Consider the following 86,571-nt stretch of genomic DNA (forward strand, 5'->3'; position numbering starts at 1 on the left):
CGTCGTCGACACCGCCATCGACGGCGGCCCCGACGGCGTCGGCCTCGTCGACCAGGAGCTCCTCGCCATCACCAACGACAGCGCCGGAGTCGCCGAGGAGGGCTCCTGGACCGCGAACGCGGCCCTGACCCTGAAGACCCCCACCACCGTCGACGCCGGCGACTACAGCTCCACCCTCACCCTCTCGCTCTTCGAGTGAGCCGACCGGTCGAGTAGCCGCCGTCGCCGGATCGCGCGCTGCTCGATCAGCATGAGACGGACGCTCCGCGCCCCATGCTGGTCGAGTAGCCGCCGCCGGCGGCGTATCGAGACCCACCCCGCCGAACACGCCGGATCTCGATACGCCCGCTCCGCGGCCTGCTCGATCAGCATGCAGCGGACCCGCTCCGCGGGCTGGTTCCGCGAGCGGTCGGCCCGCGCTGTCCATGCTGGTCGAGTAGCCGTCATGGGCGGCGTATCGAGACCCACCCCGTGAGAACCTGGACTCCCCATGACCTCCGTGCTCCGCGCCCTCCTCGCCGTCCTCGTCGGCGCGCTCGCGCTCTCCGCCGCTCCCCCGGCCCTCGCCGCGACCGACCAGATCACCTGGGCGGTCAGCCCCGCGACCGACGGCGCCGTCGACAAGCGCTCCTGGGTCGAGCTCGACCTCGACCCCGGCGCCACCGCCGACCAGCAGGCCGCGGTCCGCAACCTCAGCGACCAGACCGTCACCTTCCGCATCGACGCGGCCGACGGCTACTTCACCGACAAGGGCCGCTTCAACATGCTCCCCTCGGACCAGGAGTCCGTCGACGCCGGCACCTGGATCACCGCGCCCGAGACCGTCACCGTCGAGCCCGGCGGCACCGGCATCGTCCCCTTCACCGTCACCGTCCCCGACGACGCGGAGCCCGGCGACCACGCCGCCGGCCTCGCCGCCTCCCTCGTCTCCGTCGGCACCGACGTCGGCGGCTCCTCCGTCGGCGTCGAGAGCCGCATCGGCTTCCGCGTGATGACCCGCGTCACCGGCGACGTCGCCCCCGCCGTCGCCGTCGAGAACCTCGCCGGCGACTACCGCCTCTCCTGGAACCCCTTCCAGCCCGGCGCCCTCACCGTCACCGCCGACATCGTCAACACCGGCAACGTCCGCCTCCTCCTCGACGGCAGCGCCACCGCCCAGGGCGCCACCGCCCCGCTCGTCGCCGCCGACGCCGCCCAGCAGGAGCTGCTCCCCGGCGACCGCCGCGCCGTCACCCTCCCGCTCGACGACGTCTGGCCGCTCTTCGCCGTCGGCACCGACCTCACCGTCGCCCCGACCGTCGTCACCCCCGAGGGCCTCGACCCCGTCGACATCGCCCCGCTCACCGAGTCGACCACCACCGCCGCCGTCCCCCTGCCCCAGCTGGCCGTCCTGCTCGGCCTCGCCCTGATCCTCGCCGCGCTCCTCGCCGGCCGCACCCGCTCCCGCCGCCGCGTCGCCGCCCTCGTCGAGCAGGCCAAGGAGGAGGGCCGCCGCGAGGCCGCCCACCAGCCCTCCTGACGCCGGCCCCGTCCGCCCCCCTCCGCGAGATGCCACTTGTGCACGCTTTTCACGGCGTGTCGCGCTCATAAGTGGCATCTCGCGGAGCGGGGAGGGTGTTGCACTGGTCACCCGGAGGTCTACTGTCGGGCGTGCTGCCGCTCGATGACGCGCGCTTGACCGGATCCCCGCAGATGCAGCCTCTGACTCCGGGCGTGTTCTTCTCCGTTCCCCTCCGGGCCCCGCCCCCTGGGTTCTCCCCCTCAGCGCGCACCGTCCCCTGCGCGCAGGATCTGGAGCGACCATGTCGGCTCTGCGGGCGGCACTCGCCCTCGTCCTCGTCCCCCTGCTGACCGCGGGCGCCGTGCAGGCGGCGGATCCGCCCGCCGCGCCGCTGCCGTCCGCCTCGGCGATCCTCGCGAAGACGTCGCTCGCGGCCGACTACTACCGCCCGATCCTCCGCCTGGCGCCGGTGTCCACCCTCGCCGGCTGGTCGTGGGCGACCTTCGAGCAGGGCGAGAACGCGCTGTACTCCGCGTCCGGGAATCCCGCCTACCTCGCCGACGGCATGACCTGGGGCGGCCTCACCTCCTGGAAGGTCGCGTCCACCGGGCTGGACCCGGACGACCTCAAGGCCGGCCAGGTCTACCACGCGCTGAACGCGTCCGACCCGCGCGCCTCGCTGACCTCGATGGACGCCCGGATGGCCCAGGGGCTCGCGACCCTCCCGCTCGACCAGTACGACTGGTCGGACGCGCTCTTCATGGGGCTGCCGAACTGGGCGTCCTGGTCGAAGCGGAAGAACGACCCCGCCTACCTCGCCAAGATGGACGCCCTCTACGAGTGGTCCCGCGACCAGGGCGCGCAGAGCGACCGCTGCGCGGGCAGGGCGGTGCCGCAGTCCGGGCTCTTCGACGCCGCCGAGGGACTCTGGTATCGCGACTGCCGCTACGTCGGCGTGCCCGACGCCGGCGGGAACAAGGTCTTCTGGGGCCGCGGCAACGGCTGGGCGATGGCCGCGATGGCCGACGTGATCGACGCGCTCCCGGCGGGAGACGCGCGCGCCGTCCCGTACCAGGCCATGCTGCGGACGATGGCCGCCCGCGTCATCGGACTGCAGGGCTCCGACGGGCTCTGGCGATCGAGCCTCCTGAACAGCAGCGCCTTCCCCGCGCCCGAGACGAGCTCCACGGCGCTGTTCGCCTACGCGCTGGCCGCCGGGATCTCCTCCGGCACTCTCGACCGGGCGACCTACCTGCCCGCCGTCACCCGGGCGTGGCAGGGATTGACGACCGTCTCGCTGAAGCCGAGCGGCTTCGTGACCGGCTGCCAGTCGGTCGGCTTCCAGCCCGCCGGGAGCTACGCCGCGGCCGCACCGCGCACGGCCGCGACGGTCACCTCGGCCGGCACCCTGATCGCCGACTCGCCGCCCTTCTGCGTCGGCGCCCTCCTGCTCGCGGGCAGCGCCATCGCGGCGCTGGGCGGCGGATCGACGCCGACGCCGACCGTGACGCCGACAGCCACCGCGACACCGACCCCGACCCCGACCCCGGCTGCTACCGCGACTCCGACCCGCACGCCCACCCCCACTCCCACCCCGACGCCCGGCGTCTCCGGACCGGGTCGCTACCAGGAGACCTCGCCCGCCCTCACGCGCTCCGGAACCTGGACGACCCTCAAGGCCGCGTCCGACGACGGCGGCGGCTCGGCCTACAGCACGGGCGCCACCGCGACCACGACGATGACGTTCACCGGCACCGGCGTGCAGTGGATCAGCCGGCTCTCGCCGTCCGGCGGCATTAACGAGGTCTACCTCGACGGCGTCCGCGTCGCCCGGATCGACCGCTACAGCAGCACGACGCAGTACCGGCGGACCGTCTGGACCAGCGCCGTGCTCCCCGCCGGCGTGCACACCGTCTCCTTCCGCGCCACCGCCGACCGCAACCCCGCCGCGAAGGGCCGGACCCTCCTCCTCGACGCCGTCCTCATCACCGGCTGACCCCTCCCGCGAGATGCCACTTGTGCGCGCTTTCCACGGCGTGTCGCGCGCACAAGTGGCATCTCGCGACACTCTCCACCGGGTCGGACTGAGTGGTACCGTTTCTGGTACGACTCTGGAGGACATCATGGCCATCACGACCAGCGAGGCGCGTCGAGATCTATTCGGACTCATCGAGCGCGTCAACCTCGACCAGACGGAGGTCGAGATCACGTCCAAGCGCGGATCGGCGGTCCTGATGTCGAAGGACGAGTACGACTCGCTCGTCGAGACGAGCTATCTGCTCCGCTCCCCCGAGAACGCCCGCCGACTGCTCTCGGCGCTCGAGAGCGCGCGTTCCGGGGACACAATGGAGCGGGACCTGCTCGAGCCGTGACCCGCCTGCTCGCCTGGACGACCGAGGCCTGGGACGACTACCTGTTCTGGCAGACCCAGGACCGCAGGACGCTCAAGCGCGTGAATCTGCTGATCGCCGATGTCCTGCGCGACGATCCGTTCGAGGGGATCGGCAAACCGGAGCCGCTGAAGCACGCGCTCGCCGGAGCCTGGTCGCGCCGGATCGACGAGGCGAATCGCCTCGTGTACGTCGCGGACGCCGACCGCGTGACCGTCCTCCAGGCCCGCTACCACTACTGAGGGCAGCCATCCGGTCCGCCCGCGTCGCCGGCATCACATCGCGAGATGCCACTTGTGCACGCTTTTCACGGCGTGTCGCGTGCACAAGTGGCATCTCGCGGAGGGAGGGGCTACTGGTACGTGATCAGGTCGGGGAGGGGGGCGACCTCCGACATCGTCTGGGCGGGGGTCAGCATCGGGAGGTCCTCGTCGTAGAAGTTCTTCCAGCCCCAGGCGATGCCCTCGGGAGCGCCCTCGTGCAGGGCGTTCCAGGTGGCCTGCTTGTCGGGCTGGCCGCCCTGGCCGTCGACGTGGATCAGGAACTCGAGCTCGGGGCGGTCGCGGCGGATGCTGTCGCGGTCCTGCAGCATCGACAGCCGGAACTGGTGCAGCACGAACATCTTCGGCGGCAGGCCCTCGCGCTGCACGAGGTCCGCGAGCCAGCTCGAGACGCTGTCGACCTCGGCGGCCTGGACGCGGCCGATCTGCGCGAGCGGCACCTCGTCGGGAGCGAGCCGCCACTCCGGATCGAGCGCGAGGCCGACGTTCGGGAGGCGCAGCAGCTCCTCGTAGGCCTGCGCCTGGCTGAGGAAGTCGGAGCGGCCCGGTTGCAGGTCCAGCACGACGTACATGCCCGCCGCGGCGGCCGCGTCGATGTAGGGGCGGATGCCCGACGGCTCGAGCTCGTTGGAGTAGTCACCGTCACCGCCTGCGCTGCCCGCCGCGACGGTGGTGATGATCTCGAGGCTCGGCACCACCTGCAGATCGGTCAGCGAGCGGTACGGCTCGGCCACCGCCTCCGCCCGCGCGATCGTCGCATCGAGGCCCTGCTCGCCGAGCACGCCGAGGACGGGTGCGCCGGGCGTGCCGTAGATCGCGACGTAGAGGTGTCCGCCGAAGAGGCGCTGCCCGCCGCCGGGCAGCTGCCAGCCGCTCGCGGCGGCGCGCACCGACCACTCCGGCAGCGACTGCGCGGCGAGCACCGGGCCGAGCAGCAGGGTGCAGGAGGCGCCCGCGTCGGCGATCGCGGTGACGGCCGACCCCGAGGCGAGCAGGTCGGTGACGCCGTCGTCGACGAGGCTCACCGGCACGCCGACCGCGCGCGCGTTCGCGACGGCCGCGACGTCGGCGGCCTGGGCGAGGGCGGTCACCCCGGCGAGCGGTTCGGCCCGCGCCGGCAGCGCGCCGAAGGGCGGCTCCGCGGGGGCGCCGGGTGCGAGGGCGACGAGGGAGGCGAGGGAGGCGGCGTCGAGCGCGCCGACCGCGACTCCGGTCGCCTCCTCGATCGCGGCGGCCTCGGCGGCAGCGGTCACGGTGTCGACACCCGCGCGCTCCGCCACGGCGCCGACGGCGACGACACGGGTGGTGCCGAGCCGAGCGAGCTCGGCGTCGATCGAGGAGCCGGACGGCGAGGCCGAGGCCGTCGCGGTCGACGTGGATCCGGCACTCTCCACCAGCAGCGGCACGCCCCAGGCGATGCTCACCTGCGCGGCGAGCAGCACCGAGGCGGGCACGTCCTCCACCACGACGACGAGCGGCGCCGCGGTGAACAGCAGAGCGCTCGCACTCGCGGCGTCGGCGGCGAGCGCCACCGGACCGGCGGGCGCGGCGGCCTGCGTGCGCGGCGCCTCCTGCGGCTCGGAGTCCGAGGGGGACGTGGAGTCGAAGGTGCAGGCGCTCAGCAGCGGCAGGACGGCGAGTCCGCCGAGCACGACGCCGCGGCGGGTGAGGCCGTGTCGAGGCGGAAAACGATGGATCTCGGGGGGCATGCGCGGACCTCTCCTCTCGGAGCCGACGGGCTCACTGGTGCGCGGTGGGTCTCGCTCCAGTGTCGCAGGCGCTGCCCCCCGCCCGTGGGACCGGGGGCCGGAGCCGACCGGTCAGACCGTGCGCGGGGCCTTCGCGAGGTTGGCCTCGAGCTCCTCGCGGTTCTGCCGCACCACGTAGGCGGGGCGGTCGCGCTCGACGCGCCAGGACTCGCTCAGCGGCGTGATCGCGACGGTGTCGAAGCCGAGGCGGTCGTAGAGGTCGGTGACGAAGTGCACGGCCTCGGGGTAGTCGCTCGACGTGGCGAGGGCGCGGCGGTCCTCGCTGCCGGCGGGGGTGCCGTCGGTCGTGATGTCCGCGGCCATGATGTGGTTGAACGCCTTGACGACCTTCGACTCCGGGAGGTGCTTCTGCAGCATCTCGCTCGTGGTCGTCTCGCCCTTGTCGAGCGCCTCGATGCGGCCGTCGCGCTCGAAGTAGTAGTTGTTCGTGTCGAGGACGATCTTCCCGGCGAGCGGCGCGACCGGCACCTCGTCGAGGTTCTTCAGCGGCACGGTCACGACCGCGATCTCCGCGGCCTCGGCCGCCTCCTGCGCCGTGGCGGCGCGCGCCTTCGGGCCGAGCTCCGCGATGAGGTCGGCGAGGGTCTCGGGACCGCGCGAGTTGGCGATCACGACCTCGTCGCCCTGGGCGAGGACCGCGCGCGCGACCTGGCTGCCGATGTTGCCTGCTCCGATGATTCCGTAAGTGGTCATGGGGAAGGGAACGCCCGCGGAGGGGAGGAATTCCGTCGTGGGGCGCACTCCCACGCCGCGTCCAGGCACCGCGGACGCGCGTCGCCGCGATAGGTTCGAGCGTCCGCTGACGAACGACCCCGGAGACCGCGATGCCGCAGTTCGACCTCCCGCTCGAGCTCCTCGAGCAGTACCAGCCCGACCTGCCGGAGCCCGAGGGCTTCGCGGACTTCTGGCGCGAGACCATCGCCGAGGCCCGCGGCCTCGCGACCGAGCCCGTCTTCGAGCCCGTCGACGCCGGCTTCCCGCTCCTGGAGATGTTCGACGTCACCTTCTCCGGCTTCGGCGGCCACCCGATCCGCGGCTGGCTGATCCTCCCCCGCGGCGTCGAGGGCCCGCTCCCCGCGCTGGTCACCTACATCGGCTACGGCGGCGGCCGCGGCCTGGTCGACGAGTGGACCGCGATGAGCGCCGCCGGCTACGCGCACCTGGTGATGGACACCCGCGGCCAGGGCTCCGGCCACCGCGGCGGCGACACCCCCGACCCGGTCGGCAGCGGCCCGCACGTCAGCGGCTTCATGACCCAGGGCATCGAGTCGCCCGCGGACCACTTCTACCGCCGCGTCTTCACCGACGCGGTGCTCGCGCTCGACGTGCTGCGGGCGCACCCCGCCGTCGACCCGGCGCGCGTCGCGATCTCGGGCGGCAGCCAGGGCGGCGGCATCTGCCTCGCCGTCGCCGGCGTCCTGGGCCTGCTCGGCGAGTCGGAGTCGGCGCGCGCCGCGATCATCGACGTCCCGTTCCTCAGCCACATCGGCCACGCCGTGCGGATCGTGGAGTCCATGCCGTACGGCGAGGTCGTGCGCTACCTGCGCACCCACCGCGGCTCGGAGTCGTTCGTCTTCGACACGCTGTCCTACTTCGACGGCACCTCGTTCGCCCCGCACGCCGAGGTCCCGGCGATGTTCTCCGTCGCCCTGCTCGACGAGATCTGCCCGCCCTCCACCGTCTACGCCTCCTACAACCGCTACGCCGGCCCGCGCGAGATCCGGGTCTACCCGTTCAACGGCCACGAGGGCGGCGAGGTGTTCCAGATCCGCGAGCACGTGCGCTTCCTGGCCCGCGAGCTGGCGTAGCGGGCGAGCAGTTCGAACGGCTCAGCCCGACTGCGCGTCGAGCATCGCCGTGCCGATGCGGTCCTCCAGGTCGGCCAGCTCGTCGAGGACGTCGACGGCCACCCAGGCCTGGTCCCGCTTCCGGTCGGTCAGCGGAGTCAGCACCCCGACGGCGACGAGCTGCCCGATCGCCGCGCCGACGCTCGAGGGCGCCCGTCCGGTCAGGGCGATCGCGCGGGCGGTCGTGACGATCGGGTGGTCGAGCAGCCCGTCGAGGAGGAGCGCCGCCGCGCTCCCCGCGCGCGGCCGGACGGCGGCCCGCCAAGCGGCCGGGAGCGACTCGAGGACGGCGGCCGTCCGGGCCGATTCCGGAGCCGCGACCGCGCAGGCCCGCGCGAGCTCGTCGACGAAGGGCGCGAGCGCCCCGTCCCGGCAGTCGTTCACCAGCTCGAAGTAGCGCTCGCGATCCGCGACGAGCGCCGACGCCACCGGGACGACCGTGGTCCTCGTCAGCCCGCGACGGCGGAGGATCGCGGTGATCAGCGCGCGGCCGATGCGCCCGTTGCCGTCGGTGAAGGGGTGGATCGACTCGAACTGCGCGTGCGCGATCGCGGCCTGCACGATCGGGTCGAGGTCGCTCCGATTCGAGAACCGGATCAGGTCGGCCATCAGCGCGGGGACCGTCTCGGGCGGCGGGGGGACGTGCACCGCGCCCCGCGGGGAGTGGTCGCTGCCGCCGATCCAGTTCTGCATCGGCCGGTAGGCCCCGGCGGAGCGGGCGTCCACCGGGTCGTCGGCCATCAGGACCCGGTGCGCCGTGAGGATCGCGGCCTCGTCGATCAGGCCCGTCCGGCCGGCGGCGTCGACCATGCCCGTCATCGCGTCGGCCGCGGCCACCATCGACGTCGCGCTGGAGTTCGCGCGGATGCCGACGGTGGCGCGGGCGCAGTCCTCCAGACTCGCCTCCTCGTCTTCGATCTTGGAGGAGGAGACCGCCTCGGTGCGGAGCAGGAGCCGACCGAGCACGCGGAGCCGGCTCCCGTACTCGGCGTCCAGGGCGATGACCGCGTGTCGCGCGTCGTCGAGGGCCGGCCGGGAGGCGGGCGGCGGCTCCCAGGAGCACTCCGCGATCAGCGGCGGCAGGGCGACCACGACCTCGCTGAGCATCCGGTCCGCGCGCGTGCCGGCCCGGACGGTCTGTCGCCAGGGCCGCGTCTCGTGCTCGTGCGCCGGCCACTCGGACGTCATCGGGCTCCCCTCGACAACCCGAATCAGCGGGTGCGTTGTTTCGGGTTAAGGCTACAACCCGAATCGAGGGCGGCGCTGTTTCGGGTTGAGGGTGCAGTCCGACGGCCATCGCTTTGTGACGTCGTGCGACGACAGCGGTGCCGATTCCCGGCCACTCTGGGCACGATCGAGGGATGACTCGTCAGATCCGCTTCAACGCCTTCGACATGAACTGCGTCGCCCACCAGTCCTCGGGCATGTGGCGCCACCCTCAGGACCAGTCCTGGCGCTACAAGGACCTCTCCTACTGGACCGATCTGGCGAAGCTGCTCGAGCGGGGAACCTTCGACGGCATCTTCATCGCCGACGTCCTCGGCACCTACGACGTCTACGGCGGCTCGAACGAGGCCGCGATCCGGCACGGCGCGCAGGTCCCGGTGAACGACCCGATCCTGCTCGTCTCGGCGATGGCCGCCGCGACCGAGCACCTCGGCTTCGGCATCACGGCCGGCACCGCCTACGAGCACCCGTACCCGTTCGCGCGCCGCATGTCGACGCTCGACCACCTGACCAAGGGCCGCGTGGGCTGGAACGTCGTCACCGGCTACCTCCCCAGCGCCGCGCGCAACATGGGCCACGAGGACCAGCTCGAGCACGACGACCGCTACGACGTCGCCGACGAGTACCTCGAGGTCCTCTACAAGCTGTGGGAGGGGTCGTGGGAGGACGACGCCGTGATCCGCGACCGCGAGTCCGGCGTGTTCACCGACCCGGCGAAGGTGCACGAGATCGGCCACCGCGGCAAGAACTTCACCGTCCCCGGCATCCACCTCTCCGAGCCGTCGCTGCAGCGCACCCCCGTCATCTACCAGGCGGGCGCCTCGCCGCGCGGGATCCGCTTCGCGGCGGGCAACGCGGAGGCGATCTTCGTCGCGTCCTCGACCAAGGCGGGTCTGAAGGCCACCGTCTCGCGGATCCGCGACGCGCTCGAGGCGGCCGGCCGCGACCGCCACTCCGCGAAGATCTACACGCTGCTGACGATCATCACCGACGAGACCAGCGAGAAGGCGCACGCGAAGCACCGCGACTACCTCTCCTACGCGAGCGAGGAGGGCGCGCTGGTCTTCATGTCGGGCTGGATGGGCATCGACCTGTCGCAGTACGACCTCGACGAGCCGATCGGCAACGTCAAGAGCAACGCGATCCAGTCGACCGTCGCCAACTTCCAGGAGGCGAACGAGGACGGCAGCGAGTGGAAGGTCCGCGACATCGCCAAGCTCGGCGCGATCGGCGGGCTCGGCCCGTTCATCGTCGGCTCGCCCTCCGAGGTGGCCGACCACCTGCAGGAGTGGGTCGAGGACACCGACGTCGACGGCTTCAACCTCGCCTACGCGATCACCCCGGGCACCTTCGAGGACGTCGTCGAGTTCATCGTGCCGGAGCTCCGCCGCCGCGGCGCCTACCCCGACGAGTACGTCGAGGGCACCCTCCGCCAGAAGCTGCACGGCCGCGGCGACCGCCTGCCCGAGGAGCACCTCGGCGCCGGCTTCCGCTACCACGCGGACGCCTGACCTCGGGTCCCTCCCTGCTGATCGAGCAGCCCGCGCAGCGCCCTCCATGCTGATCGAGCAGCCCGCGGAGCGCCCTCCATGCTGATCGAGTAGCCCGCGCAGCGGGCGTATCGAGATCCACCAACGTCGGAACGCGAGTCTGCAGACCCGCCCTGCTGGTGTTGGCGGGTCTCGATACGCCCCTGCGGGGCTACTCGACCAACATGGGGCGCAGCGGGCGTATCGAGATCCCCCACCGCACGCACAGAAGCACCCCGCCGCAGTGCGCGACGGGGTGCTTGTGTGCGTGGGCGAGGAGCGTCAGCCCTCGAAGGTGGCGTCGAGGGTGATCTCGACTCCGGTGAGCGCCTTGCTGACGGGGCAGGTGTTCTTCGCGTCCTCGGCGGCCTTGAGGAAGGCGGCCTCGTCGATGCCGGAGACCTCGCCGCTGACGACGAGGGCGATCTTGGTCAGCTTGAAGCCGCCGGCCGAGTCCGGGCCGAGCGAGACGTCGGCGCGGACGTCGAGCGCCTCGACGGTGCCGCCGGCCTGGCCGAGGACGGCCGAGAACTGCATGGCGTAGCAGGCGGAGTGCGCGGCGCCGAGGAGCTCCTCGGGGCTGGTCGAGCCGTTGGCGTCGTCGGCCGCGCGCTTGGGGAACGAGACGTCGTAGGTGCCGAGCTTCGAGCTCGAGAGCTCGACCTGGCCCTCGCCGGTCTCGAGCGAGCCGTTCCAGGCGGTGCGTGCAGAACGAGTGGGCATGGTTCCTCCTTCGGGGCGGGGAGCACCTGCCGTACCGGCGCTCTCCCTGGAATTCCGAGCCTAGGGGAACGATCGTTCTCCTGCAACGCGCTGGCGCGGAACGTCGCCTGGGAAAGCACCGGCTCAGTGCAGCAGCTTCAGCCCGATCACGCAGCCGACGATCCCGAGGACCAGCAGCGTGCGGACGAGCGAGAAGCCCTCGCCGCCGAAGAACATGCCGTAGAGCACGGTCAGCGAGGCGCCGATCCCGACCCAGACCGCATAGGCCGTGCCGGTGGGCAGGTCGCGCATCGCGTAGGCCAGCCCGGACAGGCTGGCGACGACGCCGACCCCGAAGATCACGGACGGCCAGAGGCGGGTGAACCCCTCGGACTTGCCGAGGGCGGTGGCCCACACGGCCTCGAGGACACCGGAGACGATCAGGACGATCCAGGACACGACGACTCACTCCTTCGAGTCAGTCTTGTCGTGCTGCCGGGTACTGCTCCCTCGTCCGGTTCGCCGTCATCGGCTCCCGCCAGCCTGTCACCGCGCCCTGGGCAGGCCCTGGGCAGCGCCGGCGGGGGCGGGGCAGCGCCGCTAGGCGAGGACCCGGTGGCCGCCGCCGCGCTGGCGCGCCATCTCGGCGCCGAGGCGCTCGGCCTCCTCGCGGGAGTCGTGGCGGGTGAGCGGGACGGCGGCACCCGCGATGCGGTTGTGCCAGCCGGCGTCGTCGGCGTAGGTCTCGATCGCGGCGATGCGATCGCCGGTGGTCCTGCTGGTGTGCGCGCTCAAGGGCGCCTCCGTCTCTCCCCGCCTCTCGGAGAGACCGGGCCCACCAGACAACCCCGCGCGGCGGCGTCGGCCACAGGGGGTTGACGGCCCCGCGGGCCGGAGAGGAGGCTCAGCCCGCGACGGAGGCGGCGGGATCGAGGTGGTCGGCCAGCGCGTCGATCGCCTGGTCCCAGCCGTCGTAGAACGAGTCGTCGCCCTGCTCGCCGTCGACGCCGGCCAGCTCGAAGGTCAGCCGGGTCAGCTCGCCGGCCGAGCGGATCGACACGGTCACGACGGGCGCGTCCGCGTCGCCGGGCTCGCCCCAGGTGAAGACGAGCTTCTCGGGAGCCGTGATCTCGCGGTAGACGCCGCCGGTCGGGTAGGTCTCCTCGCTCGCGGTCGAGACCATCGTGTAGGCGTAGCGGCCGCCGACCTTCAGGTCCACCTCGACCGACTCGCGCGGAGTGGTCAGCCCGCGCGGGTGCCACCACTGCGCGATCTCGTCGGGATCGGTCCACGCGCTCCAGATCTCCTGGGGCGTCGCGTCGAACAGCCGGGTGAGGGTGAAGCCCTGAGCGTCGTCGGTCATGGTCGTGCTCCTTGCTGAGCGTCGGAAGGGATGCGCGCGAGCGTACTCCGGGGGCCTCCGAGGCTCCTCCACTCGGTCCCCCGCGCGCAACCCGGACCGTGCTGATGGAGGGAGAGGACGCGCGGCGCCCCTTCTCATGCTGGTCGAGCAGCCCCGCAGGGGCGTATCGAGCGGCGAAGCCGCTTCACGTCTCGGTGGTGAGGGAGAGTACGCGCGGCGCCCCCTTCATGCTGGTCGAGTAGCCCCGCAGGGGCGTATCGAGACCCGACGTCGTCAAGAGGGCTGGTCTGCAGACTCGTCCTTCAGACGGTGGGCGGATCTCGATACGCCCGCTGCGCGGGCTACTCGATCAACATGGGGAGACCGCTGCGCGGGCTACTCGATCAACATGGAGAGGGCCCGACCGGCGGGCTACTCGGTCAGCATGGGGAGCTCGATCCGCGGGATGCTCGATCAACTTGGAGAGGGCCCGACCGGCGGGCTGATCGATCAGCGTGGGGCGGGCGCGGGTCAGCTGCCGAGGCGGCCTGTCAGGCGGCGGTGGAAGCCGGTGCTGCGCTCGTCGAGGCCCTCGATGGTGACGGTGGCGCCGTGGTCGCGGTACTTCGTCTCGATGGAGTCGAGGGCGGCGACGGTGGAGGCGTCCCAGATCTGGGCGCGGCCGAGGTCGATGACGACGGCGGCGGGGTCGTCGGAGTAGGCGAAGCGGTCGACGAGGTCGTTGCTGCTGCCGAAGAAGAGCGGGCCGGTCACGGTGTAGCGGACGGACGCGCCGTCGTCGGCGAGGGCGCGCTCGACCGCGATGACGTGGGCGACGCGGCGGGCGAAGAGGATCATCGCCAGGATCACGCCGACCAGCACGCCCAGCGCGAGGTTGTCGGTCGCGACGACGACCGCGACGGTGACGACCATCACGAGCGTCTCGGGCACGGGCATCCGGCGCAGGGTCGAGGGACGGAGGCTGTGCCAGTCGACGGTGCTGATCGCGACGATCATCATCACCGCGGCGAGCGCCACCATCGGGATGCGGCCCATCACCGAGCTGAGCCCGGTGACCAGCGCGAGCAGGAAGACGCCGGCGACGATCGTCGACAGGCGGGTGCGCGCGCCGCCGGTCTTCACGTTGAGCACGGTCTGGCCGATCATCGCGCAGCCGGCGATGCCGCCGTAGAAGCCGGCGAGCAGGTTCGAGACGCCGAGCGCCCAGGACTCGCGGCCCTTGTGCGAGGGGGTGCCGGTCATCTCGTCGACGAGCTTGGCGGTGAGCAGCGTCTCCATCAGGCCGACGAAGGCGACACTGAGCGCGGTCGGCAGGATCAGCTGCAGCGTCGCGAGGTCGAGCGGCACCAGGAACGGCGTGATGCCGGGCAGCTGCCCGGTCAGCGGTCCCTCGTCGGCGACGTCCGGGACGGCGAGGTTCGCGAGGATGACGACGGCCGTCACGACGACGATCGCGACGAGCGGGGCCGGCACCGCGGTGGTGAAGCGGGGCAGCACGAAGATGATCAGCAGGGTCGCCGCGAAGAGCGCGTAGGCGATCCACGGGACGTCGATGACGTGCGGCACCTGCGCCAGGAAGATCAGGATCCCGAGCGCGTTGACGAAGCCGATCATCACGGAGCGCGGGATGAACCGCATCAGCCGGGCGAGACCGGCGAAGCCGAAGACGATCTGGATGACCGCGGCGAGGATCACCGTCGGCAGCACGTACTCGACGCCGTGCTCGGAGACGAGCGGCGCGATGACAAGCGCGACGGAGCCGGCCGCCGCGGTGATCACGCCGGGGCGCCCCCCGAGGATCGACATGGTCAGCGCGAGGACGATCGAGGCGACGAGGCTCACCATCGGGTCCACTCCCGCGACGACCGAGAAGGAGATCACCTCGGGCACCAGCGCGAGGGTCGTCACCATGCCGGCGAGCACCTCGCGGGAGAGCTGGCGCGGCGAGCGGAGGGCGTCGAGGACGGTGATCGCGCGGTTCGCGACGGCGGGGCGGGGCCCGGGCAGGCTGGTGGGGCTGGTGGGGACGGACACGACGGTCTCCAGGGGCGGACGGGCTCGGCGGGAGCGGCGGTCGGAAGGGGAGGAGCGCGGCGTCGCGCGAGCCGGGCCCGCGCACGGGGAGAATGGTGCGGGACCCTCGACGGCAAACCTACCGCAACGTGAGGGTTCACCGGGACGGAGAGACGATGGCGGACGACCGCACGACCGAGCTGACGGCCGAGGAGGTCGAGGCGACCATGCGCATCGGCGAGCTCGCCGACCGGTCGTCGCTGTCGCTGCGGACGATCCGGCACTACGACGAGGTCGGGCTGCTCCGGCCGAGTGGCCGCACCGAGGGCGGGTTCCGCCTCTACACCGAGCGCGACTTCGACCGCCTGCTGCTCATCCGCCGGATGAAGCCGCTCGGCTACACGCTCGACGCGATGACCGAGCTGCTCCGCGCCGTCGACAGCCTCGAGCAGGCGGAGTCCCCGGAGGAGACCGCCGCGATCCGCGCGCAACTGGCCGCGTTCGAGGAGGAGGCGTCGCTCCGCCGCGCGAAGCTGCAGGACCAGCTGGCGATGGCGGACGAGTTCCTCGCCCTGCTCCGCGCACGCTGAGGCGGCGAGCAGGGCGAGGCGATCGGCCGGGCCCGGCTACAGGATGAAGAGCATCTCCTGGTAGGTCGGCAGCGGCCACAGGTCGTCGGCGATGAGCCCCTCGATGGTGTCGGCCGCCTCGCGGACCGCCGCCATCGCCGGGATCAGCGCGGCGCGGGCGTGCTCCGCCTCATCGAGGGCCGTGTGGCCCGGCTCGACCGCGAGCGCGTCCTTCAGGGTGGCGAGCGCCGTGCGCAGGTCGGCGATCGGCGCGCTGACCTCGTGCAGCGGCGCGAGATCCGGCTCGACTCCGGCGGCCTTGAGCGCGCCGACGTTCAGCGCGACCTCGGTCTGGTGCCGCACGGCGGCCGGCAGGATCGAGGTCGTGCCCATCTCGAGCGTGAGCCGCGCCTCGACACCGACCGACAGCGCGTACTGCTCGAGGCCGATCTCGTAGCGGCTGTGCATCTCGCGGTGGTTGAAGACCCGGTACTTCTCGAAGAGCTCGAGGGCGGAGTCGGTGATCAGCTCGGGCAGGGCGTCGAGCGTCGTGCGCAGGTTGGCGAGCCCGCGCTTCTCGGCCTCGATCGGCCAGGCGTCCGCGTAGCCGTCGCCGTTGAAGACGACCGCGCCGTGCTCGGTGATGATCGCGGTCAGGAAATCCTGCACCGCGGTGTCGAAGTCGGTGCCGGCGGCGACCGCGGTCTCGAGCTCGGTCGCCGCGAAGTCGAGCGACTCCGCCATGATCGTGGCGATCGTCACCATCGGGCCGGCGACCGACTGCATCGAGCCCGGCGCGCGGAACTCGAAGCGGTTGCCGGTGAAGGCGAACGGGCTGGTGCGGTTGCGGTCGCCCGGGTCGGTCGGGAGGATCGGCAGGGTGTCGACGCCGATCTGCATCGCGCCGCGCCCCTTGGACGAGGTCGCCGGGCCCTTCGCGAGCTGCTCGAAGACGTCCGCGAGCTGGTCGCCGAGGAAGATCGAGATGATCGCGGGCGGGGCCTCGTTGGCGCCGAGGCGGTGGTCGTTCGAGGCGGAGGCGACGGAGGCGCGCAGCAGCCCGCCGTAGCGATGCACCGCGCGGATGACCGCGGCGCAGAAGACCAGGAACTGCGCGTTCTCGTGCGGGGTGTCGCCGGGGACGAGGAGCGAGCCGAGCTCGCTGTTGCCGAGCGAGAAGTTGACGTGCTTGCCCGAGCCGTTGACCCCGAGGAAGGGCTTCTCGTGGAAGAGGCACTCCATCCCGTGCTTCTTGGCGACCGACTTGAACGTGGTCATCAGGAGCTGCTGGTGGTCGGCCGCGATGTTGCCGCGCTCGAACATCGGGGCGATCTCGAACTGCCCCGGCGCGACCTCGTTGTGCCGGGTCTTCGCGGGGATGCCGAGCTTGAACAGCTCGCGCTCGGTGTCCATCATGAAGCCGAGCACGCGCTCCGGGATGGCGCCGAAGTAGTGGTCGTCGAACTCCTGGCCCTTGGGCGGCTTGGTGCCGAAGAGAGTGCGGCCGGCGTTCAGCAGATCGGGGCGGGCGAGGAAGAAGTGCCGGTCGATCAGGAAGTACTCCTGCTCCGGTCCGCAGAACGAGACGACGGGCTTCGGCGCGACGTGCCCGAAGAGCTTCAGGATGCGGACGGCGTGCTCGCCCATCGCCTGCTGCGAGCGCAGCAGCGGCGTCTTGTGGTCGAGGGCCTCGCCGGTCATCGAGACGAAGACCGTCGGGATGCAGAGCGTGTTGCCGTTGGGGTTCTCGAGCACGTAGGCCGGGCTGGTGACGTCCCAGCCGGTGTAGCCGCGGGCCTCGAAGGTGTTGCGGAGCCCGCCGTTGGGGAAGCTCGAGGCGTCGGGCTCGCCCTGGACCAGGGTCTTGCCGGCGAACTCGGCCAGCGCGGAGCCGTCGCCGACCGGCTCGAAGAAGCTGTCGTGCTTCTCGGCGGTGAGCCCGGTGAGCGGGTAGAAGACGTGCGCGTAGTGGGTGGCGCCCTTCTCGAGCGCCCAGTCCTTCATCGCCGAGGCGACGGCGTCGGCGACCAGCGGGTCGAGCACGGCCCCGTGCTCGATGGTGGCCATGACCGACTTGAAGACCGACTTCGGCAGGCGCTGCCGCATCACGATCGTGCTGAAGACGTTCGAGCCGAAGATCTCGCCCGGCGCCTCGGTCTGATCGAAGACGACCGCGGGCGGGACGTAGGCTTCGACGTCCTTGATCGCGTCGCGGCGGACCGTGTTCCCACTCATGTGTGCCCCGTTCAGCGGCGTCGTGCTCCGCGCCGACCGCGGAGACCGTGGCCAGGCTAGGGAGCGCAGATGCCGGGGCTGTTTCGGGGCGGTGACGTTCTTCTCCGGCCTGTCGCTCTCGCGCGTCTGCTTGCATGGGGGGATGAGCCTGCAGCGGACCGACGTGCTGGTCGTCGGCGGCGGACCGGTCGGCGTGCTGCTCGGCGCGCTGCTCGCCCGGCGCGGGGTCGAGGTGCAGGTGTGGGAGCGGCGGACCGCGGTGCCCGCGGGGTCGCGGGCGATCGGCATCCATCCGCCCTCGCTCGATGCGATGGCCGAGGTCGGTGCGACCGAGCGGATCCTCGCCGAGGGCGTCCGGGTCGCCGAGGGCGTCGCGGTGAGCCGGCGCCGGGTGCTCGGAGCGCTGTCGTTCGCGCGGGCCTCGCGCACGCATCCGTACGTGGTCACCCTCGATCAGCACCGGACCGAGTCGATCCTGCGCGAGCGGCTTCGCGAGGTGGCGCCGGATGCGCTGCGCTCGGGTGTCACGCTGACCGGGCTCGACCGCGGGCGCGACCACGTCGACGCGACCGGGGCGGACGAGCACGGCGCTCCGGTGACGGTGCGCGCCGCCTTCGTCGTCGGCGCGGACGGGGCGCGCAGCGCGGTGCGCGAGCTGCTCGGGATCCGCAGCAGGGGCCGCGACTACCCCGACTCCTACGTGATGGGCGACTTCGCCGACCCGGAGCCGGCCGCGCGGGCGTCGTCGGCGCTCGTCGACGTCGGGCCGGACGGCGTGATCGAGTCGTTCCCGCTGCCGGGCGGGCGGCGGCGCTACGTGGCGCTCGCGGGTGACGATCTGGTGGCGCCCGCGTGGCGGCCGGACGCGGCGCCCGATCCGGCCTCCGCCCTGGCGCTCAGCACCGTGGTGCGGGCGCGGACCGGCGCGGAGCCCGACCCGGCGACCTGCACGATGCTCAGCGGCTTCCAGGTGCGGCGGCGCGCGGCCGAGCGGATCGGCGTCGGGCGGGTGGTGCTGATCGGGGATGCGGCGCACGAGATCAGTCCGATCGGCGGGCAGGGGATGAACCTGGGCTGGCTGGACGCGGCCGAGCTCGCGCCGCTGCTCGCGGACGCGGTGCGCAGCGGTGCGGCGGGGCCGTTCCCCGCGTTCGCCCGGCGGCGGATGCGGGTGGCCCGGCGCGCGGCGCGGCAGGCCGAGCTGAACATGGCGGCGGGGCGGCCGACCGGCGGCGCGGGGCTGCTCGGGCGCGAGGGACTGCTGCGGGCGCTGCTGGCGCTGCCGACCTCGGACCTGCTGGCTCGGGTGTACTCGATGCGGTGGTCGTAGGGCCGGCGGTCGGGCTGCTGGGGCTGACGGGGCTGCTCAGGCGACGAGTCGCGCGCCCGCCAACCCGAGCTCGACGACGAGGACGAGCGACGAGGCGATCACCAGGCGGAACAGCGTGCGGGTCGGCGTGCCGGTGAGCACCAGGCGGATGCCGGCGGCCGCGAGGACGAGGACCGCGACGGTCGCGACGACGGCGAGGACGACTCCCGCGCCGCCGACCGGGTCGTCGCCGACGACCTGGCCGAGCAGCACGAGCACCGCGCCGAGCATCAGCGAGCCGAACGCGACGACGCCGGAGAGGCGCAGACCGAGGCGGTGCGGGAAGCCGCGGACGCCGGTCGCCGCGTCGTCGACGAGGTCGGGGAGCACGTTGGTGCAGTGGATCGCGACGCCGAAGACCGCGCCCGTGGCGACCGCCCACCAGGCCGGCAGCTGCCCGCCGCCCGCCGCGACGGAGACGACGGGGAGCAGCCCGAAGGCGACGAGGAACGGCACGACGGAGAACGCGGTGCGCTTGAGTCCGGCGTCGTAGGCCCAGCCCGCGGCGACGAGGACGAGGTGCGCGACGGCGGCGACCGGCCCGAGCAGGAGCGAGAGCACGACGGCGACCGCGGCGGTGCCGAGTGCGGCGGCGCGGACCTCGCCGACGCTGATCCGGCCGAGCGCGACGGGCTTGTCGGTGCGGCCGACGGCGCGGTCGCGGTCGGCGTCGATCCAGTCGTTCGCCAGCCCGATCGAGAGCTGCCCGGCGAGGACGGCGAGCGCCACGAGGACGACGATCCCCGGTGCGTGCCCGGACGCCGCGGCGAGCACGGTCGCCAGCACGGTGACGGTGACGGTCGGCCCGGGATGCGACGAGGCCAGCAGGAGGCGCACCCGGGACGTCATCCGGCCAGCCTACGGCGGGCGTGCGCGCGGCAGCGCGGGGCGACAGAGCGGGCAGAGGAAAACCCCGGGTCAGTAGCCTGATACCGGGGTTCCCGTGTCGTGGCCAGAGGGACTTGTCGCCGGAGCGGCATCGGTCATCAAAGGCTCTCGATGCGTCGAGTGTACGCCGGGAGGGCGGAAGATGCCGAGCAGCGCTGGACCGTGGGTCGTCGAATGGCTCACTGTCGAGCGCTTCGCGAAATACGTGCGCGCAGCAGGGGGCGATCACGCTCGCGCTCTCGCCTTCTACGAGTGGAACGCGCGCCTGTCGGCGGAGCTGCTCCACGACCTCGGTCACCTCGAGGTAGGACTGCGGAACGCGTACGACCGAGCGCTGCTCGCCCACCCTGCGATTCACGGCCGCGACTGGATCGAGCAAGCGACGTATGAGCAACTACTGCCCGTGCACCTGGCTCTCGACTCTCACGGTGTGCCTCAGGACAAGAACGCGACCCCGCGCTCCGCGATCAAGGCCGCCCGCAAGTACGCGAGGTACACCACTGGCGGACCGACGCCTCGCGGCAAGGTCATCGCGGAACTGATGTTCGGCTTCTGGACCTACCTCTCGGACGGGCTCCACGAGAAGACGCTCTGGGTGCCGGCATTGAATCGGGCATACCAGCCCGGGACCGATCGCGTGAAGATCCACGACGCCCTCACGGACCTGCGTGATATCCGGAATCGTCTGGCACACAACGAGTCCGTCTTCGACCGCCGTCCCGAGAACATCCGCCGCTCGCTCGTCTTCGTCGCCCGCTCGCTCTCGCCCGACCTCCGAGACCAGATCGTCAGCACGAGCCGAGCGTTCGAGACGATCTCCGCGCGTCCGTGACCGCGGCGCCTCCTGACTGGCCAACTGCACTGTGCACAGGGGAACCCCAGAAAGGTGCCAGGCGGCGCATCGGGTCGGAGCCGTAGGCTCGGAGCGTTCTGAAACCGCTCCCACACCCCGGGGGCGGCGACCCCCACGACGCCAAGGACGACGCCGATGAACCGCATGCCGAGCAACCGCACCACCGTGATCACCGCGCTGGCCTGCGGCCTGCTGCTCTCGACCGGAGTGGCCGCCCAGGGCGCCGCCGCCGACACGGCCGCCGCGTCGCTCGAGGACCACCTCGGGCCGGATAGCGCCGCGGGCGACACGCTGCTGGTGAACGGGCGCGCGTACCCGCTGCAGTAGCGGCCGGGGCTCGCCAGAGCAGTTCCCCGGCTGAGTAGTTCTCTCCAGACCGCCCCGAACGGGTGGTATCCGCTCCCTGTGAATCTCATCACACTGAGGAGCCTCCTCGACGAACGTGGTGCAGCCGCGCTCGGGACCCGCAGGCACAGCACTGCCACCCGCTCGCCGCTCGCCCTGGAGTCGTCATGCCCGAACACCGTCCCGCCCGCGCGCGGGTCCTCGCCCTCGCCACCGCCCTCGCGGTCGGCTTCGGGCTGCTGGTCGCTCCGGCGGCTGTGGCGGCGGAAGCCGCACCGTCGGCCGCGCCGGTCTCGGAGACCTCCGGTCAGTGGCACACGGACGCGCCGGCCGCCCGGCAGGCCGCACCGCAGGCAGTGGAGCCGCGAGCGCTGGTCGCCGCGACTCCGCCGGCGAACGACCTGCGCGAAAACGCGACCGCAGTGACGACACTGCCGTTCTCGACCGTCGCCCCTTACGCGGGCGCGACGCTTTCCGACGGCGAGGATTCCACCTGTCGCACGACCGACCCCGACTACTCGGAGTTCTTCACCTACGGATACGGCTCGACCTGGTTCAAGTACGTCTCGACGAAAAGGCAGACTCTGACCTTCGGGGGTTCATCGACGATCGTCAGCGCGTTCGCCGATGGGCCGATCACGGACGCGGCCCGCATCAGCTGCACCGAGGTCGGATACCGCGAACGGAACTTCGTCCAGGCGGAGGCCGGGAAGACCTACTACTTCCAGGTCAGCGTCGACCACTACTCGACCGAAACCGGGGAGCCCGCGAACGCCGAGTTCTTCCTTTCCGCCAGCGCCGCCGTCCCGAACACCACCTACTCGTCGGCATCGGTGATCTCGAGCGTTCCCGCGACGATCCAGGGGTCGACCTCGAAGATCGACAACAACTGGTACGAGCCCTACTCGGGCTGTGACTACAACCCCTTCATGGGCTCCGTCTGGTACAAGTACCGCGCACCCGCGACCGGAAGCGTCCAGGCGGACCTCGGCGACAGCTTCTCTCCCGTGAATCTCGGGGTCTACGAGTCCGATGGAGTCACTCCTGGAGCGATGCTGGCCTGCCCGTACCAGTACACCGAGACGGGCAGCACGGGCGAGTACGACTACTCCTTCGACCGGGCCAACGCCAGCTTCGCCGTGCAAGCCGGTAAGACCTACTTCCTGCAGGTGTCCAACTTCGACTTCAACAAGGGCGACTTCGTTCTGACGCTCGCCAACGTCGGCACCCTCACCGCGCCGACGCCGACCATCAGCGGGTCCGCGACCGCCGGCGACACTCTCATCGCGGTTCCCGGCACCTGGGGTCCGTCACCCGTGGCCCTGTCCTACCAGTGGCTGAGCAACGGCGACCCGATCAGCGACGCGACCGGTCCTCAGTACGTCGTCTCGCAGTGGGATCTCAACAACGCGATCACCGTGCAGGTCACCGGCACCAAGGCCGGCTACGCGACGGCCGCGCGCACCAGTGCCGCCGTCACCGTCACCTCCGGCTCGCTCACGAACTCCGTGCCGACCGTCACCGGGTCCGCCGCGATCGGCGGGACGCTCACCGCGAACCCGGGCAACTGGGGTCCCGCGCCCGTCGAGCTGGCGTACCAGTGGAAGCGCAACGGGACCGCGATCGCGGGGGCCACGGGCAGCAGCTACGTCGTCACGTCGGCCGACTCCGGGACCGCGCTCACCGTCAGCGTGACCGGCACGAAGTACGGGTACACGACCGCGACCCGCACCAGCTCGGCCACCCAGGTCGGGCTGCCGCTGCAGACGCTCATGCCGACGCCGACCATCTCGGGCAGCACCACCGTCGGATCGACGCTCACGGCGAACCCGGGAGCATGGGACTCCGGCGTGACGCTGAGCTACCAGTGGAAGAAGAACGGCGGCACGTACATCTCCGGCGCCACCGCGAAGACGTACGTCCTCAAGGCCTCCGACGCCGGAGCGACGCTGACCGTGAGCGTCACCGGCACGAAGACCGGGTACTCCCCCGCGACCAAGACGAGCGCGACGACCGCGGCCGTCACCAACGGCGCGGTCATCACCGGGGCCACGCCGACCATCACCGGCACCGCGACCGTCGGGCAGAAGCTGACCGCGGTCCCCGGGACCTGGACGCCCTCGCCCGTCACGCTCGCCTACCAGTGGCAGCGCAACGGCACCGCGATCAGCGGGGCCACGGCGACGACCTACACGCTCGTCGCGGCCGACGCCGGAGCGGCGATCACCGTCGCGGTCACCGGCACGAAGTCCGGCTACACCGCGGTCACGAAGACCAGCGCCGCGGTCACCGCGAAGGCGGCACTGCAGACGCTGATGCCGACGCCGACGATCACCGGCACGACGAAGGTCGGCTCGACCCTCACCGCGAACTCGGGGACCTGGGACTCCGGCACGACGCTGACCTACCAGTGGAAGAAGAACGGCGGCACCTACATCTCCGGCGCCACCGCGAAGACCTACGTGCTCAAGGCCTCCGACGCCGGCGCCACGATCACCGTCTCCGTCACCTCCACGAAGACCGGCTACTCCCCCGCCACCAAGACCAGCGCCACCACCGCGCTCGTCACCGGCGGCGTGCTGACCGGCGCGACCCCGACGATCACCGGGACCGCGAAGGTCGGCCAGACCCTCACCGCGGTGCCGGGCACCTGGTCGCCGGCGCCCGTCACGCTGAGCTACCAGTGGAAGCGCGGCGGCACGGCGATCTCGGGCGCGACGTCGGCGACCTACAAGACGGTGTCGGCGGACGCGGGCAAGGCGATCACGGTGACGGTCACCGGCACGAAGGCGGGCTACACGACGCTGAGCAAGACCAGCGCGGCCAAGACGGTCGTCAAGTGAGCACGGTCGCGAAGTAACCCGCAGGACACCTGAGGGGGGCCGGGGCGTGCGAGGCTTGATGGTCGCCGCCCGCCCCTCCTCCCTCAGGACACCGTGAACACCCCTCCGCGCACCAGCTCCAGCACCCGCACGACCTCCCCCGCAGCCTTCCCCTGGATCGGCCTGCTCACGCTCGCCGGCGCCGTCTTCGTGTCGGTGACCAGCGAGTTCCTGCCGACCGGCCTCATCCCGGACATGTCGCGGGACCTCGGCGTGAGCATCCCGCTGACCGGTCAGCTGGTGACGATCTTCGCGGCGACCGTCGTCATCGCGACGACGCCGCTGACGCTGGTGACGCAGCGGTTCTCGCGGAAGAGCCTGCTCCTCGTCGCGCTGTGCACGATCGCGGTCGCGAACGTGCTGGCCGCGCTCGCCCCGACGTTCGCGCTGCTGGTCGGCGCGCGCATCCTCGGCGGGCTCGCGCACGGACTGTTCTGGGCGATCGTCGCCGCCTACTCGGCGCACCTCGTCGCTCCGGAGCACCTCGGCCGGGCGACCGCGATCACGGCCGGCGGCGGCTCGGCGGCCTTCGTCCTCGGCGTGCCGGTGGGCACCGCGCTCGGCCACGCGTTCGGCTGGCGTCCGACGTTCGCGATCCTCGGCGCGATCGTGCTGCTGCTGGCGCTGCTCGTCGTGAAGTTCCTGCCGGCGGTCGATCACAGCATCCCGCTGCGCACCGGCGAGATCCGGTTGCCCGCCCGCAAGGACCGCAGCCTGCCGCGCATCATCGGCGTCTGCGTCGTCATCCTGCTGGTGCTGATCGGCCAGAACACGCTCTCGACCTACGTCACGCCGTGGCTCGAGAACGCGTCGTTCTCGCCTGACAGCGTGCCGCTCCTCCTCTTCGCGTTCGGCGGCGCGGGCGCGGTGGGCCTCGTGCTCGCCGGCTTCGCGACCGACCGCTTCCCGCGCTCCGGCTTCGTGGTCGCGGCGATCGCCGTGGTGCTCGCGCTGGTCGCGCTCGGGCTTGCCGCAGGCTCGCGGGCCACGGTCGCGATCGTCGTCGCGGCGATCGTCTGGAACATCGCGTTCGGCGGCATCCCGGCGATGCTGCAGACGCGGATGCTGCGCACCTCCTCGTTCCAGCTGCGCAGCCTCGCCGCAGCGCTGCAGACGACCGCGTTCAACATCGGCATCGGCGGCGGCGCGATCGTCGGCGGGCTGACCATCGACCTGAGCGGACTCGATCTGCTGCCGTGGGTGGCGATCGTGATGATCGCGGTCGGGCTCGTGGTGAGCCTGATCGTGGAGGCGCGCTCGTCGGCCGCGGTGCGGCGCGAGCAGGCCGCGGCGGTCCGCTAGAGCGAGGCGTCTCCTCCCCGCGGACGACGACCTGCCCGACGAGTGCGGGATAGCGTGAAGCGCATGAGTCAGAGCACGATCCCCGTCCCCGGGCAGCCGTACTACGGTGCTCCTCCGCTCGCCGCGGTCCGGCGCTTCTTCTCGCAGTACGCGCGCTTCCGCGGCAGGGCGAGCCGCGCGGAGTACTGGTGGATCATCCTCGCCGGGACCCTGCTGAACCTCGCGCTGCAGCTGATCGACGGCTCGGAGCCGGGGCTGCAGCTGTCGTTCACGCCGTTCCGCTCGGGCGAGCTGGACTTCGCGACGCCGTGGGTGGCCGTGCTGGCCGGGGCGATCGCGCTCGGCACGCTGGTGCCCTCGCTCGCGCTGATCTGGCGACGGCTGCACGATGTGAACTACAGCGGGATGTGGATCTTCGCGCTGTTCATCCCGATCGCGGGCGCGGTGTTCCTGCTGATCCTGTTCGTGCTGCCGCCGCGGCCGGAGGGGATGCGCTTCGACTGAGGCTCGCGGTGTCGCTCGCGCCCTCTACGGTGAGGGCGTGACTGCGCGCGGCAACGACTTCGACGCCCTGCGGCTGGTCGCCGCGCTGATGGTCGTCGTCGGGCACGGCGCCGTGCTGCTCGGCGAGCCGGCGCCGCGGCTGCTCGGGCTGCCCGTGCACTCGCTCGGCGTCTCGGTGTTCTTCTGCGTCAGCGGATTCCTGATCGCGGGGAGCATGGAGCGCGCGCCGAGCGCGGGGCGGTTCCTCTGGCACCGGGTGCTGCGGATCTTCCCGGCGCTGATCGTCGTGGTCGCGGTGAGCATGCTCGTGCTCGGGCCGCTGGTGTCGTCGCTGCCGGCCGGGGCGTACTTCTCCTCGCCGCAGACCTGGGCCTATGCGCTCAACGTGCCGCTGCTGGCGCAGTACGAGCTGCCGGGCGTCTTCGACTCGGCGGTGCACGCGCGGCCGGCGGTGAACGGCTCGCTGTGGACGCTGGGGGTGGAGTTCTGCTGCTACCTCGGGGTGCTGGCCCTGCGGTGGGTGCCGGGGCGGGGGCTGGCTCGCGGGGTGCTCGCGGTACTGGCGCTCGTGGGGCTCGCGGTGGTGACGGGGCTGGGCGGAGCGCTCGGGTCCTCCGCGGAGCTGTGCGCGTTCTTCGCGGCGGCCGCGGCGGTGCGGCTGCTGGTGCCGGCTCGATGGCTGCGCTGGCCGGCCGGCGTCGTGGCGCTCGCGGTGCTGCTCCTGGCGGCCGGGACTCCGCTGCAGCAGGTGGCGCTGTGGGTCGCGCTGCCGGTGCTCGTGATCGTCGTGGGCACCGGGTCGCTGCCGGTGCTGCGGCGGGCGGCGCGGTTCGGCGACTTCTCCTACGGGCTGTACCTGTGGAGCTATCCGGTGCAGCAGCTCGTGCTCGAGGTGCTGGGGCGCCTGCCGATGGCGGCGAATCTGGCGCTCGTCGTGGCGGTGACGCTCCTGCTCGCGGTGGCCTCGTGGTGGCTGGTCGAGCGGCCGGCGCTGCGCTGGAAGGACCTGCGGTGGAAGGACGCGCGGCTGTCGGGGCGCTCCATGCTGATCGAGTAGCCCGCGGAGCGGGCGTATCGAGATCCACCGGCGTCTGGACGTGAGTCTGCAGACCCGGCCTGCTGACGAGGGTGGGTCTCGATACGCCCCTCCGGGGCTACTCGACCAGCATGAATTCGGCGCTGCCGTATCTTGCGCCCATCGCCCTGCGGAGCTGCTCGACCAGCGCGGAGGGCCGCCGGTGCAGGGGCGGTTCATGCTGATCGAGTAGCCCGCGGAGCGGGCGTATCGAGATCCACCGGCGCCGGAACGGGAGTCTGCAGACCCGGCCTGCTGACGTCGGCGGGTCTCGATACGCCCCTCCGGGGCTACTCGACCAGCATGGAGGGCCGCCCTGCGGGGCTGCTCGGCCAGCAGGGTGGGGCTACGCGCACCAGTCGCGGGAGACGCCGTTGACGCTGCGGGAGGTGTCGCCGGTGCCGAGGTCGACGAGGACGGTGGAGGTGGCGCTGAAGCCGGGGACGTCGGGGTAGTCGTCGGGGACGCCCTCGGCGGAGACGGCCTCGACGGCGGCGAACTGGCCGTTGGGCGAGAGGCAGACGCCGCGGATCCGGCCGGTCGGCGAGGTGCGGAAGATCTCGGTGGTGCCGCTCGCGTCGACGCGGACGACGGAGTACTGGGCGGTGCCGGTCTCGGGCGAGTAGTCGGCCTCGAGCTCCAGGTAGCTGTCGGAGTCCAGGAGCAGCAGCTGCACCGGCGAGGTGGTCGGGCCGACGTCGGCGGGCGGCAGGGCGAGCGTCTCGACGGAGCCGTCGGCGAGGTCGATCACGGAGCCGGAGTCGGGGTCGGCGACGACCAGCCGGTTCGCTCCGGGGACGAAGCCGCGCAGCTCGGCGTGCTGGCCGAGCGGGCTGATGGTGCCGGGGGTGAGCAGGTCGACGAGCAGCACGGTGTCGTCGAGGGAGTGGGTGACGACGGAGGTGGTGCCGGGGACGAACATCCAGTCGGTCGCGCGCAGCGGGCCGCCGTCGATGCCGGTGATCGGCACGGCCTCCGCCTTCTGGTCGGTGAGGTCGTAGGCGTAGAGCGCGCGGTCGAGCGGGCCGGTGGGCGCGGAGCCGGTGAAGGTCCAGCCGAGCACGCCCTTCTCGGGCGAGGCGTGCAGCTCGCGGACGACGCCGGGGCCGGGCAGCGGGATGACGCCCTCGGAGCCGGTGTCGAGGGTCAGCGTGCGGATGAGGGTGGTGTCGTCGGGCTCGAGGGTCACGACGACGAGCACCGGGCCGACGACGGCGTAGTCCTGGATCCGGTCGGCGGTGTAGAGGACGCGGGTGTCGCCGCCGGAGAGCGGGCGGACGCGGATCGCGTCGGGCTGGGCGGGATCCTCGGCGGTGCGGTCGAGGGTGTAGAGGTCGGGGTCCTTGGTGGTGAAGGCGGCGGAGAGGTCGGACTCGGCGCCGGTCGCGATGCCCTGCGCGCCGTCGATGGCGATCTCGTACTCGGTGACGTAGCGGAGGGTGTCGTCGAAGGTGACGGTGAGCACGCCGCCCTCGAGCTCGGCCGTGTGCGGGGTCTCCGGAGTGACGCGGACGCGGTCGAGGGCGTCGGGCTCGATCGCCTGGTCGAGGTGCACGCGGGCGCGGCCGCCGTCGCGCTCGACGACGCCGGAGGTGCTGACCTCGAGCGAGGCGACGCGCGGGCCCTTGGCGATCGTGGCGGCGGTGAGGCCGCCGACGGCGAGGACGAGGACGGCGGTGACGCTCCAGAAGACGCGGGAGAACGCGCGCTCCCCGCCCCGGCGCTCAGTAGACATACGGCATCGCCGGCTCGTCGATCGGCGTCACGACGTCGGGCTCGAGGACGACCGCCTCGGCGCTGGTGACGCTCGGGTTCGCGCCGAAGCCGCCGGTCACCTCCAGCCACTCGCCCTCGGTGTACGTGTCGGCCCAGCCCGGCTGGTGGATCGGCACGCCGACCGGCTGCGCGTCGACGGCGCAGCAGGTGACGATGAAGCGGGCGACGTAGAAGACGTTCTCCGGGTCGCTCGCGTCGGGAGTGACGAAGCCGCTGACCGTCGCGGTGCGCCCGGCCAGGAACTGCTCGCTCGCGCCCTGGCGCAGGAGCGTCGCCCAGTCGCGGACGGTGAAGGACGCGGTGTCGCCGGTGGGCGCCTGCGCGGTGACCGAGGCGTCGACGGCGCTGGTGTTGACCTCGCGCTGGGTCGCGGTCGAGGCGGTCAGCGCGGCGGGCGGCACGACGAGCAGCGCGACGGCGGCGCAGGCGATCACCGCGAGGCTCCCGAGCGCGGCGAGGCCGGCCCGCCAGCGGCGGCGCGGGGCGTGCTCGTGAAGGTGGTCCTCCGCACGCCCGTCGTCCTCCTCCGCCCCCGGCACGATCGCGAACGCGCAGATCAGCAGCACCGCCGCGACCGCCGCGAGGATCACCGAGAACTCGAAGTAGCGCGGGTGGATGTAGAGGCCGAGCCGGCCGGTCGCCGCGAGCCAGAGCGTCGAGACGACGCCGATCAGGCTGAGGACGACGCCCTTCCAGCGGGCGAGCAGGCGCTCAGAGCGCATGGTTCACCGCCAGGCCGAGGACCGCGGCGCAGAGGCCGACCAGCGCGGTGATCCGCACGAGGGTGCGCGCGGAGAAGGTGGTGCGCAGCAGCGCGAGCATCTTGATGTCGATCATCGGGCCGAAGACGAGGAAGGCGATGATGCCGCCGGGCAGGAACGTCGAGCCGAAGGAGAGGACGAAGAACGCGTCGACGTTGGAGCAGATCGAGATCACGAAGGCGAGCACCATCAGCGCGAGCACCGACCAGAGCGGGTCGCCGCCGAGGGTGGTCAGCACGTCGCGCGAGACGCCGACCTGGATCAGTCCGGCGATCGCGGCGCCGACGAACAGGGCCGGCAGCATCGCGCCGGTCTCCTCCGCGAAGAGCAGCACGCTGCGGCGGGCCTTGGCGCGGACGGTGCGGGAGGGCCGCTCGCCCGCCTCGCAGGCCGCGCGGAACCGCGGGGTCAGCAGCGCCATCGGGTCGGTGTGCCGGCTGAAGATCCAGCCGACCAGGTTCGCGATCACGAAGCCGCCGACGATGCGCCAGACCAGGATCCCGTCGGCCCAGCCGAACGCCTGATAGGTCGTGACGATGGTGATCGGATTCACGATCGGCGCCGCGAGCAGGAAGGTCATCGACTCCGAGACGGACAGCCCCTTCACGATCAGCCCGCGCGCGAGCGGCACGTTGCCGCACTCGCAGACCGGCAGCAGCACGCCGAGCAGCGAGATCACCAGGCGCCGCGGCAGGGCGCGCTTCGGCAGGATCCTCAGCAGCACCGCCTCCGGCACCCAGAGCTGCACCGCGATCGAGAGCACGATGCCGAGGAAGACGAACGGCAGCGACTCGATGACGACGCTGATCGCCAGGGTGAGGAAGTCGCGGACGGCGTCGGAGAGGACGTCGCCGGCGGCGTCGGGCGACAGGACGCGGAGGAGCGCGGCGGCCGCGACCAGGGCGAGGCCGAGGCCGACCCGGCGGAGGAGGACAGCGCGGCGGGCGAGGACGGAGCGGTCGCTTCCGGGCGGAGTCGTTCCGCGCTCGGAGGTGGCGGTCGCCCTGTCGATCGTCATCCGGACCATCGTAGGCGGGCCGGCAGCCGAGGATTCCTGCGTGCGTTGCACCCCGACCCGGGAGGGACCCGCGCACCACCCCCGCTCCTAGCCTGACGACCGACGCGATCGGGAGCACCTCGCTCCGCAGAACCCGTGGAGGTCGCCGTGCGCCGCATCAGAACCCGCCTCGCCGCGCTGGCAGCGCTCGCCCTGACCGTGCCGCTCCTCAGCGGCGTGGGCGACGCTCCGGCCGACGCCGCGGAGAGCGGAGCCCCCGCTTCCGCCGCCGCCGTCGCCCTGGCGGCTCCCGCCGCCGCGGACGGCTGGACGACGGTCTTCGCCGACGACTTCGACGGCGCCGCTGGCGGTCCCGTCGGTCCGGCGTGGATCCACGAGCTCGGCACCTGGGGCACCGGCGCCGTCGACCGCACCACCGACTCCACGGCCAACGTGTTCCTCGACGGCGCCGGGAACCTCGCCGTCCGCGCACTGAGGGATCAGGCGGGGGCCTGGACGTCGGGCCGAATCATCACGCGTGACAAGTCCTTCGCCGCCCCGGCCGGCGGCCAGCTGCTGATGACCGCGTCGATCCGCCAGCCGGCCCCCGCGCAGGCGACCGGCTACTGGCCGGCGTTCTGGGCGCTCGGCCTCGACGAGAACGGCGCGATCGACTGGCCGCGGACGGGCGAGATCGACATCCTCGAGGCGGTCAACGGCACCTCGCAGGTCATCCAGACCTTCCACTGCGACCTCGTCGATGCGGGCGAGTGCGACGAGCCGTACGGCCTCACGAGCGGGCTGCAGGACTGCGCGGGCTGCCTGACCGCCTTCCACACCTACTCCGCACTGGTCGACCGGCGGGTCGCAGGGCAGGAGCGGCTGCAGTTCCTGGTCGACGGCGAGGTGCGGCACACCGTCGAGCAGGAGGGCATGACCGAGGAGGCGTGGAACGCCGCCATCGGCAACGACTACTTCCTCATCCTGAACCTCGCCATCGGCGGGGGCCTGCCCGACGGGGTGTGCGGCTGCGACAGCGCGGGCGCCCCGAAGACGTCGGGCGGCACGATGAGCGTCGATCACGTGGCCGTCTACCGGTCCGAGGCGACGGCCGCACTCGGCGCCGCCACTCCGTCGATCACGGGCACGCCGCAGGTCGGCTCGACCCTCACCGCGCAGCCGGGCGCCTGGACGCCCGCGCCGGTCGCGCTCGCCTATCAGTGGAGCGCCGACGGCGTCGCCCTGAGCGGGGCGACCTTCCCGGCCTACACCCCGACCAGCGGCACCGTCGGCAAGCGGGTCTCCGTCACGGTCACGGGCACGAAGGCCGGCTACCCGACCGAGAGCCGCACCGCGCCGAGCACCGCGGTCGTGGCCAAGGGGACGCTGACCGCGCCGACTCCGACGATCACGGGGACAGCGAAGGTCGGTTCGACCCTCACCGCGAAGGCGGGGACCTGGGGACCGGCCCCGGTCGCCCTGAAGTACCAGTGGCGGGCGGGCGGCACCGCGATCTCCGGCGCGACGTCGGCGGCCTACGTCCCGACGACCTCGGTGGTCGGCGCCCGGATCACCGTCTCGGTCACCGGCACGAAGACCGGCTGGACGAGTGCGGTGCGCACCTCCGCGGCGACCGCCGCCGTCGTGCGCTGATCCGGGCGGCCGCCCGTCAGCTGTGCTCCCCGCGGCGTCGGGGCACGATCCGCATCACCGCGGTGCCGGCCGCGATGAGCGCGAACGCCGCGAGCCCCCACCAGAGCGAGTCGAAACCGGTCGCGGCGAGCGCGCCGGCGCCCAGCCCGGCTCCGGCGGAGGACGAGAGGTTGTTGTACATGGGTTTCTCCTTCGATCACCAGGCGCGCTGACGTCGTGTCAGCGCGTCCAGGTAGGCCTTGGTGTGGACGATCTGCAGAAACAGATCGAGGAACAGCTCGTACATCAGACCGGCGAGCAGCATGTGCCGCCAGCCCCGGTCGCGGACGGTGACGACGCGCTCGACGACGAAGATCAGGGTGACGGCGAGCCAGAACGGCTGGATCGAGAGCCCGCCCATCACCAGCGCGTACACGACGGTCGCGAGGTAGACGTAGGTCACGAAGCAGCCGGCCATGGTCAGCAGCTGGCGGCCCCAGTAGGGCCAGGTGACGCGGGTGAGTCCGTACTGGACGCAGTTCTCGACGGCGCCGCGCTTCCAGCGCAGCCGCTGGTTCCAGAGCTCGCGCCAGGTCGGCATGATCTCGGTGACGAGCGTGCAGCCGGCCGGGCTCAGCACCTCGTAGCCGAGGTGCTTGATGGCGAAGGTGAGCTCGTTGTCCTCCGTCAGGACCGTCGTGTCGTAGATGCCGCCGCGACCGTCGCCTGCGGGGATGCGCCCGTCGCGCCGGGCACGGCTGATCTCGCGCAGCAGCGCGCCGCGCAGCACCGCGGCCGTCCCGGTGACGACGAGGCACTTGCCGTTCAGGCGGCGGACGTCGCGGGCGTAGCGGGCGTACTCGTTGCGCTGGAGGTGGCCGACCAGCCCGCCCCCGGGGGTGCCGCGGAAGACGCCGCCGACGGCGCCGATCCGCGCGATGCCGATCTTCAGGCGGGCGATCGCGAGGAAGTCCGGGTCGAGCGCGGAGTCGGCGTCCTGCACCAGGACGAGGTCCTCGTCCTCGAGCTCGAGCAGCAGGACCCCGAGGAACTGGTTCAGGGCGCCGGCCTTCTTTGCCGTGTTGCCGGTGGTGGCGAAGACCTCGGCGCCGTGCGCGATCGCGATCTCGGCGGTCCGGTCGGTGCAGTTGTCGGTGACGACGACGATCCGGTCCGGCGGCGAGGTCTGCGTCTGCAGGCCGAGGATCGCGGCGGCGATCCCCTCCTCCTCGTTGTGCGCGGGGAGGACGGCGACCAGGCGGCCGACGGGCTTCGAGGTGTGCCGTCCCTCGCGGGCCGGCGGGGTGGCCGGGACGGCGGGGGCGGCCGGCTCGGTGCGGGCCGGAGTCCGCGCCCAGGACCGCTCGCGGGTCGGGGCGTAGCCGATCGGCATCGCCTCGGTCGAGGCCGCGGAGCGGGTGATGAAGGGGGCGGGCAGGGGTGTGCCGAGCTCGTCGCCCCTGCGCGGCGGGGTGCTCCGCGCAGGGGTCGGCGGCTCAGCGGGCAGAGTGCCCGCGGAGTGCGCGATCAAGGCCAGGATCCTCAGTCTTCGGGTGTTTCGGGGAGGGGAGGCGCGCCGAAGTCCCTCCGCAAGCGATTCGGGTCGCCGGAGGAGAGTGATGATGAGGGGACGTGCCTGCCCTCGGGTGAGCATGTCGGCACGCAGCAGATCAATCAGCATCGGGTTGCTTGACGATCAAGGTAGACGAGCCGCGAGGTCGATGCAAGCGAATGGAGAATGATCGTTCTCCGAATATCTGCCCGTGTCACTGCGCTGGTGACAGAGCCCCTGCGACGGCCTCTTCTCGTGAAGCGGGCGGGTCGCCGCACAACATCAGCTGAGGAGGGGGTCCCTCCCTCCTGGGGGGACGCCCCCCGCTCTCAGCTGATGTTGTGCAGCAAGCGTCCTGCGGAGCAGGCACCGGCCGCCTCGGCAGCCGTCCAGGCCGCCCACCGCAGTCCGACCACGGCGCGGGCGCAGGCGCCGACGAACAGCGGGAGGTCGAGCACGGCGGTGGGCACCGGGTCGAGCGGATCGAGCGTCGCCTCCCGCACCGCCGGCACGAGCGCGACGGCGGGTGCAGGATGAGCGCATGACCCTCCTCCGCGTCCGGATGCGCCCGCGCGCCGTCGACGAGCCGCACCGGGTGTCGTCGCCGCTCGAGCTGCTCGTGGACCTGACCTTCGTCGTCGCGATCGCGCAGATCGCCGCGCAGCTCGCGCACGCGACGGAGGAGGGACACCTCGGCGAGACGGTCCTCCCCTTCGCGATGGTGTTCTTCGCGATCTGGTGGGCCTGGATGAACTTCACCTGGTTCGCCTCCGGCTACGACACCGACGACGTGCCCTACCGCCTGCTCACGCTCGCGCAGATGGGCGGGGTGCTCGTGCTCGCGGCGGGGGTGCCGACGGCGTTCGAGGAGGGCGACTTCACGGCGATCACGGTCGGCTACGCGATCATGCGGTTCGCGCTGGTGAGCCAGTGGCTGCGGGTCGCCGTGTCGACGCCGAGCCAGCGGGTCTCGGCGCTGCGCAGCGCGGGCGGGTTCTCGCTCGTGCAGGTCGGCTGGCTGCTGCGGCTCCTGCTGCCGGAGCAGTACGGAGTGGTGAGCTTCGTCGTCTTGGCGGCGCTCGAGCTGGCGGTGCCGCTCTGGGCGCTGCGGGCGGGCGAGTCGAGCTGGCATCCGCACCACATCGCCGAGCGCTACGGGCTGTTCACGATCATCCTGCTCGGCGAGGGCGTGCTCGCGGCCGTGACCGGGGTGCAGCAGGCGGTGACGGAGTCGGGCGTGAGCCTCTCGCTCGTGATCGTCGCGGCCTGCGCGCTGGTGATCGTCTTCGCGCTGTGGTGGCTGTCGTTCCTGCACCCCTCGGGCGAGCTGCTCGAGCGGCGGCGCGACCTCTCCTTCCGCTGGGGGTACGCGCACTTCGTGATCTTCGCGGCGCTCGGCGGCCTGGGCGCCGGCCTCGAGTCGGCGGTCGCGGCGACGGCCGGGCACCTGGAGGCGAGCGACACCGTGATCGGCGCCGCGGTCGCCGTGCCGGTCGCCGCCTTCCTGGTGATGCTGTGGGCCGTGCACCTGCCCCTCGCCGAGGGTCGCCCGCTCCGCGCCGCCCTCGTCCTGCCCGCCGCCCTCGCGGTGCTGGCGACCCCCCTCCTGGCCGCGCCGCTCGGCGTCGCCGCGGTTCTGACGGCGATCGCCCTCCTCTGCGCCGCCCTGGTGGCCACCGCCCTGACGCCCACGCGGGTCTGACCCCCGCCGCGAGATGCCACTTGTGCACGCGACACGCCGTGAAAGGCGTGCACAAGTGGCATCTCGATGGCCGGAGAACGAAGTCGACCCCGGATGTTCATCCACCCCCTCTAGGGTGACGTCACTCAGGACCGGTCCGCCGGCGATGGACCGGATCCGGTTGCCGCGATCCCGCGAGGGGTGCCGGCCGGCAGTCGCCTCGCCCGTTCGCGGTCGCTCCCCCGAGGCCGCACGACCGCGGCTGGAGTCAGCATGGCGCACCCCCTCACCCCCACGCAGCACCTCCCCTTCGCGCACGGCGGCGGCGCCGTCGTCGGGATGCTCTCGACCTTCCCGCCGACCCGCTGCGGCCTCGCCACCTTCTCCCAGTCGCTCGGCGACGCGCTTGCTGCGGAGCACGGCGCGACGATCCGCACCGTCCGGGTGATGGACGAGCTCGCCGTCCCCGGCTCGGCCGTCGGCCGGAGTGTCGTCGCCGAGCTCGTCGCGGGCGACCCGGCGAGCATCGCGCACGCCGCGGCGGAGCTGAGCCGCAGCGACGTCGCCGTGATCCAGCACGAGTACGGCATCTACGGCGGTCCGGACGGCGACGAGGTCCTCGCGCTGATGGAGCAGCTCACGGTCCCGGCGATCGTCGTCCTGCACACCGTCCTCGAGACGCCCAGCGACTCGCAGCGCTCGGTGCTGGAGCGGGTCGCCGCCCTCGCCGACGCGGTCGTAGTGATGACGGCCGTCGCCGCCGAGATCCTCGAGCGCCGCTACTCCGTCGAGACCCGCAAGGTCGGCGTCATCGCCCACGGCGTGCCGGTCTGGACGTGGGGCGCCGAGCGCACCGCGCCGCGCGCCGACTCCGGCGACACCCCGCAGATCATCACCTGGGGCCTGATCGGCCCCGGCAAGGGCATCGAGTGGGGGATCCGCGCCACGGCGCTCCTCCGCGACGCCGGCGTCGACGCCCGCTACACGGTGTTCGGGCAGACGCACCCGAAGGTCGTCGCCTCGCACGGGGAGGCGTACCGCGAGTCGCTCGCCGCGCTCGTCGCCGAGCTCGGTCTCGGCGACCGGGTCGTCCTCGACGGCCGCTACCTCGACCCGGCCCAGCTCGCCGCCGCGGTCGCGGAGGCCGACGCGGTGCTGCTCCCCTACGACTCCCGCAACCAGGTCACCTCCGGCGTGCTGGTGGAGGCGCTCGCCGCGGGGCGCCCCGTCGTCGCGACCGCGTTCCCGCACGCGCTCGAGCTGCTGACCGCGCCGCGCGGCCGCACCGTCGCGCACGAGGACCCGGCGGCGATGGCCGACGCGCTGCGGGAGGTGCTCGCCGGGGCCGCTGTCACCGCGCCCGACACCACCGCGCTGCCCTCGTCGGCACTGCCCTCGTCGACACTGTCCTCGGAGGCGCTGTCCTGGCCCGCCGCGGCCGGCCGCTACCTGGACCTGGTCGAGCGCCTCCGGGTGGAGCGCGCGGCGTGACCTCCCGAGCGGACGGCACGGCGCCGGTCCTCTCGACCGCACTCCCCTACTCCCACCTCGACGCGCTCACCGACGCGGGCGGGCTCTTCGAGCACGCGCTGCTCGACGTGCCGCGGCGCGAGCACGGCTACTGCGTCGACGACGTGGCGCGCGCGCTGATCGTGGTGGCGCAGGAGCCGGAGCAGTCCGAGGTGACGCGGCGGCTGACCGAGCAGTACCTGCGCTTCCTCGAGCGCGCGAGTGCCGCGGACGGCACGGTGCGGAACCGCGTCTCGGCCGAGGGCGACTCCCCGGAAGAGCCGTCGCTCGGCGACTGGTGGGGCCGCGCCGTCTGGGCCGCCGGCGTCGTCGCGGCGCGAGCGGAGCTGCCGCTCAGCCGGCACCGCGGGATGCGTCTGTTCCAGCGCCTCGCCGCCCGGCGCTCCCCGCACCTGCGCGCGATGACCTCCGCTGTACTCGGCGCGGTCGAGGTGCTCGAGGCGCATCCCGAGAGCGCCGCCGCCGCGCAGCTCGTCGCGGACGGCTCGGCGCTGCTGCACCACGCGGCCGAGGCCGACTGGCCCTGGCCCGAGCCGCGGCTGCGCTACGCGAACGGCTGTCTCCCGGAGGCGCTGCTCGCGGCCGGCGCGGCGCTCGGCGACCCCGTGCTGCTCACGCGAGGCTTCCACCAGCTGGCGTTCCTGCTCGCGCTCGAGTCCGGCGAGAACGGCCTCTCGGTCTGCGGAGTCGCGGGCCGCGGCCCCGGCGAGACCGGCGCGCTCTTCGACCAGCAGCCGATCGAGGTCGCGGCGCTCGCGGCCGCCTGCGCCCGCGCGCTGACGATCGAGGAGGACCCGCTCTGGCGCGACGGCCTGGCCGCGTGCTGGGCCTGGTTCCGCGGGGTGAACGACTCCGGGACCGTGATGATCGATCCGGTCACCGGCGCCGGCTACGACGGCCTGACGCCGACCGGCCGCAACGAGAACCGGGGCGCGGAGTCGACCATCGCGGCCCTGCACACCTCGCTCGTCGTCCGCCGCGCGGAGCTCGCGCAGGCGGCCGCGGCGTGACGGGCGTGCCGGGAGTCGCGGGCCTGCGCGTCGGGATGCTCGCGCCCGTCGCCTGGCGCACCCCGCCGCGGCACTACGGGCCGTGGGAGCGGGTGGCGAGCCTGCTCACCGAGGGCCTGGTGCGCCGCGGGGTGGACGTGACGCTGTTCGCGACCGGCGACTCCGCGACCGCCGGCCGGCTCGCGAGCGTCGTGCCGGTGGGCTACGCCGAGTCCGGCGCCGACGGGCGGGTCCAGGAGTCGCTGCACATCGCGCAGGCGCTCGCCCGCTCGCGGGAGTTCGACCTCGTGCACAACCACCTCGACTGGCTGCCGCTCGCGCTCGCCGCGCAGTGGCCGGTGCCGCTGGTGACGACGGTGCACGGCTTCTCCGGCCCGGGCATCCTGCCCGCGTACCGCGAGGCGCTGCGGCACCCGCTGACCGCGAACCTGGTGTCGATCTCGGAGAGCGACCGCTCGCCCGAGCTCGACTACGTCGCCACGGTGCACCACGGGATCGACCTGTCGGAGCTGCCGTTCTCGGCGCAGCCCGGCTCCGACGACCTGGTGGTCCTCGGCCGCATCCACCCCGACAAGGGAACGGCGGAGGCGGTGCGCATCGCCGCCGACGCGGGCCTGCGCCTCGTGATCGCGGGCATCGTGCAGGACGAGCGCTACTGGCGCGAGGAGGTCGAGCCGCACGTCGACGGCGACCGGGTCGTCTACGCCGGCTCCGTCGGGCCGGCCGAGCGCGCGGCGCTGCTCGGCTCGGCGGTCGCGATGCTGCACCCGATCGGCTTCGACGAGCCGTTCGGCCTCTCGGTGGTCGAGGCGATGGCCTGCGGCACCCCCGTGATCGCGTACCGGCGCGGATCGATGCCCGAGATCGTCGACGAGGGCGTGAGCGGCTTCGTCGTCGACTCGGCGGCGGAGGCGGTCGCCGCGGTGCCGCGCGCCCGCCGGCTCGACCGCGCGCGGGTCCGCGAGACGGCCGTCCGCCGCTTCGCCGTCGAGCGGATGGTCGACGACTACCTCCGCGTGTACGCACGGGTGCTGGGGCGCTGACCCCCCCCTCCTCGCGAGATGCCAGTTATGACGCGATTCCACGGCGTGTCGAGCTCATAAGTGGCATCTCGCGCGGAGGGTGTCGAGGTGCCTCCGATCGCGATCCGCCCCTACACCGAGTCCGACGCCGCCGGAACCCTGGCCGTCTTCCTCGCCGCCGTCACCGAGACGGCCGCCGCCGACTACTCCCCCGAGCAGATCCGCGCCTGGGCCGGAGAGCGCGACGTGCCGACCTGGCATTCCGCGATGCTGACGCGGAACGCCTTCGTCGCGATCATCGACGGCGAGCTCGCCGGCTTCTCGGACGTCAGCGCCGACGGCTGGATCGACATGATGTTCGTCGCCCCGCGCTTCCTCCGCCGCGGCGTCGCGAGCCGCTTGCTCGCCGAGGCAGAGTCGCAGGCGCCGGCTGCGCCGGAGCTGTCGGCGGACGTGAGCATCACCGCGCGCCCCTTCTTCGCGCACCACGGCTTCGTCGCGGTCGCCGAGCAGCACCCGGTGCGCGCGGGCGTGGAGCTCGTGAATTGGCGGATGGTGAAGCGGCGCGGGTGAAGCGCGGCGCGGATCAGGCGCCACCGGACTGCGGTCGGACATCGACGCGTCTATCGTCCGTCCATGCGAGTGGGCGTCTACATCGATGGGTTCAACCTCTACTACGGAGCGCGCCGGATCTGCGGCCGCGGCACGACGGGGTGGCGCTGGCTCGACCTTCGCGCGCTCGCCGCGAGCCTCCTCAACGGTCCCCGCGCGGGATGGGGTGCGGTATCGAGCACGCGCATCGTCTTCTGCACCGCACGCGTCAGCGGGGCCTCTCATCCGCAGGGGCAACGCGATCAGGACACCTACCTCCGTGCACTGCAGCGGCATGGATCCATCGACGTCCTCGCTCTCGGGAGCTACGTCTCGCGGGTGGCGACCGCTCCACTCGCGACGCCGGACCGACGCGGGCGACCGGTCCTCAGCACCCCCTCCTGGCCGCTGATGATCAGGGACCGGGACGGAGCCGACGCCCCAGGAGCCACCTTCATGGCCTCGATCGCCCGACGGGAGGAGAAGGGATCCGACGTGAACGTCGCCTCGCACCTCCTGATCGATGTGCTGGAACGCTCGGTCGACGCCGCCGTCGTCATCAGCAACGACAGCGATCTCGAGTTCCCCATCCGCGTAGCGCGTCGTCGCGTGCCGGTCGGGGTGGTCAACCCCACTCCCGCCTACCGCGCCGGCGCGCTCGCGGGAGAACCCGGCGAGGGTGCGGGCAGTCACTGGTGGTACGAGCTGACCGACCACGACCTTCGGAGTTCGCAGCTTCCCGAGCGGATCGACAGGCTCTCCCGACCAGACGGTTGGTGACAATCCGGCGCCACGTCGCCGCCCGCAGGCGGCGTTCGGCTATGCTTTCCGGATACCACCCGGCCCCTCTGGGGTCGGGTTTTCTCTTTGTCCCGCCTGGTGGACGGCGGGTCAGGCCGTCTCGGGCGCCCGCAGCGTCGGCGGCACCAGGCCCTCGGCCGCCAGCAGCCGGGCCGCGCCGAGGGTCGCGAGGTCGTCGCCGTGCGCGCCGATCAGCTGCGCGGCCAGCGGCAGGCCGGACACCGCGCCGAGGCCGATCGGGAGCACCGTCGACGGGCCCATGGCGAGGTTCGCCCGGCAGCTCCAGCGGCCGATCGCCCGGCGGTCGGCCTCGGCGAGCGGGAACGCGGGCGCCGCGAACGGCACCACCGGCGCGAGCACGACGTCCACCCCGGCGATGGCCCGCTCCCACTCCGCGCGCAGCCGCAGCTGCTCGTCCCAGTCGGCCCAGACCTGCGCCACCGGGGCTCCGGAGCCGCCGGGGTAGCTGATCTCGTGCAGGACCAGCCGGTCGAACAGCGCCTCGGCCTCCGCGGTGCCGAGCACGGACGGCCCGAGATCGACCACCGTCGCGCCGGCGGCGCGCAGTCGCTCGGCGAGAGCGGCGAGCGCCGCCGCCGTCTCGTCGTCGACCGGCGCGCTCTCCTCCGCGAGCCACAGCCCCACGGTCAGCTCGCTCAGCCGGGAGAACCGCGGCTCGGGCAGCGCGAGCCGCCACGGTCCGGAGGAGACCGACCCGGCGAGCACCGCGAAGAGCGCCGCGGTGTCGTCGGCGCTCCGGGCGATCGGCCCGGCGGCGGACGCGGAGGGCTCGAGCCGGGTGCCGACCGGCCAGGGCAGGTGCCCGCGCTTGGAGACCACTCCGCTGCTCGGCCGGTGCCCGCAGACGCCGTTCCAGGCGGCCGGCACGCGGATCGACCCGGTCAGGTCGCTGCCGAGGTCGCCCCAGGACAGGCCGGACGCGACCGCGGCGGCGGACCCGCCGGAGGAGCCGCCCGCCGTCAGCTGCGCGCCCCACGGATTGACCGCCCGGCCGTGCAGCGCGCTCGCGGTGTCGAACGAGTCGAGGAACGGCGGCACCGCCGTCTTGCCGAGGATCACGGCGTCGGCGGCCCGCAGCGCGGCGACCGCCGGGGCGTCCGCGACGGAGCGGTGCACGCTCTCCGCGGTGCCGACGCTGCCGTCGAGCCCGGCGACGTCGAACGAGTCCTTGACCGTGATCGGGACGCCCGCGAGCGGCCCGAGCGGCTCGCCCCGCCGGCGGCGCTCGTCGACCGAGGCGGCGGCGCGGAGGACCGCCTCCTCGTCCCACGCCACGACCGTGCCCGACTGCGCGGCGATCGCGGCGAGCCGATCGGCGGCGACCTCGACGGCCGACACGGCCCCGACGGCGAGTGCGGCGCGCAGCTCGGCGATGCTCCCGACGCTCACGCCCCGGTGCTCGCGACCGCCGCCCGCTTCAGCAGGTGCCCCGCCGCCGCGTCCGCTGCGAGCCGCGCGACGCACGCCTCGAAGTCGCCGAGGACGACGGTGCTCGACGAGGACAGCATCAGATTGAACGGCGCGCCGAAGTTCTCGACCGTGAAGCCGTCCGCGTCGGTGAAGCCGCCGGCGCCGTCGGGGGTGACCGGTCCGAAGAAGTCGCGGGTGCGCTCGACCGCGGTCGCCCCGTCGGAGGCGTAGACGTAGCTGGCCTTGCCGCGCGCGACCGCGTAGCCGACCTCGAAGCAGGTGCCCGCGTCGGGGTCCGGGCCGCGGAAGTGGTTGAGGTTGGCGAGGATCGCGTCGGCGCGCTCGATCATCGCGATGTTGTTCGCGTAGATCAGATCCGCGAGCGCCTCGCCCTCGAGCGCGGGTCCCTGGTCGGCCTCGGCCTGGTCGGCGTCGGCGCCCTTGTCCAGCGGCGAGATCGGCTCGAGCCCGTAGCGGCGGCAGGTGGCGCGCATCCGCTCGGCGATGGCCGGCCCGTCGGGTGCGAAGACCTCGAAGCCGGCGAGGTAGACGCCGACAGCGGGCGTGGTGGTGGCGGGGGTGGTCATGGCGGTGCCTCTTCCGTGATCGCGACAGCAGGATCGGGAATGTCGCGATGACGAGGAGCCCCGCCTGTCGTTTTTCCCGTGCCCGTCGACACTATGCGGCGGCGGATCACCGACTCGTTTCGCCAGGTTTCGGGCGCGTAAACCTTCCGTCGTCGGTTCGTCGGGGCGCGCAGGGGCCGCATAGGGTCCTTCGGAGACGGTCCCCCTGATCCGTCGCCCGCGGCCGTCCGCCGCTGCCCCGCCCCGCCCGAGGAGTCCCGCCGTGCCCGAGTCCACGCCCCTGCACCGCCTCAGCGGTGCCTGGCGTCTGGGCACCTGGCGGCTCTCGAACTCGCGCGCGCCCGCCGCGGGCTGAGCCGGCACCACCCCTCCTCCGCGCACCGACGGCTCCGTCGTGCGCGCTCCCGACCGCGCCCTGCCGCGGTCCGTCGCGGACGCCTCCAGCGCGCCCGCACCTCCTCTCGAGCGCTCCGCGCTCCCCTCCCCGTGAAGGTCGTCATGCCCGCACCCCTGCTCCGCCGCGCTCCCCGCGCCGTCCTCGCCCTCCTCGCCGGCGCCTGCACCGTCGGCCTCCTCGCCGGCTGCGCCGGCTCCGACAGCTCCGCGTCCGAGGGCGGCGGCACCCAGGCCGCCACCCTCCAGCTGGGCTGGATCGCCAACGTCGAGAACATGGGCCCGTTCATCGGCGAGCGCGACGGCGACTACGCCGACGCCGGTGTCGACATCACGATCACGCCCGGCGGCCCGAGCACGACCGTCGAGCCGCTGGTCGCCAGCGGCAAGGCGCTCGTCGGCCTCTCCTCCGCCGACGTCGTCGCCCGCGCCCGCAACGAGGGCGCGCCGCTGGTCATCGTCGGCGCGACCCTCCAGGTCAACCCGATGAGCATCATGTCGCTCGCCTCGTCGCCCGTGAACACGCTCGACGACCTGGTCGGCTCGCGCCTGTGCATCCAGACCTCGGGCGTCTCGATCATGGACGGCATCCTCACCGCCAACGACATCGAGCCCTCGGACGTCGAGTACGTGACGGCCGACTTCGACCCGTCGCCCCTCGTCGCGGGCGACTGCGACGCGTTCGTCTCCTTCCTCAACAACCAGCCGGTCACCCTGAAGCTGCAGGGCATCGACACCGTCGCCTTCCCGCTGAGCGACTACGGCTACGAGGCCTGGGGCAACGTGCTCTTCACCACGGAGGAGGCGCTCGCCGACGAGACGCAGCGCGCCGCCGTCAAGGCCGTCGTCGAGGGCACCGTCGCCGGCTGGACCACCGCGCTCGCCGATCCCGACGACGCGGCCGCCTACGTCGTCGACGGACCCGGCAAGAGCCAGAACCTCGACCTCGAGCAGCAGAAGCTCGCCGCTAAGGCGTTCGTCCCGCTCGTGCAGACCGCCGAGACCGAGCAGAACGGCCTCCTCACGATGAGCCCCGAGGGCATCGCCGCGAACATCGCGACCCTCGAGGGCCAGGGTGTCGAGGGCGACCTCGACTCGCTCTTCGACACCTCGATCCTCGACGAGATCCACGCCGGCTGACGCCGCGCCCACCCTTCTCCAGCGACACGCTCCTCCTGAAAGCGAGACCACCCATGCCCGTGCACTTCTCCGAAGACCCCTGGACCCGCGTCACCTCCGTCCGCGGCTACCCCGCCGACGAGCTCATCTCGACCCTGCAGAAGTCGATCCGCCGCGGCGACACCCAGCTCGCGCTGCTCGTCGGCCGCGAGATGTTCGAGTCCAGCGCCGACCTCGAGGAGATGATGTGGGCCCGCCTCAACGTCGTCTCCTGCGAGGACGTCGGCGACGGCAGCTACTCCGAGCCTGTCGTCGTCAACAGCCTCTACCTGATGCACCAGCGCCTCGACCGCTCGTTCGGCGACCGCTGGCTCTTCGCGACCCACGCGATCCGCTTCCTCTCCGAGCGCACCAAGGACCGCACCTCGGACGAGCTCGCGAACCTGACCATGCACCTCATCAACGCCTCCGAGAAGCCGTTCGAGATCCCGGAGTACGCGCTCGACGTGCACACCCGGCGCGGCCAGCTCGCCGGCCGCTCGGTCGACGACTTCTGGGGCGACGGCGGCGGCTCGGAGCTGGTCAACGAGGTCGCGGGCCGCGACAGCGCGCTGAAGGACGAGATCCTCCGCCTCCGCGCCGCCGGGGAGTGGAAGGCGTGACCCTCGGCCTCTCCGCCGCGGGCGTCGTCAAGGAGTTCGACGTCGGCCGCGGCACGGTGCGCGCGCTCGACGGCGTCGACCTGGAGACCCGGGAGGGCGAGTTCACCGCCCTCCTGGGGCCCTCGGGCTGCGGCAAGTCGACGCTCCTGCGGATCTTCGCCGGTCTCGAGGGCGTGAGCGGGGGCGTCGCGCAGCTGCACGGCGCCGACCCGGAGCGCGCCCGGATCGACCACCGCGTCGGAGTGGCGTTCCAGGACTCGGCGCTGCTGCCCTGGCGCAGCGCCGCGTCCAACATCGCGCTCGCCTACGAGGTGTCGGGGCGGCGCACCGACCGTGCCGCGATCGCCGCGCTGATCGAGCTGGTCGGCCTGACCGGCTTCGAGAAGGCCAAGCCCGCGCAGCTCTCGGGCGGCATGCGCCAGCGGGTGTCCCTCGCTCGCGCGCTGGCCATGGAGCCGGACGCGCTGCTGCTCGACGAGCCGTTCGGCGCGCTCGACGAGGTCACCCGGCACCGGCTGAACCTCGAGCTGCAGCGGATCTGGACCGAGCGCGCCACCACGACGCTGCTCGTCACCCACAGCATCAGCGAGGCCGTGTTCCTCGCCGACCGCGTGGTGCTGATGGCGGCGCGGCCGGGCCGGATCGTCGAGATCGTCGACATCGACCTGCCGCGCCCGCGCACCGCCGAGCTGCAGCAGACGCCGGAGTTCCACACCTACTGCGACCGGCTCTCGCGCGGCCTGTTCGGCGAGACGATCGCGGCGGGAGTGCCGCGGTGACGGCGCTCGCCCCGCCGGAGCAGCCGAGCACCCGCACCAGCGCCGTGCTGATCCGCCGTCGGCCGCGCGGCGTCGTCGGCCGCGTGGTCCCGATCCTCGGGCTGATCGCGCTGTGGTGGCTCGTCGCGCTCGTCGCCGCTCCCCTGCGCGTCGTCCCGACGCCGTGGGCCGTGGTGGGCGCGTTCGTCGACGACCTGTCCGTGCTGCCGATGAACGTCGGCGCGACCCTCGCCAACGCGGGCATCGGCTACGTCGTCGGCAACGCGGTCGCCGTGCTCGCCGCGATCCTGTTCGTCCAGGTCCCGTGGACCGAGCGGGTGCTGCTCCGGATCGCCGTGATGAGCTTCTGCGTGCCGCTGGTGGCGATCACGCCGATCCTGGTCGTGGTCTTCCCGGGCGACATGCCCAAGCAGATCCTGGCCGGGCTGTCGGTGCTGTTCACCACGCTCGTGTCCTGCCTGCTGGGCCTGCGCTCGGTGAACGGCGCGACGGTGGACCTCGTCCGCTCGATGGGCGGCTCGGACCGCGTCGTGCTGCGGAAGGCTCGGCTGACGGCGATGCTCCCGGGCCTCTTCGCCGGCCTGCAGATCGCCGCGCCCGCCGCGATCCTCGGCACCATCCTCGGCGAGTACCTCGGCGCCTCCCGCGGCCTCGGCGTGATGCTCGTGCAGGCGCAGTCGTCGTTCCAGGTGCCGCGGACCTGGGCGGTCGCACTGACGATGTCGGCACTGGCCGGGCTCGTCTACTTCGCGGCCGGACTGATCGGGCGCGCCGCCACTCCGTGGGTCTCGCGCGACGTCTCGACCGCGGTCGGCCAGAGCATCGCGACCGCCTCGGGGCTGCGCGGCGGCCGGAGTGCCGTGACGGCGCTCCTCGGGCTACTCGGCTCGATCGCGGTGGTCGTCGCGGTCTGGTGGGGCGCGATCCTGGCGTTCGATCTGTCGCCGTACTTCGCGAAGACGCCGCTGGACGTGCTGACCCATCTCTTCGCGGATCCGGACGCCGCCGAGAATCGGGGGCTCATCCTCGACGGCCTGGCGATCACCCTCCGCGACGCCGGGGTCGGCTACGTCATCGGCACCGCCCTCGCCTGCCTCGTCGCGGTCGGGATCGTGCTGTCGCGCTGGGTCGAGCGCACGGTGCTGCCGGCCGCCGTGGTGATGCGCTCGATCCCGCTCGTCGCGATGACCCCGCTGCTCGCCCTCGTCTTCGGGCGCGGGCTGCTCGGCGTGACGGTGATCGTCTCGCTGGTGACCTTCTTCCCGACCCTGGTGAGCGTCGCGGCCGCCCTGCGCGCCGCGCCGGTCCTCGCCTGCGACCTCGTCGTCTCGATGGGCGGCTCGACGGCGATGGTGACCCGGAAGGTCCGCCTGCTCTACGCCCTGCCCGCGATCTTCGCGTCGGCCCGCATCGCCGTCCCGGGCGCCTTCGCGGGCGCGACGCTGGCGGAGTGGCTCGCGACGGGCGAGGGCCTCGGCAGCATGCTCGTCCGCGACTACGCGGCCTCGCGCTTCAGCGCGCTGTGGTCGGAGACGGTGGTCGTGGTCGCGGTGGCCGTGGCGCTGTACGCGCTCGTGAGCATCGTGGAGCGCCCGGTCGTGCGGCACTTCGCGACAGGACAGGGCTGAGGGGCCGCGTGCCCGCCGGACGGGGGGCGTCAGGCGGCCCTGCCGGGGGCGCCGGCCGCTTGTAGGCTGCACCACCATGGGGAATCATCGACGCTCGTCCCGCCTGCTCACCGCGCTGCTCGCCGCCGCCGTCGGGGTCGGAGGGGCCCTCGTCCCCGTCACCGCGGCCACGGCCGCGGACGACGCGACGACCTCGACCCAGTCGACCCAGTCGGTCGAGACGGGCGCGCTCGACCCGTCGCTCGACCGTGCCGACCAGGGGCTGCCGCCGCAGTCGACCCAGGTCTACAGCGAGGGCCAGACGAAGAGCTTCCGTGCCGACTTCATCGTGAGCGACGCGAACTTCTTCGACAGCGACGCGATGACGACCCAGCAGGTGCAGAACCTGCTGAACGACAAGGGGAGCAGCTGCACGACCGGTGTGGACGTCCCCTGCCTGAAGAACTTCTCGCAGCGCACGAGCTCGAAGCCCGCGGACGCGATGTGCAGCGCCTACGCCGGAGCGGCGAACGAGAGCGCGGCGTCGATCTTCACCCGCGTCGGCGCGGCCTGCGGCATCAATCCGCTGGTGCTCGTCGTGCTGGTGCAGAAGGAGCGCAGCCTCGTCACCACGACGACGCCGACCGCGAACGACTACAACAAGGCGACCGGGTTCAACTGCCCCGACACCGCCGCCTGCGACCCGGGCTCGGCCGGCTTCTTCACCCAGGTGTACAGCGCGGCGCGCCAGTTCAAGCGCTACGCGAACCCGCCCGGATCCGGCTCGAACTTCACGACGTACGCGCCCGGCAGGACGCCGTCCATCGCCTACTACCCCGAGTCCCGCTGCGGCTCCTCGCCCGTCACCGTGCGCAACCAGGCCACCTCGGACCTCTACTACTACACGCCGTACCAGCCCAACCGCTACGCGCTGACCGGGCAGGGCGACGCCTCCTGCGCCACCTACGGCAACATCAACTTCTGGTTCCTCTTCAGCGAGTGGAACCCCGCGGGCACCCTCGCCAACGCGGGCATCGCGCCGGTCGGCCAGGTCGACGGACCGCAGATCTCCAACAACACCCTCACCGCGACCGGCTGGACCGTCGACCCGACCACGCAGCAGGCCGCGCTCAGCGTCACCGTCACGATCACCGCTCCCAACGGGTCGCGCACCGTGCGCACCGTGAACGCCGACGGCGACCGCGGCGACATCTCCTCCCGGGAGTACCCGGCGGCCGGCCGCCGCCACGGCTACACCGCCACGGCCCCCGCCTCGGCGACCGGCACCTACACGGTCTGCGCGAGCGCCGCCTCCGTCGGCTGGAACCGCTGGGTCGGCACGGGCGACTCGCGCGGTCCGGGCTCGAAGGACCTCGGCTGCTCCTCCGTGCAGTACCAGGGCGGGAGCAGCACCAGCCGCGACGTCCTCACCGCCGGCGGCGAACTGCGCCGGGGCCAGCAGCTGACCTCCGCCGACGGAGCCTCCCGGGCGGCGATGCAGGGCGACGGCAACCTCGCCGTCTACTCGCGCACCGGCGTGCGCTGGGCGGCGGGCACGCAGCCCGACGGCGACCGCCTCGTCATGCAGACGGACGGCAACGCCGTCGTCTACACGGCCTCCGGCCGGGCGGTCTGGGCCTCCGAGACCGCGGGACAGCCGGGTGCGCGGCTGGTCATGCAGAACGACGGCAACCTCGTCGTCTACTCCACCTCGGGCCGCGCCCTGTGGGCGAGCGACTCCGCCCCGAAGCCCGCGAGCGGCGACACGCTGGCCGCCGGCAGCCGCCTGACCGCCGGCCAGAAGCTGCGCTCGAGCGACGGGACCAGCGAGGCGGTCATGCAGACCGACGGCAACCTCGTGGTCATCACCCGCGGCACCCCCCGCTGGGCGACCGGCACGACGGGTGCGGGCAACCGCCTCGAGATGCAGGCGGACGGCAACGCCGTCGTCTACACCACCTCCGGCTCCGCCCGGTGGGCGACGAACACCAGCGGGAACCCCGGGTCGAAGCTGGTCATGCAGAACGACGGCAACCTCGTGCTCTACTCGCGGGACGGCCGGGCGATCTGGGCCAGCAGGGGCTGATCGGGGCCTGCGGGCGCTGATCGGGGTCGGCGGGCGCTGATCCGGGCCTGCGCGGCGCGGATCGTGTCCCGCTGACGCCGACGTCGATGACGGACCGCCCAGCTTCTCGCACCCGGACCGTGTGAGGATGTTCCGGCGCGAAAAGTGGGCGCTCCGTCGTCCCACGTGAGCGCAGACCGGGCGCCGCTCGTCGGCGTGCACCACCAGCCCGACCAGACTGCGAGAACCGTGACCCCGACGATGTCCTCCTCTCCGAACCAGAACCGCTGCTCTCCTGAGCGGAAGCACTGCCTCCCGCATCGGGCCGGCCGCACGACCGACCGGTCACCGCGACCCGACGACCGGAGCGGACGGTGACCGCGGGACGCCCGGACCCCGGGTCGCCCCTGGGCAGGGGCCTGGGCCGCGGCCGCCGGCTCGTGGGACGCGGTCTCGGCCGTCTCTACGACGTCGCGAGCCGCCCGAGCTCGCGGCGGGCCGAGGAGGAGCGCGCGTCCCGGGACGAGGCGGAGGAGGCCCGCTCCCGGCTGGTCCTCGACCAGCTCGCCCAGGTGACGCGTCAGCTCGCCGAGGTGACCACCGCCGTCGAGGCGCTGCAGGGCCGGATCGCCGAGATCGAGGCCGGCGACGACCGTCGGAGCGCTCGGCTGTCCGAGATCACCGAGGCGACCGAGGGGAGCGCACGGCACCTCGAGGACCTGATCACGTCGACCGCGCGCGAGAGCACCGAGGTCCACCGGGCCCTCATCGACTCCATCGCCCTCCTCGGGCGCGCCGTCTCGTCCGCGGCGACGGACGACGGGGCCGGCCGGTGAGCAGCGGCGTCTTCGTCGACCTGACCCCGACGCAGGATCAGCTGCACTCCGAGCGCGGGATCGCGGTCTACACCCGGGGCCTCTTCGCCGCGATCGAGGCGCTCGAGCCGGGTGCCGTCGAGGCGTTCGTGCTCGCCCCCGGCGCGGGCACTCCCCCGCTGCCGGCCGGGCTGCAGGAGTCCGGTCGCGTCGTGACGACGCAGCCCGGCGAGCTGCCGGACGCGCGACTCTGGCACATCCCTTCGCCCTTCGACACCTCTCACGACCCGTTCCGGATCCTGAACCCGCGACGCGTCCCGTACGTCGTGTCGCTCTTCGACATCATCCCGTTCGTGTTCGACGACGAGTACCTCCGCCTGCCGTCGGCCCGGGCGCGCTACCTCGCGCACGTGGAGCTGGTGCGCCAGGCGGATCGCGTGCTGTGCATCTCGCAGGCGGCGGCGGACGAGGCGATCGAGCGCCTCGGGCTGGACCCCGACCGCGTCGTCGTGACGGGGATCGCCGTCGAGGAGCACTTCGCCGCCGACGTGCCCGCCGAGACCGCGTGGGAGCGCGCGGCGGCCGACGTCGAGGGGCTCCGCGCGGGCTTCCTGATGTACACCGGCGGCAGCGACCTGCGGAAGAACATCTCGGGACTCCTGCGCGCCTACGCGCTGCTGCCGAGCGACACCCGGCGGGCGCACCAGCTCTGCGTCGTCTGCCGCCTCGATCCTCCGACCCGGCACCACTACCGGACGATGGCGGCCGAGCTGGGGATCGCGGACGACGTGCTCCTCACCGGGTACGTCGAGTCCGAGACCCTCGCGGCGCTGTACCGGAGCACAGAGCTGTTCGTGTTCCCCTCCTTCTACGAGGGCTACGGGCTGCCCGTCGCCGAGGCGCTCGTCAGCGGCGCGCCGGCCGTCGTGTCCGACAACTCCTCCCTGGTCGACCTCGTGCCGATCGACGCCGCCAGGTTCGATCCCCACGACGACGCCTCGATCGCCGCGGCCATCCGCCGCGGTCTCGAGGACGAGGCGCTGCGCTCCGAGCTGCAGGCGCTGTCCGGCACGATCCCCACCACCTGGGACGGCATCGCCGAGGCGACGATCGCCGTCTACCGGACCGTGCTCGACGAGGCGGTCGCGCCGCCGCGGCGGACGCACCGCACGGCGGTCGTCGCCGAGGTCGCGCTGCTCACCGGAGCCGAGCGGGAGGCCGCCGCCGTCCAGGTCCGCGCCCTCGCGCTGCAGGGGCCGGTGACCTTCTTCGAGGACGCGTCCAATGAGCGCATCGCCGGGGCGTCCTCCTACGTCCACCTCGCCGCGTACCTCGTCGCGGAGTCGATCGACGGACCGTTCGACGACCTCGTCCAGCTGACGGGGCGGGCGCCGCAGCCCGGCGCCGACGCCCTGCGCGCGCGGCTCCGCCGCGGCCGCGCGCTGGCGCTGGACGCGCCCGCGCCGCCCGCCTAGCGCCTCCCCGCCGCTGAGTCGCCTTCCCGCCACTGAGTCGCCCGAGAAGGCTCGTTCCCACCCCCGAGAACGAGCCTTCTCGGGCGAGTCAGCGCTGCAATTCGAGGACCGCCTCCACGCTCAGGTCTTGGCGGGCGAGCCTGTCCTACACACGGTCGCTTTCAGCGAAGAGGCGGATTCTCCGCTCTAGCCCACCTGAAAATCCTCGGTGCGAAGGTTCGCTCAGAACTCGAAGACAGTGTCCGGGTCGTCCCAAGCGGCTCGCAGCTCGGCTAGATTCCCGAGATCGGCGAGCGGAGACGTGCGGGCGACCTCGACGATGCCGCCGACAACGATCTTGAGCGCCTCGCCGTCTCCGGAGCGGAGTGCGATGCCGAGCCCCGCGAAGAGCTGACGATGCGTCTCTCGCCGCTCCTCGAACACGCGATCGAAGTAGTCCTTCAGGACTCGCTCGGACGCTTCGATCCGAGCGACTTCGGTTTCGCGGTAGGTCTTCAGCTTCTCCCGCTTCGTGCTCTCCACTTCGTGGATCTGCACTGCCTCGCGCGAGGCTTCGACGAGCTGTGTCAAAGCGCCGAGAGCATCAGCCGCCGTGAACTTGCCCGCGACGGCGGTGACCACCCGTCCCACCTTCGACGACTCGGACGTCTGCCTCTTGATCTCATCAACCATGGTCGCACTCCTTCTCTTGCCTGCGGTAAGTGAACACGAGTTCTCCGGTCTGTTCGTCAAGTGCGCCGTTCTCGTCCGCGATAGGTGCCGTCGCCACGCCACGCACTGCCGTGACGAGGATCACGGCCGCCTGGAACCGCTTCGCGTGCATATCGGCGTCGAACGGCTCCGACTCAAGTACGTCGATCGCGTCGACCGTCTGCTCGATGAGCCTTATCAGGATCGCGTCGATCTCCTGCGCCCGCGTCTGTAAAGCCTGCAAGAGTTCGTCGCGCTCATTCAGTCGAGCGATCTCGATGTCGATCTCGGTCTGATGGATCGCAGCGTCCGTCTTCGCCTTCGTTCCGCGGTTCTTGACCGTGATCCCCGCGAGGAGGAGCGAAGGTCCGACGATCGCCACGTTCAACATCACCGCTCCGAGAGCCATTCCGCCACCACCGGCGGCAAGCGCACCTCCGCCGAGCCAAGCCATCGTCGCGCTTGTTGCGGCCGCTCCGCTCAAGCCGCTGATCGCGGTGCCCGTACCCGCCGTTGCCAAGGTCGTGACACCCATGCGCATCGCAACCGGCGTCGCCACTCCCGCGATCGTCGACCCGACGACACCCCGCACCCATCCCGCGAGATCCCTGTCGAGACGGGTCAGCCCTACGACCGGCTTCTCGGTGCCATCGAGTCCGTCGAGGATCAGATGCTCATGAGCGCGGACCTGCCGAGCGTTTCGCTCCAGGAAGGCCCGCATTCGGAAAATGACCTCCTCCTGCGCTCGATACTGCGACCGGCCCAGCTCCTGCAACGCATCGTTGGTCTTTTGCACCTCCGCGAGATGCTGGTCATGCCTCCCGGCGTACTTGGCCGCGTGGGCCTTCATGTCGGCCTTCGCCTGCTTGATCTGCGCACCGCCCCAGACGCCGACAGCACCGCCTCCAGCACCGGTCACGGCGGTGGCGACGATAATGACGAGAGGAATGAGCGGAAGGACCACAGCGGCTTCTCCTGGGTAGTTGGCAATCCGCAGATCAGGGGAATTCCTACCCGCTGCGCAAGCTTAGAACGTGCTCTCGGAACAGCTTTCATCAGTTCACCTCCTGCTCGTGCGCGCCACGATGATGCAGTTCGGCATCGTGCGGATGACCGACAACATCCGCAGCCTCGTGGACTCGTCCATCGCCGACGCACTGCGCCTCCGCAAGGTCGTCCAGACTCCCTCGGGCAGCTACACGACGCCCTGACCCCCTTGTCCGCTTCAGGACACGTCCGCTACCGGCTCTTCCGCCGGAGGCCCGGCGGCGCCAGACTCGACCGACCCCTCTTCGCCTGTGGCAGCGCCACTCCCGCACCCACTTCAGGAGCCCGCCCGTGAGCACGAGCGCACCCCAGGCCTCCGCCGCGACCGGGGCCGGCGAGGCCGAGAGCGCGAAGACAGAGACCGCCGCGACGGGGACCGCCGCTATCACCGCGACCGAGACCTCGACGACCGAGAGCGCCGTGACCGCCGCCGCCTCCCGCCGCCCGCTCCGCGCCTGGCTGAGCCAGGGCTCCTACGGCCCCACCGATCTCACGCGGCGCGGCGTCCTGCTGGTCGTCGTGTCGGTCCTCGCCGTGCTCGTGCCGGTGGTGACCCTCACCCTGCTCGACGTCGACTCGCACGTCTCGCTCAAGGTCTGGATACTGGCCGTCACCGTGATCGCGCTGCTCGGGGCGCTGCTGCGCGTCGTCGCGGACATGCGGCCCGGCCCCCGCAGCGACCTCGACCGGGCCGGCAAGGCGGTGGGGGCGGTCGCGGCGCTGTTCACCGCGCTCGCCGTCATCATCGACTGGAGCCTCCTGCACCTGTAGCGGCGCACGCGGAGGGATCCGCGCTCAGGACTCGGGCAGGAACCGCACCGGCAGATCCGCGATGGACAGCCCGGACTCGCGCAGGGCCTCCTCGACGGCGGCGTGCTCGCTCTCGGGGGCGGTGACCTGGACCTTGTCGACGCCGTCCGTCTGCGTGCCGTCGCTGCTGTCGAAGAAGCCCGTCACGCCGTGCCGCCCCAGCAGCTCGGCGAGCAGGGCGGCGTAGCGCTCCTGCTCCCCGGACCGGACCAGCGCGCTGATCCGGGAGCCGCTGATCTCGATCGGGCGGTCACCGGCGATCCCGGCCGCGGCGCGGAGGTCCTCGGCGTGGGCGACGAGCGGCAGGAGGGCGTCGGGGGCCTCGGGGTCCTCGATCGCCAGGAGGGAGAACCGGCCGGTCCGGCCGTCGGTGCCGTCCCAGACGGCGGCCTGCAGATCGAGTCCGCTGACGACGTCGTCGAGGGGGCCGAGCAGGCCGGCGGGATCGACGTCGAGCTCGGGGCAGCGGCTCGCGCCTCCGGAGCCCTCCCACGGGCCGTGCACGGAGACCGCGTTGCCGCCGTCGGTCAGCACCCGGAACGTCCAGGCGACGTGGTCGGCGTACTCGGTGGAGCAGGCGGTCTCGAGCACCGCGGGGAGGCTCGCCTCGTCGACGTCGAGGACGAGGCGGGACGTCGGGTCGAGGAAGACCGGCGCCTCGACCCAGCGGGCGGACTCCCGCACCTCGACTCCGGGGACGCTCGCGATCTGCGCCGTCAGCCGGTCGAAGCCCGGATCGGGGCGGTCGAACGGCGTCTCGCTGATCGTCCAGCTGAACAGGGTCGCCCCGCCGACCGCGAGACCGGTCGCGGCCACCGCCGCCAGGGAGAGCCACCATCGCCGCGTCATGCGACCAGGGTGCCTCGCCGACGCCCGTCCCACCAGTGCTGAGGGCAGCGCTCGGGCGAACGCGGGGTGAACGGACGTCGCCGGGCACAATGGGACGGTGCCGCCCACCCCCGCCGAACCGCACCCGGATCCGCAGCCGGACCCCGCCGCCGATCCGCGCGACGACCTGCCCGGTGACGGCCGCGACGAGACCGAGAACGAGCGGCTCGACCGCAACTGGAGCGAGATCCTGCAGGAGCTGCGGGTCATCCAGACCGGGACCCAGATCCTCACCGGGTTCCTGCTGGCGATCGCCTTCCAGCAGCGCTTCGAGGACCTCGACCTCTTCCAGACCGACGTCTACCTGGTGCTGATCAGCGGCTCGGTGCTCGCGACCCTGCTCGGGCTCGCGCCGGTCAGCCTGCACCGCGAGCTGTTCCGCCGCCGGGCGAAGCGGACGCTGGTGCGCGCGGCCGACGTCCTGCTGCGGCTGACGCTGATGGCGGTGGCGCTGGTGCTCGTGGGGACGGTGCTGCTGATCTTCGACGTCGTCACGACACGGCCGCTGGCGATCACGATGGCGTCGGTCACGGCGGTGCTCATCGCCGGCATCTGGCTGGCGCTGCCGTGGCGGATCCGGCGGCGCGGGTAGGCGCACGGCGGTTGCAGGGGGTGGATCTCGATACGCCCGCTGCGCGGGCTACTCGATCAGCATGAAGGCGCGGATCTCGATGCGCCCGCTGCGCGGGCTGCTCGATCAGCATGAAGCGGGCCGGCAGGCATGCTGGTCGAGCAGCGCGCAGCGCGTATCGAGACCCCGCATCGGCGCAGGATGACGGACGCGCGGCGCGCGCCCCGCCCGGGCCGACCGCGCCGTCGCGCCAGTCGTCTGCGCATCCCCGCCAGCGCCGGGGCTTGCGCCCGCCGCTCCGCACCGGAGCGCCACCGCCTGGTCCGCCGTCCGCGGTGGCGGCTCGCCCGCCGCCGCTCCCCCGCGCCGACCGCGGCGACGCGCTGATCCCGCGGTCCGCCGCCACCACCCGCGCCCGTCGGCAGCGCGCCCGCCGCCCGCCCGCGCGCCGCGGCCGCCGCGCGTCGCCGTCGGCGACCACTCGCCGCTGAGCGCACCCTGCACGCAGCCTGAGAGCACGTCACTGGATTGGACCCGCGCGTGCCCAGTCCGGGGGTCAAGGCGCCTCGACCCGAAACGTATCTTGATGCCTGCTCCACCCGGACCGCCCGCCGGAGCAGCCCGGAGGGATCGGATCATGACGGAAGTGCGCGCGCTCGCCCGCCACCGTCGCCCGACCCCGGCCGCCCCGCACCGCTCGCTCGCACTGACGCTGATCCTCATCCTGCTCTCGGCCGTGCTCGTCGTGCTGCCCGCGCCGCGCGCTGAGGCGGGGACCGTCCTCGTGCAGGAGTCCTTCGGCACCACGAGCGTCCCCGATCCTGCCTGGCAGGCCCTCGATCAGGCCTGTCTCACCAAGGCGACCGCCGCGCCCCCCTCGGGATCCTCCAACCTCGGCGTCTGTGCGAACCGCACCGGCGCCCCGCTCGCGTCCTCCGCCCTGGGGTTCCTCCAGCTCACCGACAACCGCATCAATCTGAAGGGCGGTGCCGTCTTCAACCGGCCCATCCCGGCGACCGGCGGGCTCGACGTGCAGTTCGACCAGTACCAGTACGGGACGGTCGGCCTCGGCACCGGTGCGGACGGGATCGGCTTCTTCCTCACCGACGGCTCGAAGACCCTGACCGCGGCGGGTGCCGCCGGCGGAGCGCTCGGCTACGGGCAGAACACGTCCGGTGCCACCGCAGCGAACGGCGTCAACGGCGGCTACCTCGGCATCGGGCTCGATGCCTTCGGCAACTTCTCGAACACGGCGGCCCAGGTCGGCGGACTCGGCACCGGCTGCCCCGCGAGTCCTGCGCCGCCCGGGCAGCAGGCGAATCGCATCGTCGCTCGCGGCCCGGGGCAGGACCGGGCGAACTACTGCTACATCGCCAATGCGCCGGCGCCTCTGCTCGGTCCCGTGCGCACGACGCTCGTCCTCGCCGACGCGCAGAATCCGACGACCGCGTACGGCCGCACCGTCCGCATCACCGTCTCGCCGGCCGTGCGCCCCCTGGTCACCGTCTACTGGGGCAACTCGGCCGGCATGGACGCTGCGAGCCTCACCCCGCTCCTGTCGTTCACGATGACGACGGACGCTCCCGCCACCTTCAAGCTCGGCTTCACCGCGTCGACGGGCGGGTCGAGCGACACGCACCTCATCCGCAACGTGAAGGTGTCGACGATCAACGATCTCGGCGCTCTCAGCCTGATCAAGCAGATCGACCGCACCACCGCGCAGCCGGCGAGCTACGGCGAGGGCTCGACGATCCCCTACCAGTTCGTCGTCACCAACACCTCGTCGCTCGCGTCCGTCTCGAACGTCGCGGTGGCCGATCCCGGCGCGACCGGGATGTCCTGCCCCGCCACGACGCTGGCGCCACTCGCGTCCGTCACCTGCACAGCGACCCATCGGGTGACCGCGGCGGAGGCTCTCGCCACCACCTTCGTGAACACCGCGACCGCCACGGCGCTCAGCGGCACGACCACGCTCACGAGCAACAGCTCGACCGTCACCGCCCCCATCACCGCCCCCGCCCCCGCGATCACCCTCGTGAAATCCGGCGCCCTCACCGACACCAACGGCAATCAGCAGGCCGACGTCGGCGAGCAGATCGTCTACACCTTCCGCGCCACCAACACCGGCAACGTCTCGCTGCAGAACGTCGCCGTCACCGACCCGAAGGTCGCGTCGATCACCCCGGCGAGCGCCGCCCTCGCTCCCGGCGCGCAGGCCGTCTTCACCTCCGCCGCGTACACGGTGACCCAGGCCGACATCAACAGCGGCACCGCGATCCCCAACACGGCGACGGTCACCGGCCGCACCCTCGCGGCCAGCCCCACGACCGTCACGGCGAGCTCGAGCACCACCACGCCCATCCGCTACGCGCCGGCCCTGACGCTCACCAAGAACGGCACGCTCAACGGCGCCGCCGCGGTCGGCTCGACGATCACCTACTCCTTCACCCTCGTGAACACCGGCAACGTGCCGCTGACGTCCGTCGCGATCACCGACCCCAAGGCGACCGTGGTCTACGGACCCTGGCCCGGCACCGCGGGCCAGCTCGGCCTCAACCAGCAGGTCACCGCGACCGCCAGCTACACGCTCACCCAGGCCGACATCGACGCCGGCTCGGTCGTCAACACGGCCACCGCGACGGGCACCCCGCCCACCGGCGCCGCCGTCACCAGCACCGCCACCCGGACGATCACGCTCACCCGCGCCGCCGACCTCGCCTTCACCAAGACCGCGAACCCGGCCTTCATCAGCACCGCCGGCACCGTCGTCACGTACACCTTCCGCGCCACCAACACCGGCAACACGACCCTGACGAGCGTCGGCATCACCGACCCCAAGTCCGGCCTCTCCACCCTCGCCTTCACCTGGCCCGGCACCGCCGGCCGGCTCACCCCCGGCCAGGTCGTCACCGCCACCGCCACCTACACGACCACCGCGGCGGACGTGACGGCCGGCACGATCTCGAACACCGCGACCGCCACCGCGACCCCGCCGACCGGCTCCGCGATCACCCGCACCGCCTCCGTCACGATCTCGGTGATCCCCGACCCGCTGCCCGACGCGGCGACGGTCGTCCAGGGCGGCTCGGTCGTCGTCGACGTGCTCGCCAACGACGGCGCCGCGGCGACCGGTGCGACCTTCTCCCGGGCCCAGCTCTCGGCGACCCCCAAGGTCGTCGGAGGCGCCGCCACGCCCGCCCCCGCGACGCCGGTCTTCGGCTCGGTCACCTGCGTCGACAGCGGCGCCACCCGCGGGCAGTGCACCTACCGCCCGGTCGCCGCCTTCGTCGGCACCGACGTCTTCGACTACGCGCTCTCGGGCACCTACGGCACCTGGAACGTCCGCGTCACGATCACCGTGACCGCCCTCAACCACGCGCCGATCGCCCGCCCGGACCGCGCCGTCGCGACCGCCGGCGGCCCCGCCGTCACCGTCTCGCCGCTCGCCAACGACACCGACGAGGACGCGGGCACGACGCTGACCCTGAGCGCCGTCGGCACCGCGAGCAGCGGCACCTTCTCCTGCACGGGCGCGACCTGCAGCTACACGCCCGCCGGGGCCTTCACCGGCACCGTGCCGATCGCCTACACCGCGAGCGACGGCGCGCTCACCGCGAGCAGCACGATCACGGTCTTCGTCGACCCGGCACCGCTGGTCCCCCGCGGCTTCACCGACACCGACACGACGAGCGGAGCGATCGGCCTCGGCGCCTGGACCCGCTCCTCCGTCGTCGCCACTCCCGTCGCGAGCTGCACCGCGAACCGCCCGAGCACGCTCGTGAGCTGGTCCGCCGCGCCCGGCGCCACCGGCTGGACCCTCGAGCGCCGCCTGGCCGGAGCGACGCCCAGCGCCTGGACCGTCGTCGCGACGCCCGCGGCGAGCGCCACCTCCTTCACCGACGACCGACTCGGCGAGGGCCGCAGCTACCAGTGGCGGGTCCGACCCGACCTGCAGCGCTGGCTCGGCACCGCGTCGGCCCCCTCGACCGCCGTCGCCCAGCCGGCCGTCGCCACCGCGAGGGGCTGCTGATGCCGCGGCCGCCTCGCCCCACGAACCCTCCCACCCGTCCTGCACACGCCCGCGTGAGGGAGACCAGGCCCGCACCGGGCACCCATCTGAAAGGAACCGTCATGACCGCCACAGCCTCCACCGAGAACGACTCCCGCAAGCGCGCCCCCTGGAAGAGGATCGCCCTCACCGGCGGTGTCCTCCTCGCCGCGGGCGCCCTCGCCGGCGCCGGCGCCTTCGCCGTCTTCACCGACTCCGGCACCGCGGTCGGCAACGTCGACGCCGGCCAGACCGACATCAACGTCACCGGAGCGTTCACCGTCACCGACATCGCCCCCGGCGACACGATCCAGCGCCAGCTGACCCTCGTGCTGCCGAACGCGACCAACGACGGCGACCTCGTCTCCACCGTGCGCTTCTACCAGGACGTCACCTCGGAGACCGCGGGCACCGACGACCCGCTGCTCGCCGGCCCCGGCGAGTCGCTGGTCACCGGCACGGACGGCCTCAACTACCGGCTGCTGACCTGCACCGTGCCGTGGACGACCGCCGCGACCGCCCCCGCGGTGAACGGCCCGTACACCTGCGCCGGCACGACGACGACGACCGGCAGCGGCAAGCTGTCGACCATCGGCGGAGTCGCCAACGCCGCGAACTTCACGCCGGCGAACTTCGGCCTCACCCCCACGGCGACCGGCACCTTCCCGTCGGACGCCGGCGACGTCTCGCTGAACACGCTGATCGAGCTCGTGCTGCCCACCGCGGCTGACAACGACTACGAGAACGCCGCCGCGCAGATCACCTTCACCGCCGCCGCCATCCAGCGCGCCGGCATCCAGAAGTAGCCGACCGCTCCCGCCCCGGCGCCGTGCCCGCCCGCACGCGCGGCCGGGGCGGGAGCTCCTCCTCCTCTTCCTCCCCCTCCTTTCTTCCTTTCGGAGCCCCATGCCAGCCCTGCGCGCGATCGGCGCCGTCCTCGCGGCGGTCCTCCTCGCGCCCGCGGTGTCCGCGGCGTCGGTCGCTCCGCCCGCCGCGCTGCTCGACGTGCGCGAGCTGACGGCTCCCGCCGCCCTCACCGGCCTCGCCCCCGGCGACACCACCGAGTGGGCCGCCGAGGTCACCAACGTCGGCGCCTCGGCGCACCAGGTCTCGATCGCCTTCGCGGTCGACGGCGGCGACGCCCTCGCCACCGACCCGCGCGCCGGGCTCCAGCTGGTCGTCGACCTCTGCCCCTCCGCCTTCACGATCGACGACGTCCTCGTCGCCGACGGCCGCTCCGTCGAGCGCTACCGCTGCCCCGAGGGCGTCGAGCCGATGGGCACCGGACCGGCCGCGTCGCTCGGCCGGCTCGACGGGTCCCGAGCGCTCGGCCGCGGCGAGACCGTCGGCGTGCGGGTCCGGGTGAGCTTCCCGGCCGGCTCCGGCAACGCGCTCGAGAGCACGTCGGCCGCCCTGCGCGTGCTCGTCCGCGAGACCGGGGCGATCGACGACTCCGGCGCTCCCGGGGACGGCCCTTCCGGGAACGGCGGAGTCGGTGACGGCGCCGCCGGGAACGGCGCAATCGGGAACGGCGCAATCGGGAACGGCGGACCGGGGAACGGCCTCGCCGTCACCGGCCGCGACGTCGGCGCCGCGCTGCTCGGCGGCCTGCTCGCCCTCGGCGCCGGGCTGCTGCTCGCCGCCACCGGCCGCCGCCGGAAGGAGGCTCGGTCGTGAGCAGCACGGACGGGACCAGATCCGTCGCGAGCAGACCGGTCGTCACGGGCCTCCGCCGCCTCCTCGGCCTGGTCGTCGCGCTCGTCGCGATCGCCGGCGTCGCCGTCTTCGTCGCGTCCGCCCTCGGCGTCGTGCGCCTCGTGCCCGTGCTCTCGAACTCGATGGCGCCGGACATGCCCGTCGGCTCGCTCGCCGTCACCCTCCCGGTCGACCAGGCCGCGGTGCGCGCCGGCGACGTGATCGTCTTCACCGACCCCGACGTGCCCGAGCGCCGGGTGATCCACCGCGTCACGCTCGTCTACTCCGAGGCCGAGGCCGCCGAGCTGCGCGGCTGGTCGCCGGGGCTCCTCGCGCTGACCACCAAGGGCGACAACAACCCGCAGGCGGACCCGTGGATCGTCACCATCGCGGATCAGCGGATCTGGCGCGAGGAGTCGGTCGTGCCGCTGCTGGGCTGGCCGAGCATCGCGCTCGCGCAGCCCCAGGCCCGCTTCGCGTTCTTCGCGGTCGGCGGCGCGCTGGTCGTCGGCGCCGTGCTCGTCGTCATCTGGCGCCGGCCGGCGGAGGTGCGGTCGTGAGCGGCACCGACGTGAGCGGGACGGTCGAGACCGGCGCGCCCGCGGCTCGCGCGCACGGCCGTCGGCGCGCGGCACCGGCCCGCCGCCGCTCCCGCGCACCGCTCGCCCTCGCCGCGGCGATCGCGCTGGTGCTCGGCGCCGGCGCCTCGGCCTCCGCGCTGTTCCTCGACCGCGCGACCGCCGGCGCTCAGGTCGGCGCGGGCACCGTCGTCGCGGAGTTCGACGCCACGGGAGTCACCACCGTGCAGGTCCCCGTCACCGATCTGCTGCCCGGCGGCACGGCCCGGCGCCTCGTCGACCTCACCAACGCCGGCACCGTCTCGATGAGCGCCCTGCAGCTCGAGTCCGCCGCCACGACCGTCGGCGCGAGCGCCTCCGACGGCCTGCAGCTCGCCCTCGAGCGCTGCTCGGTGGCCTGGTCGTCCGACGCCGCCACCTGCCCCGGCACCACGACCACCGTCGCGGCCGACCGCCCCGCCACGGCCCGCATCGACCTGCCCGCCTCCCCCGCCTTCGCCATCGGAGCGACGGATCACCTCCGCCTCACCCTGCGGCTCCCGGAGTCGTCCCCGTCCGCCGCGCAGAGCACCTCCGGCACCCTGACCCTCGCCGTCCTCGGCGTCCAGGCCCCGGGCAAGCACCGCTGACGCCGCCGCCGACCATGCTGGTCGAGCAGCCCCGAAGGGGCGTATCGAGACCCGCCCTCCCCAGCACGGCGGGCCCGGCGACCCCACTCCAGACGCCGCCGGATCTCGATACGCCCGCTCCGCGGGCTACTCGATCAGCATGTGACGCCCCGCTCCGCGGACTGCGACGCCCAGGCACCACCAGCCTCGGCCGCATGCTGGTCGAGTAGCCCCGCAGGAGCGTATCGAGACCCACCGTGTCCAGGACCGCGGACCTGACGACCCCACTTCAGGCGTTGCCGGATCTCGATACGCCCGCTCCGCGGGCTACTCGATCAGCATGGAGGGACGCGAGCTCCGCACAACATCAGCTGAGAAGGGGTGCCCTCCGCTGACAGAGGAGGCCCACCCGTCTCAGCTGATGTTGTGCGACGCCCACCACCGCCTGCCCGCCCCATGCCGGTCGAGTAGCCCCGACAGGGGCGTATCGAGACCCACTGAATCCGGGACGGCAGGTCTGCAGACCCACCTCCCGGCGTCGCCGGATCTCGATACGCCCGCTCCGCGGGCTACTCGATCAGCATGGAGGGCACCGCGCCGCCGACAGGGCAGCCGCCCACCAGCATGCTGGTCGAGTAGCCCCGACAGGGGCGTATCGAGACCCACCGTCTCCCGGACGGCAGGTCTGCAGACCCCACCTCTCGGCGTCGCTGGATCTCGGTGCGCCCGCTGCGCCGGCTGCTCGATCAGCAGGGGGGCTGCAGGGTCGCGAGTGCCTCGTCGAAGCTCTCCGCGGAGGCGAGCACGCCCTCCGGGCCGATCGCGATCCAGCGGCCGCGGTCGCGCAGCAGCAGGCCGAGCTCCTCGGACGGCCGGCGGCGGGTGCGGCGCAGCTCGAGGACGAACGCGCCGGGGCCGGTCTCGCGGATCTCCGGCGTCCGGCGGTCGGGCAGTCTCAGCGGTACACGCTCCACTCCTTCTTCATCACGCGGGTCTCCTGGCCGTCGACCGCGACGATCCAGGCGCCGTCGGTCTTCGCCAGCACGCGGCCGCGCAGGTACTGCGGCTCCCAGCCGTCGGCACGGTGCACCCACTTCACGAAGCGCGCGAACCGGCCCGGCATCACATCGTCTCTGGACATCTGGTCCTCCCCGTCGTCGGGGCCGCGCCCGCAGCCGTCGGGGGACGACGGAGTCTCCGGATGCGGCCGGATGACAGGACTGTAGGACGCGCTCAGCGGCCAGGAGGAGACCCTTGACGGATTCGCCGGCGTGGGCAACAGCTGTCGGGGAGCGCCCGGATCAGCGCCCGAGCAGCCCCAGGACGCGCCGCTTGAGCGGGTGCAGCCGGTACGCCGCGTACCGCACCGCCGGATGCGACAGCGCGCGCAGCCGCCGCGGCAGCGTGCTCCGCGCGGCCACCGCCTCCGCGTAGATCGCCGCCTGGGTGCTCGCCGCCGCCGCGAGGCTGAAGCGCTCGACGACCACCTCGCGCCCGAGCGCGCCGAGCCGTTCCCGCAGCTCCGCGTCGCTCGCGAGCGGGGCGAGGATCCCGGCCAGGCGCCCCGGCCCGTCGACGCCGTCGCCGAGCGAGTACCAGCCGCCGTCGAGGAAGAACGGCAGCGACTCCGGGGTCAGCAGCCGCCAGAACGCCTTCTCGCCCTGCACGATCAGCGGCTTCGCGAACGCCATCCCGCGCAGCGCACTGCTGCCCATGCCGAGCACGATGTCGGCGACCGCGTAGGCGTCGCGCGGGTCGAGCATCTGCCCGGTCAGCGTCACCAGCTCGCGCGAGCGCCCCGCGTTCACCCGGTCGGCCGCGGCCTGCAGCTCGCCGCGGACCGGGCCGTCGCCGACGACGATCAGGCGCAGGCGGTGCTCGTCGCCGATCGCGCCGACCGCCTCGATCGCCGCCAGGATCCCCTCGCGCTTGAGGTCGACCACCAGCCGCGCCACCGTGACGACCGCGATCTCGCCGTCCTGCACGTCGAAGCGCTCCCGCAGCTCCGCCGTCCGCGCCGCGTCCGCGACCGGCGCGTTCAGCTCGGTGTCCACCGGCGGCTCGATCAGGTGCAGCGTCGGCCGGCGCCGAGACTCCTCCTCGAGCAGCTCGACCACGCCGACGATCATCGGGAAGGCCGCCGGCACGAAGTCGGGCACCTCCGGCGAGAGCACCGTGGTCACCACCGGCACGCCGTCGATCAGGTGCGGCCCGAAGGCGGCGTCCATCGTCGGCGCCCACTCGTAGGCGTGGATCAGGTCGATCCGCCGCTCGCGCACGATGCGCCGCAGCCGCGCCATGCTCCGGAAGGACAGGCGGGGCCCCTTCTCCGGCGCCTCCTCCCAGTCCAGCCCGAGCTCGGCGACCAGCGGGCGCAGATCGCCGTCCGGCCCGTAGACCACCGCCTCGTGGCCCAGCGCGGCCATCCGCCCCGCGAGCTCGATCCCGTTGATCTGGCTGCCGCCGACCTCCATCGTGTGCAGGCAGGTGAGGATGCGCATCAGACGGCCGGAGCGGGAGGCGCGGCCGGGGTGGACGGGGCCGCCTGAGCCTGAGCCTGAGCCTGCGCCGCGACCTGCCGCCGGGCCTCGTCGATCGTCGCCAGCACCGAGACGACCTCGTGGTGCGGGTGCACCGGCGACTCCACGAGGCCCGCGGCGACGTAGGAGGCGAACGCCGTCGCCTGGAAGGACAGCGCGCCGTAGGGCCACGGCCCCTCGTCGGTCCAGACCTCCGAGTCCTGCCCCGAGCTCATGCTGCCGAGCGTCAGCGTCACGCCGCTCGGGCCGAAGAACGGGCTGTGCACCGCGAGCCGCCCCTCCGAGCCGAGGACCATCGCCTCGACCGGCAGTGAGGTCTGCAGCGAGGTCGACAGCAGCGCGCGGGCGCCGGAGGCGGTGGTCAGCAGCAGGTCGGCGCTCGCGTCGACGCCCGTGCCCGGGTCGACGGTCCCGGAGGCGACGACCGAGACGGGCGCGCCGAGCACCGAGGACGCGAACGAGATCGGGTACACCCCGGCGTCCAGCAGCGCGCCGCCGCCGAGCTCCTTCGCCCAGAGCCGCCCGGTCGGATCGACGGGGACGGAGAAGCCGAAGTCGGCGGTGACCAGGCGGAGCTCGCCGAGCACCCCGCTCTCGACGACCTGGCGGATGACGTCGGCCTGGGGCAGGTAGCGCGCCCACATCGCCTCCATCACCAGCAGGCCGGCGGCGCGGCCCGCGTCGGTGATCTCGCGCGCCTCGTCCGCGGACATCGCGATCGGCTTCTCGATCAGCACGTGCTTGCCGGCCGCGAGCGCGGCGAGCGCCTGCGCGCGGTGCAGCGGGTGCGGGGTCGCGATGTAGACGGCGTCGATCGCGGAGTCGGCGACCAGCTCCTCGACCGTCGCGTGCACCGTCGCGATGCCGTGCTTGTCCGCGAAGGCGCGGGTCTTCTCCGGGTCCCGGGCGGTGACGGCGACGGCGCGCTGCACCGAGCGCGAGTGAATCGCGGCGACGAAGGCGTCGGCGATGCCCGTGCCGATCACTCCCCAGCGCAGGGCGGGGACGGAGGCGGGGTCGATCGTTCGCGGAGCGGGGAGGGTCACGGGCACCGCTGCATCCTACGGGCGCGGCCCCGCGGGATCGAGGGACGGGGCGGCCCCCGAGGGCTCCGGCCACGGGATCCGCTCGAACAAGGCCCGCAGCCTCGCTCCGCGGCCGGGATGCACCGCGCTCACCCAGGCGATGCGGCCGAGGAGGTGCGCCCGGAGGTCGGGCACGCCCGCCCGGTTCTGCCCGGCCGGCCCGTGCACGGCGCAGTTGTGCAGGATCGCGTGCAGCCGGTCGACGTCGGCCCGCCGGACGGCCGGGTGCGCGTTGACCACGATCCCGGTCACGCTCTGCCGGGTGGACGCGGGGCGCAGCCGCGTCTTCCGCGGGTTCACGGCGTAGCCCGCGTCGTCCACGATCCGCGCGGCCCCGCGGGCGAAGGCCTCCGCCCGCCGGGCGAAGCGCGTGCCGCCGCTGAAGGCGAGGTCGTCGGCGTAGCGGGTGTAGCGGGCGCCGGCCGCCTCGGCGTAGCCGGTCAGCCGCGCGTCGAGGCGGCGCAGCGCCAGGTTCGCCAGCGCGGGCGAGGTCGGCGCGCCCTGCGGCAGGTGCGCGAGGGCGAGGGAGCGGCGGAGCGCGGCCCGCTCCTCCGGCTCGCCGCCGGCGGGCATCCGGTGGATCGCGGCGACCGGCACGGCGTGCGTGCACAGCCCGGTCAGTGCGAAGGCGACCGCCTCGGGCAGCCCCTCGCCGCGCAGCAGCCGGAAGACCCGCGCCGCGGTGACCTGCGCGAAGAAGCGCTGCAGATCGAGGGTGATCAGCATCGCCGAGCCCGCGTGCACGGCCGCCCCGGTGATCGCGCTGCGCCCCGGGACGAAGCCGTGCGCGGCCGGGTGCACGGGGGCGAGGCCGACGATCTCGTCGAGGACGCTCCGCTGCACCGCCCGCAGCCGCGTGCGCGGCACCTCGAGCAGCCGCGGTGCCCGGCCCGGCCGCTGCCGCCAGACGTGGTCGTAGTTCTGGAGAGCGCCGGGGTTGAGAGCACCGTGCGGCGTCCGGCGGTTCCACTGCCCGAGGTCGGCGAACCCGTCCAGCTGCGCCGGCGCGAGCCCGAGCAGCCGCGCGAGGTCGTCCCTTCCGTCGATCGCCGGCACCGGCGAGGAGGAGGGCACGGCCCGCGCGGGAACGGGCGCGAGGTGCGCGACCACCGGCTGCGCGCGCTCCGGGAGCAGCCCCGCGACCACCTGCGCGAGCTCGCGCGGCGCGTCGAGCGGCGGATGCGGGAAGGCGACGAGCACCGCGGTGACCAGCGGGCCGATCCAGCGGCGGCGGGCGCCGAGGGAGTCGGCGGCCGCGGCGCGCAGCCCGGCGGGGGTCCACTCCGCGCCGAGGAACGCGTGCGCGAGCGCCTCGACCACCGCGTCCCGTCCGTGCACGACGACCCCCCGCCTCGTGCGCTCCAGCCTAGGCTGGGCGGCACCGCCCCTCCGGGCGAGGCGGACGGGGCACGCGCTGCTCCGTCCTCTCCGGGGTCACCCCGGGGCACGTGGATCGACCAGGCATCACGCCGCAGGCACCCACCCGCGCTCCGCGCGGCACAGCGCCCGCACAGCTCGACAGGTCGCCCGGAGGGACGGCCTCGCCGCCCCCGGACCGGAGGGGTCCCGAAAACGCACTCCCTCGATCCGGGGGTCGACGCGCGCGGGGGCCCGCTCTAGCCTTCAGGCACGTGCACGTCGTGACGACGCCGTGAACGATCACGGAAGGAGCCCGGATGGACACCTGGAGGCACCGTCTCCCGATCGAGGACTGGACCCCGCTGTTCTCCGGACCCGTCGACTCCGTGCCCGCCGAGGCGCTCGACGCCGCGGCGCGCATCCTCCGCCTCCTGCCGGACATCGAGCGGCTCACCATCGGCACCCCCGACGGCCCGATCATCGCCGAGCGCGGCTCGTCGGCCTCGGCCTGGCAGGCGGCCGACCGGGTCGCGATGGCCCTGCTCGCCTCCTCCCCCGCGGTGACGGGCATCACCGCCTCCGCGTTCGACGCCCGCGACGGCGTCCGGCACGCCACCCCCGCCGACCCGTTCCTCACCCGCGAGGGCGGCCGGGCCGCGGCCCTGCGCGCCTCGATCGACCTCGGCGAGATCTCCGCCGAGGAGGCGGAGCGCCGGCACGCCGAGCTCCTCGCCGGCGAGGACGCCGACGACCCGCTCGAGGCCCTCTGGGACGCGGACTCCGCCTCGCGCCACTGACGCGCGCCGGCGGGGCCGGTCGCCCCGCCGCTCAGGACCCCCGCCGCTCAGGGCACCCCGCCGCTCAGGACCCCCGGCGATCGAGCCGGTCCAGCCGCGCGTTGTACGCCGCGAGCTCGGCCTCGCCGTCCCGGTCGGCCCGGCGGTCGTAGCGCTTGGCCGTCCGCTCCTCCGAGCGCACCCACTGCGACACCACGACCAGCGCGATCAGCACCATCGGGATCTCGCCCGCCGACCAGGCGATCCCGCCGCCGACGCCCTGATCCGCGAGCAGCGCGTCCGTGTCGGTGTACCCGAGCGCCGTCCACCAGGGCGCGGCGAGGACGGTGGTCTGCGACATGATCGCCAGGCCGAAGAAGGCGTGGAAGGCCAGCGTCGCGAGCATCACCAGCAGCCGCAGCACGTGCCCCGGGCGGTCCGGCCCCGGGTCGACGCCGATCAGGACCCAGAAGAAGAGGTAGCCGGTCGCGAGGAAGTGCAGGGTCATCAGCACGTGGCCCTGGTGGCTGAACATCGCCCACTCGAACCAGCCGGTGTAGTAGAACGCCACCAGGCTCCCCGCGAAGAGCACCGCAGCGACCGGCGCCTTCGACAGCACGGCGAGGTAGCGCGAGTGCACGACCGCGAGGATCCACTCGCGCAGCCCCCGACCGCCGTCGCGGCGCACCGGCAGCACCCGCAGCGCGAGCAGCACCGGCCCGCCGAGCACCAGCAGCGGCGGCACGACCATCATCAGCAGCATGTGCTGGATCATGTGCGTGCTGAAGTGCACCTGCCCGTACACGCCCGGCCCGCCGCTGGTCGTGTAGGCGAGGGCGGCGCAGCCGGCCACCCAGGCGAGCGTGCGGCCGAGCGGCCAGGCGTCGCCGCGGCGCCGGAGCTTCAGCACCGCGTGCACGTAGAGGGCGGCGCCGACGACGGCGATCCCGAGCCAGACGGCGTCGAGGTGCCACTGGTCGAGCATCCGCTCGGGCGTCACCTCGGGCGGGTAGCGGAAGCCGAGCAGGCTGCGCCGCGCGTCGCCGCTCACCGGGTCCTGCGAGACCGGCGGCGCGCTGTTCGAGAGCGCCACCGAGACGCCGATGGTCAGCGCCATCACCAGCACCTCGCCGACCGCGACCGCGGTGAACGCGCGGCGGTCGGCCGGGTCCGCGCGCAGCCGCGGGATCAGCCGCAGTCGGTGCCAGGCCCCGGCGCCGCCGAGCGCGAGCAGCGCGACGGCCTTGACGATCAGCAGCTGCCCGTAGGGCGTGCCGAGGTCCTCGAGCCCCTCGATCCGGAGCGACGCGTTGACCAGCCCGGAGAAGGCGACGGCGCCGAACGCCCAGCCCGCCAGCACGGAGTAGCGCGCGACGACGGTGCCGATCTCGCCGCCGACGGTCCGCCGCAGCAGGATCGCCGCGGCGAGCCCGCCCGCCCAGGCCGTCACTCCGATCAGGTGCACCGCGAGGCTGTTCACCGCGTTCGCATGCTCGTCCGCGCCGGCCGCGTGCCCGGAGAGCGAGAGCGGCAGGAGCGCCAGCACGGCGATCGCGGTCGCCGCCGCCACCCAGCCGAGCCGCCGGGAGAACAGGGTGAGCAGCAGCACCGCCGTCGCGCACGCCGTGGACGCCACGAGGGTCTGCCCCAGCTCGAGCTGCGTGGCGTAGAAGACGAGCTGGGTCCGGAAGCCCGGCGCGTCCAGCGGCTGCCCGATCGCGTTCGCCGCCGTGAAGACGAGCACGGCGAGCGCCGACGCCACCCAGACGGCCGCCGACCAGGTGGCCCAGCGCAGCGCCCGGTTCTGCGAGTACGAGACGATCCCGGGCGCGATCCGCTGCCCGGGCAGGAGGAAGGTCGCGGCCGTGAGCAGGCCGATCGTCAGCGACGCAGCGGTGTCGTGCACGACCCGCGCGATCGGCAGGCCTCGGGTGACCAGCTCGCCGGGGTCGATCAGGCGCGTCTCGGTCGAGAACGCGCCGGTGTACGTCAGCCCGGCGAGCGCGACCGCGACCGCCGCGGGGACGGCGAGCAGCAGGGTCGCCTCCGCCGCACGGAGCGGAGCGGCGGCCGGCCGCCCGGGCGGGAGGAGGTCGTCGTCGGGGCCTTGACCGCCGGGGCCGCCGGGACCGTGGTCGTCGTGGCCGAGGGGTGTGGAGGACGGTGCATGCGCCACAGCAGTGGCTCCCTTCGCGCGGCCGGTCCGGAGGGACGGGGCATCGCGCACAGACCCCGCCCGCGGGCAGGGGTCGATGAGGACGCGCAGCGCGCGTCGAGGATCAGGAGGCGGGGGCGGCGGGCGGCCCGCGGCGGGGCACGGCGTCGGCGAGCACGTCCGCCACGACCGGGAGGATCGCGCGCGGCGCGGACGACGAGCGGCGCCCGGTCGCCGCCGCGGGGACCGGGACGGCCGGAACCCGCACGAGTCGCGCCGCCGCGTGGACCGTCGTCGCGGCGACCGCGATCAGCAGCGCCTCGCCCCGGTGCAGGACCGCGATCGTGACGACCGCCGCGAGCAGGTGCGCGATCCCCATCGAGGAGTCGTGCCCGCCCGCGTGGGCCGTCGCGGCGCTGACGTCGATCGGGCCGCCGTGGGCGTGCACCGCACCGGCCGGCCCGGCCGCGGCGCCGATCTCGAAGAGCGCGTGGAAGAGCAGCTGGCTCACTCCGACCGAGGCGGCCAGGCGCGCGAGCGAGAGCCCGCGGCCGGCGAGTGCGACGCAGACCGGCACCGAGAGTACGAGCGGCACCGCGAGTCCGAGCAGGCCCGGCACCTCGCCGCCGCCCGCGACGTGCGAGAACAGGGCCGTGAGGGTCGCCACCGTCGTCGCCACGACACCGCGGAGGGTGCGGAGCGAGCGGGAGGACGACACCTCTCCAGTGTCGCAGGCGGATCGGCGCGGGCACCCTTCGCATCCGAGCCGATATGTGCAAGAGTGTGCATACGACAATACGTCCGCGGTCGTCGCGGCGAGTGGAGCACGGCGAGTGGGGCACAGGGAGTCGCATGGGACACGACCACGGGCACGCCGGCTCCGCCGCCGCCCGCCACCGGCGCCCCCTCGTCATCGCCTTCGCGCTCACCGCCGCCTTCGCGGTCGTCGAGTTCGTCGTCGGCCTGACCACCGGCTCGCTCGCGCTGATCTCCGACGCCGCGCACATGGGCACCGACGTGATCGCGCTCGGGATGTCGATCGCCGCGATCTCGCTCGCCGCCCGCCCCGCCGCGAAGGCGCGCACCTACGGCTCCTACCGGCTCGAGGTGCTCGCCGCGCTCGCCAACGGCGTCCTGCTCTTCGGCGTCGCCGGCTTCGTGATCGTGGAGGCGGTCCGCCGCTTCGCCGAGCCCCCCGCGGTGCCCGGCGCGCCGCTCCTGATCACCGCCGTCATCGGCCTGGCGGTCAACCTGGTCAGCCTGCGCCTGCTCTCGGCCGGCGCGAAGGAGAGCATCACCCTGCGCGGGGCCTCGCTCGAGGTGCTCGGCGACGCCCTCGGCTCGATCGGCGTGATCCTCGCCGCGATCGTGCTGCTGACCACCGGCTGGGCCTGGGCCGACCCGATCGTCGGCGTGCTGATCGGCCTGCTCATCCTGCCGCGCACCTGGTCGCTGACCCGCCAGGCCCTCGGGATCCTGATGGAGTCCGCGCCCGCGCACGTCGACCTCGCCGCCGTCGAGCGCGACGTCCGCGCCGTCCCCGGCGTGCTCGCGCTGCACGACCTGCACGTCTGGACCATCACCTCCGGCATGGAGAGCGCGACCGGCCACATCGTCGTCGCCCCCGACGCCGACTACCGCGAGGCCCTCGCCGGCGTGCTCGCCGTCCTGCGCGAGGACCACGGCATCGACCACGCCACCATCCAGTGCGAGCCCGAGGCGTTCCCGGAGCGCCCGCACGCGATCTGAGCGCCGCGCCGCCGCTGCTCCTCCCCACTCCTCCGCAAGAGTTGTCGTACTCGACGCCCCACTACGACAACTTCTGCGCAGGGCCGCGACGGAAGCGGGCACGCCTCCGCGAAAGTTGTCGTACTCGGCGCTCCGGTACGACAACTTCTGCGGAGTCGCGAGCACGCCCGCCGCCCTTCCGCCTGTTGACGTCAACATGTACAGTCGGAGGCACCGGGCGTGTTCACGTGAACAGCTCCCCTTTCAGAGTTGAAAGAGAGACGCATCGATGTCGATGTCCACTGCCAGACGCACTCGCCGGAAGGCGGGCCGGATCGCCGCGCTCGCCACGAGCGCCGCCCTCGCCGCCGGAGCGCTGCTCGCGCTCCCCGCGGCCGCCGCCCCCGCGCAGGCCGCCGACGCCTTCCGCATCACCCCCAACCCCGCCGCGGCGGGCGAGTCGTTCGAGGGCTGGGGCACCAGCCTGGTCTGGTTCGCGAACGCCACCGGGAACTACCCCGAGGCCCTCCGCGAGGAGCTGTATCAGAAGGTCTTCGGTGACGACGGCCTCGACCTCAACATCGCCCGCTACAACATCGGCGGCGGCAACGCCTCCGACGTGAAGGACTACCTCCGCCCCGGCGGCGCGGTCGAGGGCTGGTGGAAGCAGAACCCGGCCGGCTACGCCGCGACCTACGGCGGCACGAGCACGAACTACGCCGACCGCGACACGCTGCTCGCGAAGTGGAACGCGGGCGACGCCTCCTCCTACGACTGGACGAGCGACGAGACGCAGCGCTGGTGGGTCGAGAAGCTCGCCGAGGAGAAGCAGATCTCGCACTGGGAAGCGTTCGCCAACTCCGCCCCCTACTTCATGACCGAGAGCGGCTACGTCTCCGGCGGCTTCAACGCCACCAGCGAGCAGCTGAAGCCCGCCGCGGAGGCGAAGTTCGCACAGTACCTCGCGACCGTCACCGCGCACATGGAGGACGAGTACGGCATCGAGTTCGACACCCTCGACCCCTTCAACGAGCCGAACACCAACTACTGGGGCACGCAGCTCACCAACGGCGTCCCGACCGGCGGACGGCAGGAGGGCATGCACATGGGCCCGACCCGCCAGGCCGACCTGATCCCCGACGTCGCCGCCGCCCTCGACGCCTCGTCGAGCGACGCCGGCATCGCCGCGATGGACGAGACCAACCCCAGCATCTTCAAGACCAACTGGGCCGCCTACTCCGCCGCCGTCCGCGCCGAGGTGGACCGGATGAACGTGCACACCTACGGCACCTCGGACCGCCTCGCGGTCCGCGACCTCGCCAAGCAGGCCGACAAGGACCTCTGGATGAGCGAGATCGAGGGCAACTGGGTCGCGGGCTACGACCCGGTCAACATCGAGAACGGCCTCGGCATCGCCGGCCGCATCAACGACGACCTGCGCGAGCTCGAGCCGAAGGCCTGGGTGCTCTGGCAGCCGGTCGAGGACCTCTACAACATGAGCCCCAAGGGCGAGAACCTCAACTGGGGCTCGATCTTCATCGACCTCGACTGCAAGCCCTACCAGGAGGCGGGAGCCGAGGTCTGGAAGTCGGCGCGCCGCGTCGCGGACGCCGGCGGCGACTCCACCAAGGCCCCGGTCTGCGGCGTCGAGACGAACTCGAAGTTCAACACGATCCGCAACTTCACCAAGTTCGTCCACGAGGGCGACCACCTGATGCCCACGAACGACACCTCCTCCACCGCCGCCGTCCGCGGCGACGGCAGCGGCGCGACCGTGGTGCACACCAACACCGCCGCGACCGCGAAGACCGTCGTGCTCGACCTCTCCCGCTTCGGCAGCATCGCCGCCGGCGCCACGGTCACCCCCTACGTCACGACCCAGGCCGCCTCGGCCGCCGCGCCCACCGGCAACGCGCTCGTCGCGAAGCCCGCAGTGACCATCGACCGGGAGTCGCGCACCGCGACCGTCACGGTGCCCGCCAAGTCGGTCACCTCCTTCTCCATCGACGGCGTCTCCGGCGTCGCCGACTCCGCCCCCGCACTGCGCGACGGCCACCGCTACCAGCTGGTCGGCACGCAGAGCGGCAAGGCGCTGACCGGCAACCCCACCGGCGCCGCGACCACGATCACCACCCTCGCCACCGACTCCACCGCCGCCGCGAGGCAGAGCTGGACCGTCCGCGAGGTCGCCCCCGGCGAGCGCGAGGCCACCCGCCGCGTCGTGCTGCAGAGCAGCGACGGCCGCGTGCTCGGCGCCACGAGCGCCGGCACCGACCTGCGCACCCTCTCGGTCGACGCCGCGAAGGCCGACGCCGCCACCCGCTGGATCGTCAGCACCACCGACGGCACCGCCTACACACTGGTCAACGAGTCGATCGGACTCTCGCTCGACGTCAACGGCCAGTCCAGCACCGAGAACACCACGGTCGGCGTCTACGGCTCGAACGGCGGAGCGAACCAGTCCTGGACGCTGCGCGACCTCGCCCCGTCCGCCGCGCAGACGGTCGCCGTCCGCACCACCGTCGGCGTCGCGCCGACCCTGCCCGCCTCGATCGCCCCGCAGTACGCCTGGGGCGCCGGAGCACCGATCGCCGTCACCTGGCAGCGCCCGGCCGACTCGGCCTACGCCGCCGCGGGCCGCGTCGAGGTGACCGGCACCGCGACCGACCTCTTCGGCCAGTCGATCCCCGTCACCGCGCTCGTCGACGTCGGCGGCCTCACCGCCACCGACCCGGCGTCGCTCACCGTCGCCGCCGGAGCCTCCGTCGCCGCGGTGCAGGCCGCGGCCCCCACGACGGTGCCGGCCCGCGTCGGCGCCTCGACCAGCACCTTCGCGGTGCCGGTCGCCTGGGACTGGACGCCGCTGACCACCGCCTCGCTTGCGGCGCCCGGATCGGTGACGATCTCCGGCACCGCGACGGCCGACGGCCAGACCCTCCCCGCCACCCTCACGGTGCTGGTCACCGCCGGCACGCTCCGCAACTTCAACCCCGATGCGGGCATCGTCGCGACCGCGAGCTCGTCCGAGTCGGGCTTCGGACCGGAGCGCACCCGCAACGGCGTCGACGGCGACAAGGGCTGGTCCAACTGGACGAGCGGCACCAAGGCCGCGCAGAGCAGCCTGACCTACACCTTCCCCGCCACCCGCCAGGTGCAGCAGGCGTCGGTGCAGTTCCAGCGCGACGGCGGCACCAGCTGGGCGCAGAGCTACCAGCTGCAGTACCAGGGCGCCTCGAGCAGCACGTGGACCGCGGTCCCCGGCTACGAGTCGGCGGTCGCCCTGGCGGCGCCCGCCGACGGCACCGCGCCGACGCTGAACGCGACCTTCGCGCCGGTCACGGCCAAGGCCTTCCGCATCGTGATGAACGCCTACGCCAACACGCACCTCATCGTCTCCGAGACGAAGCTGTACGAGTCGGTGGCCTCGCCCGCCGCGGTCGCCACCCTCGGCGCCCTGCGCGTGAACGGAGTCGGCGTCGCCGGCTTCGAGCCGGCCCGCGGCTCCTACCCCGTGACCGTCGACGGCACGACGATGCCGGTGCTCACCGCGGTGGCCACCGACTCGGCGACCCGGGTGCGCGTGACGCAGCCGACCACCGCGAACGGCGGAGTGGGCACCGTGGTGATCACCTCGGCCGACGGCACCGTCTCGCAGACGACGACCGTGACCGTGACGCTGAAGGCGCCCGCCGCCCTCGCCGTCGCGGTGACGGCGACGACCCGCTGCATCGCCGGCAAGGTCACCCTGACGGTCACGGCGCAGAACAACGCGACCGTCCCCGTCTCGATGACCGTCGCCTCCGCCTACGGCTCGAAGGAGTTCACCGGCATCCTGCCCGGCAAGAACGCCTCCGCCGCCTTCTCGACGCGCGCCGCCTCGGTGCCCGCCGGCCAGGCCACCGTCACCGCGACCGCCACCGTCGACGGCGCCCCCGTCACCACGGTGATCCCGGCCGCCTATGGAGCCCGCACCTGCTGACCCTCATGCTGGTCGAGTAGCCGCGCAGCGGCGTATCGAGACCCACCCACCGAACACGTGGATCTCGATACGCCCGCTCCGCGGCCTACTCGATCAGCATGAAGACGCGGCCGCACGCGAACGCGGACCGTCCATGCTGGTCGAGTAGCCGCGCAGCGGCGCGCTCATGCTGGTCGAGTAGCCGCGCACCGGCGTATCGAGACCCGCCGTCCTCAGCACGCCGGGTCTGCAGACTCGTCCTTCTGACGCAGGTGGAGCTCGATACGCGCGCTCCGCGCGCTACTCGATCAGCATGAAGCCGCGGACTCACACGGAACGCGGCGCGCCCCTTGCATGCCGGTCGAGTAGCCGCGCAGCGGCGTATCGAGACCCGCCGTCCTCAGCACGGAGGGTCTGCAGACTCTTTCTTCTGACACAGGTGGATCTCGATACGCGCGCTTCGCGCGCTACTCGATCAGCAGGAAGACGCGGACTCACACGGAGCGCGGCGCGCCCCGTGCATGCTGGTCGAGTAGCCGCGCAGCGGCGTATCGAGACCCGCCGCGGCCAGGACGCCGGCCCGTCAGTCCGTCGCCGCGTCGTACACCGCGAGCAGGCGGTCGAGGAAGGCCTGCACCGTCGCGCGCTCCGCCGCGTCGAGGTCGGCGACCGCCGCCTCGACGCCCGCGATCAGCGGGGCGACCCGCTCCTGCGCGCGCCGCGCCGACTCCTCCGAGGCGGTCACGATCAGCTTGCGCCCGTCCGTCGGGTGGCGCTCGCGGCGGACGTGCCCGGCTGCCTCGAGGCGGTTCAGCACCAGCGTCGTCGCCGCGGTCGAGACACCGAGGCGCCCCGCGAGCTCGGTCGGCGTCAGCGGCCCGCTCGACATCAGGTGCGTCATCGCGTCGAGCCCGACGGCGTCGACCGCGAGCGCGCGGGTGAGCGACTGCTCGAAGAGCCGCTGCCGCTCCGTCACCTGGCGCACGCGGGTCCTGATGCCGAGATCGGGCGTGCTGTCACTCATGCCTCCACGATAACGGTGTAGATTGCCAATCTCATTGATTATCAACGAAAGCGGCAACCATGACCCGTGTCCTGATCTCCGGCGCCAGCATCGCCGGCCCCGCCCTCGCGTTCTGGCTGCACCGCTACGGCGTCGAGACGACGATCGTCGAGCGCGCCCCCGCCCTGCGGCTCGGCGGGCAGAACGTCGACGTCCGCGGCGCCGGCCGCGAGGTCGCCCGCCGGATGGGCGTCGAGGACGACATCCGCGCCGCGACCACCGGCGAGGTCGGCACCCGCTTCGTCGGCCGGGGAGGCCGCACCCTCGCCGAGTTCCCGGCCGGCACCACCGACAGCGGCGGCGCGACCGCCGAGCTCGAGATCCTCCGCGGCGACCTCGCGCGGCTCCTGGTCGACCGCACCGTCGCGCACACCGAGTACCGCTACGGCGACCGCATCACCGGCCTCGACGACGACGGCGCGGGCGTCGCCGTCTCCTTCGAGAACGCCCCCGACGAGCGCTTCGACCTCGTCGTCGCCGCCGACGGTATCGGCTCGAGCACCCGCCGCCTCGTCTTCGGCACCGAGCCGGAGATCCGCTCGCTCGGCCTCGAGACCTCCTACGCCACCATCCCCCGCACCGCGGCGGACGACGACTGGTGGCGCTGGTACAGCGCGGCAGGCGGGCGCAGCATCACCCTCCGCCCGGACCCGCACGGCACCCTCCGCGTCGCGCTCTCGCAGGTGATCGACCGCCGCCTCGACCGCGCGAGCACCGAGCGCCGCTCGCTCGACGAGCAGCGCACGCACCTCCGTGCGGTCTTCGGCGACGCCGGCTGGGAGGCGCAGCGCGTCCTCCGCGGGCTCGACGAGGCCGACGACCTCTACTACGAGCAGATCGGGCAGGTGCACGCGCCGCGCTGGTCGAGCGGACGGGTCGCGCTGGTCGGCGACGCCGCCTACTGCGCCTCCCCGGTCAGCGGGATGGGGACGAGCCTGTCGCTCGCGGGCGCGTATGTGCTCGCCGGCGAGCTCGCGGCGCACGTGGATCCGCGCGACGGCTTCGCGGGGTACGAGCGGATCATGCGGCCCTACGTCAAGCAGGCGCAGGCGCTGCCGCCGGGCGTGCCGCGGGTCGCGAACCCGGTGTCGCGGCTCGGAGTGGCGGCGTTCGGGCTCGCGGTGAAGGTCGCTGCCACGCCGGTGATCGGGCGGACGATGGGGCGGTTCTTCACGCCGCCCGCCGACGCGATCGAGCTGCCGGAGTACTCGCACCTGGAGCGCTGAGGACGCGGGATCTCGATACGCCCCTGCGGGGCTACTCGATCGACATAGAGGTGCGCCCCTGCGGGGCTACTCGATCACCATGAAAGGCCGAATCCATGCTGGTCGAGTAGCCGCGGAGCGGCGTATCGAGACCCGGCGTCGCCAGCAGAGCAGGTCTGCAGACTCGACTTCTGAAGCCGGTGGATCTCGATACGCCCGCGGCGCGGGCTACTCGATCAACATAAATTGCCCGCCCGCCGGAGGGCGCAGCATGCAAGAGCTGCGGGCCCATCCATGCTGGTCGAGTAGCCGCGGAGCGGCGTATCGAGACCCGACCCGTCAGTGCGCCTCGGCCGGCTCGCCGCGCTTCAGGACGCGGCGGACGCCCGTGACGGCGGCCACGACGATCAGGCCGAGCACGAGGCCGAAGATCATCGAGACGAAGGTGTCGGCGATCCAGACGACGACCGGGCCGGCGCCCTCGACCGCGTGGGTGACGACGTGCACGAGGTCGTACGGGCCGTGCCAGAAGGTCTCGGCCAGGTTCGCGGTGACGAGGTGCCCGCCGACCCAGAGCATCGCGAGCGTGCCGATGATGCTGATGGTGCGGAAGACGGCCGGCATCGAGGCGACGATGCGCACGCCGAAGCGCCGGACGCCGCGCGCCGCGTTCTTCATCAGCCGCAGCCCGACGTCGTCGATCTTGACCAGCAGGGCGACCGCGCCGTAGACGAGCACCGTCATGCCGAGGCCCACCACGGCGAGCGCCCCGAGCGTCCCGCCGAAGCCGAGGTCGGTGTCGAGCCCGTCGAGCGCGATCAGCATGATCTCGGTGCTGAGGATCAGGTCGGTCCGGACGGCGCCGAAGACGAGCTTCTTCTCGTCGCGCGCCTCCGTCTCGCCCGCCGCGTGGTGCACGCCGAACCACTCGAGCACCTTCTCCGCGCCCTCGAAGCAGAGGAAGGCGCCGCCGACGATCAGCAGGTAGGGCAGCACCCAGGGCGCGAACGAGGAGAGCAGCAGCGCGATCGGGATGATGATCACGAACTTGTTGACGAGGCTGCCGAGCGCGATCCGCCCGACCACGGGCAGCTCGCGCGCCGGGGTCAGCCCCTGGACGTACTGCGGAGTGACGGCCGCGTCGTCGATGACGACACCGGCCGTCTTCGCGCTCGCCTTCAGGGCGGCGGTGAGGATGTCATCGACGACGGCGAGCAGGCCGACCGACATGGGTGCTCCTTAGCGAGGACGGGTGAGAAGCCTCACAGTATCGCCCGCAGCCGACACCTCCGAGCGGTCCGGGCGGCCCGGGCGCCTCAGCGCGGCGCCGGCCCCGTGCTCTCGCGCACGACGAGCTCCGTCGGCGTCAGCGTCACGCCCGAGCGCTCGCCCGACTCCAGCTCGCGCAGCAGGATGTCGACCGAGCGGCGCCCGGTGTCACCGAACGACTGGTGCACGGTGGTCAGCGGCGGCCAGAAGCTCGCCGACTCCTCCATGTCGTCGAAGCCGACGACGCTGACCTCGCCCGGCACCGCCCGGCCCGCATCGTGCAGGGCCCGCAGCACGCCGAGCGCCATCTGGTCGTTCGCGGCGAAGACCGCCGTCACGTCCGGGTCCGCGGCCAGCTCCCGGCCGATCCGGTACCCCGACGCGCTCGACCAGTCGCCGACGAGCGCCTCGGGCACCGGGGCGCCCTGCGCGCGCAGCGTCGACTCCCACGCCTCCCGGCGCCGCTCGGCCGAGTAGGAGCGCTCCGGCCCGGCGATGTGGTGGACGGTGCGGTGGCCGAGCCCGAGCAGGTGCTCGACGGCCTGGCGCGCGCCCGAGACCTGGTCGGTGTCGACGACCGGGTAGCGGTCGCCGCCGGCCGAGTCGACGACCACGACGGGCAGATCCGGCGGCAGCACGATGTCGGCCTCGTCGAGCAGGTGCGCCTCCATCACGATGATGACGCCGTCGACCGCCTCCTCGCTCAGGCGGTGGAAGGCGACGGACACCTCGCCCTGGGTCGGGTGCGGGACGGGGATGAGGGTGATCGAGTACCCCGCGTCGGCCGCGGCGACCGCGATGGCGTCGAGGGTGCGCATGTTGCCGAAGGAGGAGAGCGTGAACATGATCACGCCGATGCTGTGGAAGCGGCCGGTGCGCAGGGCCCGTGCCGCGCTGTTGGGCCGGTAGCCGAGGGCGCGCATCGCCTCGAGCACGCGCTCGCGCGTCTCGGTGTCGACGTTCTGCTTGCCGTTGGACACCCGCGAGACGGTCTGCCCGGACACGTTCGCGCGTCGCGCGACGTCGGCCATCGACACGCTCCGTCGGCGTGGGACGGCGGTCGCCGCGTTCGTCTCGATGGCCATGCCGTCCCTCCACGAGTCCCACGCCGGTGGCGGAACATCGTTTCCCCATCGAAACCTAACGGATCGTGCGCGTGTTGACGTGGCCATGCTACGGTGGCGTCCTGCCATGTTGACGTGAACATGTCGGAACCGACCCCGAACGGAATCTCCTCGATGACGACGACGTCTCCCCCTGTCCCGCTGCGCGAGGTCACCCCTCCGGCCGCACCCCTCGCCGTTCCGCGCAGTCGCGCGAAGAGCGAGTGGAAGGGCCTGGCCTTCGTGGCCCCCTTCCTCGTGGTGTTCCTGCTGGTCTTCATCGCGCCGGTGATCTACTCGATCTACCTCAGCCTGTTCCGCGAGCAGCTCATCGGCGGCAACGCCTTCGTGGGCTTCGAGAACTACCTCGCGATCTTCCGCGACCCGAACTTCTGGGAGGGCTTCGGCCGCGTCCTGCTGTTCCTGGTCGTCCAGGTCCCGGTGATGCTCGTGCTCGCGCTCGTCGCGGCCCTCGCGATCGACAGCGGCCGGCTGCACGGCACCGGCTTCTTCCGCATCGTCGTCTTCCTCCCCTACGCGGTCCCCGCGGTCGTCGCGGTCCTGATGTGGGGCTTCATCTACGGCGACAACTTCGGCCTCACCGCCAACGTCAACGACCTGCTCGGCTCCGACCTCATCGCGCCGTTCTCGCGAGACTGGATCCTGGTCTCGATCGGCAACATCGTCACGTGGGAGTTCGTCGGCTACAACATGCTGATCTTCTACTCCGCGCTGAAGACCATCCCCGGCGAGCTCTACGAGGCCGCCGAGATCGACGGCGCCGGCCCGCTGCGGGTCATCCGCTCGATCAAGCTGCCCGCCCTGCGCGGCGCGATCGTCATCGCCTCGATCTTCTCGATCATCGGCAGCTTCCAGCTGTTCAACGAGCCGAACATCCTCCGGACGCTCGCGCCGAACATCATCACCACCTACTTCACGCCGAACATGTACGCCTACAACCTGTCCTTCGCGGGTCAGCAGTACAACGCGTCGGCCACGGTCGCCATCGTCATGGGCGTGATCACCGCGGTGATCGCCTACGTCGTGCAGCTCCGCGGCGCGCGCAAGGAGAACTGATGGCCATCGCAACCGCACCCCGCCCCACGAAGGCCGCCCCGGCCAAGCGCCCCGCCCGCCGCGGCTCCTCGGTCGCCCCGAAGAAGTCGATCGCCTTCACCCTGCTGATGTCGGCGTTCATCCTCTACAGCCTCGTGCCGCTCGCCTGGCTCGTGATCAACGCGACCAAGACGCAGGCCGGCCTGTTCTCGAGTTTCGGCCTCTGGTTCGACGGCGACTTCGTCCTCTTCCAGAACATCGCCGAGACGCTCACCTACCGCGACGGCATCTTCCTCCGCTGGCTCGGCAACACGCTGCTCTACGTGGTGGTCGGCGCGGGCGGAGCGACCCTGCTCGCCACGCTCGCCGGCTACGGCCTCGCGAAGTTCCGCTTCGCCGGGCGCAAGGCGGTCTTCGCGGTCGTCCTCGGTGCGATCGCCGTCCCCGGCACCGCGCTCGCCGTCCCGACCTTCCTGATGTTCAGCCAGCTCGGCCTCACCAACACCCCGTGGGCGATCATCATCCCCTCGCTGATCAGCCCCTTCGGCCTCTACCTGGTCTGGGTCTACGCGGTCGAGTCGGTGCCCACGGAGCTGCTCGAGGCGGCGCGGATGGACGGCGCGGGCGAGTTCCGCACCTTCTTCACCATCTCGATCCGCCTGCTCGCCCCCGGCATCGTCACCGTGCTGCTGTTCTCGGTCGTCGCGACCTGGAACAACTACTTCCTCCCGCTGATCATGCTGAGCGACCCGCAGTGGTACCCGCTCACCGTCGGCCTCAACCAGTGGAACGCGCAGGCCACCGGCGTCAGCGCCCAGCCGATCTACAACCTGGTGATCACCGGCTCGCTGCTGACGATCATCCCGATCGTCGTCGCGTTCCTCGGCCTCCAGCGCTTCTGGCAGTCCGGCCTGAGCGCCGGCAGCGTCAAGGGCTAGGCCCTCCCCCGTACCCACTCCCCGGTCGGAGCGTCCTGCCCCGCACCACTCCACCCGCACCACCCCACAGCACGAAGAAGTGAAGGGAATCACCATGAAGATCGCCCACTCCGCCCTCCGGCGGACCCTGACGGTCGTCGCGGCCGCAGCACTCGCCGCGGGCTCGCTCGCCGCCTGCTCGTCCGGCGGCACCACCGGCGGCGGCACGACCGCCTCCGGCACCGCGGCCGACCTCGACGCCGCGCTCGAGACCGGCGGCAAGATCACCTACTGGAGCTGGACCCCCAGCGCCGAGGCCCAGGTCGCCGCGTTCGAGAAGGCGTACCCGAAGGTCGACGTCGAGCTGGTCAACGCCGGCACGAACAAGGACGAGTACACCAAGCTCGAGAACGCGATCAAGGCCGGCTCGGGCGCCCCCGACGTCGTCCAGATCGAGTACTACGCCATGCCGCAGTTCGCGCTGTCGGACTCGCTGCTCGACCTCTCCCAGTACGGCATGGGCGACCTCGAGGACAAGTTCTCGGCGTCCACCTGGGGCAGCGTCAACATCGACGGCAAGCTCGTCGGCCTCCCGCAGGACTCGGGCCCCATGGCGATGTTCTACAACAAGACGGTCTTCGACCAGTACGGCATCGCCGTGCCGACCACCTGGGACGAGTACATCGCCGCGGCGAAGTCGCTCCAGGCGGCCGACCCGTCGAAGTTCATCACCGCCGACACCGGCGACGCCGGCTTCGCGACCAGCATGATCTGGCAGGCGGGCGGCGAGCCCTTCACGACCGACGGCACGAACGTCACCGTGAACCTCAAGGACGAGGGCACCGAGAAGTGGACCGGCGTCTGGAACCAGCTCGTCGAGGGCGGCCTCCTCTCCGACACCCCCGCGTGGGGCGACGAGTGGTACAAGGGCCTCGGCGACGGCTCGATCGCCTCGCTGATCACCGGCGCCTGGATGCCCGGCGTGCTCGAGTCCAGCGTCCCCGACGCCTCCGGTGACTGGGCCGTCGCGCCCATCCCGACCTACGACGGCACCGCCGTCAGCGCCGAGAACGGCGGCGGCGGCCAGTCCGTCACCAAGCAGAGCGAGAACCCGGCGCTGGCCGCCGCGTTCCTGCGCTGGCTGAACAGCGACGAGGCCTCGGTCGACGTCTTCCTCGAGAGCGGCGGATTCCCGTCGACCTCGGCCGACCTCAGCAGCCCGGACTTCACCGGCGCCGAGTCCGAGTACTTCGGCGGCCAGAAGATCAACGAGGTGCTGACCCAGGCCTCGACGGACGTCCGTCCCGGCTGGTCGTACCTGCCCTTCCAGGTCTACGCGAACAGCGTCTTCGGCGACACCGTCGGCCAGGCCTACGCCAACAAGTCGAGCCTCGACGACGGCATCGCCGCCTGGCAGAGCAAGCTCGTCGAGTACGGCAACGCTCAGGGCTTCACCGTCTCCGAGTAGCACTGTTCTCAAGCAGCACTGGCGGCGTTCGAGGCCGGTCGGATCGCTCCGACCGGCCTCGACCCGTCCCACGATCCTGAGGGGGATCCCGCATGACCACCGCTCCCGACTCCGCCGCGCCGGCCGCCGCGCCGACCGCTGCGCCGACCACCGCGCCCGAGAGCCGCTTCGCCATCGGCGCGACCGACTTCGAGCTCGACGGCAGGCCGCACCGCATCCTGTCGGGAGCGCTGCACTACTTCCGGATCCACCCGGACCTCTGGGCCGACCGGATCCGCAAGGCCCGGCTGATGGGCCTGAACACCATCGAGACCTACGTCGCCTGGAACGCGCACGAGCCGCAGCGCGGCGCCTGGCGCGAGGACGCCGGGCTCGACCTCGGCCGCTTCCTCGACCTGGTCGCCGCCGAGGGCCTGCACGCGATCGTGCGCCCCGGCCCCTACATCTGCGCGGAGTGGGACAACGGCGGCCTGCCCGCCTGGCTGCTCCGCGACCCCGAGGTGGGCGTGCGCCGCTCCGAGCCGCACTACCTCGCCGCGGTCAGCGACTACCTCCGCCGGATCTCCGCGATCGTGGCGCCGCGCCAGATCGACCGCGGCGGCCCCGTCCTGCTCGTGCAGATCGAGAACGAGTACGGCGCGTACGGCTCCGACAAGGAGTACCTCGCCGAGCTGGTCCGGGTCACCCGCGACAGCGGCATCACGGTGCCGCTGACCACGATCGACCAGCCGACTCCGCAGATGCTCGCCGACGGCAGCCTGCCCGGCCTGCACCTGACCGGCTCGTTCGGCTCGCGGACGGCCGAGCGCCTCGCGACGCTGCGCGAGTTCCAGCCCACCGGCCCGCTGATGTGCATGGAGTTCTGGTGCGGCTGGTTCGACGACTGGGGCACCCAGCACCACACCACCGATGCGGCGGCGTCGGCGAGCGAGCTCGACGCGCTGCTCGCGGTCGGCGGCTCGGTCAACATCTACATGTTCCACGGCGGCACCAACTTCGGCCTGACCAGCGGCGCGAACGACAAGGGCCGCTACGCCGCGATCACCACGAGCTACGACTACGACGCCCCGCTGAACGAGAGCGGCGACCCGACGGCGAAGTACTGGGCCTTCCGCGAGGTCATCGCGCGCTACGCGCCGGTGCCGGAGGAGGTGCCCGCGGTCTCCCCGCCGGCGCCGGCGCTCACCGCGCCGCTCGTGCCGGGCCCCGCGCTGCTCGGGCTCGATGCGGTCTTCGGGCCGGCGACGCGCCTGGAGACGATGGCGAGCTTCGACGACCTCGGGCTGGCCGGTGGGTTCGCGCTGTTCACGACGACGCTGGCGGCGGGCGACGCTCCCGCCCGGCTCGTCGTCGGCGAGGAGGTGCGCGACCGCGCCTGGGTGCTGCTCGACGGCGTCCCGGTCGGCGTGCTCGCGCGCGACGACCACGAGCGGGCGATCACCCTGCCCCGCGGCACCGGCGAGCTGGCGGTCCTGGTCGAGGACCAGGGCCGGGTCAACTACGGCGAGCGGATCGGCGAGCACAAGGGGCTGATCGGCGGCGTGCGGCTGGACGGCGCGGAGCTTCGCGGCTGGGTCGCCCGGCCGCTCGCGCTGGAGTGCCTGCCCGAGTGCGGCCGGGTGCCCGGCAGCGGGTCGTTCGCGGCCGGACCGGGGCTCGCCTCCGGCTCCTTCGAGCTCGACGCGCAGGCCGACCTGCACCTCGACACGCTGCACTGGGGCAAGGGTCTCGTCTGGGTGAACGGCTTCCTGCTCGGCCGCTACTGGCGGCGCGGGCCGCAGCGCACGCTGATCGTGCCGTCGCCGGTCACCCGGGTCGGGCGCAACGAGGTGGTCGTGCTGGAGTTCGAGTCGATCGCGGAGCCGGAGATCCGGCTGCTCGCGCACGCGGACCTGGGGCACACGGAGATCTAGCGGCGGGGCGGTGGTGCGGTGGTGCGGTGGGAGTGTCCGAGGCCTCTGCTAGCCTCGGGCCGCCTCCGCCCCGACGCACGGCGGAGCAGAGGGGGAACCACCATGACGCACACCACCGCCGCCCGAGCCGGAGTCGCCCGAGCCGGACTCGCCCTCGCGGGCGCCCTGCTGCTCGCGCTGACCGGCTGCACCGCCGCCGCCGAGCCCGAGCCGACCGCCGAGGCTCTGCCGCAGCACACCGACGCCGAGCTGGCGACGATCTTCGACGACATCCAGTTCGTGCCCGCGGAGTTCACCAATACCGAGGAGATGCTCGGCTCGGTCTACCCGGGGCTCACCGCGACGGACGCCACCTGCCTCGCGCCGTTCGGCGTCGGCTGGGACGCGGATGACACGCTCACCGACGCGGGTCTCGCCTACGGGACGAGCGCCGACCGCTCGATGACCTCGGTCGTCGCGAGCACCGGCGACGCGGACACGGCCTCCGCCCTCGTCGCCTCCGCCGAGGACGCGCTCGAGCGCTGCGCCGACGGCTCCGAGCTGTTCGCCCTGCAGGGCACCCCCGTGCAGACCACCGTCGAGCAGACCGAGCCCACGATCACCGGCACCGACGAGGCCGTCGGCTGGACCGTCACCGGCGACGTCGGCGGCGCCCCCTTCACCCTCGTCGGCATCACCACCCGCGTCGGCGGCGACGTCGTCGCCCTCGTCGGCTGGGACCCGTCGACCAACACCTCCTACGTCCCCCAGGCCACCCAGCTCTTCGTCGACGCCCTCTAGCGGGAGGCCGGCCGAGCAGCCTGCAGAGCGACGGTCGGCGGCCCCCATGCTGGTCGAGTAGCCCCGCAGGGGCGTATCGAGACCCACCGTCCTCAGCACGGTGGTCGGCAGCCTCCGTCTCGACGCCGGCGGATCTCGATACGCCCGCTCCGCGGGCTACTCGATCAGCATGGGGGGCGCCCCTCCACCGACCGAGCAGCCCGCAGGGCGATACCCGCAGTGCGACGCCTGCGCCACATGCTGGATGGTCCTATGGATGTCAAGCAGTGAGTCTGGGTGGTCGGAGGTCGGTGGCGAGGTCGTGGAAGACGCGGCGTGCGACGAAGCGCTT

The 86,571-nt window shown here is 72.8% G+C and carries 76 protein-coding genes, 1 pseudogene and 1 riboswitch; of the genes and pseudogenes, 46 read left to right on the top strand and 31 right to left on the bottom strand.

Going from position 1 to position 86,571, the window contains the following annotated elements:
• The 5 genes and pseudogenes from EDF17_RS18620 to EDF17_RS18640 form a co-directional block, all read left to right on the top strand.
• Window positions 1–199 (top strand): annotated as a pseudogene (locus EDF17_RS18620) (hypothetical protein); the annotation flags it as partial.
• Window positions 200–490: 291 nt separating this feature from the next.
• Window positions 491–1,519, top strand: coding sequence for a DUF916 domain-containing protein (locus EDF17_RS18625; RefSeq protein WP_123444495.1), 1,029 nt, complete (start codon window positions 491–493; stop codon window positions 1,517–1,519).
• A 283-nt stretch (window positions 1,520–1,802) separates the two neighbouring features.
• A complete protein-coding gene (locus tag EDF17_RS18630) occupies window positions 1,803–3,497 on the top strand; it encodes a glycoside hydrolase family 88 protein (protein ID WP_123444494.1) in 1,695 nt (564 codons plus the stop codon).
• 127 nt (window positions 3,498–3,624) lie between these two features.
• Entirely contained in the window at window positions 3,625–3,873 is a 249-nt protein-coding gene (locus tag EDF17_RS18635) for a type II toxin-antitoxin system prevent-host-death family antitoxin (protein WP_123444493.1), read from the top strand.
• Window positions 3,870–4,133: a Txe/YoeB family addiction module toxin gene (locus EDF17_RS18640; protein WP_123444492.1), complete on the top strand. Its 264-nt coding sequence runs from the start codon at window positions 3,870–3,872 to the stop codon at window positions 4,131–4,133. Before EDF17_RS18635 ends, EDF17_RS18640 begins: the two co-directional genes overlap by 4 nt.
• A 110-nt stretch (window positions 4,134–4,243) precedes the next feature.
• On the opposite strand, the gene EDF17_RS18645 is transcribed toward EDF17_RS18640, so the two are convergent.
• Both EDF17_RS18645 and EDF17_RS18650 read right to left on the bottom strand, forming a co-directional pair.
• Entirely contained in the window at window positions 4,244–5,881 is a 1,638-nt protein-coding gene (locus EDF17_RS18645; RefSeq protein ID WP_133672158.1) for a hypothetical protein, read from the bottom strand.
• A 111-nt stretch (window positions 5,882–5,992) separates the two neighbouring features.
• Window positions 5,993–6,634 (bottom strand): NAD(P)-binding domain-containing protein, encoded by a 642-nt coding sequence (locus tag EDF17_RS18650; RefSeq protein WP_123444490.1) that lies wholly within the window; start codon window positions 6,632–6,634, stop codon window positions 5,993–5,995.
• Between the two features lie 131 nt (window positions 6,635–6,765).
• Here EDF17_RS18650 and EDF17_RS18655 point away from each other — a divergent pair, with 131 nt between their 5' ends.
• Window positions 6,766–7,749 (top strand): acetylxylan esterase, encoded by a 984-nt coding sequence (locus tag EDF17_RS18655; protein ID WP_123444489.1) that lies wholly within the window; start codon window positions 6,766–6,768, stop codon window positions 7,747–7,749.
• Between the two features lie 21 nt (window positions 7,750–7,770).
• Here EDF17_RS18655 and EDF17_RS18660 read toward each other — a convergent pair whose 3' ends face one another.
• Window positions 7,771–8,976 (bottom strand): Fic family protein, encoded by a 1,206-nt coding sequence (locus EDF17_RS18660; RefSeq protein ID WP_123444488.1) that lies wholly within the window; start codon window positions 8,974–8,976, stop codon window positions 7,771–7,773.
• A gap of 173 nt (window positions 8,977–9,149) precedes the next feature.
• Between EDF17_RS18660 and EDF17_RS18665 the strand changes: the two genes are divergently transcribed.
• Window positions 9,150–10,526: an LLM class flavin-dependent oxidoreductase gene (locus tag EDF17_RS18665; protein WP_123444487.1), complete on the top strand. Its 1,377-nt coding sequence runs from the start codon at window positions 9,150–9,152 to the stop codon at window positions 10,524–10,526.
• A 300-nt stretch (window positions 10,527–10,826) separates the two neighbouring features.
• On the opposite strand, the gene EDF17_RS18670 is transcribed toward EDF17_RS18665, so the two are convergent.
• The 5 genes from EDF17_RS18670 to EDF17_RS18690 form a co-directional block, all read right to left on the bottom strand.
• Window positions 10,827–11,267, bottom strand: coding sequence for an OsmC family peroxiredoxin (locus tag EDF17_RS18670; protein ID WP_123444486.1), 441 nt, complete (start codon window positions 11,265–11,267; stop codon window positions 10,827–10,829).
• A gap of 123 nt (window positions 11,268–11,390) precedes the next feature.
• Window positions 11,391–11,705, bottom strand: coding sequence for a multidrug efflux SMR transporter (locus EDF17_RS18675; protein ID WP_123444485.1), 315 nt, complete (start codon window positions 11,703–11,705; stop codon window positions 11,391–11,393).
• Window positions 11,706–11,718: 13 nt separating this feature from the next.
• Window positions 11,719–11,784: riboswitch (guanidine-III (ykkC-III) riboswitch) on the bottom strand.
• A 62-nt stretch (window positions 11,785–11,846) separates the two neighbouring features.
• A complete protein-coding gene (locus EDF17_RS18680; RefSeq protein ID WP_123444484.1) occupies window positions 11,847–12,041 on the bottom strand; it encodes a DUF2188 domain-containing protein in 195 nt (64 codons plus the stop codon).
• 109 nt (window positions 12,042–12,150) lie between these two features.
• Window positions 12,151–12,609, bottom strand: a complete 459-nt coding sequence (locus tag EDF17_RS18685) for an SRPBCC domain-containing protein (protein ID WP_123444483.1) — start codon at window positions 12,607–12,609, stop codon at window positions 12,151–12,153.
• A 510-nt stretch (window positions 12,610–13,119) separates the two neighbouring features.
• The gene (locus EDF17_RS18690; protein ID WP_243732977.1) at window positions 13,120–14,616 is read right to left on the bottom strand and encodes a SulP family inorganic anion transporter; all 1,497 of its coding nucleotides are present in this window, start codon (window positions 14,614–14,616) and stop codon (window positions 13,120–13,122) included.
• Between the two features lie 182 nt (window positions 14,617–14,798).
• Here EDF17_RS18690 and EDF17_RS18695 point away from each other — a divergent pair, with 182 nt between their 5' ends.
• Complete coding sequence (locus EDF17_RS18695) at window positions 14,799–15,212, top strand: MerR family transcriptional regulator (protein WP_123444482.1); 414 nt, start codon at window positions 14,799–14,801, stop codon at window positions 15,210–15,212.
• Between the two features lie 36 nt (window positions 15,213–15,248).
• On the opposite strand, the gene EDF17_RS18700 is transcribed toward EDF17_RS18695, so the two are convergent.
• A complete protein-coding gene (locus tag EDF17_RS18700) occupies window positions 15,249–17,426 on the bottom strand; it encodes a glutamine synthetase III (protein WP_123444481.1) in 2,178 nt (725 codons plus the stop codon).
• A gap of 142 nt (window positions 17,427–17,568) precedes the next feature.
• Here EDF17_RS18700 and EDF17_RS18705 point away from each other — a divergent pair, with 142 nt between their 5' ends.
• Window positions 17,569–18,756: an NAD(P)/FAD-dependent oxidoreductase gene (locus EDF17_RS18705; protein ID WP_243732972.1), complete on the top strand. Its 1,188-nt coding sequence runs from the start codon at window positions 17,569–17,571 to the stop codon at window positions 18,754–18,756.
• Window positions 18,757–18,792: 36 nt separating this feature from the next.
• Here EDF17_RS18705 and EDF17_RS18710 read toward each other — a convergent pair whose 3' ends face one another.
• Window positions 18,793–19,644 carry a UbiA family prenyltransferase gene (locus EDF17_RS18710; RefSeq protein WP_123444480.1) on the bottom strand — a complete coding sequence of 284 codons (852 nt, stop codon included), beginning with the start codon at window positions 19,642–19,644 and terminating at the stop codon, window positions 18,793–18,795.
• 181 nt (window positions 19,645–19,825) lie between these two features.
• Here EDF17_RS18710 and EDF17_RS18715 point away from each other — a divergent pair, with 181 nt between their 5' ends.
• The 6 genes from EDF17_RS18715 to EDF17_RS18735 all read left to right on the top strand — a co-directional run bounded on the left by EDF17_RS18715 (window position 19,826) and on the right by EDF17_RS18735 (window position 26,626).
• On the top strand, window positions 19,826–20,515 hold the full coding sequence (locus EDF17_RS18715) for an Abi family protein (protein ID WP_123444479.1): 690 nt from the start codon (window positions 19,826–19,828) through the stop codon (window positions 20,513–20,515).
• 156 nt (window positions 20,516–20,671) lie between these two features.
• The gene (locus EDF17_RS18720; protein ID WP_123444478.1) at window positions 20,672–20,863 is read left to right on the top strand and encodes a hypothetical protein; all 192 of its coding nucleotides are present in this window, start codon (window positions 20,672–20,674) and stop codon (window positions 20,861–20,863) included.
• Between the two features lie 185 nt (window positions 20,864–21,048).
• A complete protein-coding gene (locus EDF17_RS20030; protein ID WP_166649745.1) occupies window positions 21,049–23,724 on the top strand; it encodes a hypothetical protein in 2,676 nt (891 codons plus the stop codon).
• 93 nt (window positions 23,725–23,817) lie between these two features.
• Window positions 23,818–25,065, top strand: coding sequence for an MFS transporter (locus tag EDF17_RS18725; protein WP_123444477.1), 1,248 nt, complete (start codon window positions 23,818–23,820; stop codon window positions 25,063–25,065).
• A gap of 63 nt (window positions 25,066–25,128) precedes the next feature.
• Window positions 25,129–25,569 (top strand): DUF805 domain-containing protein, encoded by a 441-nt coding sequence (locus EDF17_RS18730; RefSeq protein ID WP_133672160.1) that lies wholly within the window; start codon window positions 25,129–25,131, stop codon window positions 25,567–25,569.
• Between the two features lie 37 nt (window positions 25,570–25,606).
• Window positions 25,607–26,626: an acyltransferase gene (locus EDF17_RS18735; RefSeq protein WP_123444475.1), complete on the top strand. Its 1,020-nt coding sequence runs from the start codon at window positions 25,607–25,609 to the stop codon at window positions 26,624–26,626.
• A 364-nt stretch (window positions 26,627–26,990) separates the two neighbouring features.
• Here EDF17_RS18735 and EDF17_RS18740 read toward each other — a convergent pair whose 3' ends face one another.
• Genes EDF17_RS18740 through EDF17_RS18750 form a run of 3 tightly spaced genes read right to left on the bottom strand, consistent with a single transcriptional unit; the run spans window position 26,991 to window position 30,199 of the window.
• A complete protein-coding gene (locus EDF17_RS18740) occupies window positions 26,991–28,379 on the bottom strand; it encodes a hypothetical protein (protein WP_123444474.1) in 1,389 nt (462 codons plus the stop codon).
• Complete coding sequence (locus EDF17_RS18745; protein ID WP_123444473.1) at window positions 28,369–29,142, bottom strand: TIGR03943 family protein; 774 nt, start codon at window positions 29,140–29,142, stop codon at window positions 28,369–28,371. Before EDF17_RS18745 ends, EDF17_RS18740 begins: the two co-directional genes overlap by 11 nt.
• Entirely contained in the window at window positions 29,132–30,199 is a 1,068-nt protein-coding gene (locus EDF17_RS18750; protein WP_123444472.1) for a permease, read from the bottom strand. The genes EDF17_RS18745 and EDF17_RS18750 overlap by 11 nt, the downstream gene beginning before the upstream one ends.
• 147 nt (window positions 30,200–30,346) lie before the next feature.
• Between EDF17_RS18750 and EDF17_RS18755 the strand changes: the two genes are divergently transcribed.
• Window positions 30,347–31,831: a family 16 glycosylhydrolase gene (locus tag EDF17_RS18755; RefSeq protein WP_166649746.1), complete on the top strand. Its 1,485-nt coding sequence runs from the start codon at window positions 30,347–30,349 to the stop codon at window positions 31,829–31,831.
• Between the two features lie 16 nt (window positions 31,832–31,847).
• Here EDF17_RS18755 and EDF17_RS20035 read toward each other — a convergent pair whose 3' ends face one another.
• The 3 genes from EDF17_RS20035 to EDF17_RS18765 all read right to left on the bottom strand — a co-directional run bounded on the left by EDF17_RS20035 (window position 31,848) and on the right by EDF17_RS18765 (window position 33,874).
• Entirely contained in the window at window positions 31,848–32,012 is a 165-nt protein-coding gene (locus EDF17_RS20035; protein ID WP_164874589.1) for a hypothetical protein, read from the bottom strand.
• Between the two features lie 15 nt (window positions 32,013–32,027).
• The gene (locus EDF17_RS18760; protein WP_243732973.1) at window positions 32,028–33,341 is read right to left on the bottom strand and encodes a glycosyltransferase family 2 protein; all 1,314 of its coding nucleotides are present in this window, start codon (window positions 33,339–33,341) and stop codon (window positions 32,028–32,030) included.
• Window positions 33,342–33,691: 350 nt separating this feature from the next.
• On the bottom strand, window positions 33,692–33,874 hold the full coding sequence (locus EDF17_RS18765; protein WP_123444470.1) for a hypothetical protein: 183 nt from the start codon (window positions 33,872–33,874) through the stop codon (window positions 33,692–33,694).
• 29 nt (window positions 33,875–33,903) lie between these two features.
• Between EDF17_RS18765 and EDF17_RS18770 the strand changes: the two genes are divergently transcribed.
• From EDF17_RS18770 to EDF17_RS18795, 6 genes are all read left to right on the top strand, one after another.
• Complete coding sequence (locus EDF17_RS18770) at window positions 33,904–35,064, top strand: low temperature requirement protein A (protein WP_208110657.1); 1,161 nt, start codon at window positions 33,904–33,906, stop codon at window positions 35,062–35,064.
• A 252-nt stretch (window positions 35,065–35,316) separates the two neighbouring features.
• Window positions 35,317–36,534: a glycosyltransferase gene (locus tag EDF17_RS18775; protein WP_123444469.1), complete on the top strand. Its 1,218-nt coding sequence runs from the start codon at window positions 35,317–35,319 to the stop codon at window positions 36,532–36,534.
• Window positions 36,531–37,583 carry a glycosyltransferase gene (locus tag EDF17_RS18780; protein WP_123444468.1) on the top strand — a complete coding sequence of 351 codons (1,053 nt, stop codon included), beginning with the start codon at window positions 36,531–36,533 and terminating at the stop codon, window positions 37,581–37,583. Before EDF17_RS18775 ends, EDF17_RS18780 begins: the two co-directional genes overlap by 4 nt.
• Window positions 37,580–38,626 (top strand): glycosyltransferase family 4 protein, encoded by a 1,047-nt coding sequence (locus EDF17_RS18785; RefSeq protein ID WP_243732974.1) that lies wholly within the window; start codon window positions 37,580–37,582, stop codon window positions 38,624–38,626. Before EDF17_RS18780 ends, EDF17_RS18785 begins: the two co-directional genes overlap by 4 nt.
• Before the next feature lie 87 nt (window positions 38,627–38,713).
• Window positions 38,714–39,178: a GNAT family N-acetyltransferase gene (locus EDF17_RS18790; RefSeq protein WP_123444467.1), complete on the top strand. Its 465-nt coding sequence runs from the start codon at window positions 38,714–38,716 to the stop codon at window positions 39,176–39,178.
• A gap of 63 nt (window positions 39,179–39,241) precedes the next feature.
• The gene (locus EDF17_RS18795) at window positions 39,242–39,976 is read left to right on the top strand and encodes an NYN domain-containing protein (RefSeq protein WP_123444466.1); all 735 of its coding nucleotides are present in this window, start codon (window positions 39,242–39,244) and stop codon (window positions 39,974–39,976) included.
• 111 nt (window positions 39,977–40,087) lie between these two features.
• Here EDF17_RS18795 and EDF17_RS18800 read toward each other — a convergent pair whose 3' ends face one another.
• Window positions 40,088–41,407, bottom strand: a complete 1,320-nt coding sequence (locus tag EDF17_RS18800) for an amidase family protein (protein WP_166649747.1) — start codon at window positions 41,405–41,407, stop codon at window positions 40,088–40,090.
• On the bottom strand, window positions 41,404–42,015 hold the full coding sequence (locus EDF17_RS18805; protein ID WP_123444464.1) for a nucleoside 2-deoxyribosyltransferase: 612 nt from the start codon (window positions 42,013–42,015) through the stop codon (window positions 41,404–41,406). Before EDF17_RS18805 ends, EDF17_RS18800 begins: the two co-directional genes overlap by 4 nt.
• 498 nt (window positions 42,016–42,513) lie before the next feature.
• Here EDF17_RS18805 and EDF17_RS18810 point away from each other — a divergent pair, with 498 nt between their 5' ends.
• From EDF17_RS18810 to EDF17_RS18840, 7 genes are all read left to right on the top strand, one after another.
• Complete coding sequence (locus EDF17_RS18810; RefSeq protein WP_133672162.1) at window positions 42,514–43,548, top strand: ABC transporter substrate-binding protein; 1,035 nt, start codon at window positions 42,514–42,516, stop codon at window positions 43,546–43,548.
• A 53-nt stretch (window positions 43,549–43,601) separates the two neighbouring features.
• Window positions 43,602–44,189: an AAA family ATPase gene (locus EDF17_RS18815; RefSeq protein WP_123444462.1), complete on the top strand. Its 588-nt coding sequence runs from the start codon at window positions 43,602–43,604 to the stop codon at window positions 44,187–44,189.
• Window positions 44,186–44,968 carry an ABC transporter ATP-binding protein gene (locus EDF17_RS18820; RefSeq protein WP_243732975.1) on the top strand — a complete coding sequence of 261 codons (783 nt, stop codon included), beginning with the start codon at window positions 44,186–44,188 and terminating at the stop codon, window positions 44,966–44,968. Before EDF17_RS18815 ends, EDF17_RS18820 begins: the two co-directional genes overlap by 4 nt.
• Window positions 44,965–46,596: an ABC transporter permease subunit gene (locus tag EDF17_RS18825; protein WP_123444460.1), complete on the top strand. Its 1,632-nt coding sequence runs from the start codon at window positions 44,965–44,967 to the stop codon at window positions 46,594–46,596. The genes EDF17_RS18820 and EDF17_RS18825 overlap by 4 nt, the downstream gene beginning before the upstream one ends.
• Before the next feature lie 76 nt (window positions 46,597–46,672).
• A complete protein-coding gene (locus EDF17_RS18830) occupies window positions 46,673–48,661 on the top strand; it encodes a hypothetical protein (protein ID WP_123444459.1) in 1,989 nt (662 codons plus the stop codon).
• A gap of 353 nt (window positions 48,662–49,014) precedes the next feature.
• A complete protein-coding gene (locus tag EDF17_RS18835; protein WP_123444458.1) occupies window positions 49,015–49,476 on the top strand; it encodes a hypothetical protein in 462 nt (153 codons plus the stop codon).
• Window positions 49,473–50,930 carry a glycosyltransferase family 1 protein gene (locus EDF17_RS18840; protein WP_123444457.1) on the top strand — a complete coding sequence of 486 codons (1,458 nt, stop codon included), beginning with the start codon at window positions 49,473–49,475 and terminating at the stop codon, window positions 50,928–50,930. Before EDF17_RS18835 ends, EDF17_RS18840 begins: the two co-directional genes overlap by 4 nt.
• Before the next feature lie 222 nt (window positions 50,931–51,152).
• On the opposite strand, the gene EDF17_RS18845 is transcribed toward EDF17_RS18840, so the two are convergent.
• Window positions 51,153–51,602: a hypothetical protein gene (locus EDF17_RS18845; protein ID WP_208110658.1), complete on the bottom strand. Its 450-nt coding sequence runs from the start codon at window positions 51,600–51,602 to the stop codon at window positions 51,153–51,155.
• Window positions 51,595–52,584 carry a hypothetical protein gene (locus EDF17_RS18850; RefSeq protein ID WP_123444456.1) on the bottom strand — a complete coding sequence of 330 codons (990 nt, stop codon included), beginning with the start codon at window positions 52,582–52,584 and terminating at the stop codon, window positions 51,595–51,597. Before EDF17_RS18850 ends, EDF17_RS18845 begins: the two co-directional genes overlap by 8 nt.
• Before the next feature lie 109 nt (window positions 52,585–52,693).
• Between EDF17_RS18850 and EDF17_RS20040 the strand changes: the two genes are divergently transcribed.
• Both EDF17_RS20040 and EDF17_RS18855 read left to right on the top strand, forming a co-directional pair.
• A complete protein-coding gene (locus EDF17_RS20040; protein WP_166649748.1) occupies window positions 52,694–52,831 on the top strand; it encodes a hypothetical protein in 138 nt (45 codons plus the stop codon).
• Between the two features lie 127 nt (window positions 52,832–52,958).
• Window positions 52,959–53,438 (top strand): hypothetical protein, encoded by a 480-nt coding sequence (locus tag EDF17_RS18855; RefSeq protein WP_123444455.1) that lies wholly within the window; start codon window positions 52,959–52,961, stop codon window positions 53,436–53,438.
• Window positions 53,439–53,462: 24 nt separating this feature from the next.
• Here EDF17_RS18855 and EDF17_RS18860 read toward each other — a convergent pair whose 3' ends face one another.
• On the bottom strand, window positions 53,463–54,326 hold the full coding sequence (locus tag EDF17_RS18860; protein ID WP_123444454.1) for a hypothetical protein: 864 nt from the start codon (window positions 54,324–54,326) through the stop codon (window positions 53,463–53,465).
• Between the two features lie 97 nt (window positions 54,327–54,423).
• Here EDF17_RS18860 and EDF17_RS18865 point away from each other — a divergent pair, with 97 nt between their 5' ends.
• The 6 genes from EDF17_RS18865 to EDF17_RS18890 all read left to right on the top strand — a co-directional run bounded on the left by EDF17_RS18865 (window position 54,424) and on the right by EDF17_RS18890 (window position 61,886).
• On the top strand, window positions 54,424–54,957 hold the full coding sequence (locus EDF17_RS18865) for a DUF6328 family protein (protein WP_243732976.1): 534 nt from the start codon (window positions 54,424–54,426) through the stop codon (window positions 54,955–54,957).
• A 616-nt stretch (window positions 54,958–55,573) separates the two neighbouring features.
• Complete coding sequence (locus EDF17_RS18870) at window positions 55,574–58,966, top strand: Ig-like domain-containing protein (RefSeq protein WP_123444453.1); 3,393 nt, start codon at window positions 55,574–55,576, stop codon at window positions 58,964–58,966.
• Window positions 58,967–59,067: 101 nt separating this feature from the next.
• Window positions 59,068–59,790, top strand: a complete 723-nt coding sequence (locus EDF17_RS18875; RefSeq protein WP_123444452.1) for a TasA family protein — start codon at window positions 59,068–59,070, stop codon at window positions 59,788–59,790.
• 100 nt (window positions 59,791–59,890) lie between these two features.
• Window positions 59,891–60,661, top strand: coding sequence for a sortase (locus tag EDF17_RS18880; RefSeq protein WP_123444451.1), 771 nt, complete (start codon window positions 59,891–59,893; stop codon window positions 60,659–60,661).
• Window positions 60,658–61,239: a signal peptidase I gene (locus EDF17_RS18885; protein ID WP_123444450.1), complete on the top strand. Its 582-nt coding sequence runs from the start codon at window positions 60,658–60,660 to the stop codon at window positions 61,237–61,239. Before EDF17_RS18880 ends, EDF17_RS18885 begins: the two co-directional genes overlap by 4 nt.
• Window positions 61,236–61,886: a TasA family protein gene (locus EDF17_RS18890; RefSeq protein WP_123444449.1), complete on the top strand. Its 651-nt coding sequence runs from the start codon at window positions 61,236–61,238 to the stop codon at window positions 61,884–61,886. Before EDF17_RS18885 ends, EDF17_RS18890 begins: the two co-directional genes overlap by 4 nt.
• Before the next feature lie 725 nt (window positions 61,887–62,611).
• On the opposite strand, the gene EDF17_RS18895 is transcribed toward EDF17_RS18890, so the two are convergent.
• From EDF17_RS18895 to EDF17_RS18915, 5 genes are all read right to left on the bottom strand, one after another.
• Window positions 62,612–62,839, bottom strand: a complete 228-nt coding sequence (locus EDF17_RS18895) for a hypothetical protein (RefSeq protein WP_123444448.1) — start codon at window positions 62,837–62,839, stop codon at window positions 62,612–62,614.
• Window positions 62,821–63,006 (bottom strand): hypothetical protein, encoded by a 186-nt coding sequence (locus EDF17_RS18900; RefSeq protein ID WP_123734602.1) that lies wholly within the window; start codon window positions 63,004–63,006, stop codon window positions 62,821–62,823. Before EDF17_RS18900 ends, EDF17_RS18895 begins: the two co-directional genes overlap by 19 nt.
• 160 nt (window positions 63,007–63,166) lie before the next feature.
• A complete protein-coding gene (locus EDF17_RS18905; protein ID WP_123444447.1) occupies window positions 63,167–64,366 on the bottom strand; it encodes a glycosyltransferase family 4 protein in 1,200 nt (399 codons plus the stop codon).
• A complete protein-coding gene (locus EDF17_RS18910; protein WP_123444446.1) occupies window positions 64,366–65,457 on the bottom strand; it encodes a Gfo/Idh/MocA family oxidoreductase in 1,092 nt (363 codons plus the stop codon). The genes EDF17_RS18905 and EDF17_RS18910 overlap by 1 nt, the downstream gene beginning before the upstream one ends.
• Before the next feature lie 9 nt (window positions 65,458–65,466).
• Window positions 65,467–66,828, bottom strand: a complete 1,362-nt coding sequence (locus tag EDF17_RS18915; RefSeq protein ID WP_166649749.1) for a reverse transcriptase family protein — start codon at window positions 66,826–66,828, stop codon at window positions 65,467–65,469.
• A gap of 338 nt (window positions 66,829–67,166) precedes the next feature.
• Here EDF17_RS18915 and EDF17_RS18920 point away from each other — a divergent pair, with 338 nt between their 5' ends.
• Entirely contained in the window at window positions 67,167–67,646 is a 480-nt protein-coding gene (locus EDF17_RS18920; protein ID WP_123444444.1) for a hypothetical protein, read from the top strand.
• Window positions 67,647–67,710: 64 nt separating this feature from the next.
• Here EDF17_RS18920 and EDF17_RS18925 read toward each other — a convergent pair whose 3' ends face one another.
• Window positions 67,711–69,801: a cytochrome c oxidase assembly protein gene (locus EDF17_RS18925; protein ID WP_123444443.1), complete on the bottom strand. Its 2,091-nt coding sequence runs from the start codon at window positions 69,799–69,801 to the stop codon at window positions 67,711–67,713.
• A 103-nt stretch (window positions 69,802–69,904) separates the two neighbouring features.
• Window positions 69,905–70,498: a hypothetical protein gene (locus EDF17_RS18930; protein ID WP_123444442.1), complete on the bottom strand. Its 594-nt coding sequence runs from the start codon at window positions 70,496–70,498 to the stop codon at window positions 69,905–69,907.
• Window positions 70,499–70,632: 134 nt separating this feature from the next.
• Here EDF17_RS18930 and EDF17_RS18935 point away from each other — a divergent pair, with 134 nt between their 5' ends.
• Both EDF17_RS18935 and EDF17_RS18940 read left to right on the top strand, forming a co-directional pair.
• On the top strand, window positions 70,633–71,529 hold the full coding sequence (locus EDF17_RS18935) for a cation diffusion facilitator family transporter (protein WP_123444441.1): 897 nt from the start codon (window positions 70,633–70,635) through the stop codon (window positions 71,527–71,529).
• A gap of 274 nt (window positions 71,530–71,803) precedes the next feature.
• Complete coding sequence (locus EDF17_RS18940; RefSeq protein ID WP_123444440.1) at window positions 71,804–75,487, top strand: glycoside hydrolase; 3,684 nt, start codon at window positions 71,804–71,806, stop codon at window positions 75,485–75,487.
• 562 nt (window positions 75,488–76,049) lie between these two features.
• Here EDF17_RS18940 and EDF17_RS18945 read toward each other — a convergent pair.
• Entirely contained in the window at window positions 76,050–76,490 is a 441-nt protein-coding gene (locus EDF17_RS18945; protein WP_123444439.1) for a MarR family transcriptional regulator, read from the bottom strand.
• Window positions 76,491–76,549: 59 nt separating this feature from the next.
• Here EDF17_RS18945 and EDF17_RS18950 point away from each other — a divergent pair, with 59 nt between their 5' ends.
• A complete protein-coding gene (locus EDF17_RS18950) occupies window positions 76,550–77,755 on the top strand; it encodes an FAD-dependent monooxygenase (protein WP_123444438.1) in 1,206 nt (401 codons plus the stop codon).
• A 318-nt stretch (window positions 77,756–78,073) separates the two neighbouring features.
• Here EDF17_RS18950 and EDF17_RS18955 read toward each other — a convergent pair whose 3' ends face one another.
• The gene (locus EDF17_RS18955; protein WP_123444437.1) at window positions 78,074–78,964 is read right to left on the bottom strand and encodes a DUF808 domain-containing protein; all 891 of its coding nucleotides are present in this window, start codon (window positions 78,962–78,964) and stop codon (window positions 78,074–78,076) included.
• A gap of 86 nt (window positions 78,965–79,050) precedes the next feature.
• Window positions 79,051–80,088: a LacI family DNA-binding transcriptional regulator gene (locus tag EDF17_RS18960; protein WP_123444436.1), complete on the bottom strand. Its 1,038-nt coding sequence runs from the start codon at window positions 80,086–80,088 to the stop codon at window positions 79,051–79,053.
• A gap of 153 nt (window positions 80,089–80,241) precedes the next feature.
• Here EDF17_RS18960 and EDF17_RS18965 point away from each other — a divergent pair, with 153 nt between their 5' ends.
• The 5 genes from EDF17_RS18965 (at window position 80,242) to EDF17_RS18985 (ending at window position 86,240) form a co-directional block, all read left to right on the top strand.
• Window positions 80,242–81,183 carry a sugar ABC transporter permease gene (locus tag EDF17_RS18965; RefSeq protein ID WP_123444496.1) on the top strand — a complete coding sequence of 314 codons (942 nt, stop codon included), beginning with the start codon at window positions 80,242–80,244 and terminating at the stop codon, window positions 81,181–81,183.
• Entirely contained in the window at window positions 81,183–82,100 is a 918-nt protein-coding gene (locus EDF17_RS18970; protein ID WP_123444435.1) for a carbohydrate ABC transporter permease, read from the top strand. Before EDF17_RS18965 ends, EDF17_RS18970 begins: the two co-directional genes overlap by 1 nt.
• A 94-nt stretch (window positions 82,101–82,194) precedes the next feature.
• Window positions 82,195–83,547: a sugar ABC transporter substrate-binding protein gene (locus EDF17_RS18975; protein WP_123444434.1), complete on the top strand. Its 1,353-nt coding sequence runs from the start codon at window positions 82,195–82,197 to the stop codon at window positions 83,545–83,547.
• A gap of 92 nt (window positions 83,548–83,639) precedes the next feature.
• Window positions 83,640–85,460, top strand: coding sequence for a beta-galactosidase family protein (locus EDF17_RS18980; protein ID WP_123444433.1), 1,821 nt, complete (start codon window positions 83,640–83,642; stop codon window positions 85,458–85,460).
• Window positions 85,461–85,562: 102 nt separating this feature from the next.
• Window positions 85,563–86,240 carry a hypothetical protein gene (locus EDF17_RS18985; protein ID WP_123444432.1) on the top strand — a complete coding sequence of 226 codons (678 nt, stop codon included), beginning with the start codon at window positions 85,563–85,565 and terminating at the stop codon, window positions 86,238–86,240.
• The last annotated feature ends 331 nt before the right edge of the window (window positions 86,241–86,571 follow it).

The organism is Rathayibacter sp. PhB1 (genome assembly GCF_004362935.1).
GTDB classification, from domain to species: Bacteria; Actinomycetota; Actinomycetes; order Actinomycetales; family Microbacteriaceae; genus Rathayibacter; species Rathayibacter festucae.

What these genes read in the sequence shown, in the direction of transcription:
- EDF17_RS18625 (WP_123444495.1), top strand. Translation starts at nt 491, where the DNA reads ATGACCTCCGTGCTCCGCGCCCTCCTCGCCGTCCTCGTCGGCGCGCTC.
- EDF17_RS18630 (WP_123444494.1), top strand. Translation starts at nt 1,803, where the DNA reads ATGTCGGCTCTGCGGGCGGCACTCGCCCTCGTCCTCGTCCCCCTGCTG.
- EDF17_RS18635 (WP_123444493.1), top strand. Translation starts at nt 3,625, where the DNA reads ATGGCCATCACGACCAGCGAGGCGCGTCGAGATCTATTCGGACTCATC.
- EDF17_RS18645 (WP_133672158.1), bottom strand. Translation starts at nt 5,881, where the DNA reads ATGCCCCCCGAGATCCATCGTTTTCCGCCTCGACACGGCCTCACCCGC.
- EDF17_RS18650 (WP_123444490.1), bottom strand. Translation starts at nt 6,634, where the DNA reads ATGACCACTTACGGAATCATCGGAGCAGGCAACATCGGCAGCCAGGTC.
- EDF17_RS18655 (WP_123444489.1), top strand. Translation starts at nt 6,766, where the DNA reads ATGCCGCAGTTCGACCTCCCGCTCGAGCTCCTCGAGCAGTACCAGCCC.
- EDF17_RS18660 (WP_123444488.1), bottom strand. Translation starts at nt 8,976, where the DNA reads ATGACGTCCGAGTGGCCGGCGCACGAGCACGAGACGCGGCCCTGGCGA.
- EDF17_RS18665 (WP_123444487.1), top strand. Translation starts at nt 9,150, where the DNA reads ATGACTCGTCAGATCCGCTTCAACGCCTTCGACATGAACTGCGTCGCC.
- EDF17_RS18670 (WP_123444486.1), bottom strand. Translation starts at nt 11,267, where the DNA reads ATGCCCACTCGTTCTGCACGCACCGCCTGGAACGGCTCGCTCGAGACC.
- EDF17_RS18685 (WP_123444483.1), bottom strand. Translation starts at nt 12,609, where the DNA reads ATGACCGACGACGCTCAGGGCTTCACCCTCACCCGGCTGTTCGACGCG.
- EDF17_RS18695 (WP_123444482.1), top strand. Translation starts at nt 14,799, where the DNA reads ATGGCGGACGACCGCACGACCGAGCTGACGGCCGAGGAGGTCGAGGCG.
- EDF17_RS18700 (WP_123444481.1), bottom strand. Translation starts at nt 17,426, where the DNA reads ATGAGTGGGAACACGGTCCGCCGCGACGCGATCAAGGACGTCGAAGCC.
- EDF17_RS18705 (WP_243732972.1), top strand. Translation starts at nt 17,569, where the DNA reads ATGAGCCTGCAGCGGACCGACGTGCTGGTCGTCGGCGGCGGACCGGTC.
- EDF17_RS18710 (WP_123444480.1), bottom strand. Translation starts at nt 19,644, where the DNA reads ATGACGTCCCGGGTGCGCCTCCTGCTGGCCTCGTCGCATCCCGGGCCG.
- EDF17_RS18715 (WP_123444479.1), top strand. Translation starts at nt 19,826, where the DNA reads ATGCCGAGCAGCGCTGGACCGTGGGTCGTCGAATGGCTCACTGTCGAG.
- EDF17_RS18720 (WP_123444478.1), top strand. Translation starts at nt 20,672, where the DNA reads ATGAACCGCATGCCGAGCAACCGCACCACCGTGATCACCGCGCTGGCC.
- EDF17_RS20030 (WP_166649745.1), top strand. Translation starts at nt 21,049, where the DNA reads ATGCCCGAACACCGTCCCGCCCGCGCGCGGGTCCTCGCCCTCGCCACC.
- EDF17_RS18730 (WP_133672160.1), top strand. Translation starts at nt 25,129, where the DNA reads ATGAGTCAGAGCACGATCCCCGTCCCCGGGCAGCCGTACTACGGTGCT.
- EDF17_RS18740 (WP_123444474.1), bottom strand. Translation starts at nt 28,379, where the DNA reads ATGTCTACTGAGCGCCGGGGCGGGGAGCGCGCGTTCTCCCGCGTCTTC.
- EDF17_RS18745 (WP_123444473.1), bottom strand. Translation starts at nt 29,142, where the DNA reads ATGCGCTCTGAGCGCCTGCTCGCCCGCTGGAAGGGCGTCGTCCTCAGC.
- EDF17_RS18750 (WP_123444472.1), bottom strand. Translation starts at nt 30,199, where the DNA reads ATGACGATCGACAGGGCGACCGCCACCTCCGAGCGCGGAACGACTCCG.
- EDF17_RS20035 (WP_164874589.1), bottom strand. Translation starts at nt 32,012, where the DNA reads ATGTACAACAACCTCTCGTCCTCCGCCGGAGCCGGGCTGGGCGCCGGC.
- EDF17_RS18770 (WP_208110657.1), top strand. Translation starts at nt 33,904, where the DNA reads ATGACCCTCCTCCGCGTCCGGATGCGCCCGCGCGCCGTCGACGAGCCG.
- EDF17_RS18775 (WP_123444469.1), top strand. Translation starts at nt 35,317, where the DNA reads ATGGCGCACCCCCTCACCCCCACGCAGCACCTCCCCTTCGCGCACGGC.
- EDF17_RS18795 (WP_123444466.1), top strand. Translation starts at nt 39,242, where the DNA reads ATGCGAGTGGGCGTCTACATCGATGGGTTCAACCTCTACTACGGAGCG.
- EDF17_RS18805 (WP_123444464.1), bottom strand. Translation starts at nt 42,015, where the DNA reads ATGACCACCCCCGCCACCACCACGCCCGCTGTCGGCGTCTACCTCGCC.
- EDF17_RS18810 (WP_133672162.1), top strand. Translation starts at nt 42,514, where the DNA reads ATGCCCGCACCCCTGCTCCGCCGCGCTCCCCGCGCCGTCCTCGCCCTC.
- EDF17_RS18815 (WP_123444462.1), top strand. Translation starts at nt 43,602, where the DNA reads ATGCCCGTGCACTTCTCCGAAGACCCCTGGACCCGCGTCACCTCCGTC.
- EDF17_RS18830 (WP_123444459.1), top strand. Translation starts at nt 46,673, where the DNA reads ATGGGGAATCATCGACGCTCGTCCCGCCTGCTCACCGCGCTGCTCGCC.
- EDF17_RS18845 (WP_208110658.1), bottom strand. Translation starts at nt 51,602, where the DNA reads ATGGTTGATGAGATCAAGAGGCAGACGTCCGAGTCGTCGAAGGTGGGA.
- EDF17_RS18860 (WP_123444454.1), bottom strand. Translation starts at nt 54,326, where the DNA reads ATGACGCGGCGATGGTGGCTCTCCCTGGCGGCGGTGGCCGCGACCGGT.
- EDF17_RS18870 (WP_123444453.1), top strand. Translation starts at nt 55,574, where the DNA reads ATGACGGAAGTGCGCGCGCTCGCCCGCCACCGTCGCCCGACCCCGGCC.
- EDF17_RS18875 (WP_123444452.1), top strand. Translation starts at nt 59,068, where the DNA reads ATGACCGCCACAGCCTCCACCGAGAACGACTCCCGCAAGCGCGCCCCC.
- EDF17_RS18880 (WP_123444451.1), top strand. Translation starts at nt 59,891, where the DNA reads ATGCCAGCCCTGCGCGCGATCGGCGCCGTCCTCGCGGCGGTCCTCCTC.
- EDF17_RS18900 (WP_123734602.1), bottom strand. Translation starts at nt 63,006, where the DNA reads ATGTCCAGAGACGATGTGATGCCGGGCCGGTTCGCGCGCTTCGTGAAG.
- EDF17_RS18905 (WP_123444447.1), bottom strand. Translation starts at nt 64,366, where the DNA reads ATGCGCATCCTCACCTGCCTGCACACGATGGAGGTCGGCGGCAGCCAG.
- EDF17_RS18920 (WP_123444444.1), top strand. Translation starts at nt 67,167, where the DNA reads ATGGACACCTGGAGGCACCGTCTCCCGATCGAGGACTGGACCCCGCTG.
- EDF17_RS18935 (WP_123444441.1), top strand. Translation starts at nt 70,633, where the DNA reads ATGGGACACGACCACGGGCACGCCGGCTCCGCCGCCGCCCGCCACCGG.
- EDF17_RS18940 (WP_123444440.1), top strand. Translation starts at nt 71,804, where the DNA reads ATGTCCACTGCCAGACGCACTCGCCGGAAGGCGGGCCGGATCGCCGCG.
- EDF17_RS18945 (WP_123444439.1), bottom strand. Translation starts at nt 76,490, where the DNA reads ATGAGTGACAGCACGCCCGATCTCGGCATCAGGACCCGCGTGCGCCAG.
- EDF17_RS18950 (WP_123444438.1), top strand. Translation starts at nt 76,550, where the DNA reads ATGACCCGTGTCCTGATCTCCGGCGCCAGCATCGCCGGCCCCGCCCTC.
- EDF17_RS18955 (WP_123444437.1), bottom strand. Translation starts at nt 78,964, where the DNA reads ATGTCGGTCGGCCTGCTCGCCGTCGTCGATGACATCCTCACCGCCGCC.
- EDF17_RS18960 (WP_123444436.1), bottom strand. Translation starts at nt 80,088, where the DNA reads ATGGCCATCGAGACGAACGCGGCGACCGCCGTCCCACGCCGACGGAGC.
- EDF17_RS18965 (WP_123444496.1), top strand. Translation starts at nt 80,242, where the DNA reads ATGACGACGACGTCTCCCCCTGTCCCGCTGCGCGAGGTCACCCCTCCG.
- EDF17_RS18970 (WP_123444435.1), top strand. Translation starts at nt 81,183, where the DNA reads ATGGCCATCGCAACCGCACCCCGCCCCACGAAGGCCGCCCCGGCCAAG.
- EDF17_RS18975 (WP_123444434.1), top strand. Translation starts at nt 82,195, where the DNA reads ATGAAGATCGCCCACTCCGCCCTCCGGCGGACCCTGACGGTCGTCGCG.
- EDF17_RS18980 (WP_123444433.1), top strand. Translation starts at nt 83,640, where the DNA reads ATGACCACCGCTCCCGACTCCGCCGCGCCGGCCGCCGCGCCGACCGCT.
- EDF17_RS18985 (WP_123444432.1), top strand. Translation starts at nt 85,563, where the DNA reads ATGACGCACACCACCGCCGCCCGAGCCGGAGTCGCCCGAGCCGGACTC.